Genomic DNA, 115,343 nt, shown 5'->3' on the forward strand with positions numbered 1-115,343 from the left:
CAAAAAATTAGCTAATGAAATGAGCGTAAATTACCAAACCATTGCATATTAAAATTATAAAATACTAAAAATAAAAAGATGAAAATATATACCAAAAAAGGAGATACAGGTAAAACAGGATTATTTGGAGGAAGTCGTGTTTACAAAGATGATGTTCGTGTAGATTGTTATGGAACACTAGACGAAGTAAATTCTACTATAGGATTATTACGTGCCAAATTAGGAGTTACACACGAATGGCAAATTAATTTACATAAAATACAAAAAGATATGATGGATATGATGTCTCATTTAGCACGTCCATCTGATTGCAAAAAAATAAATCCTAATCCAAAACCAGAAGATGGTCCCTCTTTTTGTGAAGAATGGATTGATGAATTAGAAGCAGCAATGACTACTAAATCAGATTATTTTTTACTTCCTGGAGGAAATGAAATTTCAGCTTTATGCCATGTAGTCCGTACACAAATACGTCGTGGCGAACGATTATTAGTAAGTTTAATGAAAGAAGATGAAGTAGATGACTATATTCCTGCTTATATTAATAGACTTTCTGATTTATTTTTTATTTTAGGGCGTGCAGAAATGGATAAAGCAGGAGTAGCAGAAGAAAAATGGCAATTATTTTTATATAAAAGGAAAAAACAACCTGAAGTAAAATAATAAAACTTAATTGTCATGAGGAGTTACATAAATATAGTATCTTTACTAATTATTATAGTACTACTTTTTATAGAACCTATTAGAGTTGTCATAATATTAATATTCTTAACTTTGGCAGGATTGATTCTTTTAGTATCTCCTTTTTTTCTAATTATAGGAATATTACGTTTCTTTTTTATAGATGAAGATAAAAAATTTACATTACAACTTGTTACGTATTCTATTATTGCACTCTTAATAGGATCTGGTACTTGTGGTATATTAACTCTAATAAACTAAAAATTATGATACTAAATTTTTTTTTATTTTTAATTGCTTTAGTAGAATCCATTAGTATAATAACCTTCCTTGTTAGTATTATATTAATTATTTTTTATAGAGAAGAACCCTATAAAACAATGGCTAAAAAAATGTTACTTTATTCGATCATTTCATTTATAATAGGATTTGGATCTTGTGTAGGAGGTATTGTATTACTTAATTAAAGAAATAAACTTTAACGCTATATTAACATTTTTTTGTAAAATATAAAAATAAATTTGCATAAGGTAAATACTAAATGATGATCGCTTATTATAAAAAAATACTTTTTTATACGTTAATATTTGTTCCTTTCCTTCTGATTTCTTGTAAAAACAAAGAAAGCGAGAAGGTTTATTTCGGCGGTGAAATAATAAATCCTAATTCAAAATTCCTATATCTCTGTAAAGAAGATAAAGTTATTGATACCATAACATTAGATCAAAACAATCGTTTTTTAGTAAAATATGATACCTTATCTTCAGGTATGTATACCTTTAGACATGAACCCGAGTACCAATATATGTATGTAGAAAAAGGGGACAGTTTAATGATTAGGTTAAACGCTCAAGAATTTGATAATTCATTAACTTTTTGTGGTCGCGGTGATGAAAAAAATAATTTTTTAATAGAATTATTTTTAAAAAATGAAGAAGATAAAAATTCAAGTTTTGATATTTATGATGAACCTCTAAAAAAATTTGAATATAGACTTAACAAAGAATATCAAGAAAGAAAGGTTTTTTATAATGAAAAAAAAGAAGAGATAGATTGGAATAGCGATTTTGATCTATACGCCAGTTCTATGTTAGAAATGCCATATCTAACTAAAAAAGAACTTTATCCTTTGATTCATCAATTTAGAACAAATAAAAAAGTTTGTGGTTTACTTCCAAAAGATTATTATGATTATAGAAAAGAAATTGATTTTAATAATCAAAAGTTGACTGATTTTGCTCCTTTTGTAGCATACCTAACCGCTATGCTAAACAATATTACATGTGATAGTAAAAAAGAAACTATAATTGTAAAGAATAATATAGATAGATTAAAAGTTGCTGATTCTATATTTACCAATAAGTCAATTAAGAACTCCGTACTACATAACATTGCTTTCATGTATCTTTTAGAAGATCAAAATACTTCTAACAATAAAGCTTTTTTATCAGAGTATTATAAGCTTTCTACTGATTCATGTAGTAAAAATATAATAAAAGAAATAGCTAACTCTATTCAATCCTTAGCTAAAAATAAATATTTACCTAAAATTGAGCTTATAGATCCAAAAGGAAAAGAATTTAATTCCGTTTCAACCAATGCCCAAAAAACAGTTCTCTTTTTTTGGAGCTCAGAAGCTAAATCACATTTAAAACTAGCTTATAAAAAAGCTATGGAAATTAAAAAAAGAAATCCTTTTATAAATTTCGTAGCCATTAATATAGATAAAGATCCTAATCAATGGAAAAAGGTTTTAGCACATCATCATTTTGAAATTCCCCAACTTCATGCAAAAGATTTTGAAGATATACAAAGTAAATGGGTTATAACCAAAATACATAGAGCAATCTTATTAAATGAAGATAAAACAATTAAAAATGCTTTTATAAATATTTTTGATGCCGAGTTTGATAATTATCTAAAATAATTTTAATTCATTTAATAAGTTTTTATTAAGAGGAAAGTTTCTCATTTCCAAAATAAGAAAGTTACATTATCAAATATTATGCGATTTATTCCTTAAAATTTAACTTTGGTAAAAATAACAAAATTAAGATTTTTTCAGATAGCCTGTCTTTTATAATAATCTAACGTTTATGCGTATTCTATTTTTCCTCTTTTCTTTTACATTATGGGCTCAATCAATTCCTAAAGTTGATTTTATTTCCTTGAAAGCTGAATTAACTCCTTCTTTTCAAACAAAGTCAATTTCAGGAACTTGTCATTATGTTTTTGAATTAAAAGAAAAAGTAGATTCTATTAAAATTGATGCCATAAAAATGACATTTAAAGAGGTTAAAATAAATGGAAAATACGTAAAATATAAAAGCACAAATAAATCGCTTATTTTTTTTGAAGGTTATACATTAGGTAAAAATATAATTACTTTCCATTACCAAGCCACCCCTAAACAAACTATGTATTTTATAGATATGGGGAATGATTTTAGTTTTTTATCATCTAGTAATCAAAAAATAAATTATAGAAATTATCAAATTTGGACACAAGGTCAAGGAAAATATACATCCCATTGGCTTCCTAGTTTTGATGATGTAAATGAAAAATTAATTTTTAATTTAAGTATTTCCGCAGAACCTTTTTATAAAGTAATTTCAAATGGTGTTTTAAAAAAAATTATACAACCTGGTATAAAAGCAAATAAAAAATGGGTATATGAAATGAAAAAACCAATGTCTTCTTATTTAGCAATGCTTGCAATAGGAATCTTTGGTTCAAAAGAAATAGTATCAAAAGGGAAGAAAAAACTTGAATTATATTATAAATATGAAGATGAAGATAAATTTGATTATACTTATAAATATTCAAAAGAAATTTTTAATTTTTTAGAAAAAGAAATTGATTTAGCCTATCCTTGGGAAATTTATAAACAAGTTCCTGTAGAAGATTTTTTATATGCAGGTATGGAAAATACTACAGCTACAGTGTTTTCTCAAGATTATGTAGTAGATAAAATAGGTTTTAATGATAAAAATTATATAAATGTAAATGCTCATGAACTAGCACATCATTGGTTTGGTGATCTAGTTACTGCAAAAGAAGGAAAACATCATTGGTTACAAGAAGGTTTTGCTACTTATTACGCATTATTAGCAGAAAAACATTTGTTTGGAGATACTCATTTTCAGTTTGAATTACTAAAATATGCAGATGAAATAAATGCTAATTCTACAAAAGATACAATACCCATTTTAAATAAAAAAGCAAGTGTATTGAGTTTTTATAAAAAAGGAGCATGGGCATTACATTATTTAAGAGAGTCAATAGGGGATTATAATTTTAAAAAAGCAATAAAAACATATCTAAAAAAATATCAATATAAAAATGTTGATACAAATGATTTTTTAAATGAAATAAAAAAAGTGGCACCTTATTTTGATATTTATCAATTTAAAAAAGAATGGTTAGAATCATCTCATTTCAATTTTGAAAAAGCTACTCAAATTTTGAGCAAAAATAAAGAAGTCAAAAAATATTTTGAATTAAAAGAATTAGAAACAGTTTCTTTTGATCAGAAAAAAGATTTTTTTAAAAATATTTTACTATCAAATGAATACGTTGCTTTATCTCAAGAAATTATCTATCAACTAAAAAATGTTTCTTATGAAGAAAAAGCAGAATTGCTAAAATTAGTAATAAATACTAAAAATATAACTATTCGACAAGCAATAGTTGAAACAGTTACAACAATACCTTTAGAATTTAAATTAGATTATGAACAATTTTTAAATGATGAATCTTATATAACTAAAGAAATTACGTTAGTACAATTATGTAAACAATTTCCAGAAGATGCTATTAGTTATTTAGAAAAAACAAAAGAAATAATAGGTTTAAATGACAAAAGTTTTAAAATTACTTGGTTAGGATTAGCCCTCCAATCAAAAGGGTATAAACAAGAACTTCAGGATTTATTTCTATCAGAACTTTTAAATTATACAACACTTCGATTTAATTCAACAATAAGACAAAATGCGTTAGAAGTTATCCTTAAAATTAATCCAACTCATCCGATTGTTTTAAAATCATTGATAAATGCTACACAACATCATAAATGGCAATTTGTTCGTTTTTCAAGAAATACAATTAGAGCAATGCTTAAAAGAGAATATTTTAAGAAAGCTTTTGAAGCTATTCTTCCTGATTTATCTGATAAAGAAGAATTATTTTTACGTAATGAACTAAAATAGTGGAGGAGATTTTATAAAATCTCCTCCATATTTTTTTTGATATTTTCAGCTATTTTATTAGTGGGTAAGTCATTTTCATCATTACCAAAAGGATCTTCAATTTCTTCTGCAATAAGTTCTAAACTGGCTAATACATAAAAAATGAATATGACTACAGGAATTGTTAAATAACCTAAACTAAAAACATATCCAAAAGGCAACGTCATAACATAAAAAAAGATAAATTTTTTTAGAAAAACGCTATAAGAAAAGGGTATAGGAGTATTTTTAATACGTTCACAAGCACCACAAATATCCAAAAAAGATATTAGTTCATTATTTATAAATAATAAATTTTCATCTGAAAGCTTATTTTGATTTTTAAGCTCAATGATTTTTTTAGTCATTAGTTTTACAATTTGATTAGGCTTATGTTTTTTATGACAAACATCTACATTTAGTTCCTCAAATAATTCTTGACTAACTTCTTCATTTTTTAGATGTAAATTAAGTACTTCTGCAAAATAAGGAATTAATTTTTTAAATAAAATTTGATCTTCTTTATCTATCAGAATAGCAGATAATTTTATGGCTAAGTTTCTACTGTTATTAACTAAAGCTCCCCATTGTTTTCTTCCTTCCCACCATCTATCATAAGCAGTATTTGTTCTAAAAACTAAAAGTAATGATATAACAAAACCCAACATGCTGTGCATGATGGGTATGTTCTTTAGATTATGATTTTCTGATAGTTTAAAATATTCTAGTTCTAAATAAGCAATGATGCCTGCATATATTCCAATACTTATTATTAATGGAAGTAATTGTCTAAAGGTATCTGCTTTATGAAATCTAAAAATAAAGGTAAACCAATCTTTTGTATTATAAGAAATCATTATTACTCTTTGTCTTTATGAATTCTTTCTAATTTAATTTTTTCTGGAGCATGAAGAACCATTGGGAATTTTTCAATTTTAACAGAACTTATATCTAATCCAAAAGCGCTTTCTTCTGATAAAGAGAATTTTTTTAGAAAGAAATAAGTATTCATAATTATTTTTTCAGTAAAATTCAAGAAACTATCATTAGAAAGATATTTTTCAGAAAGTACAAATTTAAAGTCTCCTATAATCTTATTTTTGTTTAAAGATTCATAACGACTTGTAATATCTACTTCTCCTTTTTCTACCATATCTTTAATTACCTCTTTAAACATTAAATTAATTTTAGTTGGTTCTCTAAATCCTAAATTAAAATCAATGCGGTATAAATCATCTTTGATAATTTCAGTTACACGATATTCTTTTTTATAAGGTTCGTTTGTAACATTAACGTGTATAAACCAGTAAATATCAGCTCTTTTTGGTCGTTTTTGTAAAATAGAATACATTACTTTTTCTTCAATTTCATCTACACGACCTGCATTAGTCATATATACTAAGTGAGTTGCATATTTAGGAATTGACAAATCAAGACTCAATTCAGCTAAAACTTTTTTATAATGATCAACTTTTACAAATTTTGTATAATTTTTACCAATTTGTTTTGCTCTATACCAAACTCCCATAATAAATATTAATAATGAGGCAATGATAAGAGTTACATATCCTCCGTGTGCAAATTTATCTAGACATGCAATTAAAAAACTAAATTCTATAGCTAAATAAAATAAAATTATAGGGATTATGATATAAATGGCTATACGTTTCATAATCATATAGTACATTAATAAAATTGTAGTCATAATCATACATAATACAATGGCAAGACCATAAGCGGCTTCCATTTTTCCTGACTCTTTAAAATATAGTACAATCCCAATACAACCTGCTAATAATAACCAATTGATTGAAGGAATATACAATTGTCCTTTTAATACAGTTGGATATTTAATTTTAACTTTTGGCCAAAAATTTAATCGCACTGCTTCATTAATAAGTGTAAAAGAACCTGATATTAAAGCTTGTGAAGCAATAACAGCAGCCAAAGTAGCTATTAAAATTCCAAAAGGTTGAAACCAATCTGGCATTACTAAATAAAATGGATTTATATTATTAGGATTTATACTTTTTAAAGTTTCACCTTGGTGTTTAATTAAATATGCTCCCTGACCAAAATAATTTAATAAAAGTGCAATTTTTACAAAAATCCAGCTAATTCTTATATTTTGTCTTCCACAATGTCCCATATCTGAGTACAAAGCTTCAGCACCTGTAGTACATAAAAAAACAAAACCTAAAACATAAAATCCTTCTGGATGAATTTGTAATAAATGAATTGCATAATATGGATTAATAGCTCTTAATACATCAAAATTTTGTGAAATTTGAATGATTCCTAAGATTGCTAACATTCCAAACCAAATAGTCATCATAGGAGCAAAAAATTTACCTACTAAACTTGTTCCAAATTGTTGAATTAAAAATAATAATACTAAAATTGCTATTACTATCGGAACTGTATTAATTTCAGGAAAATATAGTTTTAAACCTTCTACAGCAGACGAAACAGATATAGGAGGTGTAATAATTCCATCAGCTAATAATGCAGATCCTCCTACAATAGCAGGTATGATTAACCATCTAACTTTCGTTCGTTTTACTAATGCGTACAATGCAAAAATTCCACCTTCGCCATTATTATCAGCAGATAGTGTCATAATTACATATTTTAAAGTCGTCTGGAGGGTAAGAGTCCATAAAATGGCCGAAATTCCTCCTAAAATTACATCGGGGCTAATAGCATGATTACCAATAATAGCTTTCATTACATACAAAGGAGATGTACCGATGTCACCATAAATAATTCCTAAAGTAACAAGAATTCCACCTAAAGTAAATTTATTATGGAGATCTTGATGATGCGTTGCGCTCATATTTGAAGTTAATAAAATAAAGGACAAAATTAAATATTTACAATTAAATGTTTGTGCTTTTAAGCTTTTTTTTTAGAAATTAAGAAATAAAAGTTTTAATAAATAAAAAGGAGTCTTTAATCTATTGTGTTTTTTTAAATTGTATCTGCTTATTAAAATAAATAAAAATAACCTTTTAAATTTTATAATAGCTCTTAGAATACACTTTATGAATTACCTTAAAGCAGTAAAATTTGATAATTATTATAGAAAAAGAAATTTTGATATACAATCAAAGTTTTTAAGTTAGAATAAAATTAGTTTTCTTTAAAAATAAATCCGAGTCCAATAGATTTTAACATTTTTTTACTAAATGGAAAAAAGAATATAGATTGACCAAAAAGCCAACCAAAAAACATTAGCATAAAAGGGTAGAGGGGCAATACTAAAATAAATAATAAAAAATAATAAATACTCCAATGTAAATTTTCTTTGGTTAATCCTAAAAATTGCATGAAATAAGCAGAAATTTTGGCTGATAAGGAACCATTTATAGCAAATACAATAAAAATAATTACTAATTGATAATTAGATTTAATTCCCCAACGTTCTTTAAGTTTGTTCATCTATTTTTATTTTCACAAATATAATTAACGTATAGCAACTCTACCAAATAATTGTTGATTATTACTGTTTTGAAAATAAACAAGATAATTAATTAAATAATTTATTTCATAAGCATACGAATATTAGAATCATAATTTAACTGAATTAAATTTAAAAGGCACTAGAATTTGATGATTGCATGCTTTAAGTCTATAAACTATTTTTATTATAAATAAATGTTAAACCATAATATTATCAGAAATGTCATTAATCAATTATTAAAACCAAAATTCATAATTTGATTAATTACTCTTGAGCTATTTTAAAAATTTCTTATAAATCATTTTTATTAAATCCAGAAAATATTTAAATCAAAGAATAAAATTAACCCAGATTACGCATTAGAAAAAATAATTTTTATAACTCATTGAAATAAAATGTTTTAATTTTTATCAATTTTAGTTTTTTAAAAATTAAAGGATTAGGGAATCAATAAAGTTATTTTAAAAATTCTCTAATGCGTAATTTGGGTTTAATTATGAATATTTTTTAAACACCTAATATTTTGAACTATAATTTATATTATGTAAAATAGAAAAATTAAACATTTCCTTTTGCTTCTATAAAAAATATTCTATTTTTACTCTTGATAATACTATTAAAATATATTTGATTTTTGGCAAAGTCTTTGATGTTCTAATAGTGTGTTTTTATGATTAATAAAGTTTTAAAAATTAGATAAATTAAATGAAAAATTCTATAGCTACTAATATTGCTAATTTTTTAAAAGATTTTAAACCATTTAATTTTTTATCTTTTGAAGATTTAGAACAAATTGCATACTACGTAAAAGTTATTCATTTAGAGAAAAAACAAAAACTTTTTCAAATAAATGATCCTTTGCATGATTCTTTTTATGTTATAAATTCAGGTGTTATTCATTTGACTGTAGTATCAGATGCTGAAGAAACATTATTAAATAAATGTTATGCTGGAGATATTTTTGGATTAAGACCTTTTTTTGCTAAAAATAATTATCAAATGACAGCAAAATCAAATGAAGAAGCCATTTTATTTGCAATACCTATTGATCGAATTAGACCATTCGTTATACAAAACTCACAAGTTTTAAATTTTTTATTAGAAAGTTTTGCTCTAAACTCAAATAATCCAACTGATCAAGACAAAAAAAAATTAATAGCTGATAATGTACAACTTTCAGAATTTCAAAATGATTTTTCCTTTATACAAACATTAGCATACAACCATTCCCCTTTATTAGTTAAAAGAGATCAAACTATTAGAGAAGTAGCCTTATTAATGACTAATGAAATGTTAGATAATGCCTTCATAATAGAAGATGATAAACTTATAGGAATCGTTACAGACTCTGATTTTAAATATAAAGTAGCTACAGGTAAAAATGCTATTCAATCACATATTGATAAAATTATGACTTATCCTGTAATAACAGTTACTGAAAATGTTTCATTATCAGAAGCCCAATTAGTAATGTTATCACACAAAGTACATCATTTATGTGTAACTGTAGACGGAACTCCACATACTCAGGTAAAAGGAGTCATAACTCAACAAGATTTAGTACAAGCACAAGCTAATTCACCAGGTGTATTAATAAAAGAAGCTAAAAGAGCCAATTCTTCATCTGAATTAAGAGCAGTTTATAAATCTATGGCATCTATGATGCAACAAGCCCTTACTAAAAATATTCCTTTACAACACCTTTATAACGTTGCAGGAGAAATTGTACTAGCTATCATTAATAGATCTATACAATTAGCTATTTTAGATTTAGGCTCCCCTCCTGTTCCTTTTGCTTTTTTAAGTATAGGAAGTCAAGGAAGAAAAGAACAATTATTATTAACAGATCATGATAATATGCTAATCTATGCCAATGTAGATATTCAGCAAGCTAGAAATGTTCGATTTTATTTTAGTCAATTAGCTAAAAAAGTAGCCGAAACACTTGAAAAATTAGGTTATAAACATTGTGAATTTGGTAATTCTGTAACAAATGAAAAGTGGTGTAAGCCATTAAATGAATGGATTATTCAATATGAAAACTGGATTAAATCACCAGGCGAATTTACAAATGAACATTGTGCTATTTTCTTTGATTATGAATTTGTATATGGAGATCAAAGTTTTGAAACATTAATAACTGATACTATTTCAAAAATAAAAAATAAAACTTTATTTCTAGATTATTTAGGAAATGATGCACTTAAAAAACCAGCTCCATTAAATTTCTTTAAAAAATTTAATGAAGAAGATTCAGGACCCTATCATGGTAAATTTAATGTAAAAGAAAAAAGCCTTAATCAAATAATAGATATTGCGCGTTTATTATCTATACAGTTTGAATTAAAAGGAATTAATAACACATATTCTAGATACAAAGAACTAGCAATAAGAGATATTGACAATGCAGAAGTTTATCGTCAAGCATCAGAAACCTTTTTATTATTATCTAAATATAGAATTTTAGAAGGTTATAAAAACGATAATACAGGAGAATATATAGATATAGAACATTTACCTAAAATAGAAAAAGAACGTTTAAAAGAATCTCTTTTTGTATTAAAAGATTTAGAAGAAATAGTAAAAGACACCTTTCAATTAACACAATTTTCATAATATGCTCGATTGGTTAAAACATTTAGGAAAAGAATATCCAGATTTTTGGAAAAATTATTTACTTCAATTAGAAAGCCCTTCTATAAAAAAAGTAGCTTTATATATTGAAACAACGGGATTAAATCCTTCAAAAGATAAAATTATTTCAATAGGAGCTGTTGTTATTGAAAATAATCAAATTATAGTTGAGCAAAGTTTAGAAATTCAATTAGAAAAAGATAAAATTGTAAACTCTAAAGAATTAACTTATGAAGAAGCACAAGCTATTGAAGCTTTTATACATTTTATAGGTAATGCTACACTTGTTGGACACCGTATACATTATGATGTAGAAATTTTGAATGAATATTTATCAAAATTACATAGCGGTCGTATAAAAAATAATTTATTAGATGTAGAGGTTATGGAAACAAGAATTTTAGATTTAAATTCTAAAATATTTTCTCTTGAAGAATTGTTTTCTACTTATAAAATAAAAAATCCTGAAATATTAACTTCAGGAAATTTAGCTTTCAATATAGCTTTATTATTTTTAAAAATGAGAGGAAAACTAAAAATTAATTAAAAGTCAAATTCATTTTTTAAAAATGTTTTTTGAGCTTCTTTATATCCTATAGAAAAAATTTCTTTCATTTTTGATTTATTTGTTTCAAAAGTACCAAATTTAGATAATTCTTCTGGCTGAATAAGCCAATTACAATTAGCAAATTTGTGAGTGCTAGAATTACCAAAAAGCAAATCAAAAGCACGAGCTGTCACAGATCTAATAGAAGTAAGATCTTTAGATTCAATTTTTTGTATAGGACTTACATAAACACCTATACAATAATCACATTTTCCTTTTAATAAATCTGTTGGGAAATGATTTAAAATCCCTCCATCACTGTATAAATTCCCTTCAAATTCATAAGGTGAAAAAACACCAGGAAATGAGGATGATGCTAAAATAGCATCTACGACACGAGTTTTTTCATTAAAAACTTTTAATTCTCCTTTTATTAAATCTGTTGCAGTTATCTGTATTTCAATAGGTAAATCTCCTATTTTTAAATCTTTAAAAATTTTATAAAAATAAGATTCAAAAGCATTTCCATCTATTAAACCTGCTTTAGAAAATGTAAAATGTTTCCAATGAAAGAAATAAATTGATCTAAAAAACTCTAAAATTTCAAGAGGTGATTTTCCTATAGCATATAGAGCTGCAATTATGGCTCCTACACTAGTTCCTGAAATACTATTAGGTTTTATTTTATTTTCTTCTAAAAAATGTAAGACTCCTGCATGAGCCAAACCTTTACTCCCACCTCCAGAAAGTACTATACCTATATTTTCTAATTTCATTTTTATAAAAAAAACTGTCGGAAAAGATATTTACAAAAATTTATTTTTTTATATTACTTTTCAGACAGCTTATTTATTTTTAATTTATTCTATAACAAATCCAACTTGTACGTTTACAATTACAGTCATTTCTCCTACTGCCAAAATTTCTTTATTAGGAGTATCTTTTAAAGTTTCTAACATGCCTGCTGATTTATACATCATAGGTTCTTGTTGGTAATAATTTGATGTATTATCTGTTACTAAAAGAAGTTTTCCTACTTTTTGTCCTAAAGCAGATACAAAATCTTCTGCTTTTTGCTTTGCATTAAACATTGCTTTTTTACGAGCTTGTTTCTCTAATTCTTCTAATTTAGAAGTTTTAAACTCAACACCTCTTATATTCGTGATTCCTGTATCAGTAATTCCTAACATGAAATCATTATATTTTTTTATGTCTTTTAACAAAATAGTTATCGTTTGACTAGCATGAAAATTATATTTCTTTTTTTCGTAGTCATAATTTTTATTAAGACTTACTTCCGCTGTTTGATAATCAGAAGAAAGAATATTATATCCTTTTATATATTGAATGAGTTTATCTATTATGTCATCATTCGTTTTTTTTGCAGTTGCTGCGTCTTTAGCTGTATTTTCAACTCCTAAAGTAATTAAACATTGATCTGGGACTACTTTTATTTTACCTTCTCCAGAAACATTTATTTGTGGAGTTTGTTGTTTAAATTCTTGTGCTTGTATCATAAAAGTTATTAAAAATAATAAAGAAGTGATTAATTTTTTCATTTGTATATGATTTTAATTAGATAATTATTTTTTTAAAGATTACAAAATCTATGCCATTATATTTTTTTCATTTTTGTTAGGAAAAAAAGTATAATTATAGGAATAATTAATATAAAAATCATTTTAAAACTTGTAATTAAAATAGTAGGTTCTATTAATATTGTAGTTATTAACCCTCCTAATGCGCCTCCAAAATGTGCTTCATGTCCTATATTGTCATTTTGAACTTTCATACCATAAATGGAATATAATAAATAACCAATACCAAAAATATAAGCTGAAATTGGGAATGGAATAAAAAAAAGATATAAATTCATTTCAGGGTTTAATAAAATAGCAGCATATACTATACCTACTACGGCTCCAGAAGCTCCTCTAGCCCTATAATTAAAATTATTCTTATGATAAACGATAGATAACAAACTACCTGACAATAAACTAATAAAATAAATTATTAAAAATATATAAGAACCTAGATAATTAATTACAATATTTCCAAACATATAAAGTGTAAACATATTAAAAAATAAATGTCCCCAATCACCATGTAAAAAACCAGATGTAAACATTCTTATTTGTTCTCCTGAACGAATTTTCCCAATATTAAATTCGTATTGACTAGAAAAATAATAATCTGTAAAGCCTTTATAGCTTATGAAAACGGTAATACCTATTAGAGATAATAATATAAAATTCATAGAACTCCTTTTTATGAGCAATATACTACATTTTATAAATAATAGTTAAAGAATGAAATACTTTATTAAATAAATTTAATAAGTTATATTTGCCTTAAAATATTCAAATGCAATTAGTCGTTTATTTACTTTTATATCCTATAATTTGGTTTATATCTATACTCCCTTTTAAGTTGTTATATCTATTGTCTGATGGTATTTATTTTATTATTTATTATCTCATAGGCTATAGAAAAAAAACGGTACGTCGTAATTTAACAATTGCTTTTCCTAATTTATCTTTTAAAGAACGATTATCTATAGAAAAAAAATCATATAGACATTTGTGTGATATGTTTTTAGAAATGATAAAAACACTAAGTATTTCAGAAGAAGAAATGGATAAAAGGTATCAGTTTACCAATTTAGAGATTTATAATAAATTGGAAATACAACAAAAAAGTGTAATTATTATGTTAGCTCATTATGCAAGTTATGAATGGATAATAGCCATGAATAAATATATTAAGTTTGAAGGTTTTGGTGTATATAAAAAAATTAAAAATCCTTATTTTGACAAGTTAGTAAAAAAAATTCGTTCTAAATTTAATGCAACATTAATTAGTACTAAAGAAACTTCAAAAGTTATAGAAAATAATAACAAAAAAAATATACTATCCGCTTATGCTTTTATAAGTGATCAGACTCCTAAAGCATCCAGTAATATGCACTGGTACAAATTTATGGGTAAAGAAGCTCCTATACATATTGGAGCAGAAATGTTAGCTAAACGATTTGATATGAATATTATCTTTTTAAGGGTAAAAAAAATAAAAAGAGGTTTTTATCAAGCGACTTTTGAAATTTTAACAGAACAGGTCAATTCTGTCCCAAATTTTCAAATTTCTGAAAATTTTATTAAGAGAGTAGAAGAGCAAATTTATGAAGCTCCTGAATATTATATGTGGACTCATAAAAGGTGGAAACATAGTAGATAAACAAAAAATTATAACCAACTTTAGAAAATTTTCTAAAAAGACATGTATAAAAAGAACTAGATTTAGTTGGTCAGTTCGATGACAGGAGAAGTCACATTAAGTACTATGTAATTTGTGCTTCGCCTGTTTGTTTCATTCGAACTTTCTTGAGTTTAAATGACAAATTGCCATTTAAAAAACTTTCTTTATTTTTTACTTTTGAGGAATATTTTGTAAAATTTCTAAAACAAATTTCCAATATTTTTGAGCAGAAGAAATACTAGCTCTTTCATCAGGACTATGAGCTCCTTTGATCGTAGGACCAAAAGAAATCATATCCATTTCTGGATAATTAGTTCCTAAGATACCACATTCTAATCCTGCATGGCAAGCCACTACGTTAGGTTTTGAACCGTTTTGTTTTTCATATATAGAAGTCAATACATCCAATATTTCAGAATTGATATTAGGTGTCCAACCTGGATATGAACCTGAAAAAGTAACTTCACAACCAAATAATTCAAATGCTGAACGTAAAGAGTTAGCTAAATCAAATTTAGAACTTTCTACAGAGGAACGTGTTAAATTTTGAATTGATATTTGTCCTTCTTTTACAACTACTCTTGCGATATTATTTGACGTTTCTACTAAATCAGCCATATCAGGACTCATACGATATACTCCGTTGTGAGCTGTGTAGATGGCGCGTAATAAACCTTCTTGAACCCCTAAATCCATTACATTTGCTGGTAAATCTGATTTTTCAATCAAGATTTGAAGATGGGGTTCCATCGTCTTATATTCAGATTTTATATCATTAATTATTTCTTGCATATCAAAAACAAAAGCTTCATCATACATTCCTGCAATAATTACTTTTGCTACGCTTTCACGCGGAATTGCATTTCGTAAACTTCCACCATTGATTTCAGAAATTTGGAGACCAAAATTTTCAAAGCCATCAAATAATAAACGATTCATAATTTTGTTAGCATTTCCTAATCCTCTATGAATATCCATCCCTGAGTGCCCCCCCTGTAATCCTTTTACAGTAATTGTGTAACCTACAGAACCTTCGGGAGTTTCTTCTTCATTATACTCACGTTCAGCCGTTACATCTACTCCACCAGCACATCCAATATCAATTTCGTCATCTTCTTCTGTATCTAAATTCAAAAGAATTTCACCTGATAACAAACCTCCCTTTAAACCTAAAGCACCTGTCATACCTGTTTCTTCATCAATAGTAAATAAGGCTTCTATAGCTGGATGTGTTATATCAGTGCTTTCTAATATTGCCATGATGGTAGCTACACCTAGACCATTATCTGCTCCGAGCGTGGTTCCTTTAGCTCTTACCCAATCACCATCAACATACATTTCAATTCCTTGTGTATCGAAATCAAAAATAGTATCATTATTTTTTTGACAAACCATATCTAAATGCGATTGCATTACTATGGTTTTTTTGTTTTCCATTCCTACTGTCGCAGGCTTTTTAATAATTACATTACCTACTTCATCTTTTATAGTTTCTAGACCTAATTTTTGTCCAAAATCCATCATAAAAGCAATCACTCTTTCTTCTTTTTTAGAAGGACGAGGTACCGAATTCAGATCGGCAAATTTGTTCCAAAGAGCTTTTGGTTCAAGGTTTCTTATTTCTTTGCTCATTTTATTATTATAAATTTATAAAAGTGTCAAATTTACGAAGAATGATTTTTTATTATATAATAAAAATACAATTTATGATATAAAATAATATTATACATAGGTCTAGGTTTTATATTTTTTATTTAATGTTTCTATCTATATTAATGATTTAGAAAAAGGTTAATAATTTAAAAGTTTTTTTAATTCTTTTTCAAAACGTATTTGGGGTAAATATTGATCTTCTAATGATTTCATAAAAGGAATTGGGGTTTCTAAACTCCCTACTCTATAAACTGGAGCATCTAAATATTTAAAGCAATTTTCCATAATTAATGCCGAAATATCACTTGCTATACCACCAAAAAGAGTGTCTTCTTGTAATATAATAGCTCTATTTGTTTTCTTTACTGATTTGTAAATCGTTTCTAAATCTAGAGGCTGAAGTGTTTTTAAATCAATTAAATCAGCTGATATATCTGGATTGTTATTTAATGTATCTAAGGCCCAGTGTACACCTGCACCAAAACTAATAATAGTTACATTATTGCCCTCTTTTATAAGTGAAGCTTTACCAAATGGTAATGTATAATAATCATTTGGCACATCTTGATAAATAGAACGATAAAGCATTTTATGTTCAAAAAAAAGGACAGGATTTGGATCATTAATAGCCGTATTTAATAATCCTTTAGCATCATAGGGAAATGCAGGATAAACAACTTTTAAACCTGGTGTTTTTGTAAACCATGCTTCATTTGTTTGGGAATGAAAAGGACCTGCTTGTGTACCACCTCCACAAGGCATACGAACTACCACATCTGCTTTTTCCCCCCAACGATAATGTTGTTTTGCAAACAAATTAACGATCGGATTAAAGCCTGTTGAAACAAAATCTGCAAATTGCATCTCTACAACTGCTTTATATCCGTTAATAGATAATCCGTTTGCAGTAGAAAGAATAATACTTTCACAAATAGGCGTATTTCGTACCCTATCTTTTCCAAATTGACTAACAAATCCTTCTGTAATCTTAAAGGCACCTCCATATTCAGCTATATCTTGACCCATAAGAATTAAATTAGAATGTTTTTTCATGGATTCTTTTAAAGCTTGCGAAATAGCATCTATCATACGAATATTTTCTATTTCTACATTAGAATCTATTTTTTCAAAATGATAAGGAGCATAAACATCATTTAGCTCATTTTCTAAACTAGCAATAAGAGCTGGTTCTTCTTGTACTTTAGACCATTCTAAATCAATTTCTTCTTTTATTTCTTTATGAATTATATCATCTTCTTCATCTGAAAGAACCATTGTTATTTTTAAATACCTTCTATACTTTTCAATTGGATCTTTTTCTGCCCAATGTTGTATTAATTCTTCTGGTACATATTTAACACCACTAGCTTCCTCATGTCCACGCATTCTAAAAGTTTTACACTCTATTAAAACAGGTCTAGGATTTTCAATCATTGATTTTTTTAGTTCAGATATTAGATTGTATACTTCTAGAACATTATTACCGTCTATTATATAACTTTCCATTCCATAAGCTATTCCTCTGTCTGCTAAATTTTTACATTTATATTGTTCATTTGTAGGAGTAGAAAGACCATAGCCATTATTTTCTATGATAAAAAGAATAGGTAACTCCCAAACAGATGCTACATTTAATGCTTCATGAAAATCACCTTCTGAAGTAGCACCTTCTCCAGTAAAAACAGCTGTAACTTTATTATTATTAGCTAATTTATTAGCTAATGCAATGCCATCGGCCACTCCCATTTGTGGTCCTAAATGAGAAATCATGCCTATTATTTTAAATTCTTGGGTTCCAAAATGAAAAGAGCGATCTCTTCCTTTTGTAAAACCATTTAATTTGCCTTGCCATTGAGAAAATAATCTTTTTAAAGGAATCTTTCTAGTTGTAAAAACGCCCAAATTACGGTGCATAGGCAGTATATATTCATCTTGATCAAGAGCTGCTGTAACCCCTACCGCTATTGCCTCTTGTCCTATACCTGAAAACCACTTTGAGACCTTTCCTTGACGAATTAAAATCAACATTTTTTCTTCAATCAATCGAGGTTTTAGTAATTGTTTATAAAGGTTTAATAAAACTTCATTTGTTAAATCTTTTCTTTCAAAATTCATAATTAATTTAGTTAGCTATCTCAAAAATAAAGATTAAAATTTCAGTAAAACTGACAAAAGTTAGTTTTTTTATAATTGTTAATAACTTTTATTTAAAAATCAAACATTTTATATTTACTTTTGTTCTATCAAGGTATTATACCAATTGAAGTTATTAACAAAAACTAAGACAATGCAAAAAATTCCTAGTGTTGACTTACGTGATTTCCTATCGGATGACCCGGTACGTAAACAAAAATTTGTAAATGAAATCGGAAAAGCCTACGAAGAAATTGGTTTCGTAGCATTAAAAGGTCACTTTTTAGATGACAAATTAGTAGAAAATTTGTACAGCGAAGTACGTAATTTCTTCGATTTACCATTAGAAGTAAAATCAAAGTATGAAATTCCTGGTATTGGTGGACAAAGAGGTTATGTATCTTTTGGTAAAGAACATGCTAAAGGACGTTCAGCTGGTGACTTAAAAGAATTCTGGCATTTTGGTCAGTATGTTTCAGAAGGTTCTAAATGGGCTGGAGAATACCCTGACAATGTTGTTGTAGAAGAATTACCTAATTTTAATGAAGTAGGTAAAGAAGCTTTCCAAATGTTAGAAAAAACAGGAGTTTATGTGTTAAGAGCATTGGCTTTATATGTAGGTTTAGATGAATTATACTTTGATAATTTTATTAAAGATGGTAATTCAATTTTAAGACCTATACATTATCCACCTATTACAGATGAACCTAAAGATGGTGCTGTACGTGCGGCAGCTCATGGAGATATTAACTTGATTACTCTATTAATGGGAGCTCAGGGTAAAGGCTTACAAGTTCAAAATCACGCAGGAGAATGGATTGATGCTATTGCACAAGATGATGAATTAATGATTAATGTAGGCGATATGTTATCTCGTCATACAAATAATAAATTAAAATCAACTATCCACCAAGTTGTAAATCCTCCTAGAGAATTATGGGGAACTTCACGTTTTTCAATTCCTTTCTTTATGCACCCTGTAAGTGATATGTCTTTGAACTGTTTACCAGAATGTATAGATGAAAAGAATCCTAAATTATTTGAAGATATTACAGCTGGCGAATACTTAAATGAGCGTTTAGTTGAATTAGGATTGTTAAAAAAATAATTTAATTATTAAGTATTTAAAATTGAGAGTTGAAGATTTTAATTAATTTTTAATTCTCAATTTTTGATTTTCACAAAAATGGATTTAGAAGATCAACTAAAAAAACTATTTCCAGATCATATTCCTTCTGATGAACCTATTGAAGAAGAAAAGTTACACACACTTTTTGTTCAAAAAGAACCCATGATTTGTAAATACGAAAAAAGAAAAGGAAAGCCCATTACAATTATAGCAGGCTATGAAGGTGAAGATGAAGATTTTAAACTTTTAGCTAAAGACATAAAGAATAAATTAGCTGTTGGAGGAAGTTTTAAAGATGGAGAAATCATTATTCAAGGAGATTATCGTGATAAAATCATGCTTATATTAAAAGAAAAAGGTTTCAAAGTAAAACGAGTTGGAGGTTAAATAAAACCTCGAAATTTACAATTATTAATTTTAAAATTTATGATTAAAAATTCAGAACTTATACTAAACCCTGATGGTAGCGTTTACCATCTTAATTTAAAACCATCAGATATTGCAGAAGACATTATTATAGTTGGTGATCAATATCGTGTTGAAAAAATTACAAAACATTTTGAATCAATCGAATTTTCAACACAAAAAAGAGAATTTAAAACACAAACAGGGATCTATAAAGGAAAACGAATTACAGTATTATCTACAGGTATTGGACCTGATAATATAGATATTGTAATGAACGAGTTAGATGCTCTAGTTAATATTAATCTAGAAACAAGAGAAATTAAAGAAAATTTAACTTCTTTAAATATTATTCGTATTGGAACTTCAGGCTCATTACAAGCTGACATACCTGTTGATAGTTTCGTTTTATCTAAATATGGTTTAGGTTTAGATAATATGCTTCGCTCCTATTTGATAGATCATATTACTGAAAATGAAATAGAAGATGCCTTTATCTCACAAACCAATTGGGATATGCGCAAAGGAAAACCTTATGTCATAGCTGGAAGCGAAATCTTAGAAAAACGTTTAGAAAGTGATAAAGTATTTAAAGGTTTTACAGGAACAGCAGGAGGTTTTTATGGACCACAAGGGCGTGTTCTTCGTTTAAATATTCAAGATCCTCAATTAAATAGTAAAATGGATTCTTTTCATTTTAATGGTACACGTATGACTAATCTTGAAATGGAAACCTCTGCTATTTACGGATTAGGAAAACTTTTGGGACATAACTGCTTATCTTTAAATGCTGTCATTGCAAACCGAGCAAACGGAACTTTTAGTGAAGATCCTTATAAAGCTGTAGATGCTTTAATACTTTATACACTTGATAAATTAGTTGAATAATAGCAAATCTATTATCCTAAAAATGGTACAAAAATTAGAAAGCAAAAGGTTACTCTTTAAACCATTTGAAATGAGTGATGCAGAATCATTGTTTAAAATGGATAAGAATCCTAATGTACATAAATATTTGTGGCAACAACCTGTTCAAAATATTCAAGAAGTTGAAAATACTATTAAAAAAGTTTTAGAGCAATATAACCGAAATAAAACAGGAAGATATATTACCATTCTAAAAGAAACTGGCGAATTTATTGGATGGACAGGTATTAAATTTGTAGATGATCATATAGAAAATGGTAATACCAATTTTTATGACTATGGCTACAGACTAGACGAACCTTTTTGGGGTAAAGGATATGCCTCCGAAGCTACAAAGTTTTGGCTCCAACATAGTTTTAATAATATGAAAATAAAAGAATTACATGCCTATACACATTTTGAAAATGCAGCTTCTAATCATATATTAAAGAAAAGTGAATTTAAATTTATAGAAACATATCTTACAAAAGATAACACATCATGGAACTGGTGGAAAATTATTAAATAGTTACTTAATGGATTTTATTTTAGAAACACCAAGGCTAATCATGCGACCTTTGGAAATCGAAGATTTAGAGATATTGCATAAAATAGATTCTAATCCTAATGTTCATGAATATTTATGGAATGCTCCAGCAACTGATATTAACCAAACAAAATTTGTAATTAATTCTATTTTAAGCCAATATATCAAACATAATATAGGAAGGTATGGCATTATTTTAAAAGAAACTAATGAATTTATTGGCTGGGGAGGTCTTAAATTTAATGAAAACACAGTTAATAATAATCAAAATTTTTATGATATTGGGATTTGCATTACACAAGAACATTGGAATAAAAAATTAGGTTTTGAAGTTTTTCAAGCATGGATTAAATACGCATTTAGAAATCTAAATTTACCTAAACTATACGCCTATACACAAACAAAAAATGACAGTAGTAATAGAATGGCAGAAAAGATCCAAATGCGTAAAACAAATGAATTTCTTTATGATGACCAAAATTGGAATTGGTACGAATTAGGAATACTAAAATATGATATGATTATTAATAAAGGAATAATAAAGGATATAGAAATAAATATTTTACCTATTCTAAAAAATGATTATGAATAGTCTATCAAATTGGTTTAATGAAAAAAGTATCTCTACTTGGGAAGAACTAACTACATACGTAAGAAAAATTCCATACGGAAGAAATAGTATACGTGACGATTTTTCTCTTGTATTAACAGAAAACAGAGGAACTTGTAGTTCAAAACACGCATTACTCAAATCTCTAGCTTCAAAATTTAATCAGGAAAACGTAGATCTTGTTTTAAGTATTTTTAAAATGAATGCTAAAAATACTCCCCTTCTAAATGAAATTTTAAAAAAACATTCTATAGACTACATACCTGAAGCGCATTGTTATTTAAAAGTAAACGGTGTATATCAGGACTATACAAGTGAAGATACTTTTTATTCTAAAATAAAAGAAGACATTATTAATAAAATTATAATTGAACCCAAACAAGTTATTCAATATAAAATAGAATATCATCAAACATTTTTAAAAAACTGGATTCTTGAAACTAAACAAGATAAAACTTTTGAAGAAATTTGGAATATTCGTGAAAAATGTATAACTAAATTATCTCAAAACTAAATAATATTTTAAAAAATTATTTTCCCTAATTTAAATATGAAAACAGTAAGAATTGTTGGAGTTCCAGAACATTTTAATCTACCATGGCAATTATGTATAGAAAACGGAGAATACGATCAGGTAGGAATAGACTTACAATGGACTGATATTCCAGAAGGAACAGGAAAAATGTGTCAAATGTTACGCAACAATGAAACAGATATTGCAGTTATTCTTACTGAGGGAATAATAAAAGATATTGCATCAGGCAATGATAGTTCAATAATACAACTATACGTTCAATCTCCTTTAATTTGGGGAGTACATGTTAACGCTAGTTCTAAATACCATTATTTATCTGATTTAGAGAACACTAAAAGCGCAATCTCAAGAGTAGGTTCAGGTTCTCATTTAATGAGTTTTGTAAATGCCAAACAACAAAATTGGAATTTAAATAAATTAAATTTTGAAATTGTTAATACAATTGAAGGAGCTGTAGAATCCTTACAAAGTGGAAATGCAGATTATTTTTTATGGGAACGTTTCATGACACAACCACTTGTAGATCAAGGTATTTTTAGAAGAATAAGCGAATGCCCTACTCCATGGCCTTCTTTTGTAATTGCCGTTCGAAATGAATTTTTAAAAAATAATCCAACTACATTAGAATTAATATTAGAAATTATTAATAATACAACCATTGAATTTAAAGAAATTCCAAGTATAGACAGAACACTAGCTGCACGTTACAATCAAAAAGTAGATGATATACAACAATGGCTTAAGAAAACAAGATGGTCACAAAAAAAAATGGATCAAAAAACATTTGACAAAATTCAAAACCAATTATTAGAATTTAATTTAATAGAAAATACACTATCTTTTGAAATGATCGTAAAATAATAATCTTTTTACGTGATATAAAAATGACTACAAATATGCTTAAAAACCTTTATTATAAATATAAAGATAAGCTTTCTTTACCTAAGCCTTGGGATTATGTAGTCATTTTTATTTTATGCTTATTATTAACTCTCCCTACTTTCATAATTGCTCATCATAATTTAAAAGAAATTGATTGCGAGATTCCTTTTGATCGTATAATCCTATTTATTCTTATTTCATTAAGTTATTATTTTCTATTAAAAAAAATAAAAAAGATAATTTTAATTTTTATTCTTATCTATACTTTGATTTTATTATACGGTACTTTTTTTGGAAATTATGGGTTTTATAAATTATATGATGATTATAGATCCATGATGTATACAATGGATGAAAATCCTTATCCACAAGATATTATTATTAATAAATTACTTCCTTTTCCTAATAAATATAAGGTTTTAAAAGCAATTGATTTTAATAATCCTAAAGTACGGAATTTTGCTGTTTGGTCTACTACTCAAAACTTTAAAAACGTATCACATTTAAAAAAATTTTTCGAATATAGAACTACCATACAATGTTTTGCTGTTTTTAAAGAAATTAAAAAAAGATGGAATTATGTAAATGATCCACAAGGTAATAATTACATAGCCAGTGCTTCTGAATCAATAGAGCATTTTTCAGGTGATTGTGATGATCACGCTATATTAATGGCTGCAGGTATTAAAGCCGTTGGTGGTATTCCCCGTTTGATACACACCGATGCTCACATTTACCCAGAAATGTTTATTGGTACCAAAAGAGATCTTGAAAAGATAAACTATTTAATACACGAAGTCTTATTTCCTCAAGAAAGTAAAAACAAAGCCTTACATTATCATATAGATGAACGAGGGTATATTTGGCTTAATCTTGATTATACAGCTAATTATCCTGGTGGAAAATTTATGAGCGAAGCTATTTTAGGCCAATTAACACTAAATGACTAAAGTTACCATTTTATTTCCTCTTTTTTAATAGATTTCAAATAGTCATTTGTTTTACTAAAATGCTTGTTATTAAACCATAATCCACGATTAGCACTTAATGGCGAAGGATGTCCTGCTTCTAAAACATAATGTTTGTTTCGGTCTATTTTTGCTCCCTTTTTTTTGGCAAATCCTCCCCAAAGTAAAAAAACAACATTTTCCTTTTTATCAGAAATTTGCTCAATAACGGCATCTGTAAATGTTTCCCATCCTTTATTTTGATGGCTACCAGCAGTATTTTCTCTAACTGTTAAAGTTGCATTTAAAAGCAATACTCCTTGTTCAGCCCAACGTTCTAAATTTCCAGAAATAGGAATTGGAATATTCAAATCTGTTTGAATTTCCTTAAAAATATTAATTAATGAAGGTGGAAATGAAATACCTTCATTAACAGAAAAACATAATCCGTTAGCTTGTCCTAAACCATGGTAAGGATCCTGCCCTATTATAACTACTTTTACATTATCAAAGGGACAATGATCAAATGCAGAAAAAATAAGACTTCCTTTGGGAAAACAACGCCCTATTTGATATTCATTTTTTACAAAATCAATTAGATTTTTGAAATATTCTTTATCAAATTCTTCTGTTAAGATTTGACTCCAAGAATTATGAATTTTTACTTCCATTTTTTTTCTTACAAAAATATTAAAACTTATAAACTTATGATAACTTTTCCATACTTTTGCCCGGTTTTATAGCATATCAAATAACACTAAATGAACAGCAATAATAAAGTATTTGTATTTGTTTTATCGGTCACATCCGTATATTTTGGACTTTCATTTTTTGAAAAAAATATAATTAAATATTATCCTAGTTTCAAAAATGTAAGTTTATTTACTGACATAGAAAGCGATAAGGTAATAAAAATAAATAAAAAAAAGATAAAAAACGACCTTTTAATTAGTAAAACTAAAAAAGAAGATAGTACGTTTATAAATTTTGAGAATTACAACACAACTAACATTACTGATTTTGATAATGATACTAATAATTTTGTATTCCAAAATTTATCTAAGAAACTAGTTGAATTATATCAAAATAAAAAAACAAAAATTAGAATTGCTTGGTTTGGTGATAGTCAAATAGAAGGAGATTTAATGACTCAGGATCTTAGAGAAATGCTTCAAAGTTATTTTAATAAGAAAAAAGGTGTTGGTTTTGTACCTATAAATTCTATTTCTGCTGATTTTAGACAAACTGCTTCTTCAAAAACAGCGGGCATTTTTGAAACATTCAATTTCAAACAAAATCCTAAAAAAAATGTTTTTTTATCTGGATATTCCTTCCTTAGTTCCGATCTAGATATTACTTTACAAAATAATATAAAAAAGGATAGTGCACAAATTCTTGAAAAATGGTTATTATTTGGTAAAGGAAATGATATTTCTATAACTCAAAATGGAATTCAAACAAATTATAAAGCAGATAAAAATTTTAATAAAATCTTATTAGATAAATCTGTATCTAATAATATACACTTCAATGCTAAATTTTCTAATACTCCCATTTATGGTGTAAGTTTTGAACCTGAGAGCGGAATTGTATTAGATAATTTTTCTTTTAGAGGAATTACAGGAGTTGAGTTAGATAAAATTAGCATAGAATTACTACAAAATCTAAATCAAGAAAATTATTATGATTTAATTGTTTTTCAATATGGAGTAAATTTAATGTTTAGAGCTAATGATTTAAATTATGATTACTACTATCAAAAAATGACACCTATAATTAAAAAGTTTAAAAAAGAAATGCCTAAGACTGATTTTTTAATTTTTAGTTGTTCCGATAGAGCTTTTAAATATAATAATGAATGGAAAACAGCAATAGGAATTGATAGCTTAATAAAAATACAAGCTAGATTGTCTTATGATAATAAAATTCCTTTTTATAATCTTTTTAATTCAATGGGAGGAAAAGGAACTATGAAAAAATGGGTAGACACTATTCCTACTATGGCAAGTAAAGATTATATTCATTTTAATAATAGAGGATCAAAAGTCGTTGCCAAAACCATCTTTAAATCAATTCAAAAAGAATTTGAAAAAATAAAAACTAAATCTAAAAAACAAAATAATAAAAATTAATTTTAAAAAATGCTAACCCTTGATATTAATAAAATAATAGATCAACTATTTTATGATCCTAAAAACCCATTGCTTTTTAATAGTGGCTTCTTTGTTTACTTTTTTTTAATTTTTATTATTTGTTACTATATTTTAAGAAAAAATTATCTTGGGAGAGCTTATATTTTAAGTGTTTTTTCACTTTATTTTTTCTATAAAGCAAGTGGTAATTTTGTTTTTTTAGTAATAGGATCAGCTGTTGTTGATTATTTACTATCTATAGCCATATACAAAGCGAGAAGTAATGCAGGACTCAAGAAATTTTTGTTAATTTTTTGTATTATTTTTAATTTAGGACTTCTTTTTTACTTTAAATATACGAATTTCTTTATAGAAATAATAAATAATTTAAATATAACGAAATTAGACCCCGTACATATTTTATTACCTATTGGAATTTCTTTTTATACCTTCGAAAATATTAGTTATGCAGTAGATGTTTACAAAGGTGAGATAAAACCAGAAGAGAATATTGCTAATTATATTTTATTCTTATCTTTTTTTCCAAAATTGGTTATGGGACCTATTGTAAGAGCTAAAGACTTTATTCCTCAACTAAAAAAGGATTATTATGTAAGTTCTGAAGATTTTTCTAAAGGGTTTTATTTAATAATAAGTGGATTAATTAAAAAGTTAATTATCTCTGATTATATAACTCTAAATTTAGTAAACTATATTTTTGATGGTCCTCATTTACACAATGGTTTTGAATGTCTTATAGCTCTTTATGGATATGCTATTGTAATTTATTGTGATTTTAGCGGATATAGCGATGTAGCAATTGGAATTTCTAAATGGTTAGGAATCACTATTCCTCCTAATTTTGAATCGCCATATCAAAGTACTTCTCTTACTGAATTTTGGAGAAAATGGCACATTTCATTATCATCTTGGCTACGTGATTATTTGTATATTGCTATGGGAGGAAATAAAAAAGGTAAATTAAGAACTAATATTAATTTATTTTTAACTATGCTTATAGGTGGATTTTGGCATGGAGCAAGTTGGAATTTTATCATTTGGGGTTCTTTACATGGTTTCGGGTTAATTTTTAATAAATATTGGACTAATATTACTTCTAAAATTAATATTCTTCCTAAATTTATTTCAAAAATTCTTTTTGGTCTTATAACATTTCATTTTGTATGTTTTTGTTGGATATTTTTCAAAGCAGAAAATTTAGAGACTTCCTTAACTTTTATAAACCAAATAATAAATCAGTTTAGTCTTGAAGGAGCTGAAGAATTTATAAGAAACTATGAACAACCCTTAATCATGATTATTGTAGGTTATTTAATACATTTAATACCTAATAATTGGAGTGAAAAATATATAAAAGTACAAACTAAACTCCCTTTGGTTTTTAATGTTATTGTTATGATTTTATTTATCTTTTTATATTCCTATTTTAAAAGTTCAGAATCTGTAATGCCTATTTATTTACAGTTTTAATAAATTTTTATTGTTTTTTGAACTAAACCTGTTTTTAATTTTTAGAAAATGGGTTTAGTTTAATAATATAGTTATTATTCAGAATATATTCGATAGTACTCAAAAATAGAGAATAGAGGAAAATGTTTTAAAATCTAACAAAAAAAGTTTATTACTCTTTTTCTAAACTGACTTTTAAATGCTTTTTTGCATTTAAAAAATATTTTATAATAACTTAGGCACATAAAATACCCCCCAATTCTTTCTTTGATTATCAATCTATTTATAGCCAATAATTTTATTTCTTATTAGAAAAAAATTGAAGAATTAATAAAAATTAGTATTGGTTCTCGATATGCTTCGCGGTCGAACTAAAGATGATTTAAATTATATACTCAACCGTTTGTTAGAGTTATTTTAAAATGAAAAAAAAATATCGAGAATTTTACTTTTTAATCCAGTATATTTTTAAGTTTAAATGGTATTATTTGAAAAGATAATATTATTCTTTCAAAAGTATTTATAACAAACCATTGTATTTTCTTATAACCCATTCAGTACTTAATAATATTATTAATAAGATCAATCCATAAATCCAATCTATCAGAGGAGATTTTTTTATGACTTCTTTTTGAGTAGGTTTATATTTTTCTAAACTTTCCAGATGAAGCATCAGTTCTTCTATTTGTTTTGGAAAATATACCTTTCCTTGAGTATTTTCTGCTAATTGTTTTAATCGTGCTAGATCTACATTTATAAATTGTTTTTCCGCATCAAAATACAAAATATGAAACTTGCCAGAATATTGTGTTCCTGACTGTTTTTCTTTTACTTGAAAAATATAATTACCTGCCTCTAAATTATCAAAAGCTACAGAAAAATCATTATTCCCTTTTACAAAATCATAGAGCTTTAGTTGTTTTGTATTATTATTTTTTAGTTGAATCGTAAGTTGTGCATTTTGGTCAAATTCATAATTTTTATTAAAATATTGAGCTGATATTATGACTGTTTCTCCTGAATTATAAAAATTTTCATGATTAACTACTAGATTTTTCTTTTGGGTATTTGAAGCTACATATTGTGTCATTTTATCGAAGAAAAGATCAAATTTTTCAAAAGTCTTTTCTCTTAAATAGCTTTCTAATCGCCATTTCCAAATATTTTCTCCAAATAAAAATGCGTTTCTGGTTATACCATTTTCTGTAAAGGCTAATAAAGGATTTTCTGTAATTACTGTACGGATACGGGCTGTAAGTAAATTATTTGCATTAGATTTTGGAATGATTGTTCCAAATGGGTTTTCTAAAGGAGGAAATTGCTCAAAACCAAAATCATCAATAGAAAAAGAATTAAAATTGGGATTAAACTTAGCAGAGTAATCTTCTTTTTGAAGTGATGTTTTAAATTCAAATTGATTGTAATATTGTGATAATAAATTAAAGTCTGTATGAAGTCCTGTAATTACAAAAGTATTGATCTTACGATTTTTATTTTGTTCTAAAATAGATTTAAATTCTGAATTTGGTTGATATAAAAATAAAATATTAAAATCATTCAAATTTTTAATTTCTTTTGGCTTAATCAAAGTTACTTTACGTTGCGCATTTGATTCTATGGCTCTTTTTATAGCTCCCATATCAGGATGAACAATAGATGACACTAATGCAACTTCTGTACGTTGATCTATTACCTCTACAGCAAAGTTTTTAATATTATTAAACTTATTTTTTTCTTTTTCTTTAGAGGTAATAATTGCTTTATAAGTATGAACTCCTACTTTATCGGCATTTAATAGAATAGATAAATTTTTTGATTTTTTGTTAGCTGAAAAAGAAACATTTTGCGTATAGACTGTTTTATTGGCTTTTTGTATACTTAAATTAGCTGTAACAGACTTATTTCCTGTATAATTTAAAAATATTTCTACTGGAAATTTATTTTTATAAAAAGCATATTTATTTGCATTTAATTGATTTACTCTTAAGTCTAGATGCTGAATTGTATCGCCTAAAACAACAGGAAAAACATGAGTATTTTGTTGGATATTAAAAACATAATCATTTCCTTGTGTTTGGTTTCCATCGGTGAGTAAAACTATAGGATGTTCTTCTGTTCTATATAATTGTTTTAAGCTTTCAAATACTTTATAAATATTTGATTTTTTTTCTTTAAAAGTAAGTGGTTTATCTGTATTTAATTCTTCATCAAAGGAAAATAATTGAATTTGATATTTTTCTTTGAGTTTTGGATTTTCAGCAATTTTTTGAGATATTTCCTTTGCTATTTCATTTTGTTTTAGAAATGTTATTGATTCTGAATTGTCAATAACTACAGGTAGTATCGTTTTTATAGTTTCATAATTACTTTTAGTAATAATTGGATTTATTAATAATAATAAAACTAAAAATAACGAGGAAAAACGTAAAGCTGTCAAAAATAAGTATAAAGGTGATTTATTTTTGGCTTTATATAAATATTGATAAAAAGCAATTCCAGCAGAAACTATTATTGCTAAAAGTAAAAGTAAAATTGTATTTATCGACATTTTTCAAATAATTAATTAAAGAGCAAAGAGTAAATTCATGAAAACCTAATCATTACTATTACTCTTTACTGGTATGTTAATTTTGTGATTATAAATTAGGTAAGCATTCCTCCATCTACGTTTAACACTTGTCCTGTAACATAGGCACTCAAATCAGATGCTAAAAAGACACAAGCATTAGCAATGTCTTCTGGTTTACCACCACGTTTTAAAGGAATTGTATCTCTCCAGCCTTGTACAACATCTTCGTTTAATTTAGCCGTCATTTCTGTTTCAATAAAACCAGGAGCTATTGCATTACAACGAATATTTCGAGATCCTAATTCTAATGCTATAGATTTAGTAAATCCAATCATTCCTGCTTTAGATGCAGCATAATTTGCCTGACCTGCATTTCCTTTTACTCCTACTACACTACTCATGTTAATGATAGATCCCGCACGGTTTTTTAACATCGTTTTTTGAACCGCTTTGGTCATATTAAATACAGACTTTAAATTAATATCTATTACCGCATCAAAATCTTCCTCTGACATTCTCATTAATAGGTTATCTTTAGTTACTCCTGCATTATTAATAAGAATATCTATTGTTCCAAATTCAGCTAAAACATCATCAATTAGTTTTTGTGCTTCAGTAAAATTGGCTGCATTTGATTTATATCCTTTTGCTTTAACTCCTAAAGTTATTAACTCATTTTCTAACGCTAAAGCACTTTCAGCTGATGAGCTATAAGTAAAAGCTACATTCGCTCCATTTTTTGCAAATACTTCTGCTATTCCTTTACCAATACCACGACTGGCACCTGTAATAATAGCTACTTTTCCTTCTAATAATTTCATTTTATTTCTTTAATATATATGATAATTTATTTGGTCGAACAAATATAAAAATACTTTAATATTATTCTATAACATTTTAGATTTAAAATTAAACCTTTTTCTTTTTATCTAGTCTTATAGAAAAGACTCTTTTAAAAGCTATTTATTTAATAATCAGAACTTATGAAAAAACAAAACTGTTTATATGTATTATTAATTTTAAGTGTAGCTTGTCAATCTAATGATGATTCCTATACTCAAGTTCCTGAAACTAACGAAAATTATCCTAACATTACAAGTACTTTTGCTAATACAATAGATTTAAAAAATCTCTATAATTATGCTAATCAAATAGTTCCTAGTTATATAACTAAATTTAATACTGGTACAAATCTTATAACAAATAAAGGAGCTACTCTTGGAAGGGTTTTATTTTATGATAAAAATCTTTCTTCTAATAATACCATTTCGTGTGCTAATTGTCATCAGCAAGCTAACGCATTTAGTGATACTGAATTAGCTAGTAAGGGAGTAAATGGAACAACCGATAGACATTCTATGCGATTAATAAACAATAGGTTTACTAATGAAACTCGTTTTTTTTGGGACAAACGTGCTTCTAGTCTGGAATTTCAAGTTACTCAACCTATTAAAAATCATACGGAAATGGGATTTAGTGGTACAAATGGAGATTCAAATTTTAATGATTTAATAATGAAATTAAGCACAATTCCTTATTACCCAGAACTTTTTAAGTTTGTGTATGGTTCAGAAGAAATTACAGAAGAAAAAATTCAACTTGCTTTAGCTCAATTTGTAAAAAGTATTCAATCTTTTGATTCTAAATACGATATAGGAAGAGCACTTGTGTCAAATGATAATCAATCTTTTCCTAATTTTAATATTGAAGAAAATACAGGAAAAAATTTATTTCTTACTTCTCCTATATTTGATGCTTTAGGGAACAGAATAAGTGGAGGATTAGGTTGTGCAACCTGTCACACTGCTCCAGAATTTGATCTAAATCCTAATAGCAAAAATAATGGTATAGGAGGTTCTATTAAAGGTGGGGCTGATTTTAGTGTTACAAGAGCTCCAAGTTTGAGAGATTTAGTTAAAACAAACGGAATTACAAATGGTCCTATGATGCATACTGGAGTTATTAAAACATTACAAGCTGCTATTGGTCACTATGGAAATCTAACAAATGCAGCTACTAACAATCCTAATCTTGATAATCGCTTAAAACCAAATGGTTTTGGACAACAACTCCACCTCAATGCTAATGAGGTGAGTGCTGTTATTGCTTTTCTAAAAACATTATCTGGTACTAACGTATATACGGATCCTAAATGGTCTACTCCTTTTAAATCGTAAAAAATATTTATAATAAAATATCTTTGAATGTTCTTACTTTTTAAGTTAGCTATCTTTCTTATTAAAATATAGAGTAATTTTATTTTGAATTTCACTTAATACTGGTATCGTTCCTAATGTATTCTTTTTTAACTGATCAAAAGAATATTTTAAACTAAATAAAAAGATTAAAAATGATATAGTATAACTCAAAACATTTACTTCTCTGTAAATAAATATAAAAAAAACAACACTTAATAAAAAGAACATAACCATACTATTTTTAAAAATTTGTTTTTCAAACTGGAATGAATAACGTCTTTTTGTTATAAAATAAATTAAAATATTATATTGAAAGAAATGAATTAAATAAGCTATTCCTAATCCATTGATACCGTAATAAATATAAAAATATACATATAAAATCAGTTTAATTAAATTTCCGTATACGCCTTCAAAAAAAAGATAGAAAAATTTATCACTTTTTGCAAAAGAAATATAGCCCATACAATAAGAAACTAATTGAAAAAAAGTAGCCAAAGAAATCAATCTAATTAACAAAACAGAACTTAAAAATTCTTTAGACAAAAATAATTGAACTAAAAAAGGTGCCGTAATAATTAATATGATTAATAATGGCGAAACCAATAAAACAACCAGATCTGTTTGTTCATTAACTAATTGTTTTACTTTAAGGTTATCGTTAGAAACCCTAGACAACCTAGGAAAAAAATCAGTTGCTAATGCCATTAATAAAAAACCTATATATTGAGTTGTTAATGAAATGGCTGCTGAATACAATCCTAAATCATTTAATCCGCCTTTTCCTTCTATAAAAGTATTAACTAATTGATTGGTAATTAATCCTAAAAGAGAGGTTAAAATTAAGACCAAACCCAGTTGCATTATTCTTTTAAGATATAAAATTAAAGTAAAATTTAGCTGAAAACATACTTTAATTTTACTCTTTACAAAATAAAATGATGAAACCATGAAACTAATAAAAGCCGAGCTTAAAATTGAAAAAACGATAGCTTCTTCTTTATATTTATAAAAAAATAAAGTGGATAATACAAAACTAATAATTGCTGTGTATATACTTGAAGTAACTATACTTTGTATCATTTGTAAGGATTTAAAGATAGTTTGTATACCTTTTCCTAAAATTGTAAAAAATAAAAATAAAGATAAAAAGATAAAATCTTGATAGTGGTTATATGATTTAAATGTAAATAAACTCAATTGTTTAGCAAAAATAACCGTTAAAAACGTGCCAAAAAGAGCTGAAAATAAAAACAATAAGACTGCAACATTAATATTTTTTTCTAATTCTTTTTTGTCATTACGTTCTAAAGTATTTGATAATTCTCTTACTACACTTAATTCTAAACCAAATAAACTAAAAGTAGATATAATATTTAGAGTAGAATTAAAAAGATTATTTAAAGCAATACCTGAAGGACCTAAAAAAACAGCCATTATCTTCCCTCTAAATATTGCTATTATAACGTTTATAACCTGAATTAATCCAAAACTTAATGTATTACTTAAGGTTTTTTTATAACTGTTTGTATTTGGAGTTTCATTTTGCATGTTCTTTCTAATAAAGCTATTTCTTTGTGTTCTAAAAAACTATTCTTACTCCAGATTATGCCTTTGTCTTTCTTATAAAATGTAAAGATTTTTTATATAGATATTATTTTACTACATTAAAAAGAAAAAATTTTAAAATCTAATATATTTCTATTACATAATCCAAATTCAATATAAATGACAATTTTAAAAAAGATTTATTTTATTTATTATATAATCTACCTCTTCTTTAGTCATTACAGGACTTATTGGCAAACTTAGTATCTCATTATGAATTTGTTCTGTAATTGGAAAACTCAAATGATTCCATTCTTTCATTGCTTCTTGTTTATGAGGTGGAATAGGATAATGAATAAGTGTTTGAATACCATTAACTTCTAAATATTTTTGCAATTCATCTCTTTGTTTACATCTAACAACAAAAACATGAAATACGTGTTCTTCTAAAATTTTAATTTTAGGTAAAATAATTCGAGGATTTTGAATCTTTTTCAAATAATTATCTGCTATCTTTCTTCTTTTTTTATTATCTTCATTTAATGCTGGAAGTTTAATATTTAGAAAAGCCGCTTGTAGTTCATCTAACCTTGAATTAAAACCTTTTAACTCATTATAGTATTTAATTAAAGATCCATAATTCCGTAATTTTTTAACAAGATCCACAAATATTTTGTCATTTGTTACAACAGCCCCTCCGTCTCCCAAAGCACCTAAATTTTTACCTGGATAAAAACTAAATGTACGAGTGTGATTTCCTATAAAAACAAGTCCATGAGCTTGAGCACAATCTTCTATAATTAACAAATTATGTCTATATCCTATTTCAATTATAGCGTTCATATCCGCTAACTGACCATATAAATGTACCACCAAAATACCTTTTGTTCTAACATTTATATTTTCCTCTATTTTAGAAGGGTCTATAATATATGTATCTAAATCAGGTTCTACTAACACAGGTATAAGTCCTGCTTGTATAATACCTAAAATAGAAGCTATATAAGTATTTGCTGGCACTATTATTTCATCTCCCTTTTTTAAATCTCCTTTTTCTAAATACGCTAAAAAACTAAGTGTTATAGCATCTAATCCGTTACCTACTCCAACACAATAATTAGATCCACAATAATCTGCAAATTGTTTTTCAAATAGAGCTACTTCTTTTCCTAAAATATACCATCCTGATTTTAATATTTCTTGTAATTTATTTTGAAAAAATATTTCATAAGGTTCATTTATATTTTTTAAATTTAAGAAAGAGATATTCATAAAATCAGTATTTCCTTTTTTATCAGTCATAGAGCTTTAAATTCTATTTTTACTTATAATTTATATAATTTTATATTTCAATTTTGTACGTATCAAAATTGTAAATAGAACAACCTAACTCTAATTTTTGTTTTAATAAACCTATATTATACCCCAATGAACTATCATTAGTTACAGTACCCATATCAAAAAAATTAAATGAATCTTGGTACTTTTTTATTAGTTGAATAAATAAAAAATCAAGTGCTCTATATTTTTCTCCTAATATGGTTGTAGCACCATATTGTGATTTAATTCCTTTTTCTGAGATAAAGAGCGTAACTCCAGCTATAATTTCATTTTGAAAATAAACGGAATATTGTATGATATTAGAGGGAAATAAATCACGTAATTTTTGAATTTCTAATAATGAATGCACAGGCTTAGTTTTATAACGTTCTAGTAATCGAGGCTCTAAAACTTGTGTCCAAAAAGCTTTCAAACAAGTTTCTTCTCGTACTTCTAAACCTAATTTAATAATTTTGTTAAAATGCTTAATTTTACTTTTTGAAATAGTAACGAATCCTCTATAATCTATAATTAAGTTCATTTCACGTTTAAGTATAAAGCAATTATAACGATTAAACAACACAGCATCAACCCCTTGATTACCTGAAATATAAATACCCGGAATAGACTTCAATAAAACATCCTTGATTTTATTTTCTTTTAAAAAAATAAAAACATCTTCAATAATCATTTCTATTTTATCTATCGTAAGTTTTGATAAAAAGTAAAAACCAGCATAAGTCAGCCCTTGATGTGAATATAACGTTGCTCCTACTCTATTAGCAGGAAAAATAGCAACCAATAAATTATTATCAAAAACCATTAATGAAAAATCTTCAAAACGCTCCTTATGATATTCCATATAATCACGATGAAATAGAAAAGTAGCACTTTTAGACTCTTTAACAAACTGATTCCAAATAGTATAGTAATTTGAGTTATATTGTATTATTGTAAACAAACTTCAATGGTAAATATTAAAGTCGAAAAATACACATTTTAATATGGCAATACAAATTTTAACATCTCAGTTTTTTTAGATAATTTTGACCACTTATTCAAAATACAATGAAACAAATTAGCTCCATTCAAAATCCTTATATTAAATCATTAAATTTATTGCAAGAAAAGGCTAAAGAAAGAAAAAAAACAGGCACTTTTTTAATTGAAGGAATTAGAGAAATAGAATTAGCTAAAAAAGGTGGTTATCAAATAGATAGTATTTTAATTTGTACTGAAATACTTCCTGTATTTAACCCTGCTGAATTTGAATGTAGTCAAGTCATTGAAATTTCAAAAGAAGTATATCACAAATTAGCTTATCGTGATACTACCGAAGGTATTTTAGCTGTTGCAAAAATGAAATCTTTTGAATTAACCAGCTTAAAACTACCTCAAAACCCCTTAATACTAGTTGCAGAAGCTCCTGAAAAACCAGGTAATATAGGAGCCTTACTTCGCACAGCAGACGCTGCCAATTTAGATGCTGTAATTATTGCAAATCCAAAGAATGATCTTTACAACCCAAATATTGTTAGATCAAGTGTAGGATGTTTATTTACTAATCAAATTGCTACAGGCACAACAGATGAAATTATAGATTTCTTAAAAACTAACAACATTCCTTTTTACGCAGCTACGCTCCAAAATTCAACAAATTATCACACACAAGATTACACAAAACCCACGGCACTTGTAGTTGGAACAGAAGCTACAGGATTAAGCGAAGCATGGCGAACTGAAGCAACTCAAAATATCATAATTCCTATGCAAGGTGCTATAGACAGTATGAATGTTTCTGTTGCTGCTGCTATCTTAATTTTTGAAGCAAAAAGACAACGGAATTTTAAATAATTATTAAAATTCTAAATCCCTTTCCAAAAAAACTAACAAAATACATTTATCTATAAGAAAAAATTAGGTTTAAATTGTTTTTATTATTAAAACATATCTCTTGTTTTCATTTCTTTTAAAAATCAAGATATTATACGTTTAAATTATCTTTAAAAAATACTCCATTAACAAACAGATAGTTACAGAAAAAAACGTATTCATCTCTAAAAAATAAAACCTTATATTTTTATTACGAATACAAGTCTAATGTAAAAATACTGTTAAAGAATTAATTCTTTTAAGATATCATGATGTCATTACAAATTTTGTCAATAAATTTGATGGTATTATATAATACTATTCTAATTCCTGATTTCTATTTTTATTATTATGCCTAAATGATCCTAAACAAATAGAATTAAGAATTAAGATCTTAATATTTTCAAAAGAAATAGACTATATATATGCCAAATAATCAAAATAGATATATAGACCGAGAAAAAAGCTGGTTAGCTTTTAATTTTAGAGTATTACAAGAAGCTGCTGATGAAAAAGTTCCTCTATTGGATCGTTTGCGATTTCTAGGTATTTTTTCAAACAACCTTGATGAATTTTTTAGAGTTCGATACGCTGCTATTAGACGACTAGCTTTAGAAGGAAAAACCGATAACCAAATACTAGGAGGAATATCTTTACAACAACTAATAAAAGACATCATAGAGATTGTTATAGACCAACAATCAGAAAGTCTTCGAATATTAAGTATCATTGAAAAAGAACTAGAAAAAGAAAGTATTTTTATCATTAATGAAAATGAAATAAATAAGGAACAACAAAATTTTATTAGAAATTTCTTCATACAAAAAGTAAGCCCTGAATTAGTAACCATCATACTTAACGATTTAGACGAATTTCCTTTACTAAAAGACACTTCAGGATATTTAGCTATTAAAATGGTAATGAAACCTAATGAAGAGGGATCTATTCTTGAAAAAATAAAATTTAAAAAAGAGATTCGATATGCCGTAATTGAAATCCCTAAAACTATTAATCGTTTTGTCGTTTTACCTTCCAATAACGACAAACAATATATCATTATGTTAGATGACGTAATACGTTACAATATTCATCAAATATTTACCATTTTTGATTATGACAGCATAACCGCTCACATGATAAAAATTACTCGTGATGCAGAATTAGAACTTGATACAGATTTAAATAAAAGTTTTTTAGAAAAAATTTCATTAGGAGTTAAAGACAGAAGAATAGGTGAACCTGTACGATTTGTTTACGATCAAACAATTGATAAAGACACATTGAAATTTTTCTTACAAAAAATGGGTATTAACTCAAAAGAAAGCTTAATCCCAGGAGGTCGATACCATAATCGTAGAGATTATATGGATTTTCCTAATCTAGGTAGATTTGATCTATTATATAAATCAAACACACCATTAACGATAAAAGGTTTAAGTTTAGAAGGAAGTATACTAAAACAAATTGAACGTAAAGATTATCTATTAAATGCTCCTTATCAATCTTTTTCCTATATTATCCGATTTCTTAGAGAAGCAGCATTAGATCCATACGTAACAACCATAAAAATCACCCTATATCGTTTAGCTAAAAATTCACAAATCGTAAGTTCTTTAATCAATGCAGCTAAAAACGGAAAAAAAGTAATCGTTCAAATAGAACTACAAGCCCGATTTGATGAAGCTAGTAATATTTCTTATGCAGAAATAATGCAAACCGAAGGTATCCAATTAATTTTTGGTGTAAAAGGATTAAAAGTTCACAGCAAAATATGTTATATAGAACGAATTGATGAAAAAGGAAGATTAAAACGTTATGGAATCATATCAACAGGTAATTTCAATGAATCTAGTGCCAAAATATACACAGATGTAACTTTATTTACTGCACATCAAAAAATATTGAAAGATATGGTCAAAGTTTTTGAATTCTTTCAAATTAATTACAAAGTACACCGCTATAAACATTTGATACTATCTCCTCATTATACTCGATCTAAATTTTGTAAATTAATCGATCGTGAAATACTCAACGCCTCATTAGGTAAACCCGCTTATATAAAGCTTAAAATGAATAGTCTATCAGATTACAAAATGATAGATAAACTATATGATGCAAGTAGAGCTGGTGTAAAAATTCAATTGATTATTAGAGGAATTTGCTCCTTAATACCAGGAATTAAAGGAATGAGTGAAAATATAGAAGCCATTTCTATCGTAGATGCCTATTTAGAACATTCCAGAGTATATATTTTTTGCAATGAAAACAACCCAGATGTTTTTATATCATCAGCTGATTTTATGACCAGAAATTTAGATGCACGAGTAGAAGTTTCATGCCCTATATATGATGAAGATATCAAAAAAGAATTAATAGACACCTTTGATATTGGTTGGAAAGGAAACGTAAAAGCTCGTTTTCACTCCGAAAAATTAGATAACAAATACCGTTTAAGAGAAAACAATTCTGTTTTTAGAGCACAATTAGAAACCTATCAATATTATCGAAATAAAATAGAAATTATAGAAGAAATAATTTAAAATCAATCTCAAATGATTAAAATTAAAAAATATGCAGCAATTGATATAGGATCTAATGCCGTAAGATTACTAATCATGAATATAGTAGAGAAAGATGGTAAAGAAACCCAATTTAATAAAAGTGCTTTATTCAGAGTCCCTATCCGATTAGGACAAGATGCTTTTACAGTAGGAGAAATTACGCCAGAAAACATTAATAGAATGGTAGATGCTATGAAAGCTTATAAATTATTAATGGGTGTTTATAAAGTAGAAAAATATAAAGCTTGTGCTACTTCCGCCATGAGAGAGGCCTATAACGCAAAAGAAGTTGTAGAATTAATAAAAAAGAAAGCTGAAGTTAAAATAGATATTATTGATGGAAAAAAAGAAGCTGCAATTATAGCTGCTTCCGATTTACACTCATTCATAAAAACAGAACAAACCTATTTATATGTAGATGTAGGAGGAGGAAGTACGGAATTTTCCTTATTCAGTGAAGGAAAAATGATTGCTTCTAAATCATTTAAAAACGGAACAGTACGCTTACTCAACGAAATGGTAAACAATGTAGTTTGGGAAGAAATTGAAAAATGGATCAAAAGTGTTACAGAACCTTATGAAGATATTACTCTAATTGGTTCTGGAGGAAATATTAATAAAATTTTTAAATTATCTGGAAAACAGCAAGACAAACCTTTATCTTATATTTATTTAAACACACAATACCAATACCTCTCCTCATTATCTTATGAGGAAAGAATTGCTGAATTAGGATTAAATACAGACCGAGCAGACGTAATTATACATGCACTAAGAATTTATCTAAACGCTATGAAATGGAGTAAAGCTAATAAAATTTACGTCCCTAAAATAGGACTCTCAGACGGTATTGTTAAAGCCATGTACTACGAAAAGATATAAAAAAACACTTCCTAATTTTAGCCTACACATACATTTTGCAAAATGCCCCTACTTAAGGCAAAAAACACTGACTTATATAATCTAAAATAAAAAACAGTTACAAAATAAAAACGCTTATAAAGTATCTTTAAAATCCTTTATAAGCGTTTTTTATATCTCTAGAAAACCAAATTGATCAAAATAAACGAGGTTTTTCAGTGACCTCCTCCTAATTTTATCTCCTTTTTTAGTTTTAGCTAAAAAAGGGGGTATTTTTTAAATGGTATAAATCAAACATATTTTTGAGTTAACCCTAATTTTTGTAGGAGTAATTAATAAAAAAAGTCCTACTAAATTAGTAGGACTTTTTTAGGGTGAATGATGGGTCTCGAACCCACGACCTTCGGAACCACAATCCGACGCTCTAACCAACTGAGCTACAATCACCATGATGTTATTTAAAACTTTTATCTTATTTTAGGGTGAATGATGGGTCTCGAACCCACGACCTTCGGAACCACAATCCGACGCTCTAACCAACTGAGCTACAATCACCATTTTCAGCAATACCAACTACTTCCGTATTGCGAGTGCAAATATACAACAAAAGATTAGTCTTGCAAACTATTTTATAAAAAAATTACAATAAATTTTCTAAAGTACTGACTGCCAAACATCTTTCTACTGTGAATCCTTCTGCAAAATCTGTCCCTATTAATCGTCCTAAATCTTGTGCACGATATTGAACGCTATCTAAAAAATTCTTTGAGGTAATAGGTGTTTCTGGCTCTGATGAATTAGGGTCATAAAATTGAGATGAATAAGCTAAAATAGATTGCATCTTTAATTCCATAAAACCTGAAATATCAACAGCAAAATCTGGTTTTATATTCATCCATTGTATATAATGATAGATTTTTTTGGGACGCCAAGCCTCTTGAAACTGTCCATCTAGTTCTGTCTCTATTTTTTGCAATCCTGATAAAAAACAAGCATCTGAAACTAAGTTACTTCCCTTAGGATGATCTATATGTCTATCCTGAATAGCGTTACATAACACTATTTCAGGTCTATATTTACGAATCATTTTTATAATTTCAATTTGATGATATTCATCATTCTTAAAGAAACCATCTCGAAATTTTAAATTCTCTCTTATCTCAACTTTTAAAATTTTAGCCGCTTTTAATGCTTCTAAATCTCTAATTTCAGCAGTACCTCTAGTTCCTAATTCACCTCTTGTTAAATCAATAATACCTATTTTTTTACCTAAACTTGCTTCTTTTGCAAGAGTCCCTGCACAACCCAACTCAACATCATCAGGATGAGCTCCAAATGCTAATATCTCTAATTTCATGATTTTAATTTTAATATTTTATATTCTTTTTATTTAGAGTTATTAATAATTATCCTCATAGTTTTACTTTTATTAAGAGTTTCATACCATTCTGATTCTGGATTACTATCCCTTGTAATTCCACAGCCTATAAATAAATTAATCTTATTTTCTAAAACCTTCATACATCTTAAATTGACATAGAGATCCGTTGATTTTTCATTTGTATTACAATCTATATTTAATTCTCCAAGAAATCCTGTATAAAATTCTCTATGATACCCTTCTTCTTTTTCTATAAAGTTTTTTGTTATCATTTTTGGAACACCACATACAGCTGGAGTCGGGTGTAATACATTTATTATTTCTTCTAAAATAGTAGCATCTTTTACAATCCCTTTTATATCCGTTCTTAGATGAAATAATTTACCCGCTTTACTAGTATAGGCATCTGAAATTTGAAGATCATAAATTATTCCTTTTAATTGATCTTTTATAAAATCTGTAACAAATTGCTGTTCTTTCTTTTCTTTTTTAGTCCATAAAACACGTTCTTCATTTTGGGCTATTTGTGTACCTGCCAAAGCCATAGTTTCAAAATTATTTTCTTTTATAGAAAATAATTTTTCTGGGGTTGCTCCCATCCACAAACCAATTTTAGGATGATACCAAGTATAGCAAAAAGCAGAAGGATACTTAAACAACATTTGTTCAAAACTTCTAAACATATCAAAACCTTTAATTAGAACCTCTTCTGTCCTTGAAAGCACTACTTTATCAAAATCTCCCGTTTCTATTATACTTATACCCTTTTTAACTAATTCAATAAAATTTTGTTTATCCAATAGATTTTCTAAAATATCTATCTCCAAATCTTTTATTTCATGATCAAAATAAACTGAATTATATTTTAGTTCAGATTTTTCTAATGGAAAAATAATAGGTACCCCAGTAAATGGTGCAAAAATAAAAGCTTCTTCTTTAAAATTTTCTGTAAAATAAATATGATCATTTTCTTGAAAAATACCTACTAAGGTTTTCGTATTGGGTTTACGATAAAGAACAAATGGCAAGTTCATTTTTTGTTGAATTTTTGCCCTTTCAAATATGCTTTTCATTCATTAAAAAATTATAATTCTCTTTTAGGAAGTACTATATTTGTCAACTTACACAAAGAAATAAGTGATTTATTTTCATCCTCAATTCTTATTTCCCATAAATGCAAAGATCTTCCTTTATGAACTAACTTAGCTATTGCTGTTACCTCTCCTGTTCTTTTACTTTTTAAATGATTAGCTGATATTTCAATCCCTCTAATCTCTTGTTTTTCTAAATTTATAAACATAAGCGAAGCAGCACTGCCTACACTCTCTGCTAAAGCTACAGTTGCTCCTCCATGCAATAATCCCATTGGTTGATGTACACTACTCTCAACAGGCATCTTAGCTATTAGATAATCATTTCCTGCTTCTATAAATTTTATTTTTAATGTTTCCATCAATGTATTTTGACACAAAACATTACATTTTTCAACAAATTTTTCCTTATCAAATATCATATCTATAAAAATATCCTATCAAAAGTACAAAAATTAGGACTAAAATATCTGAAGTGTTTTAAAAAACACTTTTTACATTTTTATTTTCTTTATTTTTATACCAAATTATAATCATAATGCGCCAATATTTCCTTTTTTTGATTAGTATCGTTTCGATATTTATTTCTTGTCGGAAAGATTTTGAAACGAAACCGAGTAACGGGCAATTATCTTTCTCTAAAAACACGGTTTACTTAGACACTGTTTTTTCTGGAATTTCTTCTAGCACTTATTCCTTAAAAGTATATAATAAAAGCAATGAAGACCTACACATTCCTACAATTTCTTTAGAAAAAGGATCTCTATCTAAATATAGGTTAATGATTGATGGTACAACAGGAACAAATAATCAAGGAAAAACATTTCATAATATAGAAATATTAGCCAATGATAGTTTGTATATTTTCATTGAAGAAACAGCCAATATTAAAGATGTCAATTCTACAGATTATCTCTATACAGACAAAATTTTATTTGACACAGGAATCAATCAACAAAAAGTTGATTTAGTTACATTAATTCAAGATGCTATTTTTTTATATCCTGAGAAAAAGGAAAAATTAACTCTAAATGACTTAGTTCCAAACAATACAGTCTATGGATTTGAATTAAATGAAAATGATCCAATTAATGGTAACGAACTTCATTTCACTAACACAAAACCCTATGTCATTTATGGATATGCAGGAGTTCCTGCTAATAAAACATTAATAATTGATCCTGGAACTAGAATATATTGTCATAATCAATCTGGAATTTTTGTAAAAAAATCAGGTTCTATTAAAATAGAAGGAACCATATCTACTGACCAAAAAAAATTAGAAAAAGAAGTCATAATTGAAGGGGATCGTTTAGAATCTAAATATGCCGAAATACCAGGTCAATGGGGAGGAATTTATTTAGCAGAAGGAAGCATGAATAATAATTTTAATCATCTGACTATAAAAAACAGTTCATTTGGAATTTTTATAGATCGAAATGAAGAATCTATTACCAATATTTTTAATACTCAAATATATAACTCTAGTGATTTCGGATTAGCAGCTAGAAAAAGTAAAATAAATGGAGAAAACATTGTTATTAACAAATGCGGACAAGCTAGTTTAGCTTGTACATTAGGAGGCGAATATCGTTTTAAATCTTGTACTTTTGCTAATTATTGGAATAATAGTAACCGTCAAATTCCTTGTGTTTATATAGATAATACCTATAAACAAAAAGAGGTATTATTTACTTCTGATCTTATTTTAGCTAGCTTTATTAATTGTATTATATATGGAAATAATAACATTGAGTTAGGTTTGAAAAAAAACGATTCAGCAGCATTTAATATTGATTTTAATCACTGTTTAATCAAATTTAACGATCCAAACAATTTATATAATAATTCTTTATACAACTTAATAAAAAATCCTAGTAATAATAATATTATAGACACACGACAAAATAATTTTGATCCAAAATTCAAAGATCCCATTAAAAACAATCTCCGAATTCTTAAAAATTCACCAGTTATAGCCAAAGGAAATAATTCTTTTTTAATTCCAAAAGATATAGATGACAAAAATAGAACATCTCCTCCTGATTTAGGAGCCTATCAACATTTAATAGAATAATAAAGATCTTTACGAAAATACCTATCTTATTTTCATTAAATAAAAACCCCAAAAAATAATGTTTTACTATTTTTTGGGGTATATTATGTGTTTTAAAAAGGTTTTTATTAAAAAGAACTAATTAATCTTTTTATTTGATTTTAAAAGACTAGCTTCTTCTGTTTTACTAGAAGGAGCTATTAATTTATTTAATTGATTAATTTCTTTTTCTGTTAACTCTCTATATCTACCTAAAGGAACATCTAATGATATATTAATTATACGAACTCTTTTTAACCTTACAACTTCATAACCCAAATACTCACACATACGACGAATTTGTCTATTCAATCCTTGTGTTAATATTATTTTAAAAGATGTAGTATCTATTTGTTCTGTTTTGCATTTACGGGTTATAGTACCTAAAATAGGAACACCATTACTCATTTTTTTTACAAAACGTTCGTTTATAGGCTTATTAACTGTTACAATATATTCTTTTTCATGATTATTACGAGCTCTTAATATCTTGTTTACAATATCTCCATCATCTGTCATAAATATAAGACCTTCACTAGCTTTATCTAATCGACCAATAGGGAAAATTCGTTTAGGATAGTTAATATAATCAATTATATTATTTTTAACTTTTAAATTCGTTGTACACTCAATTCCTATAGGTTTATGAAAAGCTAAATAAATGGGTTTACTTGTTTTTTCTCGAATAAGTTTACCATCTACTCTTATTTCATCATCTAAAGAAACTTTTGTTCCTAACTCTGGAATTTTTCCATTAATAGTAATACGTCCTTGTTCTAACAGCTTATCTGCTTCACGACGGGAACAAAAACCTGTTTCTGATAAAAATTTATTAATTCTTGTCTTATTCTCTTCCATTTTACAAAGATAGTAATAGAAATTAAAAATTATGATTTTAGAAATTAGATAATAGATACAAGAAAAAAAATAGACTTTTACATTAAAGCTATATTATCCCTTAAAAATTTAATCTGAGTATTCTATTTTTAACTACCTCCTTATTTTAAGCATTTTATATTTTTAATGAAGAATAGATTTAATGAAATAAAAACCAATTGATTTCTTTAAAAATTTTTATATCCTGTAGTGAATGTCCTAATCCTTTAGTTTCAATAAGACGTGCATCTTTCCAAGCTTCTGCTATTTTTCTTCCTTCATCAACAAATACTGTTTGATCTTCTACATCATGAATAATTAATCCTTTTATTTCGGTATTTTGTACAAATCGTTGGGCTGAAAATTTATCTAACTCTTCTTGATATTCCGTTACACACCTATCGTTTAATTTTTTTCTCAATTTTGAATTTAAGTTTAATAAACAAACGTATTTTTTTAGAATAAAAACAAAATCACAAGGAGTTCCTAGTGTAATTATTTTTTTAATACAATCTGAAGAAAAGGCATATTGGTAGTACAAACAAGCATTTCCTCCTATTGAATGACCTATTAAATATTGTGGCTTATATTTTTGAACAGTTTCATTAATAAATTGACCATATTGAGGTATTGTAAATCGTTTTCCGTCTGAAAGGCCATGAGCAGGCGCATCTATTGCTATTATTGTACTTCCTGTAGCTTTTAAATAAGGAAATATATGTTCCCAACGAGAAGAATTACTTTCCCAGCCATGTATTAAAAGTATTTTAGTATCATTTCCGTGCCAGATATAAATTTGAAAAGTTAGGTCTTCTTTTTTCAATTTTTCCATTTTAGATTCTTGCAAAAATTGAGGAAGTTTTTTCGGGTTTAATTTTCCTTTTTTAGGAGTAGTAAAAAGCAGAAATACTAACTCTGACGTTTTTTCAGGAAATACACAACTAAAAAGATTAAGAAATAATCCTATGCTTTTAGTGAATAAAAAATATAAAAAATAATTCATAAAAAGAGACTGTCCAAAAAGTTTGAAATCTTCTCATTTCGACCAAAGGGAGAAATGATACAATGTTGATTATAAGACTACTCCTTACGTTGGAGTGACAAACTACATGTTGATTTATTACTTTTTGGACAGCCCCAAATATTATTATATTTTAGCAAATAACTGTTCCATTTTTTCTCTTTCTTCATCCGCTAAAACAGCATCTACTAAAATCCTTCCGCTATGTTCATCTGTAATTACTTTTTTACGAGCAGCAATTTCCATTTGTGTTTGAGGAGGAATTGTAAAAAAAGAGCCTGCTGAAGCACCACGTTCAATAGACACTACTGCCAAACCATTACGTACATTTCCACGAATACGTTTGTATGCTTTTAACAAGCGGTCTTCTATCTGTGCTTCAAATTCTTGTGACTTACTTACTAAAAAAACTTCTTCTTTCTCAGTTTCAGACATAATTTCTTCTAACTCTGACTTTTTGTGTTTTAAGTGAGTTGATTTTGCTTCTAATTTTTCTTTTGTCTGAGCTATTGAAACTTTTTTATGTTCAATTGAAGCCTTCATCTCACGAATATGCTTTTCTGCTAACTGAATTTCAAGTTCTTGAAATTCAACTTCTTTTGTCAATGAGTTAAATTCACGATTATTACGAACTTCTTTTTGTTGTGAAGTATACTTTTTAATTGCTTCTTTATGTTCTTCTATAGAACCCTTTTTAGCTTTTATTTGTTCTTCTATTGACTCTAAATCAGTTTTTAATTTTTCAACTCTTTTAGTCAAACCAGCAACTTCATCTTCTAAATCTTCCACTTCAAGAGGCAATTCACCTCTTACGTTTCTAATTTCGTCGATTCTTGAATCGATTAATTGTAAGTCGTATAACGCTCTTAATTTTTCTTCTACATTCAATTCTTTTGTTGCCATATTTCTACAAGTAATTAACTGGATTTGTATTTATTTCAGATAATATAATTTTGTCTTTCGACAAATAGTTTGCAAAACTACAAATTTTTTTCTTAAGAAAATCAACAATATACTTTTTTGTAAATCTTTCGCTTTCAAAATGTCCTATATCAGCTAACAAAATTTTATTTTCTGCTTCATAAAAATTATGATATTTTAAATCAGCTGTTAAGTAGGCATCTACTCCATTTTGAATTGCTTTTTGAATTGCAAAAGCACCAGAACCTCCTAAAACAGCTACCTTTTTTATCTTTTTTTCTGTAAAATCAGTATGTCTTATAACTCCACATTGCATTTTTTCTTTCACAAATTCAAGAAATTCTTTTTCATTCATTGGTGTTTCTAATTCACCTATCATTCCCAATCCAATATTTTGGTGTGAATTTTCTAAATTATATATTTCATAAGCAACTTCTTCATATATATGATTATTAAATAAAGCTTTTAAAATTTTTCCTTGTTTGTATTTTTCAAAAGTAACTTCTATTTTAACTTCCTCTGCTTCTATAAATTCAAGTCGTTCTCCTATTTCAGGATTACTACTTTCATTTCCCATATAAGTCCCCTTTCCTTTTGAATTAAAACTACAATCCTCATAGTTACCAATTTTCCCAGCTCCTGCCTCAAATAAAGCATTCCTAACTTTCTCTACATTTTCTGGAATTGTATAAGTAACTAATTTTTGAATAAAATTTACTTTAGGAATTAAAACTTTAGTACTTTGTAATCCTAAAGCATTACAAATTGTTTTATTAACTCCTTCTTGATGATTATCTAAAGCAGTATGTACAGCATAAATGGCAATATCATGTTTAATTGCTTTTAAAATAGCTCGTTCTACATAATTTTTACCCGTAATTTTTTTGATTCCCGAGAATAAAATAGGATGAAAACAAACTACTAAATTACACTTTTTCAAAATAGCTTCATCTATTATCTTTTCTAGAGCATCATGACAAACCAGTACCCCAGTAACTTCTAAATCTTTGTTCCCTACTAACAACCCTACATTATCAAAATCTTCAGCATAGGCCAAAGGAGCCATTTCCTCTAAAACAGAAATTATATCATTTATTGTCATATCCTTCAAAATTTATTTCTAAACATCATTTTATTACTTCTTTTTATCCCATATTAAATTACAATAGCCTATACTATTACATTAATTAAAGCTTTTATTTTTACAAATCTATATATTTTATTCTTAATCAATATATACAATTTCAAAGCCTTTTTTCTTTTCTAAAATTAAAATCTCTTCTATTCTTAAAACTAAAGTAAGACTACTACACAAGCCAACTACTCTTTTATACCCTACTTTAACCTTTAAAATTTTATTTCCCTCTTTTTTTCTACTCAATGTATTATTATCTTTGTATAATTTGACATTAAAATGAAAACCCTTCGAAAATTACTTTTCCCTTTTTCTATAATATATGGTTTCCTAACCAATATTCGGAATTTTTTATACAATATTGGATTCTTAAAATCTTATGCTTTTAATACACCTATTATTGCTGTTGGTAATTTAAGTGTAGGTGGAACAGGAAAAACCCCTTTAATAGAATATTTAATTCACTTATTACACGATAAATACAAAATAGCCACATTAAGTCGTGGTTATAAACGAAAATCAAAAGGTTTTATATTAGCTAATGAAAAAATTACAAGTGAAATATTAGGAGATGAACCGTATCAATTTTTTCAAAAATTCTCTACAATTAAAGTAGCCGTAGATGCTAATAGAAAAGAAGGAATAGAAAAATTATTAGCATTACCTAATAAACCTGACATCATTTTATTAGATGACGCTTTTCAACATAGAAAAGTAAAAGCAGGCTATTATATAATGCTATCTTCTTATGACGACCTTTTTTACAACGATCTTATCTTACCAGCAGGTAATTTACGTGAAAATAAAAAAGGAGCCCAACGAGCTAACATGATAATTATCACAAAATGTCCTAAAGAAATTGATGAAATTGCAAAATCTAAAATACGTGAAAAGATAAGACTATTTTCAAAAGCAGAAACACCTATTTATTTTTCTTACATAGAATATGATAAAAAAATATTTAATGATGATAATTTTATCATTACTTCGTCTTTGGAAAGGGATTACCTTGTAGTATCAGGAATAGCAAAACCAGAGCCCTTTTTTAATTTTTTACAAGTAAAAAAAGAAAATCGAATGATTTTTACCGATCATCACAATTTTACAGAAACTGATTTAAAAAACATTTTAAAGCGTGCTGCTGGCAGAAAAATTATAACAACAGAAAAAGATTATATGCGTTTAAAAGGGAAATTACCAAAAGAACAGCTATATTATTTACCTATAAAAACCGTATTAAAAAAAGAAAATATATTATTTGAATCTGAAATTTTAAACTATGTGGGAAAAAGTGCAAGAAACCGTTGATTACATTACAAATAAAATCAATTTTAAACCTGAATATGGTATCATATTAGGTTCTGGATTAGGTGGTTTTACTGACGATATTGAGGTGGAGTTTATGTTATCTTATAATGAAATTCCTAATTTTCCTGTATCTACCGTACAAGGACATAAAGGAGCATTAGTATTTGGAACCATTGGTTCAAAGAAAGTAGTTGCTATGCAAGGACGTTTTCATTATTATGAAGGTTATAACATGCAGGAAGTAACTTTTCCTGTTCGAGTTATGAAGTATATTGGAGTAAATAAATTAATAGTTTCAAATGCTTCTGGAGGAGTAAACCCTAATTACAATGTAGGGTCTATTGTTTTGCTCAAAGATCATGTTAATATGATGCCAGAACATCCTCTAAGAGGTAAAAATGATGAGCGTTTTGGACCTCGATTTGTTAATATGAGCGAGCCTTATAGTAGACAAATGCTAGCCAAAGCAAAAGAAATTGCAAGTGATCTAGGAATTCAAGTACAAGAAGGAATATATTTAGCTTTACAAGGTCCAACTTATGAAACTTTAGCCGAATATAAAATGGTAAAAGCCCTTGGTTGTGATTGTGTAGGAATGAGCACTGTTCCTGAAGTAATTGTTGCTAGACACATGGAATTAGAAACTTTTGGAATTTCTGTAATAACAGATATAGGCGATGCCGAAAATATAGACAGTGTAACACACGAAGAAGTATTAGAGGCTGTAAAAACTACAGAACCTCATATACGTAAGTTAATAAAAGAAATCATTATACAATATTAAACTTCAAATTAAACAAGGTTGGTCTCGATGATTTTATAAAAATCATCGGGATTAAACGGTTTCGTTATCACATCTGTCATACCATAAGATAATAACATTTCTCTATTTTCATTTAAAGAAATAGCCGTTAGTGCTATAATAGGTGTTTCTTTATCAAATTTTCTAATTTTTTCAGTTGCAACTGTACCATTTATACCTGGTAAATGAACATCCATTAAGGTAATATTATATTGATTTTTACGCATCATCTCAATAGATTCCTCTCCTGTTTCACATAAAGTGACAAGCATTTTTTTCTTTTCTAAAATTTTCTTCGTGATCATTTGATTTATTTTGTTGTCTTCAACAAGCAAAACTTTTTTACCAATAAACACTTCATTATTTAAAATTTGATCTGTCTTTTCTACTTTAGAAGTTCCTTTTTCTAATGTTAAATTAAAATAAAATCGTGATCCTTTATCTACTTCACTCATAACTTTTATTTCCCCTTTCATAAGAGCCACCAATCTTTTTACAATTGTCAGCCCCAATCCTGTACCCCCATATTTTCTATTTATTTCAACAGAACCTTGAGAAAAACTTTCAAAAATTTCTTCTTGCTTATTTTCTGGTATACCAATACCTGTATCCTTAATTTCAAAATGAATATCACATACATCATTATTCTCTGAAATTAATTTAGCAATAAAAAGTACTTCTCCATTTTTTGTAAACTTTAAAGCATTATTAATTAAATTAATAAAAATTTGTGATATTTTAGTCGTATCTCCTATTAGATTTTTAGGAATATTTTCATCTATCTCTAATCGAAACAAATTATTATTTTGCTCTGCTAATTCTTTTAAAGATTTATGTATGTTACTAACTAGCTCTCTAAAATTAAAATTAATTAATTCTAGTTCTATATTATTAGATTCAATTCTATTGATTTCTAAAATTTCATTTATATAAGTTAAAAGATAATTACCTGAAAATTTCAATGATTTCAAATATTCTATTTGGCTTTTTTTAGGACTTTCCTCTAATAATAAATGAGATATACCATTAATGGCATTCAAAGGTGTCCTTAGCTCATGACTTACAGTAGATAAAAACTCAGTTCTAGCTTTAGATGCCTTTTCTATTCTTTCTTTAGCCTCTTTCAGTTCATTATTTTTTTCTCTTAGTAACTCATTAGATCTATTGCGAATAATATTATTTTTATAGAGAGAAAGACTCAATAAAGAAAGAATTGTAATCAAAGCAATTGCTAGAATATTTATTAATTTAGAAAATTGAGTTGCTTTTTCTTGACTTTTTTTATCCTTATCCATTTTCTCCATTGATTTCATCAAATCATCTACTTTTACTTGTTCGTTAATCAGATGTTGATTTTTAAGCTCTCCTACTCGTTCTAAAGAATCTTTTATGCGGAGATGCTTTTTTAGAAATAACAAAGAGTTATTAGTTAAAGTACTTGCTTCATAAACCCTACTTAATTCTTCTGTAGACCTTAATTGTAAACAAGCATTATTTTCTTTTTTACTTAATAAGTATGACTTTTTAAAATATTGTAAAGCATCTACATATTTTTTTTCTTTCTTTTTTATAATTCCTAATTGAAAAAATATCTCCGATTTATTTCTTTTAATCTCTTTAGAATGAGGACTATTCAATAGTTTTATAAGATTTGCTTCAGCTAACTTTAGATTGTTTTGTTTTATATAAATTTTAGCTTTTTCTAATAGTAAAACAACTTTAGCTTCTGGCAAATCAATATTATCATATACTGAATTAGCTTTACTAAAGTAAGCCTCTGCTTTTATATTATTTGCCTTATTCAAATGGCAAATTCCTATTTTAAAATAAGATAAAGCTAATTTACTAGACGGTTCTAAAGTATTATAAACAGAAATTGCTCTAATAAATTTTTCTATTGCATCATCATATCTTTCAGAATCTAGATAAATAATACCTAAAGTATAATATCCATTTGCCAAAGATGCCTTATTAGTTGTTTTTTTAGCAAATACAATAGATTTATTAGCATTTTCTAAAGCTCTTTCAAAAATTTTAAAATTTTTAAAACGTATTGCTTTCTCAGAATAATAATAAGAGCTATCTACAGAAGAATTATCTGTAGTGTTATAAAATCCTGAAATTTGTAAATTAACAAAAAGAAGGATATACAAATATATTTTGTTCATAGGGAGTTGAAAAAAACTCCCTAAATATAATTATTTTTTAAAAATATATTCAATTAAATTAATAATTCTTGAAGAATATCCTATTTCATTATCATACCAACCTACAACTTTTACCATTTTATCTATAACAGATGTTAATTGTGCATCAAACAAACATGAATGGGAATTTCCTAAAATATCAACCGAAACAATAGGATCCTCTGTATAAGCCAAAATATTTTTTAATTCATTTTTTGAAGCATGAAGAAAAGCAGTATTAATTTCCTCTATACTAACTTCTCTTTTAACATTAAAAGTAATATCCGTAAGAGATCCATCTGGAACTGGAACTCTAATACCACACCCTCCTATTTTTCCTTCTAAATCTGGAAATATTTTAGTTAAAGCCTTTGCTGCTCCAGTAGTAGTAGGAACTATAGATTGAGAAGCTCCTCTCGCTCTGCGCAAATCTTTATGGGGTTGATCGTGCAAACTTTGATCCGTAGTAAACGAATGTACAGTAGTAATATAGGCTTGTTCAATACCGCACAATTCCTGTATTACTTTTATCATAGGAGCGGCGTTATTAGTCGTACAACTTGCATTGGATATAATAACTTCACTTCCATCTAAAATATCCTCATTTACCCCTAAAACAACCGTCTTAATTGTATCTACTTCAGCTGGCGCAGATAATATTACTTTTTGAGCTCCTGCCTTAATATGTGCATATATAGACTCGTATGTTTTAAATTTTCCTGTACTTTCAACAACAAAATCTATATTTAAATCTTTCCAAACTAAATTTTTTATTTCTTTTTCATGAAAAAAGATATACTCTCTTCCTTCTACAATGATAGATTTTTCATTATAAGACACATCAAAAGGCAGAACACCATGTATACTATCATATTTTAACAAATGGGCCATAGTTCTATTATCTGCAATATCATTAATAGCCACAACATCTATCTGAGGATGATTAAGCAATAATCTGAATAGATTTCTACCAATACGACCAAAACCATTAATCGCAATCCTTATTTTTGTTTCAAGTTTCAAATTCAAAAATTAAAGTTAATAAGTTTACCTAAAAAACACAATTTCATTATAAACCCTATCCTTTTAAGATAAAAACAAGTTAAATAGAACTTTTATCCTATTTTAAAATGATAAAATTATTTTTCTCAAGACAACCTTCTATTAATTAAATTTATATTCTAAAATCTTTATAAGATATGTTTTTCTGCGTGATAACTAGAACGTACCAATGCCCCACTTTCTACATGACGAAACCCTAATTCTTTTGCATACTTTTCATAATTAGCAAATTCTTCTGGTGTAATATAACGTTTTACAGGCAAATGCTTTTTACTAGGTTGTAAATATTGTCCAATCGTAATAATATCTACATTCTGATTACGAATATCTCGAATCGTTTCATAAACTTCTTCCTCTGTTTCTCCTAGACCTAACATTATTCCAGATTTAGTTCTACGAATACCTTGCTCTTTTAAATATTTTAAAACAGCTAAACTTCTATCATATTTAGCCTGTATACGCACTTCTCTTGTTAAACGACGAACCGTTTCCATATTATGCGAAACCACCTCGGGGTTAGCCTCTACAATCCTATCTATATTACGTTCAACACCTTGAAAATCGGGTATTAAAGTTTCTAGAGTCGTCTGTGGATTCATTCTGCGAATTGCTTTTATTGTTTCCGCCCAAATAATAGACCCCATATCTTTAATATCATCCCGATCAACACTTGTAATAACCGCATGTTTGATCTTCATAATTTTAATAGAACGCGCCACTTTTTCCGGCTCATCCCATTCAATATCTTCCGGACGTCCCGTTTTAACCCCACAAAAACCACAAGACCGTGTACAAACATTTCCTAAAATCATAAAAGTGGCTGTACCCTCACCCCAACACTCTCCCATATTAGGGCAACTTCCCGAAGTACAAATAGTATTTAATTTATACTTATCTACCAATCCTCTCAATTCCGTATATTTTTGACCAATAGGAAGTTTTACCTTAAGCCATTTGGGTTTTCCTGTAGGAAGTATATTTGAAGTATTTATTGTATCCATTCTTAATTTATTTCGCCACAAAGATAATCATTGTTTATAAATAATAAGATTCCGTTTTTATGTTAAAATAACGTAAAAAACTATACATTATTCTCCCATTTTAGAATTAGTCATTCATCAATTATATCCTCCTAACCTTCTCAATTCCTTTTTAAGTTACCAAGAAAAGATTTTAAGAAAAAGAATGGAAAAACGAATTAATTAACCTTAAACAAAATCATTATATATTAATTAAAGAAGACCACTTTAGCAATCAAATCCCATACTTAATTTAACAAATTCAAAAAAACATAAAATTTGATAACTCTTTCTACGAAATTAATCCTTAACACAACAAAACTAATCCAAACGAAAAAAATACACTCTCAATAAAAAATTCAACTCTTTTACAAAAAAATTAGCCTTTTACCCTCTTGATCCTGAATTTAAACTGATTGATCAAATACTACAATCTAAAACATTACGTATTAGAACCGATCAAATACCACTTACAAACCACGATTTAAATGGCTTTAAAACCCTTTTAGAGAGACTGTACTAAACAAACAATGATATAGTTTAACAGCCAACCTCTGAGAGACACAATAGCTAAAAACAAAGTAGTTATACATTTAAACTTTAAAATTTCCTCATAATACTTTTTTTTAACCTTGAGACAGTCTCAAAAGTTCACAATCTTTTTCATTTCAACCAAAGGGAAAAATCACATAACGCTGATTATAAAACGCCTCCTTACGTAGGAGTGACAAACTGCATGTCTATTAGACACTATCCAGAACTCAAGCAAAATTTACAAAAACAAACAACTAATAAACTAGCCACCCACTTGTTAACATTTTTAAACAAAATTTCCCGAAAGTTCCAAACACCCCTGCAACAAGCTTTCGGGGCTTCCCGAAAACTTCCTGCACCCTCGCAACCACTTTTCGGGAACACCCGAAACCCCCAAACACCCTAGCAACTAACTTTCAGGAAACCCCGAAAACCTCCTGCACCCTTGCAACCTCTTTTCTATAGGCCATTAATTAAAATGTAATATAATACTATATATAAAAAAGGTCTAAAAACCCTTTAAATTCAACTAATTAGGCCTAAAAAGGCCTTTTTTTAGTTTAATTCGGAATGTGCAAATAACTACCTTTAATTACTGTTTAATTACCGATTAATTATTCTTTAATTAGGAATTAAAACACCCTAATTTCCATTATTAGCGTTTAACTGCTAAATACTACTACTATAAAGCATTTACGCCTTTAAAACGCTTAAAAATAACCCTTTTATAACAGCATTTTATTTTTACGATACACTAAAACTTAAAATAGTTATTTTATACTTGGGTATGCATTTGGGTATTCAGTTGGGTATGCAAAACGATGTTTTTTTTTATCAAAAAAACAACTTTCAAATACATAATAATACATTTTTTTGCATTAAAACAATAAACTCAAAGCAGATAATAACACTAAATAAAACATATAATAAACAATAAAACAACTGATTATCAGATATTTACATTTATTTTATATGTGACATGAATTTAAAAAGTTATATATATTGCTTGTAATTAGGAAATTTCGTTTTCGGGTTTGTTTTTATAAACAACCCAATTTAATGGCACTTTAACCCGCTCTCCTGTTTCCGTCTTTACTGGCGATGTCTAATTTAGTTTTAAGTTCAGAGTTCTCGACTTCTAATCTGTTTATTTCCTTTTCCTGCATTGTTATAAGCTTGTTTTGTAATTCAAACTTAGCGGGGTCTAAATCAGAATTGACAACAATCTTTCCAAAACAAATCCAATCCAGTGAAACCTCGAATTTGGAACTTATTTCCATTATTTGTGTAAGTGTTGGCTGTAATTTGCCCTGTTCTATCTTGCTGAACTGGCTATTATCCACACCAATTAAAGCCGAAAAATCCTTTTGACTAATGTTTTTTTTAGTTCGTAACTCCTTAATTCTTAATGATATACTCATAAATTAATCTAATAAATGGAATTTATTTCCATAAATGCTTGTAAAATTGGAAATAACTTCCATATATTTGCTACAGACAATAACAAATGATATTTACAAGTGTAAAGATATGAGAAAAATTCGAATCGCATCAGAGATGGTTAAAGAATTAGCAACTGAATTTAAAACCTCGAAACCGAACGTACATGCGTCATTAGGCTATTATAATAATAGTGAGCTCGCTATGAATATTAGACATCGTGCAAAAGAAAAATTAATTGAGGAGGCAAACGGAATCATTATCGATAAGGAGTTAAACCAATAACTCTAACATGTAATAGCCACTACTTTACCTGACAGTTGTAAGTTAAATTAAGTTTGTCAGATTGTTTGTTTTTTCAATTCCTGCGGGGCTTTTTCAGATGAAAGAAAAAAATGATTCTGATGCAATTTATTCAAGTTTTTTTCATCTGCCAAATATTTGGTATCTAAAAAAGTTTTTAAAGGAGTTTGTCCATAACAAAACTTACCAGAATGGGGTCTGTTTTGATTGTATTCTATAAGCCAAAGGTCAAGGTCTATTTGAAGTTGTTCAATTGAGTTATAAACTTTTTTTCTAAAAGCTATGGCATAAAATTCATTTTGTATAGTTCTATGAAAACGTTCGCAAATACCATTAGTCTGAGGACTTCTAGCTTTGGTTTTAGTATGATCTATGTCTTCAATAGCTAGATAAAGTTGAAAATCGTGATCTTGTGAACCACAATACTCTGTTCCTCTATCGGTAAGTATTCTAAGTAAAGAAACATCTTGTTCTTGATAAAATGGGAGCACTTTATCATTGAGCATATCTGCTGCTACGAGTGAATTTTTTTGGTCGTATAGTTTTGCAAAAGCAACTTTAGAATAAGTGTCTATGAAAGTTTGTTGGTAAATTCTTCCTACTCCTTTAATTGTGCCAACATAATAGGTGTCTTGTGCTCCCAAATAACCTGGATGAGCGGTTTCTATTTCTCCGTGAGCTTCTTTTTCTTCTTTAGCTTTTTCAATGGCTACGACTTGTGATTCAGTAAGAATCAAACCTTCTTTTGCTACTTTTGTCTCTAAGGCTTTTAATCGCTTTTTAAAGGTCTCTAAATCATTACGAAGCCAAATCGAACGAACTCCTCCAGGAGAAAGTACAATGCCTTCTTTACGCAATTCATTACTCACTCTTTGCTGACCTAGAGCTGGATTATCTGTAGCAATGCTTACTACTTTTTGCTCAATGTAGGGTTCAACACGATTTTTAATAATGGGTTTGCTTCGACTTATTTCTTGAAGTGCTAATTCGCCTCCTGTTTCATATAATTCTTGAAAACGATAAAAACTATCACGACTGTAGCCCATAATCCTACAAGCTTCTGATACATTTTTTAATTTGTTTGCTAAGTTTAATAGTCCAATTTTATTACCTATTATTTTTTGATTTGTTGTCATATTTAATCTTTGTTTAAAATTAATACTTTAATTGGTAACTGTCAGATTAAATATTAACTATTACATCTAACATCATAATAAAAACATTAATCAAAAGCGATTTAAAACAATTTTAAACTATGCCTTTTCAATTTTCACATAACGAGATAGCTGTTGAAATGGATGAGCTTGTACCAAGATTTTGGAATACACTAAAATCATTACAAAGCGAACTCCAACGATACAAAGAAAAACCTTTCGGAATAAAGCGTTTACAAGTTGGTGGTAACGGTAGAAAGTTGCTTATAAATTTCGATACTCTTAAACCGGAAATACAGGAAGCAATTGGAGACCCTCGAAAAGTCAATAACCCGTTAGAGCTGTATTTTCAATTTGATGCCGATGCAGTTCGCTACTATTCAACATTTAAAAGAGCCGGAGCGGCCTTAAAAGCGGATGAGCAAGAGCGATATATAATTAATGCAAGCGTTATGCAAGCGGTCATTAAGTTGGAGCAAAAAAGAATCGAAGAGCGTATCAGAATGAGGGGATCACTTCGAGGAATAACTGAGACGTTGATTTATGATGTAGAAAATTTTCAAAACACATTGAAAGTAAAACACGACACAGAGCACACACTTCCAACTTCAAAGCGTTTTAAAGAGGCTTTAAAAAATTTCAAAGAAAGTGGTTACTATTCTCTGATTAAAGACCCTAACGGAACCGCAAAGCAAAATGCTCGCAAAGTAGACGAACGCGTAGAAATGATTTTTAACGCACTTTTTAAGAATCAACTACACAAACCTACCCCGACAGAAGTTGCGCGAAATTACGAGGCGTTTTTGAATGGATACGCACAAGTTTACAATGAGGACACCGGCGAACTATATGACCCAAAAGAGTTTAAGAAACTTTCTCAAGGTACAATTATTAGCTACATCAATAAATGGGAAAACAAAATAGCTACTTATAAAGCAAGAAGCGGAAACCGTCAAGTATATACCGGAGATTTTAGACCTCACCATCAAATGGAGTTACCAAAGCTTGCCGGCTCTATAATTTCAATTGATGACCGCCAACCGCCATTTATTTACAACACAAAAAAAGACAGAGTTTGGTTTTACTTGGGTGTTGACATCGCTTCTCAAGCATTTACAACGTTCGTTTACGGAAAAACCAAAGAGGGAATTATTGTAGAGTTTTATCGCCAAATGGTTCGAAATTATACAGAGTGGGGATTTTGCTTGCCGTATGAGTTAGAGTGTGAAAGCTCACTTAATAGTAGCTTTAAAGATACATTACTTCGTCCAGGTGCAATGTTTCAAGAAGTAAAAATCGAGGCCAACAATGCGAGAGGTAAATACATCGAGAGAATGAACGGGAAACTTCGCTACGAGGTTGAAAAAGACGCTCCGGGGTGGCTTGCACGTCCAACCGCAAAAAGCGAGGCCAATCAGTTAAGCGATGAAAAAAAACAGATTATACCTTTTGATGTTTTGGTAAACGAAAGGTTACTCGAGCTTGAGCAATGGAATAACACCGCCCACCCGGAAGATAAAAATATAAGCCGTTGGGACTACTTTGTAGAAAATCAGAATCCAAACTTAAAACCAACCAATTGGCCGGCCATATTAACCGTAATAGGTCACAAAACAAAGACTTCATGCCAAGCCGGATATATAGCCTTACAGGGTAAAAAAAGAGCCATTGCCGAGAATGGACAAATATTAACCGGAGAGGCTTTAATCGAACAAATGAAAGTCATCGAGGGTAAAGAGTTTGACGTTTATTGGCTTGACGGAAACGACGGCTCTGTGCTTAAAGCTTTGGTTTACTACAAAGACCGCTTAATCTGTGAAGTAATGGAAATGCCTCGATATAACAGAGCAAAAGCCGAACAAACAGAGGCCTGTCTTGAAGCTATAAAATTACAAAGCGCTTACGTTGCTTCGGTTGATGCTTTTGAGAAACGCCAAAGAAACAATATCGATAACATTAACATCATTGACAATACACCTAAAACAGTAAATAACGGATTCAGAATACCAAACCTTAAACGCTTTGAACTAACCGAGGAACCGGTCGAAGTTTTCCAAGAGGAACCTGAGGAGGAATTCGCTTTTATCAATAACAACAATTCACAGCCGAAATGGCGATCTAATTTTAAAATTTAACCCGCACAGATTATGAACTTAACAAATGAATTTAAAAAGAAAGTTGCATCAGCTCTTATAGAAGCTCGAGAAAATTACGGAGGGTCTGATTCTGATTTTGCAAAATCAAAAGGAATTAAACCGGCTATTTATTCACGAATTAAAGGCGGAGAAACTGAGCGCCTGTTATCTGATACCGTTTGGATTACTCTTGGCCGAGAATTACAGGTAAGAGTTTTCGAGGATAATTGGAAAGTTGCCCGCACATCCGTTTATACTGAAATTGAGGACAACCTTAATTTTTGCAAAGAGTTAAGCCGCTCAATGGTATTGGTTGATGACTGCGGAATCGGTAAAACATTTTGTACAAAGCACATCATCCGTAAAATGAAAAACACTTTTTACGTGGATTGCTCTCAATCTAAGTCAAAACAGTTATTTATTAGACTTCTTGCTAAAACTGTGGGTATCGATAATCAAGGTAAATATCACGATGTCCTTTCGAACCTAAAATACTACATAACGACATTAGAAAAACCTCTTATCATTCTTGACGAGGCCGGAGACTTAGACTATTCCGCTTTTGTTGAATTAAAAGGAATTTGGAACGGAACCGACGGCTCTTGCGGTTGGTATATGATGGGAGCCGATGGACTGAGAGCAAAAATAGAAAGGGGAATTAGCGGTAAAAAGGTAGGATACGCCGAAATATTTAGCCGATTTTCTGACGAGTTTATCAAGTTGGTACCAAACGGAAAGGACGACCGCAAAGACTTTTATTCTGAGCTAATAGGAGCCGTGGCCACAGCAAATACCAAAGACCCCTCAAAAGTAAGGCCATTGATTAATAAGTGCATTGGCAAAGAGGCGACACTTAGATATTTAGAAACTCTAATAAAAATAGGAGCGTAAGAATGGCAAGAGCAATTTCAACAAAATCACTTTTAGAAAAAACATACAAAAACTTTGAGTTTGACGGGATTTGGCTTTTGGTTCTTGGTGTTATCGCAAAAGGGGGGTTTTGGTTGATATACGGAAACGAGAAAAACGGTAAAACCCTTTTCGCTCTAAAATTAGCCGAGTATTTAACCAAGTTTGAAAGTGTCCTTTATGTTTCTGCTGAAGAGGGAACCGGTAAAGAGTTTCAAGCGAATGCAGAGAGGGCAAAATTAGACCCCAAAGTTAAAAAACTAAAGTTCATTGAATACATTGATTTGGAAACCTTAAAAATGAAATTAGGTAAGCGACAAAGCCCAAAAATTGTAATAGTAGACAATATAACAGTTTATGTAAACGAACTCAAAAATGGGCAGCTTTATGCGCTAAAAGAGGAGTTCCCAAACACCACTTTTATTTTTATGGCTCATGAAGATAATAAAGAGCCCTATACATCAACGGCTAAACTATGTAAGAAGTTGGCAAAAGTGATCATAAGAGTAGTAGGATTAACCGCTTTTGTTTCTGGGCGTTGTCCGGGTGGCCAAATTGTAGTAGATGAAAAAACAGCAATGTTATATCACGGAAGTCAAATTAAAAACAACTAACAAAATGAATCCAATTTTAGTAAAACTGAATATTTCGCAAGAGGAATACGAAATTAAGATGATGGACATTTATTTACGCTGGTGTATGGACTTTGCCATAAACTACGAAAATGACCTCCAAAAGATTGTTCATAGTGCACCGGTATTTAATTATTTCAAAACCGAGTTTGCTAAGTGTGAGACTGAATTTTTAACCATGATGGGCGCCTACGAAAATGCACAGCAAATTAAGCCTGTAGACATTTGGGCAACTTTCTACCGGTGTATAGTTTCATTGTTTAACAGATACCCTAAAAACCTAATCATTAACGCTAAAAAACCAATCACAATCAGTTATGACATTGCAGCAAATTAAAAACAAAATCAAAGAGCTCGAGTATTGGCTTGAGCATAATCACAGCCACCCAAACAGAACCACAATCGAAAGCGATTTAAGAAGGCTAAGAGAGGAATTAACACAATTAGAAAATGACGGAATTTGAATACACACCGGAAAACATAGAAAGCCGTCTTGACAACCTCTTTTCGGTTTTAATGTACGATACAGAACAAAGTGAGTTATCGGTATGGGAGCGAATGCTTATCAATCAAGAGAGAGCCTCTTTGTTTGATAATCAAAATTTTAACTCCGGTTTTTTAGAATCAAGTCAAACACGAAAATATCAAGTACCGGACGAAATAGAAATCAAAATACAAACCATTTTAAAAATAATTCATTTAACACATTGGGTACCAATGCCCAGAAATCTAATATTTAAGAACTATGAGTAAAATTAATTTATCAGACTTGACGCCGGAGGAAAAAGCGGCATTAAAAAAACAACTGGCGCAAGAGGCTAAACAAGAAAAGGAAAAAAAACAGGCAGATTTAGCTACACTAAAAGAATTGCAGAACAATTTTCTAGAAGAAAATATTGATTTGTTGGTTAACCGTCAAGGAGAAATGGAAGACCTTGTAAATACTTTGTTTGCAAATTTTGGTCATATTATTTCACTAAAAGCCGAGGTGTACGGAACTGAAAGATTAGAGCAAGACAGCCATACTGTTACCAATGCCGACGGAACCGCAAGTATAACAATTGGACAAAATGTAAATATAACATTTGATGGCTCTGAAAGTGCGGGAGTTCAAAAAATAATGGATTATCTAACCGCTATTTCCGGTAATGAAGATAATGAGGACATGAAAAAAATGAGTGAAACCGTAAAGCTACTGCTTAAGCCAAGTTTGAAAACTAAAATGCTTAACCCCGCTAAAATTATTCAATTAAATGCGATGCGAAACACCTACAACTCACCCGAATTTGACGAGGGAATGGATATTATCGTAAACGCTCAAATTCGACAAAAAGGGAGCAGCTACGTAAGCGGTTACAAGTTTGTTCAAATTGGCGATGTACCATCTAAAAAGATTGAATTCAGATTTACAGTATAATCCCGCAAGGCATACGGAGCGGTTCGAGTCCGCTCCGGGAGCTAACTAAAAAAAACAATAAAATGAATAAAAGAGTAAGATTATTTGAATTTACAGAGCTATTACAATGTACAATTTTAAAGAAAATTAGTGAAAAAGAGAAAGACGCTATTGTAGTTACCGTGTATGGTTATACACGTCTTAGAGACCACATTGAATTTAGCTACGAAATTGAGTTTAATAATGAGGAGGATAGGGATTTAACCTTTATGGAAATAACATCGGATTTAATGTTTGAAGACATTAAAAAGATTATTTCAAGTAGTAACATTCCAATTTTAATTTAACCAAATATGGCTAAGCAAACCGAATTTAATAAAGTGTTGGCATTTGACGAATTGATGAAAATAGTACAAGTGCCACAAAATGCTACAATATCGGAAGGTATAAGGGCATTACAAAATGGTCAAGATTATATTCAAAAAATTCATGATTCTGCTTTTGAGCAAGGCTTTGAACATGGATGTGATGCAACTAAAAAAATCGATGAAATATGAAAACACAAACCACTTATCACGAAAGCGAATTAGACAGGGGTAAATGCTCTTGTTGTGGAGAAGTAAACGACTCAATTGTAATTGACGATGGCCGATGCGTTGACTGCATCGAGGAGGAGAAATTTTTCGATGCAACTATGGGAGGATTTGGAATTTTTTTAGACGATGAATAATGACAGCAACTAAACCAATACCAACGTATGACCCAAACGGAGAAATAACCTCATTTCAAATAAAGCGTATACGCCAGTTGTGCGCCTTTGATGAAAAGATAAAAGCACATTGGGTGCTTTGGGTCACGAACGGAGCTTCAAGCTCTTTAAAAGCACTTACACAAAGCCAAGCCGTTTTAATCATTAAAGCGCTCACAGGCCAAGAGGTTGAAAAACCTGCCAAAAAGTCCATAAATGATAATTGGGCTTTGTTTGACAAACATAATGAGCAACACAAATACATTCTTTCGTTGCTTATTCAAATGGGTTGGAGTGTTGAGAATGAACGATACGGAGAGGTTGCCGACATGTACCGTTTATCTGACTGGTTAAAAAGTGAAAAGTCACCAGTCAGAAAAGCACTTACAAAAATGACTCCGATAGAAACGAGTAAAATTATATCGGCTCTTGAAAGTATGAACACAAAACACCATAGCAAATGAGCTATAAAATAACTGAGGAATGCCAGCACGACATCGTTCACGTAAAAGTGGTACAATCTACCACAACCTGCGAAACAACCGTAGAAGTATGTGAATTATGCGGCAAGGAAGTTACAGAACCTAAAACCGATTGCAGATGAAAATAGCAATAATATTCACGCCGGAAACCTTATTGATTGTTTCGGCAACTTTACAGCCCGTATATAATACAAGAGCTCATACGCGTAGAGAAAAGTCAACGTTATCAATTGCATTTGATGTTTCTAAGAAATTGGAAAGTAAGGCCTGTAATTTGAAAGGACAGCAAACAATTTTCAACTCGAAAAAGAAAGTAACGGTACCACTAAAGCACCACGAGGCCGATATGCTTGAGCTTTTACTCATTGACCAAATAAAAACCGTTAATGACGAATTTATTAAAACGAAACTCCAAGGAGTTATTAATCAAATAAATCAAAAATTGGCATAATGGAACAACTAACAACCTACACAGTAAAAAGTAAGACGGATGGTTTTATATGGCTCTTTAAATACAATTTAAACGGCGTTTTTAGAAGCTTTGAAGTACTTGATGGCGAACTATCCCAAAAGCAATATAATTGGCTTTTTAACTCCGGTCAGTTTCCGGGGGTTCAAAGTATGATTGATTCCTGGAGAGAAAAACTAAAGGGAAACTTTGAAATCATAAAAGCGGAGCCAGTTCTTGACTTCGAGGTATTTTGGAAACTGTACCCATATAACCCATTGAGTAAAAAGAAAACCGCAAAAGAGCGGTGGGAAAAACTCAAGGACGCTCAAAAAATAAAAATCCTTATGAAGCTTCCAGAATATAAAAAATTAAAAACCAAAGAGGGCACATCGTTTCCTTATGCGGAGGTATTCATTAAAGGTGGTTGGTGGGATGATTAAAAAACTGATGATATTAGTATCAGGCGGAAGAGCCTCAGCAAGAATGGCATTACATATCCATACAGACCTAAAATATAGTGATTACGAAAAGCTTTATGTTTTCTGCAATACAGGCCAAGAACGACAGGAGACAATAGATTTTTTAAAAGACATAGTGAAATATTGGGGCATTCCATTAAATATAATTGAGGGCGTATATTCATTAGAGCCGGGAATTGGTGTTAAAAGTAAGCTGGTTGATTTTGACACTATGGATATGCGGGGTAGAGTTTTTAGTGAGATGATAGAGCACTTAAATAAAAATAAGTGGACTGGTGTACCAAATTCAGCTATTCCTTATTGCTCAGAGTATTTAAAAACTCGCCCCTCACACCATTTTGCTAAAGAGATTTTTGGAACAACAAAATACATTAAGGCTTTAGGTTATCGAAAAGAGGATATGCCAAAAAGAATTACTCTCGCAGAGCTTAATGAGGATAGCTCAATAATAGCTCCAAATTTAACAGATTTTGAGGTTCCTATTGGTCAGCTTGATTTAAACGTGTTTTTTGAATTTCAACCTTTTAAATTAATGCTTCACTCAAAGTTTAGTAATTGTGAATTGTGTTGGAAAAAATCAATTAAAAATTTGATAGAGGCCATTCAGTATGGCACAAGGTTTATTGATTGGCACCGAGACGAGGAGGCGAAATATGGTAATTACTTTTTTAGAGAAAATATGTCAATTGATGATTTAGTCAGATTAGCAGAAAGCGGGACACAACTTTCTTTGCTTGATAATATAGGAGATAAATGTGTCTGTAATTTTAAATAAATAATTATGTCAAAACACTTCATTAAAGTAACACAAAGTTACTCTACCAAAAACAGAGTACAGGAATTGGTTTTAAACAGCCTTACAATTTTAGATCATACTCTTTCCTCTGACATTGGAGCGGCAAAGAAATTGATTAAAAAGAACTTTAACTCGGGCATTAACTCATACAATGGCAGGGCAAAGCTCCCGGAATTAAGGGAGTACCAACCGGATAACAATACAACCACTTTTATAGTTGAGGATGTTATCATTATACAAGTTTATAAAGTATCAATTGATTTTACACATTAACATTATGCTAAAAATATTTGCAAAGCATCAAACAGATGAAAAAGCGGCAATTTTTTGTAGTCGTGACCAAGTAAGGATAATTATTGAGTCCTTAAATAAACAATACGGTGGGAGCTGGCTTTTGGTTGACGAATGTCTTACCGGTGGCGAAATATTAAAATTTAATGATGGTCAAATTTATAGAGGATTTGAAGCTGATAAACCAAATGATTTTAGGTATTCTAAAGCAATAACAAAGTTTAAATTATGATACTACCATTTAGCGAACAATTAAACGGGAATAAGACATATTTCCCTGAGAAAATACTAACCGGGCTAATAAATAAAAAATTAGCTACTCAGAGCGATGTTTTGGGGACGTTTGTTAAAAAAGACGGATTAGTTAAAACGGTCACAATTAATGCCGGAAATAATATAGTTAATGTGCAGCTTTTAACTAAATACATTTTTGATTTTACAATTATTCACAATGAAAAACTTCATACAATTCGAGAGGATAAAAAAAACCGTTGGCAACCGGGTGTTAACATCGATTTCTTTATAAATGCTCGTAAAAAGAATATGTTTCGCTTCGCTCCAGTTCTGCCGGTGGTTAGCATACAGGACATTGAAATAGTGTATTATCACAATAGGGAATCACTAGTTAATGACTTGCCACAAAACAGGGCGATAATTATTGGTAAAAAGCGGTTAAATAATGATGAAATAAAGACTTTGGCACAAAATGATGGGTTCAATAGTGTAGATGATTTTTTTACGTACTTCAATACTGAATTTAAAGGAAAAATAATCCATTGGACTGATTTAAAATACTAAAGTAATGGAACTAGAAGAGGAACTTAAAATTATTGAGGAGCAACTAGATGAGCTTTTGGCCTGTGGCTCAAATGATGAGAAACTGGTCACTAGAAAACGAGAAATACAAAAACAATTACGGGAATCCGTAAAATAATAATTTACAAACTTTATACTTTTACAAATGAGACTATTTGAAAACCACAGCGATTTAAAAACAATCGAGAAAAGAATGATTTTTTGTCTTGGGACAATTTTTGGTATTTTTCTTTCATTTTTAATTATGACAATTATACACTTTTTCATTTTTTAAATTAGACACGAAAAGGCGAACGACTTTGTACACCGTTCGCCTTTTTTTATTTTTAACTATATTTGAACCATGGGAGACATTTATAAAAAATATATTACATACGAAACAACGGAGGATAAATTACACAATTTAATTTCTGAAATTGGTCGAAAAACGTACGACGTTTTAGAAAATACAGATGGTCGTCGGGAAAACATAAAAATTTTAATGCCGGAATGGCTAAAAGAGTTAATCATTAACTATAACAGGGCTAACGTATCTATAAACCTACAACATAAATCTAATGAGATTTACGGATGTGAAGTATTACCAAATTATCAGAATGAAATTGTAATTTATAATAAATACTTTAATCCAAAACATGAAAGCACTCACTATATTATAATATTGTAAAAATGAAAAAAACGGCATTATTTCTTACACTAATCTTTTGTATTTGTTTAAACGCTCAAGAAGTATCTCCATATTATCCGGCTAAAAATATCGTCAATGACCCGTATAATTTTACAAGCCAGATGACCTATTTTGATATGAACTATATATCAAATAACGTAAGCGAATTTCTTACTTACAGGATGAATATGGTTGTAGAGAAAGACGATGACACAAAACTATCAAAAGACGGCGGTACTTATACTTTAACTTATACTGACAGAATATCGATGTCAGGAAATCAGAGGCTAATAATTAGCTATACCTCGGGGTTGGTTAATGATGTTTATACGATTACTTCAGTAAAAATTACTGGCTCTAAAGAAAGGTTAATTTCTTTCTTTGTTAATTTTTGGCAAACATCAAAAAATTTCAATGCGCCGGCCGGAAATTCAAACGTTTCGTTATTAACTGGCCAAGATGTAGTAAAGTATTATTTTAATAAAGGAAAACCTTATATAACGATTTCAAATTCTACATACAAAAGCATTGACGAATTCAAACAGTTTTTTAGTACTTTAAAAAGTTAACTTTAGGCCTGCCATTTTGGTGGGCTTTTTTTATGCTAAAAAATTCGATTTGTAAGATTTATAACAACTCTTTATATTTGCGGTATGACCGCTAGAAAACAAAGACTTACCGAAAGAAACTCGCAAGTACGTAAACTATTTTACGATATACTTGCTAAAAACCCTAAGTGGAGGGTTGACGCGGTGATTGAGGAGGTAGCAAAAAAAGTGTTTTTATCTAATAGAACGGTCGACGCAATTATTAATTATGAGGGCATTTATAACGATAATAAGATTGCGCCTAAAAGTAACCAAACAGCACTTTTTTAAATCATTTTTAAAAAGCATTTAAAAAAAGTATTATATTTGCTGTATAAATAAGTCTACTACAACTCAGTATAAAAATGCAGTCGAGGTGAAAGCTGAGACAGCCCGAACGACAAAAGCCCCTTTATGGGGCTTTTGTCATTTTAATAGGTCAAGATTTTTAAAGTCTCTTTTTACAATTTGTTCACGGGTTAAATGCGCCGCTTTGCCTTTATACTGAAAAATCATTCCTTTTATTGAGCGACCTCTCTCACTTGTAATTTTACGCTGTAAATTTCTTTTAATTTCGTCAATATCGAAGCCTTTTACTTTGTCTAAATCCCAAACAATATAATAAGGTATTTGCTCCGGGTTAACGGCCTTATTTAGCATTTGTTTTTTCGAACTATCAATTACGCCCCTCATATTATTCAATCCATCAATAGATTTACGGTCGCCCAGGTACTTGTTAAAAATTAAGTATTCCGGGTTTGTTACATCCTGTAAATCGACATGCGTTCTGATCAAGAAATCGATGTTTAACTTTTTAGAGCAAATATCGGCTACTTGGTAGTTTCTTTTTAAATCTTGATAGTCGGCTCCCAAACTAATTTTAACCTTTGAATTTTTAGTATTTATGAGGTTTGTTTCTGACTCTAAAAATTGAGAAACGTTTTGCTTTGCTTCTTTAATTTCTGTTTTTTCTAAACCTCCCAAATACGGGTTTTCTTTGAATATCTTACCGCTGTAGTAAGGGTTATTCTGAAACTCCTTTTTAAATTTAAAGTCCGGTACTTTCTCGCTAGGTTCCTCATCGCTTTGAACAATTCCACAACGGCAACCCCAATCGAATGGAACCGTGTGCGTTTTCCAAAACGGATGATTTATCGGCAATATAATACCGTCTAAAACCTTATGCGAATCTCTTACTCTTGCGTCTCCTGCGGTTACTATTTTAAGGTTTGGATAAAGGTCTGCGTCCGCCTCAAAATCTTGCCATTTTTCGGCCATATTAGCAACTGCTACCGTGTGATGGTATTCGGTTTCTAACCACCTACGATTATAATCAATATTAAGTGCATCGGCCGCCTTTTTAAATTCTGACCAAGGCACAATATTTCCGTCTTTTACAAGTAAAGCCTCTAACTGTTTTCTGAAGCTCGTTTCTTTGAAAGCCGAAAACTGGGCGATATTGTATTTTAGCGAGTGAGCTAAAGCCGGGTCGTACATTTCCGGTTTTGGACTATAACCAATATCTACACCTTTTGCAAGCGTATCATAGTAATGCTGTATCGCTTTTTGTTGGTTTTCCGGGCTTATTCCCCGCTCGTCGAACATTTCCCTTATGTAGTCCTCAAAAAGCCCACTTAAACCGATATTGTCCTCTTTGTTTAGTCGTATTGGCTCATGCTCTCCGCAGCAATGAGTACGATAAAAAAGTTTAAGCAGGCTTAGGCCTTTTTTGAGTTATCCGGCTTTTTGTTGTTTCCGTCTCCTGGTGTCGGCATGGATTCAACTTCTACACCATAAGTCCCCTCGATATAATCCTGTTTTAAGACATACCCATTTGACAATAATTGGCTGTCAATTGCAATTTGTTCTTTAGCGTCTTTGACTTTCTCAATCATAATTTTAGCGTTATCCGGTATTGCATAACCAAGCTTGCGCATTGCCGGAACCAAACGTTTATTAAGAAAAGATAACATTTTCTTTTGGTCGGATTTAATAAGCCTTTTTAATGTGTTTTCGTGTACGGTTCCCTGTGCTTTACTTGCCCCATTTTCGGTTGTCATAGTTTGGTGCAATATCAATTTTGAAAGCTCTGCGTCTAAGGCCTTAATCTTTTGAAAGAATACGTTAAACGAATCGGTTTTACTGTTTTCTTTGATGTCGACCTCAGTACCCATAGGAAAAACGGCATAAGGAGCCGAGCCCATTTCTTCGAGCCAACCGGCCACCTCATTTTTTACAGTTTCCGATTGAGAGGCTATTTTTGCAATTCTGATCGGTATTCCGAAAAGTTCCTCAAACTCGTCCCAACTTCCCCATGAGTGGCGTTTTAAAATTGTATAAACTGCAGCTTTCTCAAATAGACCAATTTTGTTGTAAAATTTAGCGTATAACAGAACGTCGTCAATTTCCGAAATATCAAGCCCTTTAAAGCTATTTATATCGTATAACAATATCTTTTGTCCCGGTACTAAAAGGCTTCTGTCAATTAGCTCAACTTCTTTAATATTTCCTTTCTCAAAATCCTTAATCCAAATAACGGTCTCTCCTCGATAGATAGATTTGTGAGCCTCCTCGAGCACATTATCAAACCACTCCTGGTCTTCAATATATGAGGTTAATTTATCGTCTTTGATTTTATCAATTGCGAAAATATATGTCTCGTTGGTAGTACTTAAAGTTCTATCCTCACTAATACCCGTTAAATGCCCGTCAAGCTCTACGTCGTCGTAAACTTCCTGCATTGGCCAGTTTCTTGGTATTTCTGAATTGTAATAGGCATATCTACCGGACTGCCAGTCATTAATCTCTTTACGCCAAAGTCTTCTTTGACGACGAATAACATCGACCATTAAACTGGTGACCTTTTCAATATTATGGGCATCACCACCCGAAAGGCTTACTTTTTTACCTATTGCGTTACCAGATAAATTGACGGTGTTTTTTGAAGCTTTTACAACCGATTTCTGTGCTGTGTTTTTAAATCTTTTATGTGACATATTATCGTAATATTTTATCTAATTCCTTTTGAATCTTTTTAGCAATTTGCTTGTTTAGATATTCTGATTTTCCCATAAATTGACGTTTAGGCATTCCGTCTAATCCCTCATTATGGCGTTGGGCATATCCTTTGTAAGTGTAAAAGTTTACGGTTTTGCTCCCTAAGCTAACACGGTACCGGAATGAGCTTTTTAGCTTGTCACCTCCAGTTGCATGACCGACTAATATTGCGCGGTCTTTGTTTTTGCTCCCGTATCGGTTAAGACTTCCGGCTTTTCCTCTCCGATTACTTCTATACCGAGTAATATCTCGGCCGTAGCGGTCTTCGGTTTTTCGTTCCTCCCATTTATCGGTTCCTACGTCGGTAAACCCCTCATCCCTAAAATTCTTTTGAATGAAGTTTAAACCTTCAACCCCAATTATTCGCAACGCTTTATCGGGTATCTCTTTTGCCGCCTGATTTAACAGGTTTTGCAATTCAGATAAATCGGCCATTAAAAGTGATTTGTGTAATTTTTTCGACCGCCTAATTTCATAAACGTTGCCGGGGTGTCGGGAGTTCCATCCCCGTCGGTGTCATTTATTCTAATTGGTAAAGGCGGTTTGATTTTTCCCTCCGAAACTTTTTCAAGCCATAGCATGGCCTCGTCGTATCGAGTTTTCGCAACCTCGTTAAATATCTTTGTTCGGCGGGTATAAATCTCGTGAATAACAATTCCTTTTAGGTGCTTTAAAACTGTTAAATTACGTGCCTCATCAACCGCCGAAAATATTGCTTCAGTATTATAATATTGGTACAAATAGCCCGACATTAAATCGATACTTTCGTCGATTATATTGGTTACGATAGTGCCGTCGTTATTGATTATTTTGTTAATGATTTCCTCCGTTGCAACGGTTTTTAATTCCTCTTTTGCTAAAAACATAATTCTAAGGATTTGTCGGGTTTATACTTATTTTTTTTGAACTGTATTTTGGGTTTACGCGTCTGTAAATATTAGTTGTAAATGACAGCGTATAGGTCATAACTCCGCTTTCGTCTCCGGAGCTTTCCTCACTTAGCTCTAATACATTGAAATAATCGCCCTCTAAAAATTGTAAGCTCTCGACAATTTTATCGATTAAATCAACCTCAGTTAAGCCGTGTTCGTCGTCTGCGGTTCCGGCGTGTTGGTCTTGCCACCCATCTTTACAATAAAGAGTAACTTCTACATTGCAATAACCCTCTTGTTTGTTTTCGACCATACTTTCCCAACGTATTGATGCGATATTAATTAAGGCGGCCGTCCAAAGGGTACCGTAGCTCATTTCCGGGTTAGAAAATTGTTTGCGTTGCAAATCTACAAGCTCGAGCTCTGGAACGTTATCGGTTAAAGCCTGTTTAACCTTTATAAAAAGTTCTTTTCTTGGTGTCATACTCTACGTTTTGTTTTTCTCGCTCCTATAACAGGCCTTGCATTGTTTCCGCTGTCTTGTGAATAGCCAAAATAATTTCTACCCAAACGAACTGCATTTTCTAATGTGTCAGGAAAGTCATCGTGTGCTTTCGTTCCTTTCTCAAAAGACAATATTTGCTCCTCGGCACTTTGCCAGTCGGATGTGTCTTTTAGATTTTTATTTATGGTTAGAAGTTTATTAAAAAAGACATCGGTAAGCGTTGCCTCGATTCTAATGTGCTTATCTGAATTTGTGTGATTAGGCAAAGGGACTGACGCATATTTTTCACGCTCTGCTGTCGATAGCCATGCCGTTGAAAATACTGCCGCCTGTGAAACTGTGGCGTCATAAAATGACAAAACCGAAACCCCCCTTGAGGTATATTCTCGCATTTTAGCAAAATGCCATTCCATGGCCTCCGGCAAATCACATTGACGACAAAAAACATCTAATAAATAGGCTTTTCCACTTTTGAAACCAACAATAGCACAGGCCTTGAAATCTCCATTTCTTGTATAAGATAAATCCCAATGAGCTATAAGCCCGTCCCAAATAATATCATTAGGGATATCGGCGTATTTAAGCCACTCGGCTTTAAATAATTTACCTTTTTCGATAGGGTTGTTATAATCCTCCCTTTGTGATGTATAGTAGTCTGTTTTTTTGTTGATCTGAATTACATCTTTTTTGCTAAGCCTTTCTTTCCATGTTGGATTACCATTCTCATCAGATAAGTTGATGATAGACTCATCAAAATGAATTGATTTTTTAAAGGCCTCTTTAATTCCGTCGAGTATTCCGTTTTTAACTATGTAGTTATTTGGAACAATTAAACGACCGCGTCTTAAATGAAAAGCTTTCCCTAAATCTCCGGTAATTTTTTCGACATTCTCGCGAGTTAATTCTAGGTTCTTGGCTTGTTTTCTGTCCTCACAGTCGTCGACTGACGCAAAATCGATACGATTAGCCCCCGACCTTAAACCCCTGAAAGGTTGATTTAGCCCAAGCGCTTTAAACTTCTTATTATCGGTCGTATCAAACTCGCCATCTGCCCAACTCCCGTAACTCATTTGCACACCAAAATCTTTGATATATCTCTCATTAAATTGTAAATGTTGCTGTAAATCTGATAGGAGTATTTTTGCTAAGTTTTCATTTTTACCAATTAGTACCCCGAAAAAAAGCTCATCATTTTGCTTAAGATGACACATATTTCCAACATTAGTATGAATTGATTTTGCGCTACCTCGATACCACTTTCTTAATTGTACTATAAAAGGGTCTTGGAATACTTTCTCGTAAGTGTATTGGTGGAAATCGGCACAAGGAGCATCGGCCAAAGAAAACGCCACACCAACGCCAAAATAATAATCAAAGAATTTAGTATAATTTTCGGGCTTAAGTAAATAAGCAATTCTCTCCTCTTGCTCCTCTGTAGTCTCTTTGACTATTGAGTTGTAAGTAAGTTCCTGTATTTGCTTTGACTTCATTTTGAAGTTTTCTAAAGCCGTTTTAAATTCGGTTGCGGTCATTATATTAATGTTTCGATGTAACTATCCTGTAATGTTCTAACAGTTTTTAAAATCTCAAGGTTTTTATCTCTTTTTGCGCCTTTAGATTTGGCTACTATGTCAGTAAACCAATCAACAAAACTGTCGAAAGCCTCCATTGAGTAAACTGCTTTTTTCTTATTGTCGTCCATTTTTTCCCAAGCCGCTGCCAACTTTGAAATGTCATCAGGTTTGTAGGGCATTTGTTTACCTATTTTAATGGCGGCAATATTCGAGCGAATCATCTTTTTAATTTCATTCGGGGAGATATTTTGCAGGCTTTTTTCCTCGTCCCAATTTTGAGATTTTTTCCAAGCTGTTAATGTTTTTACACCAACTCGAATTGTTTCCATTTCGGAGATAGATTGCAAAGAGTATCCACGAATATAAAGGCCTAAAGCATCCTGCATTTTCTTATCACGCTCCGAGTTTTTTAGCCTCCCTGTACTGATGTTGTTTTCGTGAGTTTCCTCAACAATCGGCTTTGATTTTTTACTTGTAGTTTCCATCGATGTTTAAAATTCCGTTTTCTTCAAATTTGATATTGTTGATTTTCATACCGTCGTATTCGAGGTTCTTTTTGGCCTCAATTAAAACACTCATATAATCGTCGTCGTCAAGCATTTGAATAATGCCGACACCAAGCTCTGGGAATTCCCTAAACTCCCCTTTGTTGGCAAGTAATATTTGCTCCTGATGCTGATTGTCAGAATACCCGATTTCTACGTCTCCATTCTTGAAACTCAAATCGCCGTTAGTGTCTAAAAGTATGTCTCTCATAGAGCAAAATTCGACTTTCAATAGCTGCTATAAAATTTCAATTCCAACGGTTGTGCAAAAAACAAACAAGCCTTGTATTTAAAGGGTACAAGGCTTGGAACTCGATTTTTTTTTACTCTCAAATCGACACAATTTTGCCTCGACATTCAATCAGAATGATAGAAAACCACTACTTAAAAAATGACTTACGATTTTATTATTAACACCGAAAATGTAAACGAATACTACTACCGTGTTTTAACGGCGGGAATCGATTTCGAGCAATATATGCGCAACCCAGTTGTATTGTTTATGCACGAGCGTGAATACGACAAAGACGACGATAATAAAGGAAGCGCCGTAATAGGCCGTTGTGTTAAACTTTGGACACGAGGCACCGAATTAATCGCCACCATTGAGTTTGATATGGCCGACGAATTCGCGGCAAAAATTGCGGGTAAAGTTGAGCGCGGTTTTATCCGAATGGCCTCAATGTTCGCCGATGTAAAATCTACCTCTTCAGAGCCGGAGCTTATCCTCCCCGGACAAATTTTTGAAACTGTAACGACCTGTAAGTTGGTTGAGATTTCAGTTGTAGAAATCGGCGGTAACGACGACGCCCTAAAACTTTCTAAAAAGCACATGGAGCAAGTAAAACTTAAAAAAATTAATTCAGAAAACAATTCAGATATGTCACATTTAAAAACCATTGCATTAGCATTAGGCCTTTCGGCAGAAACACCGGAGGAGACAGTTTTAAAGGAAGTTCAATCCCTTAGACTGGCAAAAGAAACGGCAGAACAAAAAGCGGCCGGATTAGAAGTACAATTAAAAGGGATTCAAACAGCAGAGGCCACAGCTTTAGTAGATAAAGCCGTGACTTTAGGATTAATTCCTGAGGCTTTAAAAGATAGCTCTTTAAAATCTTTTGAATTTGACCACGCTGGGCAAAAAGCTATTCTTTCAAAATTAATTGAAGAAAAGGAGGCTGACGGTTCACAATCGGAAACCCACCAAGCAGTTAGAGAGGTTGTTCTCGGTAAAAAAGGGAATCAAGCACCCGCTGTCGAAACTTTCGACTACCTACAAAAACACGATCCTGTGAAACTCGGAAAAATCCGAAGTGAAAACCCCGCACAATATGCACAGTTAGCCAAAGATTATGCGGCCGGAGTAAGACACCAAGAGAGTAAATAATCATCAAAAACCATAAAAAAACAGTATAAAAATGGCATTACAAAAAGAAGTTTGGGAAGCGGGTATTAAGGAAAATCCTATCCCTAATAATAGCTTTGTTTTTGCATCTACGGATAAATCCGAGTTTGTAGAAAACAACAAAATTCACCTTGCAGAAGCGGGTATCGAGCCGGACGTGCACGAAAACTATTTTGCGGGTAGCGAAACGGATTTACCGTTAGCATCTATTACTGACATTCCTAACGAGGTTGTGTTGAATACTTATTCAACTGACAGAACTCGCCACAGAGATTTACAAGAGTGCGAATTACAGTACAACAAACGTATGTCAATTTTAAATAGACATAAAAATGCGTTGGCTAAAAATTTAGGTGTTAGAGCGGCATTCGCTTGGACTCCAGCGGCAACAAATGCTTATAATAAAGTAATCACTTTGGGTGCCGGTTCAATCCTTGACGCAATCATTGACTTGCAGGCATTTTATGCAGAATTGGACAAAACAGAAGGATTAAATATCTGTTTAACTCCAAAAGATATGGCTAAAATCAGAAAAGAAAATAAAGTTCTTTATAAAGAGATTTTAGCCGAAGGGACTATTTACGGGTTTAAAGTTTTCCAATATACTAAAAACCCATTATTTACTTCTGAGGGTGTTAAAAAACCTTTTGGCTCAGTTAAAGAGGCAGGAGATTTACAGGCCTCATTTACTTGGGCAACTGACGAAACATTCCGTTGTTTTGGAGACGTTAAAATGTATGAAACATTAGCTACTGCCGCTTCGCAAGCTGACGAGATGTCTTTTGCACAACGCGCTCTTGTTGGAAATATCCGTGCAACTACCCCTAAATATTTAGGCGCAATCATTTCTTAAGATGAGTAATAAAGATAACAAAAAAGCCTCCGAAAAAAAGGAGGCTTTAAGAGAAAAGGCGATAAACTTTTTTAAAGAAAACCCAACAGCTCCCGCAGTTTATGGAACGATAGACGGTTTTCTTTTTACACATAAAAAGTTTGCCGAAAATCACGCGGTTACATTAGAGGGGCAGGAAGTTATCAATTTCAAAAACCCTAATGACATTGACGTCGAGACTGAAGAATTAGAAACGCAAACCGAGGAATAATAAGCATGAGAATTATAAAATATTTAGCCGTGCATTGCACCGCCACGGCACAGAGTGCAACCGTTGAAAACATTAAAAATTATTGGCGTGAACATCTTGGATGGCAAATGCCCGGCTATCATTTTATAATAATGCCAAACGGGACTGTGGTTCCATTATTGCCAATTGAGGAGGTTTCCAACGGCGTGAAAGGCTTTAATAGTGTATCTATCAATATCTCTTATATAGGAGGTGTTGACGCAAAAGGAAAGCCAAAAGACAATAGAACCGAGGCACAAAAGGCGAGCTTATTAAAACTACTCAAGGACTTAAAAAAGAAATTTCCAACCGCGATAATTCAAGGACATCGTGATTTTCCAAATGTAAAAAAAGCATGTCCAAGTTTTGACGCTAAAAACGAATATAAAGATGTATAAGAAAACGCTCTTGTTATTAGTGTTTTGTTTTAGTTGTTTGTTGATTTCCTGTCGAACCACACGGCAGGAAATTCAAAAAACGGACAGCCAAACAAAGGTTACGACTGAGAAATCGATAACCTATAAAGACACAACATTGGTTGCGCCAAAAGCTGAAACGAGTATAAAGATTCCGCTTAGTGAATTGGGCTTTAAAAATGATTTAAAGACCATTTCAAAGCCGATTAATTACTCTCAGAAAAACGGGCAGGCCAAAGTAAAAATTAAGATTGTGCACGACACGATTTACGCTACGGCAACCTGCGACAGTTTGGCTATTAGGGCTCAAATAAAAAGCGAGCTAACCAAAGAAATGCTTAAAGAAAGTAAAAGCGACACCGCCTCTGAAAAGTCAAAAACGGGCTACTCCTTTTTTGATTTGATTTGGGCTTTTGTCATCGGATTTGGGATTTGTTATTTACTTAAAACTTTCAAAATACTATGAATTTACCAAATATAAGATTTAACATCTCAAAGAATGGTTTGGGGTTAGCTACTGCCGAAATCCAAAAGATTCCGGGAATAGTTTTAACTGGTGTAACCGTGTCCGGTGCTAACAAAGTTACTACCGGAGTGGCTTATCAAATTTTCTCTCTTGAGGAGGCTGAAAATTTAGGAATTGAGGCCACAGGAGCCAACGCTTTTGCTCATAAGCATTTAGCGGCATTTTACGAAAAGACTGGTAAAGGTGCCGAGCTTTGGTTTATGGTGGTTCCGGCAGTTGTTACATTAACAGAAATGGCCGACTTGACAAACCCATACGCTAAAAAGCTATTGTCAGACGCAAAAGGTAAAATTAGAGTTTTAGGTTTTGTTAAAAAATCAGGCTCTGGAGAAACTATTACTGAAGGTTTAGATGCTGATGTACATACGGCAGCTGTTAAAGCTCAAGAGTTGGCCAATGATTTTGCCGATAGATATTTCCCGGTTCGTACAATTATCTCAGGGAATAAGTTCTCGGGAGTTGTAGCCGATTTGAAAGATTATGCAACTACAGAGCTAAATCGAGTGTCAATTCTATTGGCTAATAATGACGGTTCAAAAGAGGCGTCTATTGGGATGTATTTAGGCCGTACGGCTACTATTCCAAGTCAGAGAAAAGTATCTCGAGTAAAAGACGGTGCTGTTGAGCCACTTGCCGCCTATTTTACTAGCGGCGACACAGTTGAATCACTAGACACGGCTTGGGACGCCATTGCAAATAAAAACTACATCTTTTTAAGAGGCTTTGCAAATCGTTCGGGCTATTGGTTTACAGGAGACCAAACTTTGACACTTCCAACGGATGACTTTAGAATTCAATCTCGTGGGCTAGTAATGGACGAGGCCGTTCTTATCGCTTACGACACAATGGTTGAGGAGTTATCGGACGAAATTCCGGTAACTGAGTTAGGAACCGTACACCCGGCAATTATTAAAGGTTGGCAAAATAAAATCGAAAAGAACCTTAATCGAAATATGGTTCAAGTAGGTAAGCTATCTGCCGTTAAGGCTTTCATTGACCAAAACCAAGACGTTTTGACATCTGATAACTTAGATATCGATTTACAATTATTGCCAGTTGGATACAGTGATTTTATCACAATAAAAATCGGATTCACAACAAAATTAGATTAAGATGGCAGAAACTACAAGTAGTAAGCAATACGGTTGGAATGACATGTCAATAGCCGCCGGAGGTAGAATTTATGAGGGAGTTACAGAAATTGAAGTTACCCGAAAGCAGGAAAAAGAAGTCTTAAGAGGCAGAGGCTCAAAAGGGCATAGCATTTTAAGAGGAAACGAATCGGTAGAGGGAAAATTTACAATTTGGCAAAGTGATTTTGAGGCAATGGTTAAAGACGCTCCAGATAACGATGTTCTAAAAATGAATTTCGATTTGATTTGGACTTTTGCCGCTTCAGCTTCAGACCCAACTGTAACTGATGTAATTGTTTCGTGTGAAATCACCGAATATAAAAAAGGAGCAAAACAAGGTGATAAGAATATGCTTATCGAGCTTCCTTTCATAGCCCTTACGGTTAAGCACCAACAATAATAAAATTTTAAACAGATCATAACCTAAAAAACCGCCTTAGCTAGAGCGGGCGGTTTTTTTAAAATAACAACAAAATGGCTAATCAAAAACAAATTAACGAGTGGAAAGAAAAATACGGAGGAGTTTATGAACTTCCTGTAGAAGATAAAACGGCTTACTTAAGAGAGCCAAAAATGACAGATTTTAAACGCGCATTTACAGCATTACAAGAAAGCGAAGTCGGATTCGGAGAGGCGTTGTTAACATCATTATTTATTGGCGGAGATGAGGAAATAAAAACGGATGATGATTATTTCTTTCCGGCTCGTAAACAGCTAAAAGAATTCTTTATCTATGACGATGCCGAAATAATTCAAGAGGGTAATGTTTCAGTTATTGTTATTGGAGAGGCAAAATGTAAAGTGAGAGTTATTGGCCGCGAAGACATTAAAATTGCCGAAAAGAAAAATCCATCGGGGAAACCTTTCGTTACACAAGAAAAACTATTTGAGCGTGTTTGTTTAGAGAAAGATGATGCCTTTAACGATAAAGAAAATGCATCTATCCGTTTTCCACTTTATCAAGCAATTGAAAAGCTACAAAACAAAAAAGTAGCAACCATAAAAAAGCTTTAAAGGAGGCCGTCATCGACCAAGATGACGCCTCGGCTTTCAAGTTGGCCGAGCATGTCAATTTTAGACTATATGACGCCTACTTAAAGTACTATTTACATATTCCAGAACCGAACTTATTAAGCGACGAGGACTGGGCGGAAGAAATTCAAAATTTACATTACATCAGAACCAACGAGAAAGAAAGTTCTCAACCACAAACTTAAAAATGAACGCATACGAATTTATTGTAAAAATGAAAGACATGGCGAGCTCCTCACTTCAAAAGGTGGCGGCGTCAGTTGGCGTTACAAAAAATAAGATTGATGGTATGGACACCTCAATGAAAAAAGTTGAGAAAACTTCCAGCAGCTTAGGCAATACAATGAGTAAGTTAAAAAGCCAAATCGCCGCGGTTTTTGCAGTTGCCGCCATTTGGTCATTTACAAATAAAGTAGTCGACGCCAGGGCGGAATATGAAAAGTTTAATGCTGTGCTTACCAATACATTCCAATCGGATAAAGTTGGAGCCGCAGCGCTCAATATGTTAACCGATTTCGCTGCGCATACCCCATTTCAGTTAAACGAATTAACCGGGTCATTTGTTAAGTTGGTAAATAGGGGGTTTAACCCTACCATGAACGAAATGACAAAGCTTGGAGATTTAGCAAGCTCACAAGGTAAAAGTTTCGACCAACTTACAGAGGCTATGCTCGATGCACAAACTGGAGAGTTTGAAAGGCTAAAAGAGTTTGGTATTAAAGCTTCAAAAAGTGGTGACAAAGTAACCCTTTCGTTTAAGGGAGTAACCAAAGAAGTTAAAAACAATGAGTCGGCAATTCGAGACGCCTTGATGCAATACGGACAAATGACAGGAGTTGCCGGCTCTATGGAAGCTATATCTCAAACTTTGGGCGGTAAAATTTCAAATTTGGGTGATCAATGGAATAGCTTTTTAGTTGCCGTTGGCGGGGAGTCTGGCGGAATATTCACGGCGGTCATTTCAATACTGAGTGCGGGTCTCGGGTTCCTGACGGAATACCTGCCTTATATCTCTGAATGGTTTAATATTCTTTGGACAATGATTGAACCGGTAGTTCTCGCCCTGGGCGAACTAGTAAAAGCCGTTTTCGGATTTACGGACGCCGGTAACGCAATGCAATCCTTTGGGGATATTATGACATGGGTTTTGGTGGGGCTTGATTGGTTAACCACAGGATTAGTTACAGTTATCGGATGGTTAATGCCATTTTCAGATTACATATATGCCGGTGTAATTGCTTGGGCGGCTCTTAATTTAGTTTTTGCGATATCTCCTTTAGGTTGGATTGTCATGGGAATTATGGCCATAATTATGGCCATTGGAATGATTGTAAAATACACAAGTGGTTGGGGAGAAAGTTGGAGGCATACCGTTAACGGGGCTAAATTCTTGTGGCAGGCTTATACTGATTATGTCAAAGCAAACTTTAACACTCTTGTAAATGTTTTAATGATTGGTATCGACAAAATCAAACTGGGTTGGTATAAGTTTAAGGATGCGGTTGGTATGGGTGACAGCTCCGAAAATCAAAAGATGATTGCTCAAATCAACGGCGATGTAGAGGCTCGTAAAAAGTCAATATCTGACGGTTACAAGAAAATGATTGACTCGGCCAAAAATGCTAAAAATGAATTTAGCCAAGTAGGTATAAAAGTCGATACTGAAGGAATTAAAAAAGACTTTGCCGGTATAAAAAACAAGTTCAACGGACTTGGCCAAAAAGATAATAGCACGGCCGCCTATGATGACTATTTAAGTAAGCAGAAAGGAGCCGGAAAAGATAAAGCCGGAGCCGGAAAAGATAAAAAGGAAAAAGATTCTATTGTTTCCGGTGGCTCTAAAATAACCCACATAACAATTAACATCGAGAAGCTCCAAGACGATACAAAGATTTATGTAGAAAGCACTGAGCGCGGGTTAAATAATTTGGGTGAGAAAGTTCAAGAAATGTTACTAAGGGCTGTTAACAGCGTAAACCAAATGCAAACAGGATAATGGCAGATATCGATTTAAGACAATTAACGGCTAAGATACTTTTTGACTATGTCGGACCTGCATTCCCGGAATGGTGGAAAAAGAATAAGAAATTTTTTGAGCTACCAGATTTAAGAGGTATCAACTCAGAGCAAGTAAAAGGCGGTAAATACTTTATGCAATTAAAGTTGTCGTATAAAGGTCAAATTTTCGAGTTACCTAACGAGCCTTTAATTTCCATCGGGTTGGCCAAAACAATTGTAAAAACGGCCACAGTTGGAAAACAGCGTAAAGGCTCGGTAAAAGAATATATATGTACTGAAGACAGTACAATTACGATTAAAGGGGTTTGCGTGAATGTTGAGGAGCCGGAACTATATCCGGCTGAACAAGTGGCATTATTGAAAGAACTATTTGATATAAACGACGCTCTCGAGGTTGAATCTAATGCTTTTTTTGAATTATTCGGGGTTAGAAAGTTAGTAATTGAGGACATGAAGTTTGACGAAATGGTCGGAGAATCCGGTTTACAGAGTTACACAATTTCCGCGGTAGATGATCAGGATTTTTATGCTGATTTAAACGAAAAGGATACACAGAAAAATAATTTGTTAGGCTAATGTTTATACTTGAAAGTAAGGTCGAAATTGGAGATTATACATTTAACTCCATACACGAAATAGAGATAACCAAATCTGTTGAGGATATGAGCGACACGGCCGTTATCAAGTTGCCAACCAAATTCAAAGTAAAACAAAATGGAGAGCAAAAATTTACTGAAAATGCCATTAAAGTAGGCGATAAAGTTTCAATCACTTTAGGCTATGAGGATAAATATTCCGGGGTTGAGTTTAACGGATATGTAACCAAGGTAAGTCCAAAAATACCACTCGAAATACATTGCGAGGATTCCCTTTGGTTACTTAGACGTAAGAACATTACCAAGAGTTGGGAAAGCACAACAATGAAAGAAATTTTAAAGGAGGTTGTAAAAGATACTCCGGTAAAATTGGCCGACAATATTCCGGACGTGAAACTCGAAAAGTGGATTATCAAAAACGCTAACGGGGCGCAAGTTCTCGAGAGCTTAAAAAAAGACTTATTGATGTCTGTTTTTATAAACGATTCCGGGAAACTGTATTGCGGGTTACAGCAACTCACAAACGTAGGCGAGACGGTTGTTTATGATTTGAATTACAACTTAGTTGAGAATAACCTCGAGTTTAAAACTAAAGAGGACAGAAAAATCAAGATTAAGTATACGTACATAGACAAAGAAAATAAGCGCAAGAGTATCGAAGTTGGTGACCCAGATGGGGAACAAAGAACTTACCATACTTCGGTTATTTCTGACACAAAAAAATTGGAGGAAATGGCAAAGGCCGAAATCGAGAAGCTAAAGTATGACGGTTTCGAGGGGGACATTACTAGTTTTTTAATTCCATTCGCCACCAGGGGAATGAAAGCCAAAATTTTAGACAGTGAGCACCCGAATCGTGAGGGAAATTATTTTATTAAAAAAGTGGTTACAACTTTCGGAACTAGCGGAGCTAGGCGAAAGGTAACAATAGGTAACAAACTATAATGGAAAAAGAATTACAAGACGCATTTAGAAGACTTAAACAGAGGGACGTTGATACATTCCCAGTTGAAGTTGTTTCGGTTGACAAATCCGCGGGAACTTGTAAAGTTAAGGACGACGACATCGAATATACAAACGTAAGATTATCGTCAATTATTAAGCCAAACGGCAAAGCTTTTTTCTTGTTTCCAAAGGTTGGCAGCTCCGTTTTAGTTTCTCCAATTAATGAGGATTTAAAGCAGCTATATGTCGAGGCTTATTCAGAGGTAGAAAGTTTAGATTTCAATATTGAGAAATCACAATTATTTATAGACAAAGACAAATTTTTGTTTAAGCGTGATAATGTAGAGTTTGAAATTGACCAAGCGGGTTTTCTTCTAAAAAAAGAAAATGAAACTCTTAAAAAAATAATGGCCGATTTAGTAAAGGAAATTAGAGCAATGAAGTTTACAACGAATACAGGTTCAACAATACTTTTAGTTAATGACCCACAATTTGCGGCCGTAGAAAGTAGAATTAATCAATTTTTAAAATGAGTTTAAAATGGCTTTAAGCGAAACAAGATTAGCAAACAAGATAATCGCCGTAATGGACGAATGTCAGCAAGAAACGACCGACCCAAACCAGTCTAAAGTAAATTTTGCAAACAAACTGGCTAAAGCGATTGTAGAAGAAATTAAACAGGCAAAAATAAATTATACGACTGGTTTAGTTGCGCCTCCAGGAGGCGGAGCGGTTACCGGGAACCTAAATAGCATAACAATTACTTAAAAATGAGTTTAACTTTTATTACGGCACTTATAGCGTCAATGGGCGGTACTGGAATTTTTACATTTTTATTTACTCGAAGTAAATATAAAGTAGATGTATTACAGGCCAAAGAGAATGCAGAAAGCACATCTATTGATAACGATATTAAACGCTCTAACCAATATAAAAACATGTTGGACGATTTAGAGGTACGCTATGAAAAGAAATATCAAGAATTTGAAAACATTATGCACCGAAAGGTACAGATTTTAGAGGAGGAGATAAAAATGCGAGACCGAAAAATAAAACTTCTTGAGAGAGAAATTGCGGAATTAAAACAAGAAAATAAACAGCTCAAAAATGCAAAAAACAGTACTACATAATCAAAGCCTTATCGATTTCACTTTGCATCATTGCGGAACGTTGGACGGTATTATGGCAATGGCCGTAGAAAACAATATCAGTATTACTGAAATTCTTACCCCCGGACAGGTTCTTACGATTCCAAATGAAATCATAAAGGATATTGATATAGTAGGCTTTTATGAGACAAAACGAGTAATACCCGCAAGCGGGTTTAATACATTGGAAAATGAGGCTTTACAAAATATGTTTGCTTATGAGTTCCCAATAATTTTATAAGAATGGCACGATCAATAAAAGAAATTCAAAAAACAATTTTAGAGGCAAAAGACCAAGCGGTTGAGCTTTCTACATTGGAAATATTAACCGATGAGGAGATAACATTAATCGATGTAGACAGCACCTCTAAGGCCGCTAATTGGCGTTTATGGGTTTGGATTTACGCTTTTGCACAATTCATACAGGAGCAATATTGGGACACATTCAAGAAAGAAATGGAAAAGCGAATCGCGGAAACAAGAATACACACCCCAAAATGGTACCGCGAGAAAGCTCTCGATTTTATGTTTGGTGTTCCCCTGGTACCGGAAACTGATTATTATGATTTATCGGGTTTGACCGATGCCCAAATAAAAGCGGCTAAAATTGTAAGTAATGCCGCAACTGTAAGAATTGTGCAAAATGGATACGGAACATTAAGGCTAAAAGTAGTTAGAACGGTTAACGGCGAATACGCACCACTATTACCTGAGCAAATTAACGCCCTTGATATTTATTTTAATAAGAATGTGGCCGATGCAGGAACTGTAGTAAATGTAACATCGGGAAACGCTGATTTGTTGAAACTTAAAATTGATATTTATTATGACCCATTAGTTATGGCAGCGGATGGCTCAAGGTTGGACGGAACTGAACAAACGCCAGTAATAAATCAAATAAAGAATTATTTAAAATCTATTGACTTTCAAAACGGGAAACTTGTTTTGACTTATTTGGTGGATAAGCTACAAGAGGTACCAGGAGTAATATTGCCAGTTATAAAAGAGGCCTTTTCAAAATATGGTGATTATGATTATACAACCCCTGATATTCAAAACTTGGGGGCTATAAATGAAATAAGAATTGCCGACTCTGGATATATGAAATTAGACGAACTAAACTTGTTAATTAACTATATACCGTACTCTGAAAATGGATAAAGCTTATAGCATAGACTGGCGAAACTATATCATTATTAACCTCCGGTCGAGTATTCGAAAGTTTAAATACATAAAGCTTTTTGAGGCCTTTTTAAGACCAGTCGTTTGGCTGCACCTCGAATTTTTGGAGTTTAGAAGGCAAGCTCTTTATAAGTTGAGCCATAATAGCCAAATATGTTATTTACAGGCTGTATTGAATGATTTTTTTGATAATGACCAACGGCGCATAATTATTACAAACGCCATTTTGCGGGAGCCCGTTTGGTTTTATGAACCAGAGGAGGATAAACCGGTTAGGCATTATGAGGAGGCCGATAATAAACCGGTCTATTATCGAGAGGAAAACGAATTTGTTGGGGACGGTGCTGATTTTATCGTCGTGATTCCAATTGATTTAAAACCGAGTAACAATCTCGAAGAAACGGCCTTGCTAATCAAAATCAGGGCTCAAATTGATTATTACAAACTATACGTTAAAAACTATATAATTATATGGGATTAGGAAATAAACTAATTGTGACAGCTACCGGGTTCCCCGGCACAAATAGGACATGGCGATTCGTTCAAGACTCTTTTCGTGAGCCTCTCGGAGCTTTAGCAAAATTAGCCGGGGATAAAACAATTATTACAGGTGTAGATGTTGATGATACCGACCCAAATAACGTAACCGTATCAGACGGTTTTATAGTTTATAATGGAGAAATAATTCCTTTTGTGGGTGGTGCATTTGTGGGTACTGTGACTGTTATCGAAACTATCGAAAACGTGCTTTACAATACTGATGCAGACAATAATTTACAATTGGATAGCCTTCCGGCTTATCGTACAATTTTTGCAAAGTGTGGAACTGGAGGTATTGACATATTTAATTTTAATGATTTAAAAAGGCTAAAGACTATTGACGAACTTTCGCAATTTGCTTTACCTGCCGGGATTGTTATTGACCCGAATTATGTTCACACGGATGTTAATTTCACTTTAGTTCTATTGAATAAACTGAATTTCTTACAGCAACCTGATTGGTCTGTAGTGAATCCCTTGAGCGGCGCATTTATTAAAAATAAGCCTCCGGGTTTGTTGAACTATCTCTATAAAGGTGTAGCAATTTTAGGAGATTTTCCAAATGCCCAAACAGCGACTGTTTATATAAATTTTCCAGACGTAGGCACTAGCAACTATATGGTTTTAGGGACAATCCATTCATTTAGACCTATGGGTCAAGCTGCACAAGATTTAATTTGTTGGTTTACCGCCGGGCATGAACAAACTAGGTTTAGACTAGGGGGTTATGAGCCATTTGGTGGGTCGCAAAACATACGATTTGAATATTTAATTATACCATTATAGCCATGATATATTTTAAAGCTAAAGAACTAGAAGCAAAGCCATTTGTACAATGGGAAAGTGTCGCTTTAAGTTTAAAAGAATTACAAACATTAGGACTAGAGGGAGACCCTTTAATAATGAGTGAAGACAGTATCCCCGATTTTATGTTTGGCGTATGCCCTTTAAAAATAGTTGACGGGCAACTCGTTGAAAGAACTGATGTTGAAATGGATGTATTTGAAAAAGAATTTAATAGTCCTTCACTAGAATCTATACAAAAAGAAGCCTCTGAATTAGTGTTGAAAATTTCCACTTTTAAAAAGCTTGGGGAAAACTATTCACTTCTTGAAATAAAATTAAATGATTTGAGAATAAAGTATCAACTCGTAAAAAATAAAGAACAAGTATTACCACTAAATTTTTAAAAAATGGAAGAAATAGAAATCGAACAAATCGAAATCAAAGAGGACAGCGCGGCCAAAATAAATGCAGTTGCGGGATTACCTACAAAAAATGTATTGTTTGCTAATGAGTTTAACGCAGTTGTTAAGGCCATTAAGAATGCTAAAATTATCAAACCGGGCGAATTATCAATTTACAAAGTTTTACCTAATCAAGATAATACAACTTTAGAAGTTGGAGATTTTGTTCAGGGATTTGTTCAAGGACAATTTGTAAGCGCAAATTATTTAGGAGGAGATCCTCAATTATTAGAAAGCTACGGCATTGAAAATCCAATTGAACCAACACCACCAGGAGACGGTTGACATTTGCAAGTGGTAATGTTCCCGTCGTAAGTACAACGGCACCAGCTTCGGCTACATCAACTGGAGTAGTTGGAGAAATTAGAGTTACATCATCTTATTTATATGTGTGTACGGCTACAAATACTTGGGTTCGTAGTGCACTTGCAACTTGGTAAATTAGAATTATATGCTAAATTTTTTAACTCAGTTTTTACTTGATAACGTTAACTTTTTGCTTTTTGCAATTATAATCGTTGGCGGTTTTTTCACAACTAAAGTTTGGAAAACAAAAAGAGTATCGGCCACTTATAAAGTGTTGTTTGCCTCAATTGTCTTGTCAATTATTTTTTATATGATTGATGGCTGTGGTAAAGAGTGTTTGAAAACGTACTTGTTTACTTACCTTTTTTCAACTTCCTTTTATGATCTTGCAATAAAGTATTTCATAAAAAAAGCAAAGCAATTGGAATAAACATTCATTCTCCAGAGGGCGGGAATAAAAAAAAGTCCTCCAACAAATTAAAAACTTTCTCAGGGTAATTTAATTTATAGCAACAAAGCCACGCGTTGGAGGACAATATGTCTTCTTAATGCGTGGCTTTACTATTTTTAAATTAACCTGAGAGGTGCAAATATAATCATCAATTTTAATAAATCAATCATTAATCAAAAAACGAATGGCGAAATTTAATTATAAAGAACAACATGCCGTTATAGTGAAATGTAGTAGCGAAACGGAACAAAAGCAAGTATTTGAGAAACTTAAAGAAATGGGGTTTAAAGATTTAAAAGTTGTAAGTGTATGAAAATTGAAGTAAATCATAGCTCTAAAAACTTTAATAGTTTCAGAGCGCAAAAAGTAAAATCATTGTTTAACGCTGAAAATGGCCACGAATGGAAACATACGGCTGATTTACCTATCGAGGGCGACGATTGGCAAATTGGACTTATTGTAGGTGCATCCGGTTCCGGTAAAACTTCAATAGGTAGGCAGATTTGGCCAAATTTAGACATTCACAACCTTTATTCGGGTTGGGATAATAATTTACCTATCGTAGAGAATATCGCCCCGCAAAAGTCTTTAAATGACGTTACGGCGGCATTGTCTGCCGTTGGCCTTGGAGATGTACCGGCGTGGCTTAGACCTTTTGGGGCTTTATCTAACGGGGAGCAATACCGCGCCGGATTGGCTCGTTTAATTTGCGACGCACCGGATAAAGTAGTTATTGACGAGTTTACGAGCGTAGTTGATAGACAAATCGCCCAAATTGGCGCGGCCGCTTTCTCTAAATCATGGAGGCGTACGTCGGGCAAACAAATTGTTTTACTTTCTTGCCACTATGATGTTGTAGAATGGTTGCAACCGGATTGGGTTTATGATACTCGAACCGGTGAAGTAAAAAAAAAGTCCAAAAACGACCGGCTATTAAACTCGACATTTGGAAGACAAACGGAACTTACTGGAAATATTTTAAAGAGCATTATTATTTAGACTTACCACACCCGCCTGCCGCTGAGTATTTTGTGGCGACTGTTAACGGCGAACTAGTGGCGCATTTGGCCGTTTGTCCCTTATTCACGGCAAAAGCGTATAGAGCTACTCGTTTAGTAGTAATGCCCGAGTGGCAAGGCGCCGGTGTTGGAACTGCTTTTTTAAATGAGGTTATGCAATACCATTTAGAGGGCAACGGCCGTTGTGGCCATAAGTATCACACGTTTTTTCATACATCACACCCACAATTATGCGGTTACTTGCGCCACTCAAAACTTTGGAATCAAACGGCGGCGAAGCTGCACGGTGATAATAAATCGAGAAGCCACCAAAGTATATTAAAAACAGGGAAAAAAGGGGGCATAAGGGGCTGTGGATACGGCGGACATTTTAGGGCGGTTCAAGCATTCAAATATTTAGGAAAATGAAAAAATTAAGAGTATTTATATCGGGTCAAAAGTATTTTGGTGAGCAAGTTTTCGCGCTATGCAATAAACTTGATTTTGTCGAGGTTGTGGGAGTTTGCTCTCCAATAGGCGATAAATATGTTACTAAAATGGCTCATGTTTTTGGCGTGAAGCATATACCCGCTGGAACTTTAACGGCCGAAACTTTACCGGACAATGTAGATATAGGAATAACGGCGCACTCATTTGATTACATTGGTAAAAGAACCCGTTACAAGGCAAAAGTTGGATGGATTGGATATCATCCGAGTTTGTTACCACGGCACCGAGGCCGCTCATCAATTGAGTGGGCAATAAGAATGAGAGACGCTATTACAGGCGGAACCGTTTTTTGGTTAAACGACGGTATAGACCGCGGCGACGTGGCATATCAAGACTTTTGTTTTATTGACCCTAAAATGTACGCAATGGAGCCTGTAAAGGCCGCTAAATTGTTGTGGGAGCATGAACTTCAAGCGATGGGACTACAACTCATTGAGAAAGCTCTTGAGGATATTCATAACGGAATAATCATCAAACGACCACAGCGTAAAGAGTTTAGCACATTTGAGCCCAACACAGACATTAAAGACGTGTATAAGCCCGATTTACTTATGATTGAGCAAAACGGCTCCCCAAGCACATAAAAAAAGCCCCTTAATAGGGGCTTTTAAATTATGTTTAAATCGGATTTAAAGTTTTGATTATATTTGTCAAAAAACGGCACATTTCGTTTTATAAATTATCACATTTCGATTTTTCGATTATATTTCGGAAAAAATAATTATATTGCAGTTAAAATTTTAAACAAACAAACTTATGATTAATGCTATCGACTTGGTTAAACTACGCAATGCCGAGTACCTTCAGTTCATGAAAGATTTTGTTACCATCGTAGAACGTAACGATCCTAACGCCCTAAATGTAACCGCTAAATTAGCGGATTTACAAACTAAAGTTGGCGAAATGGATACGCTGTTCAAAAAAATGCTGGCGAACGAAAACACCACTACCCTATTAAACATTGACAAAAGAAGAGACGATTGTATAAATGGTTTATTCTATGTGGTTCAAGGCTATGAATACCATTTTGAGGAAACCCTTCGAGTAGCCGCACAAAAATTAGCCACTAACCTTCGATTTTACGGTTCGGGGATCTCTCGATTAAACTACCAAGCCGAAACAGCTACCCTGACTAACATCATCAACGATTGGGAAACAAAACCAGAACTTATAGCTGCTCTTACTACCCTTAATTTGACAGCATGGAAAGACGAAATGAAAAAACAAAACAATGCGTTTAACACCGTGTACCTTGATAGAACTCAAGAATATGGCAATGCTACACCAGAAAATTTAATCAGCAAACGCAACGAAGCCAACACCGTGTACTATGCCTTAAGAAATCGTATTACAGCATTTCACACGCTAATTGAGGCGCCTGCCATTTCACCTTACGCAACCTCAATTAATCAGCTCAATGCCTTGATTGATCAATATAACAATCTGATTGTGGGTAGAGCTAAATCAGTTGATCTAACGACAAGTACTCAAAATTAAAACTCAATAGTAATACTACAAATTAGTCTATACACGAAATGCAACTTTAAGATAAGGTTGCATTTCGTATTTATTAACGGTCAATTGCTGGGTTTAACCTATAGTCCATCCCAATCTTTGCCATCATAATAAAATTGTCCTCTGTAACCCGAAGCTACAGGATTCTTTCTTCCGCCTTCGGCTTGAGTGAGGTAGTAGATTTCGGCTACGAGGTGGGGAATCATTTATAATTTAAAAATTAAATTGGTTTTTAAGGCTAAAATAAGCCCCATTATCCCTATCATCATAAAGACTGAATCAAATTTTAAAAGAGAGAAAAACTTATCAAATATGAGCTAGGTATTTTGAATTATTCTTTTTCGAAAAGTATTTATATGTGTATATTTGGGTTTCGAGGTCATTGATAGAGAATACGAAAAATAAATTAGGACAAACAAATTGAGACAAATAAGCCCTTTTAGTGATAAACGACTTGACAATATGTGTTCTTATTGTGGAGATTTTCCAAATACAAGAGACCACGTACCTTCAAAAATATTACTAGACGAACCGTTTCCAGAAAATTTACCAGTTGTACCTTGTTGCTATAAATGCAACCAAGGTTTTTCGTTAGACGAAGAATATTTTGCTTGTATCATAGAGTGCATTATTCACGGAACAACAGAAATCGAATCTTTAAATAGACTAAAAATTAAATCAATTCTATCAAAAAAAGAAAATTTAAGAAAACTTCTCGATAATTCTTTTATAGTAGAAAATGAAAATAAATTTTTTAAAATTGAATTACCTCGTGTTGAAAACACTATAACTAAATTAGCAAAAGGGCATTTGAAATTTGAAAATAGTGAACCTCAATTTGAAAATCCTACAAGTATAGTTTTTAAAACTATATTAGATATGGATGATAATGAGGTAGAAGCCTTTTTTACACCAATAGAAGTTGATAAAGCTCCAGAAGTTGGTAGTAGAACTTTACAAAATATACATTTCGGACATACTCAAGAAATACTTTCACATTGGACTATAGTTCAAAAAGGAACTTATCAATATATGGTTTCAGTTTCATTAAGGGGTGAAATTGTTAGAATATTAATATGGGACTATCTTGCAATTGAAGTAATTTGGAGTAATTATTAAAAGGAAAATTTAAGGATATTGTGTTAAAAATAAAAAAATTAATATATCTGTTACTTATGCTTTTTATATAACTGAAATAATTCAAGAAACATTTTTGAAATTATCATATTATTTATAAAATTTAGATTAACTAAAAAAATATTAACTCTGTAGGTTATTTTTATCTATATTCATATGATTAAAAAACAATAAAAATAGTTAATTTAAAAATGGAAGTATCAAAAAGAACATTAATTAAGATTGTAGAAAAATGTCTTGAAAATGCAAAGGAACTATTTGATGAAGCAGAAATTTTAAAAACTCACAAAAAATTTGCTAGAGCCTACACTCTATTTCATTTATCAAATGAAGAAATTGGAAAAATATTTTTAGTATATAAATTTTTACTCACAGATGATTATTCACAACCATCTATAACAAAATTTAATAAAAAATTTACTAATCACAAAGTAAAACTGGATTTATCAACAAATATAGACATTATTAGTCATCAGGTTTTCGATGGAAAATTAGATTCAAAAACAATTGAAAACCTAACTTATTCAAAAGATAAAATCTCAAAACTAAATGATTTTAAAAATTATAGCCTTTATACTTTTTTCAAAAATGGAAGTGTATATAAACCTTCAGATATTATTGAACCAGAAGTGATTGAATCAATATCTCAAATTACAAAAAGTAGATTGATTGGAATAAAAAGTTTTAACAAAGCTTTCCTACCAAAGATTGATGAATTTATAGAAATGGCTAAATTGAACAATTAAATAGGAGTATGTAAGTTGGTATTTAAAATTATTTTAGAATAGAAACTTTATCCTAAAATAAAAGTAAATTTAACTCAACATATTTACAAAATAATTGGTATAAAGTGAATATTATATAAAAATAAAATTATGGTAAAATTAGTTTTAGATACTTGTAGTTGGATTAAATTATCTAAACCAAAATTCAGTAAAGTATTAGAAAAACTAGAAAAATTTAGTAAAACAGGACTTGGATTCTATTTCAATTAAACCTAACAGGTTTTTGAAACCTGTTAGGTCTTCTAAATAAAACTACTCCTCAAATCCTTTACTAATCTTCCTCCTCCATTTTTCACCTGCTACGGCATATACCTCCTTTAAAAAATCCGTAGCCACAGGTTTATTTAAAAACAGATTCCTTTGTTATAAAAAAAACATATCGAACACTATCCTACAAGGAAACAAAAAAATACGACACGCTTTTTTAAAATTTGTTTTGGATTTTAAAAAAATAATTCTATACATTTGCATTATACAAATAATTAGAATAAAAATGCAAAACATTTTAAACAATACTTGGTGGTGGAACAACTTACGTCAATCGTCGTGAGCAGTACCAGCTATGTAGTAGTTTAAAACCATAATATACTCCAAAAGGCTTGTCGTGATTGACAAGCCTTTTTTTATTGTTAAAAATTTAGAAAACACACAAAATGACTCGAGCCTTTAGGCGAACAGCATTGAGCACAACTAAAAAATATAATCCAGCGAAATGAAAAAATATAAATTACATACCACCTACAAACAAATCCTTGCCGACACCATCACGCCGGTAAGCATTTACTTGAAACTAAGGGACAAATTCCCACACAGCATTTTGCTAGAAAGTAACGATTATCATACTAATGATAAAAGTTTTTCGTATATCTGTTGCAATCCCATTGCTTCGATTACGATTCAAAATGAGACCATAACTACTTCCTTTCCTGATGGGGCTTCCACTACCAAAAGTATCAGCCATAAAAAAGAAGTCTTGGATGCCATAGAAAGCTTCACTACAAGTTTTGAAGTAGAAAAATCCAATTTCAAATTTATCACTAATGGACTTTTTGGATTCACTACGTTTGATGCTGTGCGCTATTTCGAAAAAGTGGATATCCAAAAAAAACAAGGGGATTTAGCCATTCCCGATATGCATTATAGCGTTTATCAAAATATCATCGCTATCAATCACTTTAAAAATGAAGCGTATTTGTTTTGCCATAGTACAAACGGACAGAATAATTTAGCCGAAATAGAGCAATACATTCAATCGAAAACTTTTGCTTCTTATACTTTTGAGCGTGAAGGGCAAAGTACTTCTAACCTGACCGATGAGGCTTTTAAACAAAATGTAAGCTTAGGTAAAAAACATTGTGCGCGTGGCGATGTGTTCCAGTTGGTGTTGTCGCGTCGCTTTTCGCAAAAATTCAAAGGTGACGAATTTAATGTGTATCGTGCTTTACGAAACATTAATCCTTCCCCTTACCTATTTTATTTTGATTATGGAAATTTCAAAATTATGGGTTCGTCTCCTGAGGCTCAAATTATTATCCAAAACCGCAAAGCCGAAATCCATCCTATTGCTGGGACTTTCAAACGTACGGGTGATGATGAAAAGGATGCGCTTTTGGCAAAACAATTGAAAACTACCCTAAAGAAAAAGTGTATGATATACAAGAACTTTTGGAAACTGTAAAAAAAACTTTAATTGAAAGTATTAAATCTTTATAACTATGAAAAAATTTAGTTGTTTATTTTATTTTATTTATTTATTTTTCAATCTTATAAAGATCAAAAGATTATTTCAGATTTAGAAAGAAAAAACTTAATAGTATTCAATTTTACGGATAATAATTCTAAATTATTCTTGAATAACTCTATATATTCAAAAGATAAATTAAGGATCAATTCATCTGTTTGGTCTGATAAAAATATGGGAGTTGGAAATTTTAATAGAGAATATTATTTCCTTAAAGACAAAGATACAATGAGCATTGTTTGTATAAGTTGTGGAAAAGCAGAAAATTACTATTATTTTAAAAACCTAGAATATGGAAAAGGGAATTATGAATTGAAAATCTAAAAAATAAAGTTCTAGGCAAACAGATAAAAAAATCAAGGGAGATGCAAAATATTTTATTTAGAAACACTTATTCTTGGTAGAAAAAAAAGATGATTTTAAAGATTTACATTTTTTTAATTTGAAATAAAAGACACTACAAGTGTAAAATTGAAAATGATAAACTAAAAATTTATAAAAATATAATTGCATCCATTTTGCCAATCGCACAAAGCTGTTCCTTCGGCAATACCCAAACCGTTACAAGAAAACTTTGAAAAACTAAACACTAAAAAACTATGACTAGAATAAGAATTGTTGGAGGTAAAATTACTGAAACTACTGGTGGAGATTATAAAATATATTCAGAAGGTGATATAGTTTACAACTCCGCAAAAACAATTAGTATAACTTCTGATGTTGGCATACATTATGGCGAACCAGAATCCCCACCAAAAAGAGAAATTATTGAGAGTGAATGGAAGCTAGAAAGCACCTACGTTCACGACCATATAAAAAATGTAGCAACAGAAATGGTCTCGAAATTTACCGCAGATAATACAGGAATTGTTTACAGATTATACAAAGATATTACAGATGGTAAAATAACAAATCCACCAATTGTAGTAACCAAAAGTTTGCATCCAGATTTAGCTTCTTATGATAAAGAAAGCAAACAAATTCTTATTTGGGAAACTGCACTTTTACATATTAATAAATTCAATGACCGAAAAATAAAACTAATAGCTTCGCTAGCAGAAGCTTACGGTAAGCATATAAACCATTCTTTAGAAGATTTGAAAAACTCAGGCGATAATTACGAAACTTATGATTATGATCTTTTTAGATTTGATGCCCTGAACAATATTCCAGTAATTATTGCTAAACTTGAATCGCCTGACTATACAGGTAATCTTGATATTCTTTTTCCAAAACAAGAACAAGAAGAACCAAAACATTTTAGACAAAACAGAAATACAAAAGGGGGACCAAGCCCAGCAGATTATGACGATTATGAAAATACCAGTTCAGGTCCAGACGACCCAAATCCTCTATTCAATATTGGGTTAAAATTTAGTTTTAGTCTTGGCGGTGGTTTTACGACAAGTTTATATGCAGGAATTTCAAAAAATATAAGTAGTGGCGATTTTCATTTAATGCCAAGTTTCAATGCTGCACTTACCTATTATGGCAATGGTGCTCCTGGAACTTCCCCAATGAGTAAGCATTTAGTTACTTTATCAGGCACACCTGCTATAACACTAGGTTATAAAACAGGCAATGCTCTCAATATGAATTTGTTTAATAATTTTACAGGCTCTGGAGTAAACAACCCTTTTGAGTATGCGTTTACGCTGGGCTCAACGGGTATTTTAAGCTCAGGAAAAGTTACAAGTAATTTCAATAAAATGGGAGAAAGGGAAAAAGACGAACATAATTCACAAGACAATCCACATAGACATCAAATTATAGGTGGAGCATCTATAAAAGTGGGTAATTTTATGATTTCTTCCTACAACGATATTTATAAACCGCCTTTATTTTTTGGAATGGGTTCCGACCAGTACTGGTCGGCAGGTGTAAATATGCAAGCCAAATTAACAGATAAAATCAATATGGCGTATGCCTTTGATTTATACTATGGAAAATCAAATAACAAAGCACCATTTAATCTTGACAAATATATTGATGGGCAAAACTATGATTATCAAAGACTGTTCGATGTTTTACTAAATCGTGGACAAGAAACATTTTCTTATACTGATGAAAATGGTAATTTACATCAATCAACCAAGTTTGGCTTCGGCACATTTTGGCCTTCAAACAATATGCACGATGCTATTCCTTATCCTGAAATGCCAAAAGAACCAAAAGAACCAGTTAAGCCTTTGGATAATACAAACGAAAAGTTAAATAAAAAATATGAAGAAGATAAAGTAGAATATGAAAAGGCTTTAGATAAATATAAGAATGATAAAGAGAACTACGAAAGCAGTATCAATTTAAAATCTAGTCCAACATTTCACCATTTATTTGTGGTATATAAAAAAGATAATAAAATTAATTTTGAACGATTAAAAACATATTTGGATGCAGAAATACACCCAAAATCTAAATTATTGCAAGAGTTTTATGAGTTAGAAGAAAATAATAAAAAAAAGATTAATAATGATAAATAAAGTAGTTCAATTTATTTTATTATCACTAATTTTTAGTAATTGTGGTAGTAAAAAACCAGATATTAATGATGAATATCGAGAATATCAAATTGCTAGAGGAGAAAATCCAAAAGATAAGAGACCTTTTAAACATTTTGAAGATTTTTTAACGTATAAAGATTCTATAAAAAAACAAAACTTAATAAATAATCAAACTTTAAAAGTTAACAAAGTTTACGTTCATTACAGAACTCCAAATTCTGTAGAATTTTCGGTTTATTCAGATGAAGAACGTTTTTGTTTGAGTAGCTATGATTTAGATATGGATGGAAAAATTTTGAGCTTACCCGACGAAAACGGTATCGTAAAAGTAATAAAACCCATTATTGTTAAATATTTTGGAGATTTTGAAATAACTAACAATATTATTAAAACACGAAGGCACAGTAGAAGCCCTTTTAATGAATGGTATGATTATGTAGAAGGCAAAATAAGCAATGATACTATTTATTTATCCAAAAAATATTGGGGTAAAGCTAAAAATAATTATAAATTCAAAAAATATTGGTTGGCAAAAACTCGGAAAACAAATTACAAAAAAATATACCAACCCACCCTTAAAGCAGAAAAATTTGAGAATAGTTATGGTCTTACTTGTTTTAGAGTTACTGGCGAATTTCTTGTAAAATAAGTATTAATCTGAAATTTAGTCTGACCTTTCACCATTTATTTGTGGTGTATAAAAAAGATAATAAAATAGATTATGAAAGGCTTTTTAAATACCTTCAAGCTGAAATACCGCAAAAAGAAACGCAAAAATTCATTATAAAAAATAACGAACCGAAAAATGAAAAGTAAATCATCTTTCTATTTTTTTATACTTATTTTACTGATAAGCTGTAAAACAACTAAAACTAATTGGTGGGAAGATAATAAAGATACTCCTTTTAAAAGATATTTAATCCAAACAAATAAAATAGATATAAATACAAAAATGAATGGTAAACTTTATGATGATTATTATTCTGACTTTCTTAAATATGAAACAAAAACTAAATTAGAAAAGAATCCCTATCTAAAAGTAAACAAAGTTTACGTTCATTATAGAACTTCTAATTCTGTAGAATTTTCAGTTTATTCAGATGAAGAGGACTTTTGTTTAAGTGATTATGATTTAGATATGGATGGAAAAATTTTGAGCTTACCCGATCAAAACGGTATCGTAAAAGTAATAAAACCCATTATTGTTAAATATTTTGGAGATTTTGAAATAACTAACAATATTATTAAAACACGAAGGCACAGTAGAAGCCCTTTTAATGAATGGTATGATTATGTAGAAGGCAAAATAAGCAATGACACTATTTATTTATCCAAAAAATATTGGGGTAAAGCTAAAAATAATTATAAATTCAAAAAATATTGGTTGGCAAAAACTCGGAAAACAAATTACAAAAAAATATACCAACCTACCCTTAAAGCAGAAAAATTTGAGAATAGTTATGGTCTTACTTGTTTTAGAGTTACTGGCGAATTTCTTGTAAAATAAGTATTAATCTGAAATTTAGTCTGACCTTTCACCATTTATTTGTGGTATATAAAAAAGATAATAAAATTAATTTTGAACGATTAAAAACATATTTGGATGCAGAAATACACCCAAAATCTAAATTATTGCAAGAGCTTTATGAGTTAGAAGAAAATAATAAAAAGAAATGAAAAAATGAGATTAACTAAAATAACTTTTGGGTTCATATTCTTTATAATTAGTTTTAGTTGTAAAACAACTAAAACTAATTGGTGGGAGGATAATAAAGATACACCTTTTAAAAGGTATTTAATCGAAACAAATAAAATAGATATAAATACAAAAATGAATGGTAAACTTTATGATGATTACTATTCTGAATTTCTTAAATATGAAACAAAAACTGAATTAGAAAAGAATCCTTATTTAAAAGTTAATCAAGTTTATACTTTTTATAGTGAGACAAGAACACAAACATTTGGCACTTTTATAGATGAAGGTGTGCAGTCGGTAACTTTTGTAATTTATTCTGATGAGGGTCGTTTTTGTTTGAGCACTTTCGATTTGAGTAAATATCCTTTCACTGCACCCAAAAATGGAATAATTAGGCTATCAAAGCCAGTAGTTGTAGAAGATTTTGGAGGATTTGAAATTACAAATGATAAAATAAAAACAAAAAAAAGAAACAAAACCCCTTTTAAAGAATGGTATGACCACGTAAATGGTTATGTAAAAAATGATACCATTCATTTTACAAATACATACGTAGGTAAAGAATATAAATTTGAAAGAAAATGGTACGCTTTGAAGCATAAAATAAACTTTGAAGAAATATACCAACCTACCCTTAAAGCAGAAAAATTTAAAAATAGTTATGGTCTTACTTGTTTTAGAGTTACTGGCGAATTTCTTGTAAAATAAGTATTAATCTGAAATCTAGTCCAACATTTCACCATTTATTTGTGGTATATAAAAAAGATAATAAAATAGATTATGAAAGGTTTTTTAAATACCTTCAAGCGGATATACCGCAAAAAGAAACGCAAGAATTTTATAAACTAGAGAAAAATAACAAAAAAGCAAATGAACAATAACTTCTTTAAAATAACATTAATTTTATTATTTCAATTCTTTATCTCTTGTAGTTCAAATAGTTTACAAAAAAAAGGAAGTTGGGAAGACAAAGGATTTGAAAACTTTTTAACAAAAAAGAATATATTATTTAAAAAGAAAGAAAACGGCTATTTATATTCAGAGAAAAGTAAAAGTCTTTATGATGATTATTTTGCTGAATTTCTTAAATATGAAACAAAAACTAAATTAGAAAAAAATCCTTATTTAAAAATTAATAAAGTTTATATTTTTTATAGCGAAACAAGAACACAAACATTTGGCACTTTTATAGATGAAGGTTTGCAGTCGGTAACTTTTGTAATTTATTCTGATGAGGGTCGTTTTTGTTTGAGCACTTTCGATTTGAGTAAAAACCCATTTACTGCTCCCGAAAATGGTATAATTAAGCTAACAAAGCCAGTAGTTGTAGAAGATTTTGGAGGATTTGAAATTACAAATGATAAAATAAAAACAAAAAAAAGAAACAAAACCCCTTTTAAAGAATGGTATGACCACGTAAATGGTTATGTAAAAAATGATACCATTCATTTTACAAATACATACGTAGGTAAAGAATATAAATTTGAAAGAAAATGGTACGCTTTGAAGCATAAAATAAACTTTGAAGAAATATACCAACCTACCCTTAAAGCAGAAAAATTTAAAAATAGTTATGGTCTTACTTGTTTTAGAGTTACTGGCGAATTTCTTGTAAAATAAGTATTAATCTGAAATTTAGTCTGACCTTTCACCATTTATTTGTGGTATATAAAAAAGATAATAAAATAGATTATGAAAGGTTTTTTAAATACCTTCAAGCTGAAATACCGCAAAAAGAAACGCAAGAATTTTATAAACTTGTAGATGACAATAAAAATAATAAGTAATAATGCAAAAACATTTAGCTATATATTTATTAATTATTGTTATCAGTAACAGTTGTAAAACTAGTAAGTCCACTGGCTATACAAATACTGATTTTAGACAATATTTGATAACAAATAAAATAATTGATTCTAACAGTTCAATGAATGATAAACTTTACGATGATTATTATTCAAATTTTATGAAATATAGAACAAAAACTAAATTAGAAAAAAATCAGTATCTAAAAGTAAACAAAGTTTACGTCCATTATAGAACTTCTAATTCTGTAGAATTTTCAGTTTATTCAGATGAAGAGGACTTTTGTTTAAGTGATTATGATTTAGATATGGATGGAAAAATTTTGAGCTTACCCGATCAAAACGGTATCGTAAAAGTAATAAAACCTATTGTTGTTAGCTATTTTGGAGATTTTGAAATAACTAACAATATTATTAAAACACGAAGGCACAGTAGAAGCCCTTTTAATGAATGGTATGATTATGTAGAAGGCAAAATAAGTAATGACACTATTTATTTATCCAAAAAATATTGGGGTAAAGCTAAAAATAATTATAAATTCAAAAAATATTGGTTGGCAAAAACTCGGAAAACAAATTACAAAAAAATATACCAACCCACCCTTAAAGCAGAAAAATTTGAGAATAGTTATGGTCTTACTTGTTTTAGAGTTACTGGCGAATTTCTTGTAAAATAAGTATTAATCTGAAATCTAGTCCAACATTTCACCATTTATTTGTGGTATATAAAAAAGATAATACAATAGATTATGAAAGGTTTTTTAAATACCTTCAAGCTGAAATACCGCAAAAAGAAACGCAAGAATTCATTATAAAAAATAACGAACCGAAAAATGAAAAGTAAATCATCTTTCTATTTTTTTATACTTATTTTACTGATAAGCTGTAAAACAACTAAAACTAATTGGTGGGAAGATAATAAAGATACTCCTTTTAAAAGATATTTAATCCAAACAAATAAAATAGATATAAATACAAAAATGAATGGTAAACTTTATGATGATTATTATTCTGACTTTCTTAAATATGAAACAAAAACTAAATTAGAAAAGAATCCCTATCTAAAAGTAAACAAAGTTTACGTTCACTATAGAACTTCTAATTCAGTAGAATTTTCGGTTTATTCAGATGAAGAAACATTTTGTTTGAGCGATTATGATTTAGATATGGATGGAAAAATTCTCAGTTTACCCGACGAAAACACCACTACCCTATTAAACATTGACAAAAGAAGGGACGATTGTATAAATGGTTTATTCTATGTGGTTCAAGGCTATGAATACCATTTTGAGGAAACCCTTCGAGTAGCCGCACAAAAATTAGCCACTAACCTACGATTTTACGGTTCGGGGATCTCTCGATTAAACTACCAAGCCGAAACAGCTACCCTGACTAACATCATCAACGATTGGGAAACAAAACCAGAACTTATAGCTGCTCTTACTACCCTTAATTTGACAGCATGGAAAGACGAAATGAAAAAACAAAACAATGCGTTTAACACCGTGTATCTTGATAGAACTCAAGAATATGGCAATGCTACACCAGAAAATTTAATCAGCAAACGCAACGAAGCCAACACCGTGTACTATGCCTTAAGAGACCGTATTACAGCATTTCACACGCTAATTGAGGCACCTGCTATTTCACCTTACGCAACCTCTATTAATCAGCTCAATGCCTTGATTGATCAATATAACAATCTGATTGTGGGTAGAGCTAAATCTGTTGATCTAACGACAAGTACTCAAAATTAAAACTCAATAGTAATACTACAAATTAGTCTATACACGAAATGCAACTTTAGGATAAGGTTGCATTTCGTATTTATTAACGGTCAATTGCTGGGTTTAACCTATAGTCCCAATCTTTATCATCATAATAAAATTGTCCTCTATAACCAGAAGCTACAGGAGTTTTTCTTCCGCCTTCGGCTTCAGTGAAGTGATATATTTCTGCTTCGAGGTGGGGAATCATTTGTAATTTAAAAATTAAATTGGTTTATTTTTAGGCTAAAATAAGCTTTATTGCTTCAATACCATAAAGACTGAATCAAATTTTAAAAGTGAGAAAAACTTATCAAAATAAGCTAGAGAATTTGAATAATTATTTTTTATTATACTTATACGTAGTTAATTTAAAATACACATAGTATTAGAAATTAAAATGATTATCAATAAAAAGTTAATTAATTTTCAATTATATACGCATATTTGAGTGATACGACACAATTTTATAAACAGACTATATTTTTGATAAAAAACAGTTTTGTAACTTTGTCTAACAAAATTACTAAATAAATTATGGCAGATAAAAGTTTAATGACACCAAGTACATCAAGTTTAAGTGGTTTACTCGGAAATGGTGTAACATATAAAGTTCCTATTTTTCAGAGAGATTATTCTTGGAAAGTTGACAACTGGACTGATTTATGGGAAGACATAAAAATCCTTTTAAATACTGGAAAGGATCATTATATGGGAGCAGTTGTTCTTCAAAAAATTGGTGAAAAACAATTTTTAGTTATTGACGGCCAACAAAGATTTACAACTCTGAGCTTACTTGCATTAGCAATAATTAAAAAAATTCAAGACTTGATAGATAGTGGTATTGAACCTGAAGATAATACTGAAAGAATAAGTGAACTTAGAAGAGGTTTTTTAGGTCAAAAAGACCCCGCTTCATTACATTATTCAAGCAAATTATTTTTAAATGAGAATAATGACCCTTTCTACCAAAGAAATTTATTACAACTAATTTCACCTCAAAATGAGCTAATGTTAATAGACTCAGATCGGCTTTTATGGCAAGCTTTTGACTTTTTTTATAAGAAAATAGGTGAACTATACTCTAATGCGACAGGCTCTGAACTAGCAACATTTCTAAGTAAGTCAATTGGGGATAAAACAATGTTTATTAAAATTGAGGTTGAAGATGAACTTAGTGCATATACTTTATTTGAAACCCTAAATTACAGGGGCGTAGATCTTACCGTATCTGACCTATTGAAAAACTATTTATTTTCTTTAATTACACCATCTGACTTAAGGATAGCAAAGGATATTTGGAAAAAAATAGCTACTAGTGTTGGAATAGACAAATTTCCTGTATTCTTAAGACATTTTTGGATTTCAAGAAAGCCACTGGTAAGACAAGAACAATTATTCAAAACAATCAGAACAGAAATCAAATCAAATCAACAAGTATTTGATTTACTCAACGACTTAGATAGATATTCAGAAACATATTTAGCTTTACAAGATCCTTTTAATGTTTTATGGCAAGGTAACAGAGAAAGAATCAAACGTATCCGTGAAATGAAGTTATTTGGCGTTAAACAACAATTACCACTTTTAATGGTAGCCAAAGAAAAATTTTCAGACCAAGAATTTGACAAGACTTTAAAAGTAATTTCAACAATTTCATTTCGCTATAATGTTATAGGTAGTCGTCAAGCTAATAGAATGGAAGAATTATACAATTCTGTATCTCAAAAGATATTTAATTTATCTTTGACAACAGCACAAGGCATTTTCAATGAAATAAGAGAACTCTATATTTCTGATGCAGACTTCAAAAATGATTTTTCTACTCTTAAATTATACTCTTATGGTCGTACTAAGAAATTAGCAAGATATATTTTATTTGAATTAGAAAATAATTTAATGCAAGGAGGAGATAGAGATTATGAATTAGATCCTGCAACAATTGAACATATTTTACCTGAAAATGCTGGCGCAAATTGGGATAATGATTTCCCTCAAATTATTCAACCAAACTATATTTACAGATTAGGAAATTATACATTGTTAGAAGATCACATAAATAGAGATTGTGAGATATTACCTTTTGACCAAAAGAAAGCTTTTTATTCAAATAGTCAATATCAAATGAGCAATGAAATTAATTATAATGATTGGAACCCTACTATATTGGATAGACGACAAAATGATTTAGCAAGAAAAGCAACATCTATTTGGAGAATATCCTATACTTAAAAAAATTGCTCATAACTAGAGAAGACATTTCATCACTATTTTTTAAAGTAATTAAGAAAAACAAACCTCATAAAAAAGTTTTAGCGAGGTTTATTTTTTTTATAAATATTCAGTTTTAAACTATTTTAAAACAGAATATTTATACTCTGATAATGAGACTCCTCCTAGCGTCGGAGTGACAAAATAGGAGTAAAATCTCTAAAAAAACTACTCCTCAAACCCTTTCCTAATCTTCCTCCTCCATTTCTCACCTGCTACGACATATACCTCCTTTAAAAAATCCGTAGCCACAGGTTTATTTAAAAACAGATTCGTTTGTTATATAAAATCATATATCGAACACTATCCTACAAGGAAATAAAAAATTCAACACGCTTTTTTAAAATTTGTTTTGGATTTTAAAAAAATAATTCTATACATTTGCAGTATACAAATATTTAGAATAAAAATGCAAAATAGTTTAAACAATACTTGGTGGTGGAACAACTTACGTCAAACGTCGTGAGCAGTACCAGCTATGTAAAGTTTAATAAACATATACAATAAAGGCTTGTCAATCACGACAAGCCTTTTTTTATTGTTAAAAATTTAGAAAACACACAAAATGAACAAAATACAATTACATACCACCTACAAACAAATCCTTGCCGACACCATCACGCCGGTAAGCATTTACTTGAAACTAAGGGACAAATTCCCACACAGCATTTTGCTAGAAAGTAACGATTATCATACTAATGATAAAAGTTTTTCGTACATCTGTTGCAATCCCATAGCTTCGATTACGATTCAAAACGAGACTATAACCACTTCCTTTCCTGACGGCTCTTCCACTACCAAAAGTATTAGCCATAAAAAAGAAGTGTTGGATGCCATTGAAAGCTTCACTACAAGTTTTGAAGTAGAAAAATCCAATTTCAAATTTATAACCAACGGACTTTTTGGATTCACTACGTTTGATGCTGTGCGCTATTTCGAAAAAGTGGATATCCAAAAAAAACAAGGGGATTTAGCCATTCCCGATATGCATTATAGCGTCTATCAGAATATCATTGCTATCAATCACTTTAAAAATGAAGCCTATTTGTTTTGCCATAGTACAAACGGACAGGATAATTTAGCCGAAATCGAGCAATACATACAATCGAAAACCTTTGCTTCATATACTTTTGAGCGTGAAGGTCAAAGTACTTCTAACCTGACCGATGAAGCTTTTAAACAAAATGTCAGCTTAGGTAAGAAACATTGTGCCCGTGGCGATGTGTTCCAATTGGTGTTGTCCCGTCGCTTTTCGCAAAAATTCAAAGGCGACGAATTTAATGTGTATCGTGCTTTACGAAGCATCAACCCTTCTCCTTACCTATTTTATTTTGATTATGGTAATTTCAAAATTATGGGTTCATCTCCTGAGGCTCAAATTATAATCCAAAACCGCAAAGCCGAAATCCATCCTATTGCTGGGACTTTCAAACGTACGGGTGATGATGAAAAGGATGCGCTTTTGGCAAAACAATTGTCAGAAGACCCTAAAGAAAATAGCGAACACGTGATGTTGGTCGATTTAGCCCGCAACGATTTGAGTCGTAACGGACATCAGGTGCAAGTAGAAAAATACAGAGAAGTCCAATTCTTTTCGCACGTCATTCATTTGGTTTCTAAAGTAACCAGCGAATTACACGAGTCGGCAACAACAATGCAGGTGGTGGCAGATACCTTTCCAGCGGGGACGCTTTCAGGAGCGCCTAAACACAAAGCCTTACATTTAATCGAAGAAATTGAAAACACCAACCGTTCGTTTTATGGGGGTGCCATTGGAGTAATGGATTTTGAAGGAAATTTTAACCACGCCATAATGATTCGTACTTTTATTAGCAAAAATCACGAATTGCATTATCAAGCTGGTGCGGGTATCGTTAACGATTCGGTGGAAGAAAATGAAAATAACGAAGTGTTTAACAAATTAGGAGCGTTGAATAAAGCGCTGGAGTTAGCGGAAACAATTTAAGTAATCAGTGTTCAGTCGCAGTATTCAGTGCGCAACCTGAAACAAAAAAAGAAAATAAAGATGAATACAACACATACAGCAGTTCCCCCTTCGGGGGCTAGGGGGCTAATAGCAGTCATAGACAATTACGATAGTTTTACCTACAACCTAGTACATTACCTAGAAGATTTAGATTGTGCGGTTACGGTGTATCGCAACGATGAGTTTGAATTAGCCGAGCTAGAAAAGTTTGATAAAATCCTGCTTTCTCCTGGTCCTGGGATTCCGAGTGAGGCGGGTTTATTAAAACAAGTTATCGAAAAATATGCGCCTACCAAAAGTATCTTGGGGGTTTGCCTTGGGCAACAAGCGATAGGAGAAGTTTTTGGCGGGCAGTTAACCAATCTAGAAAAGGTGTATCACGGGGTAGCCACAAAGGTCAAATTAACGAATCCGGATGAAGTCCTTTTCAGAGATTTACCAGCGGAGTTTGAAGTAGGGCGTTACCATTCGTGGGTGGTAGCTAATGAAAACTTCCCAACGGTTTTGGAAGTAACTTCAGTAGATGAAAACGGACAAATTATGTCCTTAAAACATAAGTCTTACGATGTTCGTGGGGTACAATACCATCCTGAAAGTGTACTAACTCCTTTGGGTAAAAAGATTTTAGAGAATTGGGTGAGTTGGCGTGGGTAGTTACACAAAGTCGCACAAAGTTCAGACACAAAGTCAAAGAAGTTTTTTTCATTGTGAAACGTTGTGAAAAAACATTGTGTTACTTCATTTCATAGAATCATACAAATGAACTTTTAATTTTTAATTCATCATTTTTAATTCACACCTAATGAAATCAACACTTAATAAATTATTCCAACACGAAACACTTTCGCAAGACGAGGCGTACCAAATATTAGTTAACATCTCACACGGACAGTACAATCCGAGTCAGATTGCATCATTCTTAACGGTTTTTATGATGCGCCCTATTACCATTGCTGAATTAGCAGGTTTCCGTCAAGCGTTATTAGATTTATGCATCGCAACCGATTTTTCGGCTTATGATACCATTGACCTTTGTGGAACGGGTGGCGATGGAAAAGATACGTTTAACATTTCGACTTTAGCTTCTTTTATCACGGCTGGTGCAGGTACCAAAGTGGCTAAACACGGTAATTACGGACTTTCCTCTATTTCTGGGTCGAGTAATGTAATGGAAAACCTTGGGGTTAAATTCAGTAATGAGAAAGGCTTTTTAGAAAAATGTTTGGAAGAAGCAAATATTTGTATTTTGCACGCGCCGCTTTTCCACCCTGCTATGAAAGAAGTAGCACCTATCCGCAAGGAATTGGGTGTAAAAACCTTCTTTAATATGTTAGGACCTATGGTGAATCCGAGTTTTCCTAAACATCAAATGGTAGGTGTTTTCAATTTAGAATTGGCTCGTATGTATGCTTATTTGTACCAAAATACCGAAACTAATTTTACCATTTTACACGATTTAGATGGTTATGACGAAGTATCGTTAACGAATGCAACCAAAGTTATTTCTCGAAATACCGAAAGAATCTTAAAACCAGAGGATTTTAGCGTAACCAAATTAAACGCTATCGATATTGCTGGCGGAACTACCGTACAAGAATCGGCTGATATTTTTATGAATATTCTTCAAGGTAACGGTACTACGGCTCAAAACAATGTGGTTTGTGCTAATGCTGGATTGGCTATCGCTACCGCTCAAAATTGTTCGGTACTCGACGGATTTGAACTAGCGAAAGAGAGTTTAATGAGTGGAAGGGCTTTGGAGAAGTTGGAGAAATTACAAAAATTAAGTAATTAGTGAAAAGTAAAAAGTGATTAGTCAGAGAGTTACTAAAAATGAACTAATCACAAAATACTATTCACTTATCACTTATCACTTATCACTAAAAACAATGAATATTCTAGATAAAATAATAGCAGATAAAAAAATAGAAGTTGGTCTTAAAAAATCGATTATACCGGTGAGCCAATTGGAGCAATCGGTGTTATTTGGAGGTAAAACGACTTCGATGAGTAAAAATTTACGAAACAACTTTGTGGGTATTATTGCCGAACATAAACGCAGGTCGCCTTCCAAAGCGGTTATCAATCAAAATCTTAGTGTCGATTCGGTGGTAACGGGGTATCAAAATGGTGGTGCTTCAGGGATTTCTGTGCTGACTGATGGAAAATACTTCGGAGGTTCGTTAGATGATTTACTTCTCGCCAAAGCATCGACTTCGGTGCCTTTATTGCGAAAAGAATTTATCGTGGATGAATACCAAATTCTTGAAGCGAAAGCTTACGGGGCCGATACCATTTTATTAATTGCTGCGGTTTTAACCCGAGAAGAAATCAAACAATTATCGGAATTTGCGCAATCCTTAGCTTTAGAAGTTTTATTGGAAGTCCACAACGAAGAAGAATTGGAAAAGTCGATTATGCCTAGTTTGGATATGATTGGCATAAACAATCGTAATCTAAAAACCTTTGACGTAAGTCTGAATTACAGTAAAGAACTCGCTCCTAAAATCCCAAATGAATTTGTCAAAGTTTCCGAAAGTGGAATTAGCGAACCTAGTTCTGTGATTGAACTCCAACAATATGGTTATCAAGGTTTTTTAATAGGTGAAAATTTCATGAAAACTGATAATCCAGAAGTGGCGTTAAAAGAATTTATAAATCAATGTAAACACTAATGTTTCAGTTACACAATGTCACACGAAGTTAAGCACAAAGTCACACAAGTTTTATAAACTTCGTGAAACTTAGTGTAAAACTTTGAGAAACTTTGAGAAACTTTGTGCCACAAAAAAATATATGTCAATAAAAATCAAAATATGCGGTATGAAATACCCTGTAAACATACAGGCGATTTCGAAACTAAAACCCGATTATTTAGGTTTTATTTTTTATGAAATGTCTCCAAGGCATTGCACAGGAAATATCCCTGAGATTCCCAATACCATCAAAAAAGTGGGCGTGTTTGTCAATGCTGATTTGGAAACCATCACAAAAAAGGTTGCAGATTACCAACTAGATGCTATCCAATTACACGGAAGCGAATCGGTAAAAATGTGTGCGGCTGTCCAAAAATTAGGCGTAGAAGTTTTTAAAGTATTTTCGGTGGATGATACTTTCGATTTTCAGCAAATTCTACCATATGAAGGTGTTTGTGATTATTTTTTATTTGATACCAAAGGGAAACACCACGGTGGTAACGGCTATACCTTCAACTGGAAAGTATTGGAAAACTATCCATCGGAAAAGCCTTTTATTTTAAGTGGAGGTATTGGATTAGAGGAAATAGATTCGGTTCAAGCATTTTTAAAAACCAATATCGGTCAAAAATGTTACGCCATAGACGTTAATAGTAAATTTGAAATTGACGCAGGGCTGAAAGATGTGGAGAAATGTAGGTTACTGATTGATGATTTAAGATTAACGAATTTTGAGTAAAGAGTGAAGAGTAAAGAGTGAAGAGTGAAGAGTGAAGAGTAAAGAAGTGAAGAGTAAAGAAGTGAAGAGTGAAGAGTAAAGAGTGAAGAGTAAAGAGTAAAGAGTAAAGAGTAAAGAGTAAAGAGTAAAGAGTAAAGAGTAAAGAGTAAAGAGTAAAGAGTAAAGAGTAAAGAGTAAAGAGTAAAGAGTAAAGAGTAAAGAGTAAAGAGTAAAGAGTAAAGAGTAAAGAGTGAAGAGTGAAGAGTGAAGAGTAAAGAGTGAAGAGTAAAGAGTAAAGAGTGAAGAGTGAAGAGTGAAGAGTAAAGAGTAAAGAGTAATAATTAATAAGCATCAAACTTTGTGAAACTTTGTGCCTAACTCTGTGTAACCAAAAAACTTGAAACAACTAAAAATAAAAAAATGAAATATACAGTAAACGAAAAAGGATTTTATGGTGATTTTGGAGGGGCTTTTATCCCAGAAATGCTGTATCCTAATGTGGAGCAGTTACGCCAACAGTACCTTGATATTATTGAAACGGAGAGTTTCCAGCAAGAATATCTACAATTATTAAAAGACTATGTGGGTCGCCCTACCCCTCTGTATTTTGCTAAAAATTTATCGGAGCAATATGGTACCAATATCTATTTAAAGCGAGAAGACTTATGCCATACAGGAGCACATAAAGTCAATAATACCATTGGCCAAATTTTATTAGCTAAACGATTAGGCAAACACCGCATCATCGCCGAAACGGGTGCTGGTCAACACGGAGTAGCAACTGCAACGGTTTGTGCCTTAATGGGTTTACAATGTATTGTGTATATGGGCGAAATAGACATCAAACGTCAGGCACCCAATGTTGCTCGTATGAAAATGCTTGGAGCGGAAGTCCGTCCTGCCACCTCAGGTTCAAAGACCTTAAAAGATGCGACTAATGAGGCTATTCGTGATTGGATTAACAATCCGCTTGATACCTTTTACATCATCGGATCTGTAGTAGGACCTCATCCCTACCCTGATATGGTAGCCCGTTTTCAGAGTATTATTTCGGAAGAAATTAGAAAACAATTACTCGAAAAAGAAGGTCGAGAAACCCCTGATTATGTCATTGCTTGTGTAGGTGGAGGAAGTAATGCCGCTGGCGCTTTTTATCATTTCCTAGACGATGAAAATGTCAATTTAATTGCTGTTGAAGCCGCAGGAAAAGGAATTTATTCAGGGGAAAGTGCCGCTACCTCCATATTAGGAAAAGAAGGCATTATCCACGGAAGCAAAACCCTATTAATGCAAACCGAAGACGGCCAAATTACAGAGCCCTATTCCATCTCGGCGGGATTAGATTACCCAGGTGTAGGTCCGTTACACACCCACTTATTCAAAAGCGGACGCGCCACTTTTATGTCGGCTACCGATGACGAAGCGATGCAAGCAGGCCTTAACCTTTGTAAAAAAGAAGGCATCATTCCCGCAATTGAAAGTTCGCACGCTTTAGCCATTTTTGACTTAAAAAAATTCAAGAAAGAGGATATCGTAGTCATTAACCTTTCAGGAAGAGGTGATAAAGATTTGGAAACCTATATAAAGAGCCTCCCCAACCCCTCCAAAGGAGGGGCTTAACTGGACGCAATAGAAGTCCAAGAAGCCCCCTAACCCCCGAAGGGGAATGTAGGAACACATAAAAAGTATTAATAAAAACACTTTAAAGTTTAAGGTTTCAAGTTCCACGTTACCTAACCTTAAACTTGAAACTTGAAACAGAAAATTATGAATAGAATAAATAAACTTTTCACGTCAAAATTCAACGCAACAGCTAGCCCCTCCTTTGGAGGGGTTGGGGAGGCTTCTAGGGGGCTTTTATCCCTGTACTTCACCGCTGGGTATCCTGCATTAAACGACACCGTACACATTATCCAAGAACTAGAAAAAAACGGAGTCGATATGATTGAAATTGGATTACCATTTAGTGATCCCTTGGCCGATGGACCTACTATACAAGAAAGTTCGACGATTGCATTAGAAAACGGAATGACTTCTGCCCTACTTTTCGAGCAATTGGCAACCATTCGTCAAACGGTACAAATTCCGTTATTAATTATGGGGTATTTGAATCCGATACTGCAATTTGGAGTAGAAAAATTTTGTCAGCAATGCGCTCAAGTAGGCATCGACGGTTTAATTATCCCCGATTTACCTTTGGAGATATACCAACAAGAATATCAGTCAATTTTTGAAAAATACGACTTGAAAAATATCTTTTTAATCACTCCACAAACCAGTGACGAACGTATTCGCCAGATCGATGCTATTTCCAATAGTTTTATCTATATGGTCAGTACAGCAAGCGTTACAGGAAGTCAAACAGGCTTTGGCGAAGAGCAAATGGCGTATTTTGAACGTATCGCTAAAATGCTACTCAACAACCCGCAGGTAATTGGTTTTGGAATTTCCGATGCTAAAACGTTCCAACATGCCACTACTCACCAACAGGGAGCTATTATAGGTAGTGCATTTATCAAACATTTAACCGCTAATGGTGTGGATGGTATTGGGGATTTTATTAAGAAAATACGATAATATAAAGCCTGAGATTTTTTTCAGGCTTTTCTTTAATTTGCTATTACACAGAGATACTCAAAGTTGCTCCACACGGTTTGTCACTCCGAGGCAACGAGGAGTCTCATAATACTTTAACTAGCTGTTTAACCGCAAAGTTCGCAATTCCTATATGGGGGATATGCAAAGTATAAAAATTTGCCACAGATACACAGATAAAAAATCTGAGTAGACCGT

Annotated in this window: 125 protein-coding genes, 2 tRNA genes and 1 pseudogene (1 of these 128 cut by a window edge); 89 read left to right on the forward strand and 39 right to left on the reverse strand. The window is 31.0% G+C overall.

Features of this window, described 5'->3' with window-relative positions:
* From AWN65_RS05250 to AWN65_RS05270, 6 genes are all read left to right on the forward strand, one after another.
* Positions 1 to 52 carry the final stretch of a VWA domain-containing protein gene (locus AWN65_RS05250; protein ID WP_158447580.1) on the forward strand. The gene continues 1,622 nt to the left of window position 1, outside the view, so only the last 52 of its 1,674 coding nucleotides appear in the window; its start codon lies beyond the left edge, outside the window; its stop codon occupies positions 50 to 52.
* A 26-nt stretch (positions 53 to 78) separates the two neighbouring features.
* A complete protein-coding gene (locus AWN65_RS05255) occupies positions 79 to 663 on the forward strand; it encodes a cob(I)yrinic acid a,c-diamide adenosyltransferase (protein WP_060382210.1) in 585 nt (194 codons plus the stop codon).
* 15 nt (positions 664 to 678) lie between these two features.
* Positions 679 to 942: a hypothetical protein gene (locus tag AWN65_RS14760; RefSeq protein ID WP_123861982.1), complete on the forward strand. Its 264-nt coding sequence runs from the start codon at positions 679 to 681 to the stop codon at positions 940 to 942.
* A 5-nt stretch (positions 943 to 947) separates the two neighbouring features.
* The gene (locus AWN65_RS05260) at positions 948 to 1,148 is read left to right on the forward strand and encodes a hypothetical protein (protein ID WP_060382211.1); all 201 of its coding nucleotides are present in this window, start codon (positions 948 to 950) and stop codon (positions 1,146 to 1,148) included.
* Positions 1,149 to 1,222: 74 nt separating this feature from the next.
* Complete coding sequence (locus AWN65_RS05265) at positions 1,223 to 2,608, forward strand: TlpA family protein disulfide reductase (RefSeq protein ID WP_235588348.1); 1,386 nt, start codon at positions 1,223 to 1,225, stop codon at positions 2,606 to 2,608.
* Between the two features lie 169 nt (positions 2,609 to 2,777).
* Positions 2,778 to 4,889 carry a M1 family metallopeptidase gene (locus AWN65_RS05270; RefSeq protein WP_060382213.1) on the forward strand — a complete coding sequence of 704 codons (2,112 nt, stop codon included), beginning with the start codon at positions 2,778 to 2,780 and terminating at the stop codon, positions 4,887 to 4,889.
* A gap of 11 nt (positions 4,890 to 4,900) precedes the next feature.
* On the opposite strand, the gene AWN65_RS05275 is transcribed toward AWN65_RS05270, so the two are convergent.
* The 3 genes from AWN65_RS05275 to AWN65_RS05285 form a co-directional block, all read right to left on the reverse strand.
* Positions 4,901 to 5,764, reverse strand: coding sequence for a bestrophin family protein (locus AWN65_RS05275; protein ID WP_060382214.1), 864 nt, complete (start codon positions 5,762 to 5,764; stop codon positions 4,901 to 4,903).
* A 2-nt stretch (positions 5,765 to 5,766) separates the two neighbouring features.
* Positions 5,767 to 7,743, reverse strand: coding sequence for a KUP/HAK/KT family potassium transporter (locus tag AWN65_RS05280; RefSeq protein ID WP_060382215.1), 1,977 nt, complete (start codon positions 7,741 to 7,743; stop codon positions 5,767 to 5,769).
* A 296-nt stretch (positions 7,744 to 8,039) separates the two neighbouring features.
* Positions 8,040 to 8,348: a DUF6787 family protein gene (locus tag AWN65_RS05285; protein WP_060382216.1), complete on the reverse strand. Its 309-nt coding sequence runs from the start codon at positions 8,346 to 8,348 to the stop codon at positions 8,040 to 8,042.
* 727 nt (positions 8,349 to 9,075) lie between these two features.
* Here AWN65_RS05285 and AWN65_RS05290 point away from each other — a divergent pair.
* Entirely contained in the window at positions 9,076 to 10,986 is a 1,911-nt protein-coding gene (locus AWN65_RS05290; protein WP_060382217.1) for a DUF294 nucleotidyltransferase-like domain-containing protein, read from the forward strand.
* 1 nt (position 10,987) lies between these two features.
* The gene (locus AWN65_RS05295) at positions 10,988 to 11,551 is read left to right on the forward strand and encodes an exonuclease domain-containing protein (protein ID WP_060382218.1); all 564 of its coding nucleotides are present in this window, start codon (positions 10,988 to 10,990) and stop codon (positions 11,549 to 11,551) included.
* Here the strand turns inward: AWN65_RS05295 and AWN65_RS05300 are convergent.
* From AWN65_RS05300 to AWN65_RS05310, 3 genes are all read right to left on the reverse strand, one after another.
* The gene (locus tag AWN65_RS05300; RefSeq protein WP_060382219.1) at positions 11,548 to 12,327 is read right to left on the reverse strand and encodes a patatin-like phospholipase family protein; all 780 of its coding nucleotides are present in this window, start codon (positions 12,325 to 12,327) and stop codon (positions 11,548 to 11,550) included. The two genes, AWN65_RS05295 and AWN65_RS05300, sit on opposite strands and share 4 nt — an antisense overlap.
* Positions 12,328 to 12,411: 84 nt before the next feature.
* Positions 12,412 to 13,110 carry an SIMPL domain-containing protein gene (locus AWN65_RS05305; protein ID WP_060382220.1) on the reverse strand — a complete coding sequence of 233 codons (699 nt, stop codon included), beginning with the start codon at positions 13,108 to 13,110 and terminating at the stop codon, positions 12,412 to 12,414.
* Between the two features lie 56 nt (positions 13,111 to 13,166).
* The gene (locus tag AWN65_RS05310; RefSeq protein ID WP_060382221.1) at positions 13,167 to 13,808 is read right to left on the reverse strand and encodes a rhomboid family intramembrane serine protease; all 642 of its coding nucleotides are present in this window, start codon (positions 13,806 to 13,808) and stop codon (positions 13,167 to 13,169) included.
* Between the two features lie 107 nt (positions 13,809 to 13,915).
* On the opposite strand from AWN65_RS05310, the gene AWN65_RS05315 reads away from it, so the two are divergent.
* Positions 13,916 to 14,785 carry a lysophospholipid acyltransferase family protein gene (locus AWN65_RS05315; RefSeq protein WP_060382222.1) on the forward strand — a complete coding sequence of 290 codons (870 nt, stop codon included), beginning with the start codon at positions 13,916 to 13,918 and terminating at the stop codon, positions 14,783 to 14,785.
* A 192-nt stretch (positions 14,786 to 14,977) separates the two neighbouring features.
* On the opposite strand, the gene AWN65_RS05320 is transcribed toward AWN65_RS05315, so the two are convergent.
* Positions 14,978 to 16,438 carry an aminoacyl-histidine dipeptidase gene (locus tag AWN65_RS05320; protein WP_060382223.1) on the reverse strand — a complete coding sequence of 487 codons (1,461 nt, stop codon included), beginning with the start codon at positions 16,436 to 16,438 and terminating at the stop codon, positions 14,978 to 14,980.
* 159 nt (positions 16,439 to 16,597) lie between these two features.
* On the reverse strand, positions 16,598 to 18,574 hold the full coding sequence (locus AWN65_RS05325) for an alpha-ketoacid dehydrogenase subunit alpha/beta (RefSeq protein WP_060382224.1): 1,977 nt from the start codon (positions 18,572 to 18,574) through the stop codon (positions 16,598 to 16,600).
* A 172-nt stretch (positions 18,575 to 18,746) separates the two neighbouring features.
* On the opposite strand from AWN65_RS05325, the gene AWN65_RS05330 reads away from it, so the two are divergent.
* The 8 genes from AWN65_RS05330 (at position 18,747) to AWN65_RS05365 (ending at position 24,556) form a co-directional block, all read left to right on the forward strand.
* Positions 18,747 to 19,700, forward strand: a complete 954-nt coding sequence (locus AWN65_RS05330) for an isopenicillin N synthase family dioxygenase (RefSeq protein WP_060382225.1) — start codon at positions 18,747 to 18,749, stop codon at positions 19,698 to 19,700.
* 78 nt (positions 19,701 to 19,778) lie between these two features.
* Entirely contained in the window at positions 19,779 to 20,108 is a 330-nt protein-coding gene (locus AWN65_RS05335; protein ID WP_060382226.1) for a translation initiation factor, read from the forward strand.
* 39 nt (positions 20,109 to 20,147) lie between these two features.
* Positions 20,148 to 21,014: a nucleoside phosphorylase gene (locus AWN65_RS05340; RefSeq protein ID WP_060382227.1), complete on the forward strand. Its 867-nt coding sequence runs from the start codon at positions 20,148 to 20,150 to the stop codon at positions 21,012 to 21,014.
* A gap of 22 nt (positions 21,015 to 21,036) precedes the next feature.
* Positions 21,037 to 21,561, forward strand: a complete 525-nt coding sequence (locus tag AWN65_RS05345; RefSeq protein ID WP_060383830.1) for a GNAT family N-acetyltransferase — start codon at positions 21,037 to 21,039, stop codon at positions 21,559 to 21,561.
* Between the two features lie 7 nt (positions 21,562 to 21,568).
* A complete protein-coding gene (locus tag AWN65_RS05350; RefSeq protein ID WP_081078396.1) occupies positions 21,569 to 22,171 on the forward strand; it encodes a GNAT family N-acetyltransferase in 603 nt (200 codons plus the stop codon).
* Positions 22,164 to 22,703 (forward strand): hypothetical protein, encoded by a 540-nt coding sequence (locus AWN65_RS05355; protein WP_060383831.1) that lies wholly within the window; start codon positions 22,164 to 22,166, stop codon positions 22,701 to 22,703. Before AWN65_RS05350 ends, AWN65_RS05355 begins: the two co-directional genes overlap by 8 nt.
* 36 nt (positions 22,704 to 22,739) lie before the next feature.
* Positions 22,740 to 23,585 (forward strand): substrate-binding domain-containing protein, encoded by an 846-nt coding sequence (locus AWN65_RS05360; protein WP_060382229.1) that lies wholly within the window; start codon positions 22,740 to 22,742, stop codon positions 23,583 to 23,585.
* A gap of 35 nt (positions 23,586 to 23,620) precedes the next feature.
* Positions 23,621 to 24,556: a transglutaminase-like domain-containing protein gene (locus AWN65_RS05365; RefSeq protein WP_060383832.1), complete on the forward strand. Its 936-nt coding sequence runs from the start codon at positions 23,621 to 23,623 to the stop codon at positions 24,554 to 24,556.
* 2 nt (positions 24,557 to 24,558) lie between these two features.
* Here AWN65_RS05365 and AWN65_RS05370 read toward each other — a convergent pair whose 3' ends face one another.
* The gene (locus AWN65_RS05370; protein ID WP_060382230.1) at positions 24,559 to 25,224 is read right to left on the reverse strand and encodes a uracil-DNA glycosylase; all 666 of its coding nucleotides are present in this window, start codon (positions 25,222 to 25,224) and stop codon (positions 24,559 to 24,561) included.
* Positions 25,225 to 25,314: 90 nt separating this feature from the next.
* Here AWN65_RS05370 and AWN65_RS05375 point away from each other — a divergent pair, with 90 nt between their 5' ends.
* Entirely contained in the window at positions 25,315 to 26,685 is a 1,371-nt protein-coding gene (locus tag AWN65_RS05375) for an SGNH/GDSL hydrolase family protein (protein WP_060382231.1), read from the forward strand.
* 9 nt (positions 26,686 to 26,694) lie between these two features.
* A complete protein-coding gene (locus AWN65_RS05380) occupies positions 26,695 to 28,176 on the forward strand; it encodes an MBOAT family O-acyltransferase (protein ID WP_060382232.1) in 1,482 nt (493 codons plus the stop codon).
* Between the two features lie 499 nt (positions 28,177 to 28,675).
* On the opposite strand, the gene AWN65_RS05385 is transcribed toward AWN65_RS05380, so the two are convergent.
* Positions 28,676 to 30,703, reverse strand: coding sequence for a hypothetical protein (locus AWN65_RS05385; RefSeq protein ID WP_060382233.1), 2,028 nt, complete (start codon positions 30,701 to 30,703; stop codon positions 28,676 to 28,678).
* A gap of 95 nt (positions 30,704 to 30,798) precedes the next feature.
* Positions 30,799 to 31,545 carry a 3-oxoacyl-[acyl-carrier-protein] reductase gene (gene fabG, locus AWN65_RS05390; RefSeq protein WP_060382234.1) on the reverse strand — a complete coding sequence of 249 codons (747 nt, stop codon included), beginning with the start codon at positions 31,543 to 31,545 and terminating at the stop codon, positions 30,799 to 30,801.
* A gap of 162 nt (positions 31,546 to 31,707) precedes the next feature.
* On the opposite strand from fabG, the gene AWN65_RS05395 reads away from it, so the two are divergent.
* The gene (locus AWN65_RS05395) at positions 31,708 to 32,901 is read left to right on the forward strand and encodes a cytochrome-c peroxidase (protein ID WP_060382235.1); all 1,194 of its coding nucleotides are present in this window, start codon (positions 31,708 to 31,710) and stop codon (positions 32,899 to 32,901) included.
* 45 nt (positions 32,902 to 32,946) lie between these two features.
* Here the strand turns inward: AWN65_RS05395 and AWN65_RS05400 are convergent, their stop codons facing one another.
* The 3 genes from AWN65_RS05400 to AWN65_RS05410 form a co-directional block, all read right to left on the reverse strand.
* Complete coding sequence (locus tag AWN65_RS05400) at positions 32,947 to 34,473, reverse strand: oligosaccharide flippase family protein (protein WP_060382236.1); 1,527 nt, start codon at positions 34,471 to 34,473, stop codon at positions 32,947 to 32,949.
* 186 nt (positions 34,474 to 34,659) lie between these two features.
* The gene (locus tag AWN65_RS05405; protein ID WP_060382237.1) at positions 34,660 to 35,772 is read right to left on the reverse strand and encodes a DegT/DnrJ/EryC1/StrS family aminotransferase; all 1,113 of its coding nucleotides are present in this window, start codon (positions 35,770 to 35,772) and stop codon (positions 34,660 to 34,662) included.
* A gap of 40 nt (positions 35,773 to 35,812) precedes the next feature.
* Positions 35,813 to 36,751, reverse strand: a complete 939-nt coding sequence (locus tag AWN65_RS05410) for a hypothetical protein (RefSeq protein ID WP_060382238.1) — start codon at positions 36,749 to 36,751, stop codon at positions 35,813 to 35,815.
* 107 nt (positions 36,752 to 36,858) lie between these two features.
* On the opposite strand from AWN65_RS05410, the gene AWN65_RS05415 reads away from it, so the two are divergent.
* From AWN65_RS05415 to AWN65_RS05425, 3 genes are all read left to right on the forward strand, one after another.
* Positions 36,859 to 37,644, forward strand: coding sequence for a TrmH family RNA methyltransferase (locus AWN65_RS05415; RefSeq protein WP_060382239.1), 786 nt, complete (start codon positions 36,859 to 36,861; stop codon positions 37,642 to 37,644).
* Positions 37,645 to 38,087: 443 nt separating this feature from the next.
* Entirely contained in the window at positions 38,088 to 40,202 is a 2,115-nt protein-coding gene (ppk1, locus tag AWN65_RS05420; RefSeq protein WP_060382240.1) for a polyphosphate kinase 1, read from the forward strand.
* A gap of 12 nt (positions 40,203 to 40,214) precedes the next feature.
* Positions 40,215 to 41,105, forward strand: coding sequence for a Ppx/GppA phosphatase family protein (locus AWN65_RS05425; protein WP_060382241.1), 891 nt, complete (start codon positions 40,215 to 40,217; stop codon positions 41,103 to 41,105).
* Positions 41,106 to 41,456: 351 nt separating this feature from the next.
* On the opposite strand, the gene AWN65_RS05430 is transcribed toward AWN65_RS05425, so the two are convergent.
* The 5 genes from AWN65_RS05430 to AWN65_RS05450 form a co-directional block, all read right to left on the reverse strand.
* A tRNA-His gene (locus tag AWN65_RS05430) sits at positions 41,457 to 41,532 on the reverse strand.
* Positions 41,533 to 41,564: 32 nt separating this feature from the next.
* Positions 41,565 to 41,640 (reverse strand) — tRNA-His (locus tag AWN65_RS05435).
* 84 nt (positions 41,641 to 41,724) lie between these two features.
* Positions 41,725 to 42,441, reverse strand: a complete 717-nt coding sequence (gene bshB1, locus AWN65_RS05440; RefSeq protein WP_060382242.1) for a bacillithiol biosynthesis deacetylase BshB1 — start codon at positions 42,439 to 42,441, stop codon at positions 41,725 to 41,727.
* Between the two features lie 29 nt (positions 42,442 to 42,470).
* Positions 42,471 to 43,499, reverse strand: coding sequence for an isochorismate synthase (locus AWN65_RS05445; protein ID WP_060383833.1), 1,029 nt, complete (start codon positions 43,497 to 43,499; stop codon positions 42,471 to 42,473).
* A 50-nt stretch (positions 43,500 to 43,549) separates the two neighbouring features.
* Positions 43,550 to 43,978, reverse strand: coding sequence for a PaaI family thioesterase (locus AWN65_RS05450; protein ID WP_060382243.1), 429 nt, complete (start codon positions 43,976 to 43,978; stop codon positions 43,550 to 43,552).
* A 116-nt stretch (positions 43,979 to 44,094) separates the two neighbouring features.
* Here AWN65_RS05450 and AWN65_RS05455 point away from each other — a divergent pair, with 116 nt between their 5' ends.
* Positions 44,095 to 45,633: a hypothetical protein gene (locus AWN65_RS05455; RefSeq protein WP_060382244.1), complete on the forward strand. Its 1,539-nt coding sequence runs from the start codon at positions 44,095 to 44,097 to the stop codon at positions 45,631 to 45,633.
* Between the two features lie 117 nt (positions 45,634 to 45,750).
* On the opposite strand, the gene rluF is transcribed toward AWN65_RS05455, so the two are convergent.
* From rluF to AWN65_RS14885, 5 genes are all read right to left on the reverse strand, one after another.
* On the reverse strand, positions 45,751 to 46,509 hold the full coding sequence (rluF, locus tag AWN65_RS05460) for a 23S rRNA pseudouridine(2604) synthase RluF (RefSeq protein WP_060382245.1): 759 nt from the start codon (positions 46,507 to 46,509) through the stop codon (positions 45,751 to 45,753).
* Between the two features lie 178 nt (positions 46,510 to 46,687).
* Complete coding sequence (locus tag AWN65_RS05465; protein WP_235588349.1) at positions 46,688 to 47,359, reverse strand: alpha/beta fold hydrolase; 672 nt, start codon at positions 47,357 to 47,359, stop codon at positions 46,688 to 46,690.
* A gap of 315 nt (positions 47,360 to 47,674) precedes the next feature.
* The gene (locus tag AWN65_RS05470; RefSeq protein WP_060382246.1) at positions 47,675 to 48,451 is read right to left on the reverse strand and encodes a zinc ribbon domain-containing protein; all 777 of its coding nucleotides are present in this window, start codon (positions 48,449 to 48,451) and stop codon (positions 47,675 to 47,677) included.
* Between the two features lie 4 nt (positions 48,452 to 48,455).
* On the reverse strand, positions 48,456 to 49,571 hold the full coding sequence (locus tag AWN65_RS05475) for a Nif3-like dinuclear metal center hexameric protein (protein ID WP_060382247.1): 1,116 nt from the start codon (positions 49,569 to 49,571) through the stop codon (positions 48,456 to 48,458).
* Between the two features lie 123 nt (positions 49,572 to 49,694).
* Positions 49,695 to 49,850: a hypothetical protein gene (locus tag AWN65_RS14885; protein ID WP_158447581.1), complete on the reverse strand. Its 156-nt coding sequence runs from the start codon at positions 49,848 to 49,850 to the stop codon at positions 49,695 to 49,697.
* Between the two features lie 33 nt (positions 49,851 to 49,883).
* Between AWN65_RS14885 and lpxK the strand changes: the two genes are divergently transcribed.
* Together lpxK and AWN65_RS05485 are read left to right on the forward strand one after the other, a co-directional pair.
* Positions 49,884 to 50,912, forward strand: coding sequence for a tetraacyldisaccharide 4'-kinase (gene lpxK, locus AWN65_RS05480; RefSeq protein ID WP_060382248.1), 1,029 nt, complete (start codon positions 49,884 to 49,886; stop codon positions 50,910 to 50,912).
* On the forward strand, positions 50,884 to 51,696 hold the full coding sequence (locus AWN65_RS05485) for a purine-nucleoside phosphorylase (RefSeq protein ID WP_060382249.1): 813 nt from the start codon (positions 50,884 to 50,886) through the stop codon (positions 51,694 to 51,696). The genes lpxK and AWN65_RS05485 overlap by 29 nt, the downstream gene beginning before the upstream one ends.
* 8 nt (positions 51,697 to 51,704) lie before the next feature.
* Here AWN65_RS05485 and AWN65_RS05490 read toward each other — a convergent pair whose 3' ends face one another.
* The 4 genes from AWN65_RS05490 to AWN65_RS05505 form a co-directional block, all read right to left on the reverse strand.
* Complete coding sequence (locus AWN65_RS05490; protein ID WP_060382250.1) at positions 51,705 to 53,882, reverse strand: tetratricopeptide repeat-containing hybrid sensor histidine kinase/response regulator; 2,178 nt, start codon at positions 53,880 to 53,882, stop codon at positions 51,705 to 51,707.
* Positions 53,883 to 53,912: 30 nt separating this feature from the next.
* The gene (gene gap / locus AWN65_RS05495) at positions 53,913 to 54,923 is read right to left on the reverse strand and encodes a type I glyceraldehyde-3-phosphate dehydrogenase (RefSeq protein WP_060383835.1); all 1,011 of its coding nucleotides are present in this window, start codon (positions 54,921 to 54,923) and stop codon (positions 53,913 to 53,915) included.
* Between the two features lie 167 nt (positions 54,924 to 55,090).
* Positions 55,091 to 55,963, reverse strand: a complete 873-nt coding sequence (gene lipA / locus AWN65_RS05500) for a lipoyl synthase (protein WP_060382251.1) — start codon at positions 55,961 to 55,963, stop codon at positions 55,091 to 55,093.
* Positions 55,964 to 57,582: 1,619 nt separating this feature from the next.
* Entirely contained in the window at positions 57,583 to 57,936 is a 354-nt protein-coding gene (locus tag AWN65_RS05505; RefSeq protein ID WP_060382252.1) for a helix-turn-helix domain-containing protein, read from the reverse strand.
* A 109-nt stretch (positions 57,937 to 58,045) separates the two neighbouring features.
* Between AWN65_RS05505 and AWN65_RS05510 the strand changes: the two genes are divergently transcribed.
* The gene (locus AWN65_RS05510; RefSeq protein WP_060383836.1) at positions 58,046 to 58,240 is read left to right on the forward strand and encodes a hypothetical protein; all 195 of its coding nucleotides are present in this window, start codon (positions 58,046 to 58,048) and stop codon (positions 58,238 to 58,240) included.
* Positions 58,241 to 58,296: 56 nt separating this feature from the next.
* Here AWN65_RS05510 and AWN65_RS05515 read toward each other — a convergent pair whose 3' ends face one another.
* Complete coding sequence (locus AWN65_RS05515) at positions 58,297 to 59,394, reverse strand: IS481 family transposase (protein ID WP_060382253.1); 1,098 nt, start codon at positions 59,392 to 59,394, stop codon at positions 58,297 to 58,299.
* 119 nt (positions 59,395 to 59,513) lie between these two features.
* Between AWN65_RS05515 and AWN65_RS05520 the strand changes: the two genes are divergently transcribed.
* The 18 genes from AWN65_RS05520 to AWN65_RS05600 all read left to right on the forward strand — a co-directional run bounded on the left by AWN65_RS05520 (position 59,514) and on the right by AWN65_RS05600 (position 69,783).
* The gene (locus tag AWN65_RS05520) at positions 59,514 to 61,547 is read left to right on the forward strand and encodes a hypothetical protein (protein ID WP_060382254.1); all 2,034 of its coding nucleotides are present in this window, start codon (positions 59,514 to 59,516) and stop codon (positions 61,545 to 61,547) included.
* 12 nt (positions 61,548 to 61,559) lie between these two features.
* Entirely contained in the window at positions 61,560 to 62,438 is an 879-nt protein-coding gene (locus AWN65_RS05525; protein ID WP_060382255.1) for an ATP-binding protein, read from the forward strand.
* A gap of 2 nt (positions 62,439 to 62,440) precedes the next feature.
* Positions 62,441 to 63,070: a DNA repair protein RadA family protein gene (locus tag AWN65_RS05530; RefSeq protein WP_060382256.1), complete on the forward strand. Its 630-nt coding sequence runs from the start codon at positions 62,441 to 62,443 to the stop codon at positions 63,068 to 63,070.
* 4 nt (positions 63,071 to 63,074) lie between these two features.
* A complete protein-coding gene (locus tag AWN65_RS05535; RefSeq protein WP_145902539.1) occupies positions 63,075 to 63,425 on the forward strand; it encodes a hypothetical protein in 351 nt (116 codons plus the stop codon).
* A gap of 113 nt (positions 63,426 to 63,538) precedes the next feature.
* Positions 63,539 to 63,841 carry a hypothetical protein gene (locus AWN65_RS05540; RefSeq protein ID WP_060382258.1) on the forward strand — a complete coding sequence of 101 codons (303 nt, stop codon included), beginning with the start codon at positions 63,539 to 63,541 and terminating at the stop codon, positions 63,839 to 63,841.
* Positions 63,834 to 64,505, forward strand: a complete 672-nt coding sequence (locus AWN65_RS05545) for a DUF3164 family protein (protein WP_060382259.1) — start codon at positions 63,834 to 63,836, stop codon at positions 64,503 to 64,505. The genes AWN65_RS05540 and AWN65_RS05545 overlap by 8 nt, the downstream gene beginning before the upstream one ends.
* 62 nt (positions 64,506 to 64,567) lie before the next feature.
* The gene (locus AWN65_RS05550) at positions 64,568 to 64,831 is read left to right on the forward strand and encodes a hypothetical protein (protein ID WP_060382260.1); all 264 of its coding nucleotides are present in this window, start codon (positions 64,568 to 64,570) and stop codon (positions 64,829 to 64,831) included.
* Between the two features lie 6 nt (positions 64,832 to 64,837).
* On the forward strand, positions 64,838 to 65,041 hold the full coding sequence (locus AWN65_RS05555; protein ID WP_060382261.1) for a hypothetical protein: 204 nt from the start codon (positions 64,838 to 64,840) through the stop codon (positions 65,039 to 65,041).
* 172 nt (positions 65,042 to 65,213) lie between these two features.
* Positions 65,214 to 65,696: a hypothetical protein gene (locus tag AWN65_RS05560; protein WP_060382262.1), complete on the forward strand. Its 483-nt coding sequence runs from the start codon at positions 65,214 to 65,216 to the stop codon at positions 65,694 to 65,696.
* 136 nt (positions 65,697 to 65,832) lie between these two features.
* Positions 65,833 to 66,165 (forward strand): hypothetical protein, encoded by a 333-nt coding sequence (locus AWN65_RS05565; RefSeq protein ID WP_060382263.1) that lies wholly within the window; start codon positions 65,833 to 65,835, stop codon positions 66,163 to 66,165.
* Positions 66,165 to 66,605 carry a hypothetical protein gene (locus AWN65_RS05570; protein WP_060382264.1) on the forward strand — a complete coding sequence of 147 codons (441 nt, stop codon included), beginning with the start codon at positions 66,165 to 66,167 and terminating at the stop codon, positions 66,603 to 66,605. Before AWN65_RS05565 ends, AWN65_RS05570 begins: the two co-directional genes overlap by 1 nt.
* Positions 66,606 to 66,612: 7 nt before the next feature.
* Positions 66,613 to 67,419, forward strand: coding sequence for a phosphoadenosine phosphosulfate reductase (locus AWN65_RS05575; protein WP_235588350.1), 807 nt, complete (start codon positions 66,613 to 66,615; stop codon positions 67,417 to 67,419).
* 6 nt (positions 67,420 to 67,425) lie between these two features.
* Entirely contained in the window at positions 67,426 to 67,713 is a 288-nt protein-coding gene (locus AWN65_RS05580) for a hypothetical protein (protein WP_060382265.1), read from the forward strand.
* Between the two features lie 4 nt (positions 67,714 to 67,717).
* Positions 67,718 to 67,963, forward strand: a complete 246-nt coding sequence (locus AWN65_RS05585; protein WP_060382266.1) for a hypothetical protein — start codon at positions 67,718 to 67,720, stop codon at positions 67,961 to 67,963.
* Positions 67,960 to 68,529: a hypothetical protein gene (locus AWN65_RS05590; protein WP_060382267.1), complete on the forward strand. Its 570-nt coding sequence runs from the start codon at positions 67,960 to 67,962 to the stop codon at positions 68,527 to 68,529. Before AWN65_RS05585 ends, AWN65_RS05590 begins: the two co-directional genes overlap by 4 nt.
* A 4-nt stretch (positions 68,530 to 68,533) precedes the next feature.
* Positions 68,534 to 68,665 (forward strand): hypothetical protein, encoded by a 132-nt coding sequence (locus AWN65_RS15355; RefSeq protein WP_256380906.1) that lies wholly within the window; start codon positions 68,534 to 68,536, stop codon positions 68,663 to 68,665.
* Between the two features lie 225 nt (positions 68,666 to 68,890).
* The gene (locus tag AWN65_RS05595; RefSeq protein WP_060382268.1) at positions 68,891 to 69,214 is read left to right on the forward strand and encodes a hypothetical protein; all 324 of its coding nucleotides are present in this window, start codon (positions 68,891 to 68,893) and stop codon (positions 69,212 to 69,214) included.
* Positions 69,215 to 69,216: 2 nt separating this feature from the next.
* Positions 69,217 to 69,783, forward strand: coding sequence for a hypothetical protein (locus AWN65_RS05600; RefSeq protein WP_060382269.1), 567 nt, complete (start codon positions 69,217 to 69,219; stop codon positions 69,781 to 69,783).
* Positions 69,784 to 70,227: 444 nt separating this feature from the next.
* Here the strand turns inward: AWN65_RS05600 and AWN65_RS05610 are convergent, their stop codons facing one another.
* The 8 genes from AWN65_RS05610 to AWN65_RS05645 all read right to left on the reverse strand — a co-directional run bounded on the left by AWN65_RS05610 (position 70,228) and on the right by AWN65_RS05645 (position 76,565).
* Positions 70,228 to 71,406, reverse strand: a complete 1,179-nt coding sequence (locus AWN65_RS05610; protein WP_060382271.1) for a phage head morphogenesis protein — start codon at positions 71,404 to 71,406, stop codon at positions 70,228 to 70,230.
* Between the two features lie 113 nt (positions 71,407 to 71,519).
* The gene (locus AWN65_RS05615; protein WP_060382272.1) at positions 71,520 to 72,797 is read right to left on the reverse strand and encodes a phage portal protein family protein; all 1,278 of its coding nucleotides are present in this window, start codon (positions 72,795 to 72,797) and stop codon (positions 71,520 to 71,522) included.
* A gap of 1 nt (position 72,798) precedes the next feature.
* Positions 72,799 to 73,275: a phage morphogenesis protein gene (locus AWN65_RS05620; protein ID WP_145902541.1), complete on the reverse strand. Its 477-nt coding sequence runs from the start codon at positions 73,273 to 73,275 to the stop codon at positions 72,799 to 72,801.
* 17 nt (positions 73,276 to 73,292) lie between these two features.
* A complete protein-coding gene (locus AWN65_RS05625; protein WP_060382274.1) occupies positions 73,293 to 73,724 on the reverse strand; it encodes a phage protein Gp36 family protein in 432 nt (143 codons plus the stop codon).
* 4 nt (positions 73,725 to 73,728) lie between these two features.
* Positions 73,729 to 74,106: a hypothetical protein gene (locus AWN65_RS05630; RefSeq protein WP_235588351.1), complete on the reverse strand. Its 378-nt coding sequence runs from the start codon at positions 74,104 to 74,106 to the stop codon at positions 73,729 to 73,731.
* A gap of 104 nt (positions 74,107 to 74,210) precedes the next feature.
* Positions 74,211 to 75,767, reverse strand: coding sequence for a hypothetical protein (locus AWN65_RS05635; RefSeq protein ID WP_060382276.1), 1,557 nt, complete (start codon positions 75,765 to 75,767; stop codon positions 74,211 to 74,213).
* Complete coding sequence (locus tag AWN65_RS05640) at positions 75,767 to 76,294, reverse strand: terminase gpP N-terminus-related DNA-binding protein (protein ID WP_060382277.1); 528 nt, start codon at positions 76,292 to 76,294, stop codon at positions 75,767 to 75,769. Before AWN65_RS05640 ends, AWN65_RS05635 begins: the two co-directional genes overlap by 1 nt.
* Positions 76,278 to 76,565 carry a hypothetical protein gene (locus tag AWN65_RS05645; protein WP_060382278.1) on the reverse strand — a complete coding sequence of 96 codons (288 nt, stop codon included), beginning with the start codon at positions 76,563 to 76,565 and terminating at the stop codon, positions 76,278 to 76,280. The genes AWN65_RS05640 and AWN65_RS05645 overlap by 17 nt, the downstream gene beginning before the upstream one ends.
* Positions 76,566 to 76,745: 180 nt before the next feature.
* On the opposite strand from AWN65_RS05645, the gene AWN65_RS05650 reads away from it, so the two are divergent.
* The 25 genes from AWN65_RS05650 (at position 76,746) to AWN65_RS05765 (ending at position 93,426) form a co-directional block, all read left to right on the forward strand.
* Positions 76,746 to 77,741: a hypothetical protein gene (locus AWN65_RS05650; RefSeq protein WP_060382279.1), complete on the forward strand. Its 996-nt coding sequence runs from the start codon at positions 76,746 to 76,748 to the stop codon at positions 77,739 to 77,741.
* Positions 77,742 to 77,772: 31 nt separating this feature from the next.
* Positions 77,773 to 78,612 (forward strand): hypothetical protein, encoded by an 840-nt coding sequence (locus AWN65_RS05655; protein WP_060382280.1) that lies wholly within the window; start codon positions 77,773 to 77,775, stop codon positions 78,610 to 78,612.
* Position 78,613: 1 nt separating this feature from the next.
* Positions 78,614 to 78,862: a hypothetical protein gene (locus AWN65_RS05660; protein ID WP_060382281.1), complete on the forward strand. Its 249-nt coding sequence runs from the start codon at positions 78,614 to 78,616 to the stop codon at positions 78,860 to 78,862.
* A gap of 5 nt (positions 78,863 to 78,867) precedes the next feature.
* Positions 78,868 to 79,278, forward strand: coding sequence for an N-acetylmuramoyl-L-alanine amidase (locus AWN65_RS05665; RefSeq protein WP_060382282.1), 411 nt, complete (start codon positions 78,868 to 78,870; stop codon positions 79,276 to 79,278).
* On the forward strand, positions 79,271 to 79,762 hold the full coding sequence (locus AWN65_RS05670; RefSeq protein ID WP_060382283.1) for a hypothetical protein: 492 nt from the start codon (positions 79,271 to 79,273) through the stop codon (positions 79,760 to 79,762). The genes AWN65_RS05665 and AWN65_RS05670 overlap by 8 nt, the downstream gene beginning before the upstream one ends.
* On the forward strand, positions 79,759 to 80,934 hold the full coding sequence (locus AWN65_RS05675) for a DUF2586 family protein (RefSeq protein ID WP_060382284.1): 1,176 nt from the start codon (positions 79,759 to 79,761) through the stop codon (positions 80,932 to 80,934). Before AWN65_RS05670 ends, AWN65_RS05675 begins: the two co-directional genes overlap by 4 nt.
* Before the next feature lies 1 nt (position 80,935).
* A complete protein-coding gene (locus AWN65_RS05680; protein ID WP_060382285.1) occupies positions 80,936 to 81,355 on the forward strand; it encodes a hypothetical protein in 420 nt (139 codons plus the stop codon).
* A 74-nt stretch (positions 81,356 to 81,429) separates the two neighbouring features.
* Positions 81,430 to 81,969 carry a hypothetical protein gene (locus AWN65_RS05685; RefSeq protein ID WP_060382286.1) on the forward strand — a complete coding sequence of 180 codons (540 nt, stop codon included), beginning with the start codon at positions 81,430 to 81,432 and terminating at the stop codon, positions 81,967 to 81,969.
* A 205-nt stretch (positions 81,970 to 82,174) separates the two neighbouring features.
* Complete coding sequence (locus tag AWN65_RS05690) at positions 82,175 to 83,983, forward strand: hypothetical protein (RefSeq protein WP_145902542.1); 1,809 nt, start codon at positions 82,175 to 82,177, stop codon at positions 83,981 to 83,983.
* Positions 83,983 to 84,582: a DUF6046 domain-containing protein gene (locus AWN65_RS05695; protein WP_060382288.1), complete on the forward strand. Its 600-nt coding sequence runs from the start codon at positions 83,983 to 83,985 to the stop codon at positions 84,580 to 84,582. The genes AWN65_RS05690 and AWN65_RS05695 overlap by 1 nt, the downstream gene beginning before the upstream one ends.
* Positions 84,582 to 85,547 carry a hypothetical protein gene (locus tag AWN65_RS05700; protein ID WP_060382289.1) on the forward strand — a complete coding sequence of 322 codons (966 nt, stop codon included), beginning with the start codon at positions 84,582 to 84,584 and terminating at the stop codon, positions 85,545 to 85,547. The genes AWN65_RS05695 and AWN65_RS05700 overlap by 1 nt, the downstream gene beginning before the upstream one ends.
* Positions 85,547 to 86,080 (forward strand): hypothetical protein, encoded by a 534-nt coding sequence (locus AWN65_RS05705; RefSeq protein ID WP_060382290.1) that lies wholly within the window; start codon positions 85,547 to 85,549, stop codon positions 86,078 to 86,080. The genes AWN65_RS05700 and AWN65_RS05705 overlap by 1 nt, the downstream gene beginning before the upstream one ends.
* 7 nt (positions 86,081 to 86,087) lie before the next feature.
* Positions 86,088 to 86,315 (forward strand): hypothetical protein, encoded by a 228-nt coding sequence (locus AWN65_RS05710; protein WP_060382291.1) that lies wholly within the window; start codon positions 86,088 to 86,090, stop codon positions 86,313 to 86,315.
* Positions 86,316 to 86,317: 2 nt separating this feature from the next.
* Positions 86,318 to 86,677 (forward strand): hypothetical protein, encoded by a 360-nt coding sequence (locus AWN65_RS05715; RefSeq protein ID WP_145902544.1) that lies wholly within the window; start codon positions 86,318 to 86,320, stop codon positions 86,675 to 86,677.
* On the forward strand, positions 86,655 to 86,936 hold the full coding sequence (locus AWN65_RS05720; RefSeq protein ID WP_060382293.1) for a hypothetical protein: 282 nt from the start codon (positions 86,655 to 86,657) through the stop codon (positions 86,934 to 86,936). Before AWN65_RS05715 ends, AWN65_RS05720 begins: the two co-directional genes overlap by 23 nt.
* A 2-nt stretch (positions 86,937 to 86,938) precedes the next feature.
* A complete protein-coding gene (locus tag AWN65_RS05725; protein ID WP_060382294.1) occupies positions 86,939 to 87,856 on the forward strand; it encodes a hypothetical protein in 918 nt (305 codons plus the stop codon).
* Complete coding sequence (locus tag AWN65_RS05730; protein WP_060382295.1) at positions 87,849 to 88,358, forward strand: hypothetical protein; 510 nt, start codon at positions 87,849 to 87,851, stop codon at positions 88,356 to 88,358. The genes AWN65_RS05725 and AWN65_RS05730 overlap by 8 nt, the downstream gene beginning before the upstream one ends.
* Positions 88,349 to 89,203, forward strand: a complete 855-nt coding sequence (locus AWN65_RS05735) for a hypothetical protein (protein ID WP_060382296.1) — start codon at positions 88,349 to 88,351, stop codon at positions 89,201 to 89,203. The genes AWN65_RS05730 and AWN65_RS05735 overlap by 10 nt, the downstream gene beginning before the upstream one ends.
* 2 nt (positions 89,204 to 89,205) lie before the next feature.
* Positions 89,206 to 89,607, forward strand: coding sequence for a hypothetical protein (locus AWN65_RS05740; RefSeq protein WP_060382297.1), 402 nt, complete (start codon positions 89,206 to 89,208; stop codon positions 89,605 to 89,607).
* Positions 89,608 to 89,610: 3 nt separating this feature from the next.
* Positions 89,611 to 89,949: a hypothetical protein gene (locus tag AWN65_RS05745; RefSeq protein ID WP_060382298.1), complete on the forward strand. Its 339-nt coding sequence runs from the start codon at positions 89,611 to 89,613 to the stop codon at positions 89,947 to 89,949.
* Entirely contained in the window at positions 89,946 to 90,104 is a 159-nt protein-coding gene (locus tag AWN65_RS14890; RefSeq protein ID WP_158447583.1) for a hypothetical protein, read from the forward strand. Before AWN65_RS05745 ends, AWN65_RS14890 begins: the two co-directional genes overlap by 4 nt.
* A 626-nt stretch (positions 90,105 to 90,730) precedes the next feature.
* Positions 90,731 to 91,420, forward strand: a complete 690-nt coding sequence (locus AWN65_RS15020; RefSeq protein ID WP_201025139.1) for a hypothetical protein — start codon at positions 90,731 to 90,733, stop codon at positions 91,418 to 91,420.
* A 32-nt stretch (positions 91,421 to 91,452) separates the two neighbouring features.
* On the forward strand, positions 91,453 to 91,848 hold the full coding sequence (locus AWN65_RS15425; protein ID WP_201025140.1) for a GNAT family N-acetyltransferase: 396 nt from the start codon (positions 91,453 to 91,455) through the stop codon (positions 91,846 to 91,848).
* Positions 91,845 to 92,513: a formyltransferase family protein gene (locus tag AWN65_RS05760; protein WP_060382300.1), complete on the forward strand. Its 669-nt coding sequence runs from the start codon at positions 91,845 to 91,847 to the stop codon at positions 92,511 to 92,513. The genes AWN65_RS15425 and AWN65_RS05760 overlap by 4 nt, the downstream gene beginning before the upstream one ends.
* A gap of 172 nt (positions 92,514 to 92,685) precedes the next feature.
* A complete protein-coding gene (locus AWN65_RS05765) occupies positions 92,686 to 93,426 on the forward strand; it encodes a DUF6261 family protein (RefSeq protein WP_060382301.1) in 741 nt (246 codons plus the stop codon).
* A 98-nt stretch (positions 93,427 to 93,524) separates the two neighbouring features.
* Here AWN65_RS05765 and AWN65_RS15180 read toward each other — a convergent pair whose 3' ends face one another.
* Positions 93,525 to 93,650: an EF-Tu C-terminal domain-related protein gene (locus AWN65_RS15180; RefSeq protein ID WP_235588353.1), complete on the reverse strand. Its 126-nt coding sequence runs from the start codon at positions 93,648 to 93,650 to the stop codon at positions 93,525 to 93,527.
* A gap of 256 nt (positions 93,651 to 93,906) precedes the next feature.
* Between AWN65_RS15180 and AWN65_RS05770 the strand changes: the two genes are divergently transcribed.
* The 11 genes and pseudogenes from AWN65_RS05770 to AWN65_RS05820 all read left to right on the forward strand — a co-directional run bounded on the left by AWN65_RS05770 (position 93,907) and on the right by AWN65_RS05820 (position 104,869).
* A complete protein-coding gene (locus AWN65_RS05770; RefSeq protein ID WP_060382302.1) occupies positions 93,907 to 94,563 on the forward strand; it encodes a hypothetical protein in 657 nt (218 codons plus the stop codon).
* Positions 94,564 to 94,772: 209 nt separating this feature from the next.
* Positions 94,773 to 95,327, forward strand: a complete 555-nt coding sequence (locus AWN65_RS05775; RefSeq protein WP_060382303.1) for an AbiV family abortive infection protein — start codon at positions 94,773 to 94,775, stop codon at positions 95,325 to 95,327.
* 751 nt (positions 95,328 to 96,078) lie between these two features.
* Positions 96,079 to 97,008: pseudogene (locus AWN65_RS05780) on the forward strand (chorismate-binding protein); the annotation flags it as partial.
* Between the two features lie 87 nt (positions 97,009 to 97,095).
* Entirely contained in the window at positions 97,096 to 97,431 is a 336-nt protein-coding gene (locus AWN65_RS05785) for a hypothetical protein (RefSeq protein ID WP_060382304.1), read from the forward strand.
* 275 nt (positions 97,432 to 97,706) lie between these two features.
* The gene (locus tag AWN65_RS05790; protein WP_060382305.1) at positions 97,707 to 99,587 is read left to right on the forward strand and encodes a hypothetical protein; all 1,881 of its coding nucleotides are present in this window, start codon (positions 97,707 to 97,709) and stop codon (positions 99,585 to 99,587) included.
* On the forward strand, positions 99,577 to 100,257 hold the full coding sequence (locus tag AWN65_RS05795) for a hypothetical protein (RefSeq protein ID WP_060382306.1): 681 nt from the start codon (positions 99,577 to 99,579) through the stop codon (positions 100,255 to 100,257). Before AWN65_RS05790 ends, AWN65_RS05795 begins: the two co-directional genes overlap by 11 nt.
* A gap of 156 nt (positions 100,258 to 100,413) precedes the next feature.
* Positions 100,414 to 101,115, forward strand: a complete 702-nt coding sequence (locus AWN65_RS05800) for a hypothetical protein (protein WP_060382307.1) — start codon at positions 100,414 to 100,416, stop codon at positions 101,113 to 101,115.
* A gap of 174 nt (positions 101,116 to 101,289) precedes the next feature.
* Positions 101,290 to 102,015 (forward strand): hypothetical protein, encoded by a 726-nt coding sequence (locus AWN65_RS05805; protein ID WP_060382308.1) that lies wholly within the window; start codon positions 101,290 to 101,292, stop codon positions 102,013 to 102,015.
* Between the two features lie 162 nt (positions 102,016 to 102,177).
* Positions 102,178 to 102,927, forward strand: a complete 750-nt coding sequence (locus tag AWN65_RS05810) for a hypothetical protein (RefSeq protein WP_060382309.1) — start codon at positions 102,178 to 102,180, stop codon at positions 102,925 to 102,927.
* A 169-nt stretch (positions 102,928 to 103,096) separates the two neighbouring features.
* The gene (locus AWN65_RS05815) at positions 103,097 to 103,789 is read left to right on the forward strand and encodes a hypothetical protein (RefSeq protein WP_060382310.1); all 693 of its coding nucleotides are present in this window, start codon (positions 103,097 to 103,099) and stop codon (positions 103,787 to 103,789) included.
* 156 nt (positions 103,790 to 103,945) lie between these two features.
* Positions 103,946 to 104,869: a DUF6261 family protein gene (locus tag AWN65_RS05820; protein WP_060382311.1), complete on the forward strand. Its 924-nt coding sequence runs from the start codon at positions 103,946 to 103,948 to the stop codon at positions 104,867 to 104,869.
* 73 nt (positions 104,870 to 104,942) lie between these two features.
* On the opposite strand, the gene AWN65_RS15030 is transcribed toward AWN65_RS05820, so the two are convergent.
* On the reverse strand, positions 104,943 to 105,089 hold the full coding sequence (locus AWN65_RS15030) for a hypothetical protein (protein WP_201025141.1): 147 nt from the start codon (positions 105,087 to 105,089) through the stop codon (positions 104,943 to 104,945).
* Between the two features lie 326 nt (positions 105,090 to 105,415).
* Between AWN65_RS15030 and AWN65_RS05825 the strand changes: the two genes are divergently transcribed.
* The 8 genes from AWN65_RS05825 (at position 105,416) to trpA (ending at position 115,127) form a co-directional block, all read left to right on the forward strand.
* Positions 105,416 to 107,110, forward strand: coding sequence for a DUF262 domain-containing protein (locus tag AWN65_RS05825; protein ID WP_060382312.1), 1,695 nt, complete (start codon positions 105,416 to 105,418; stop codon positions 107,108 to 107,110).
* Between the two features lie 604 nt (positions 107,111 to 107,714).
* Positions 107,715 to 109,115 carry an anthranilate synthase component I family protein gene (locus tag AWN65_RS05830; protein WP_060382313.1) on the forward strand — a complete coding sequence of 467 codons (1,401 nt, stop codon included), beginning with the start codon at positions 107,715 to 107,717 and terminating at the stop codon, positions 109,113 to 109,115.
* 60 nt (positions 109,116 to 109,175) lie between these two features.
* Positions 109,176 to 109,790, forward strand: a complete 615-nt coding sequence (locus AWN65_RS05835) for an anthranilate synthase component II (protein ID WP_060383838.1) — start codon at positions 109,176 to 109,178, stop codon at positions 109,788 to 109,790.
* 148 nt (positions 109,791 to 109,938) lie between these two features.
* Positions 109,939 to 110,931 carry an anthranilate phosphoribosyltransferase gene (gene trpD / locus AWN65_RS05840; RefSeq protein WP_060382314.1) on the forward strand — a complete coding sequence of 331 codons (993 nt, stop codon included), beginning with the start codon at positions 109,939 to 109,941 and terminating at the stop codon, positions 110,929 to 110,931.
* A 94-nt stretch (positions 110,932 to 111,025) separates the two neighbouring features.
* Entirely contained in the window at positions 111,026 to 111,811 is a 786-nt protein-coding gene (trpC, locus tag AWN65_RS05845; RefSeq protein WP_060382315.1) for an indole-3-glycerol phosphate synthase TrpC, read from the forward strand.
* Positions 111,812 to 111,932: 121 nt separating this feature from the next.
* A complete protein-coding gene (locus tag AWN65_RS05850) occupies positions 111,933 to 112,571 on the forward strand; it encodes a phosphoribosylanthranilate isomerase (RefSeq protein ID WP_235588354.1) in 639 nt (212 codons plus the stop codon).
* A gap of 399 nt (positions 112,572 to 112,970) precedes the next feature.
* The gene (trpB, locus tag AWN65_RS05855) at positions 112,971 to 114,170 is read left to right on the forward strand and encodes a tryptophan synthase subunit beta (RefSeq protein WP_060382316.1); all 1,200 of its coding nucleotides are present in this window, start codon (positions 112,971 to 112,973) and stop codon (positions 114,168 to 114,170) included.
* Between the two features lie 147 nt (positions 114,171 to 114,317).
* On the forward strand, positions 114,318 to 115,127 hold the full coding sequence (trpA, locus tag AWN65_RS05860) for a tryptophan synthase subunit alpha (protein ID WP_235588355.1): 810 nt from the start codon (positions 114,318 to 114,320) through the stop codon (positions 115,125 to 115,127).
* Positions 115,128 to 115,343: the final 216 nt, after the last annotated feature.

This window comes from Flavobacterium covae (genome assembly GCF_001534645.1).
GTDB lineage: Bacteria > Bacteroidota > Bacteroidia > Flavobacteriales > Flavobacteriaceae > Flavobacterium > Flavobacterium covae.

Bases quoted from the DNA above. Each gene is read 5' to 3' on its own strand.
- AWN65_RS05305 (WP_060382220.1), bottom strand. From the start codon at position 13,110: ATGAAAAAATTAATCACTTCTTTATTATTTTTAATAACTTTTATGATA.
- AWN65_RS05630 (WP_235588351.1), bottom strand. From the start codon at position 74,106: ATGAGCTACGGTACCCTTTGGACGGCCGCCTTAATTAATATCGCATCA.
- AWN65_RS05575 (WP_235588350.1), top strand. From the start codon at position 66,613: ATGATATTAGTATCAGGCGGAAGAGCCTCAGCAAGAATGGCATTACAT.
- AWN65_RS05660 (WP_060382281.1), top strand. From the start codon at position 78,614: ATGAGTAATAAAGATAACAAAAAAGCCTCCGAAAAAAAGGAGGCTTTA.
- AWN65_RS15030 (WP_201025141.1), bottom strand. From the start codon at position 105,089: ATGATTCCCCACCTCGAAGCAGAAATATATCACTTCACTGAAGCCGAA.
- AWN65_RS05680 (WP_060382285.1), top strand. From the start codon at position 80,936: ATGGCAGAAACTACAAGTAGTAAGCAATACGGTTGGAATGACATGTCA.
- AWN65_RS05585 (WP_060382266.1), top strand. From the start codon at position 67,718: ATGCTAAAAATATTTGCAAAGCATCAAACAGATGAAAAAGCGGCAATT.
- bshB1 (WP_060382242.1), bottom strand. From the start codon at position 42,441: ATGAAATTAGAGATATTAGCATTTGGAGCTCATCCTGATGATGTTGAG.
- AWN65_RS05665 (WP_060382282.1), top strand. From the start codon at position 78,868: ATGAGAATTATAAAATATTTAGCCGTGCATTGCACCGCCACGGCACAG.
- AWN65_RS05595 (WP_060382268.1), top strand. From the start codon at position 68,891: ATGGGAGACATTTATAAAAAATATATTACATACGAAACAACGGAGGAT.
- fabG (WP_060382234.1), bottom strand. From the start codon at position 31,545: ATGAAATTATTAGAAGGAAAAGTAGCTATTATTACAGGTGCCAGTCGT.
- AWN65_RS05700 (WP_060382289.1), top strand. From the start codon at position 84,582: ATGTTTATACTTGAAAGTAAGGTCGAAATTGGAGATTATACATTTAAC.
- AWN65_RS05465 (WP_235588349.1), bottom strand. From the start codon at position 47,359: ATGGAAAAATTGAAAAAAGAAGACCTAACTTTTCAAATTTATATCTGG.
- AWN65_RS05685 (WP_060382286.1), top strand. From the start codon at position 81,430: ATGGCTAATCAAAAACAAATTAACGAGTGGAAAGAAAAATACGGAGGA.
- AWN65_RS05670 (WP_060382283.1), top strand. From the start codon at position 79,271: ATGTATAAGAAAACGCTCTTGTTATTAGTGTTTTGTTTTAGTTGTTTG.
- AWN65_RS05520 (WP_060382254.1), top strand. From the start codon at position 59,514: ATGCCTTTTCAATTTTCACATAACGAGATAGCTGTTGAAATGGATGAG.
- AWN65_RS05340 (WP_060382227.1), top strand. From the start codon at position 20,148: ATGATTAAAAATTCAGAACTTATACTAAACCCTGATGGTAGCGTTTAC.
- AWN65_RS05330 (WP_060382225.1), top strand. From the start codon at position 18,747: ATGCAAAAAATTCCTAGTGTTGACTTACGTGATTTCCTATCGGATGAC.
- AWN65_RS05640 (WP_060382277.1), bottom strand. From the start codon at position 76,294: ATGGAAACTACAAGTAAAAAATCAAAGCCGATTGTTGAGGAAACTCAC.
- AWN65_RS05790 (WP_060382305.1), top strand. From the start codon at position 97,707: ATGACTAGAATAAGAATTGTTGGAGGTAAAATTACTGAAACTACTGGT.
- AWN65_RS05510 (WP_060383836.1), top strand. From the start codon at position 58,046: ATGAGAAAAATTCGAATCGCATCAGAGATGGTTAAAGAATTAGCAACT.
- AWN65_RS05280 (WP_060382215.1), bottom strand. From the start codon at position 7,743: ATGAGCGCAACGCATCATCAAGATCTCCATAATAAATTTACTTTAGGT.
- AWN65_RS05810 (WP_060382309.1), top strand. From the start codon at position 102,178: ATGAACAATAACTTCTTTAAAATAACATTAATTTTATTATTTCAATTC.
- AWN65_RS05600 (WP_060382269.1), top strand. From the start codon at position 69,217: ATGAAAAAAACGGCATTATTTCTTACACTAATCTTTTGTATTTGTTTA.
- AWN65_RS05735 (WP_060382296.1), top strand. From the start codon at position 88,349: ATGGGATTAGGAAATAAACTAATTGTGACAGCTACCGGGTTCCCCGGC.
- AWN65_RS05650 (WP_060382279.1), top strand. From the start codon at position 76,746: ATGACTTACGATTTTATTATTAACACCGAAAATGTAAACGAATACTAC.
- AWN65_RS05645 (WP_060382278.1), bottom strand. From the start codon at position 76,565: ATGAGAGACATACTTTTAGACACTAACGGCGATTTGAGTTTCAAGAAT.
- AWN65_RS05800 (WP_060382307.1), top strand. From the start codon at position 100,414: ATGAAAAGTAAATCATCTTTCTATTTTTTTATACTTATTTTACTGATA.
- AWN65_RS05770 (WP_060382302.1), top strand. From the start codon at position 93,907: ATGTGTTCTTATTGTGGAGATTTTCCAAATACAAGAGACCACGTACCT.
- trpD (WP_060382314.1), top strand. From the start codon at position 109,939: ATGAAATCAACACTTAATAAATTATTCCAACACGAAACACTTTCGCAA.
- AWN65_RS05725 (WP_060382294.1), top strand. From the start codon at position 86,939: ATGGCACGATCAATAAAAGAAATTCAAAAAACAATTTTAGAGGCAAAA.
- AWN65_RS05255 (WP_060382210.1), top strand. From the start codon at position 79: ATGAAAATATATACCAAAAAAGGAGATACAGGTAAAACAGGATTATTT.
- AWN65_RS05325 (WP_060382224.1), bottom strand. From the start codon at position 18,574: ATGAATTTTGAAAGAAAAGATTTAACAAATGAAGTTTTATTAAACCTT.
- AWN65_RS15020 (WP_201025139.1), top strand. From the start codon at position 90,731: ATGAAAATTGAAGTAAATCATAGCTCTAAAAACTTTAATAGTTTCAGA.
- AWN65_RS05415 (WP_060382239.1), top strand. From the start codon at position 36,859: ATGAAACAAATTAGCTCCATTCAAAATCCTTATATTAAATCATTAAAT.
- AWN65_RS05740 (WP_060382297.1), top strand. From the start codon at position 89,206: ATGATATATTTTAAAGCTAAAGAACTAGAAGCAAAGCCATTTGTACAA.
- AWN65_RS05590 (WP_060382267.1), top strand. From the start codon at position 67,960: ATGATACTACCATTTAGCGAACAATTAAACGGGAATAAGACATATTTC.
- AWN65_RS05335 (WP_060382226.1), top strand. From the start codon at position 19,779: ATGGATTTAGAAGATCAACTAAAAAAACTATTTCCAGATCATATTCCT.
- AWN65_RS05820 (WP_060382311.1), top strand. From the start codon at position 103,946: ATGAAAAGTAAATCATCTTTCTATTTTTTTATACTTATTTTACTGATA.
- AWN65_RS05540 (WP_060382258.1), top strand. From the start codon at position 63,539: ATGACGGAATTTGAATACACACCGGAAAACATAGAAAGCCGTCTTGAC.
- AWN65_RS05485 (WP_060382249.1), top strand. From the start codon at position 50,884: ATGTGGGAAAAAGTGCAAGAAACCGTTGATTACATTACAAATAAAATC.
- AWN65_RS05375 (WP_060382231.1), top strand. From the start codon at position 25,315: ATGAACAGCAATAATAAAGTATTTGTATTTGTTTTATCGGTCACATCC.
- AWN65_RS05610 (WP_060382271.1), bottom strand. From the start codon at position 71,406: ATGTTCGACGAGCGGGGAATAAGCCCGGAAAACCAACAAAAAGCGATA.
- AWN65_RS05320 (WP_060382223.1), bottom strand. From the start codon at position 16,438: ATGAGCAAAGAAATAAGAAACCTTGAACCAAAAGCTCTTTGGAACAAA.
- AWN65_RS05625 (WP_060382274.1), bottom strand. From the start codon at position 73,724: ATGTTTTTAGCAAAAGAGGAATTAAAAACCGTTGCAACGGAGGAAATC.
- AWN65_RS05695 (WP_060382288.1), top strand. From the start codon at position 83,983: ATGGCAGATATCGATTTAAGACAATTAACGGCTAAGATACTTTTTGAC.
- AWN65_RS05380 (WP_060382232.1), top strand. From the start codon at position 26,695: ATGCTAACCCTTGATATTAATAAAATAATAGATCAACTATTTTATGAT.
- AWN65_RS05730 (WP_060382295.1), top strand. From the start codon at position 87,849: ATGGATAAAGCTTATAGCATAGACTGGCGAAACTATATCATTATTAAC.
- trpB (WP_060382316.1), top strand. From the start codon at position 112,971: ATGAAATATACAGTAAACGAAAAAGGATTTTATGGTGATTTTGGAGGG.
- AWN65_RS05490 (WP_060382250.1), bottom strand. From the start codon at position 53,882: ATGAACAAAATATATTTGTATATCCTTCTTTTTGTTAATTTACAAATT.
- AWN65_RS05710 (WP_060382291.1), top strand. From the start codon at position 86,088: ATGGCTTTAAGCGAAACAAGATTAGCAAACAAGATAATCGCCGTAATG.
- AWN65_RS05385 (WP_060382233.1), bottom strand. From the start codon at position 30,703: ATGTCGATAAATACAATTTTACTTTTACTTTTAGCAATAATAGTTTCT.
- AWN65_RS05260 (WP_060382211.1), top strand. From the start codon at position 948: ATGATACTAAATTTTTTTTTATTTTTAATTGCTTTAGTAGAATCCATT.
- AWN65_RS05370 (WP_060382230.1), bottom strand. From the start codon at position 25,224: ATGGAAGTAAAAATTCATAATTCTTGGAGTCAAATCTTAACAGAAGAA.
- AWN65_RS05560 (WP_060382262.1), top strand. From the start codon at position 65,214: ATGACAGCAACTAAACCAATACCAACGTATGACCCAAACGGAGAAATA.
- AWN65_RS15180 (WP_235588353.1), bottom strand. From the start codon at position 93,650: ATGATTCCCCACCTCGTAGCCGAAATCTACTACCTCACTCAAGCCGAA.
- AWN65_RS05265 (WP_235588348.1), top strand. From the start codon at position 1,223: ATGATGATCGCTTATTATAAAAAAATACTTTTTTATACGTTAATATTT.
- AWN65_RS05290 (WP_060382217.1), top strand. From the start codon at position 9,076: ATGAAAAATTCTATAGCTACTAATATTGCTAATTTTTTAAAAGATTTT.
- AWN65_RS05635 (WP_060382276.1), bottom strand. From the start codon at position 75,767: ATGACCGCAACCGAATTTAAAACGGCTTTAGAAAACTTCAAAATGAAG.
- AWN65_RS05705 (WP_060382290.1), top strand. From the start codon at position 85,547: ATGGAAAAAGAATTACAAGACGCATTTAGAAGACTTAAACAGAGGGAC.
- AWN65_RS05795 (WP_060382306.1), top strand. From the start codon at position 99,577: ATGATAAATAAAGTAGTTCAATTTATTTTATTATCACTAATTTTTAGT.
- AWN65_RS15355 (WP_256380906.1), top strand. From the start codon at position 68,534: ATGGAACTAGAAGAGGAACTTAAAATTATTGAGGAGCAACTAGATGAG.
- AWN65_RS05720 (WP_060382293.1), top strand. From the start codon at position 86,655: ATGCAAAAAACAGTACTACATAATCAAAGCCTTATCGATTTCACTTTG.
- AWN65_RS05350 (WP_081078396.1), top strand. From the start codon at position 21,569: ATGGATTTTATTTTAGAAACACCAAGGCTAATCATGCGACCTTTGGAA.
- AWN65_RS05310 (WP_060382221.1), bottom strand. From the start codon at position 13,808: ATGAATTTTATATTATTATCTCTAATAGGTATTACCGTTTTCATAAGC.
- AWN65_RS05690 (WP_145902542.1), top strand. From the start codon at position 82,175: ATGAACGCATACGAATTTATTGTAAAAATGAAAGACATGGCGAGCTCC.
- AWN65_RS05765 (WP_060382301.1), top strand. From the start codon at position 92,686: ATGATTAATGCTATCGACTTGGTTAAACTACGCAATGCCGAGTACCTT.
- AWN65_RS05360 (WP_060382229.1), top strand. From the start codon at position 22,740: ATGAAAACAGTAAGAATTGTTGGAGTTCCAGAACATTTTAATCTACCA.
- AWN65_RS05570 (WP_060382264.1), top strand. From the start codon at position 66,165: ATGGAACAACTAACAACCTACACAGTAAAAAGTAAGACGGATGGTTTT.
- AWN65_RS05530 (WP_060382256.1), top strand. From the start codon at position 62,441: ATGGCAAGAGCAATTTCAACAAAATCACTTTTAGAAAAAACATACAAA.
- AWN65_RS05715 (WP_145902544.1), top strand. From the start codon at position 86,318: ATGAGTTTAACTTTTATTACGGCACTTATAGCGTCAATGGGCGGTACT.
- AWN65_RS05655 (WP_060382280.1), top strand. From the start codon at position 77,773: ATGGCATTACAAAAAGAAGTTTGGGAAGCGGGTATTAAGGAAAATCCT.
- AWN65_RS05345 (WP_060383830.1), top strand. From the start codon at position 21,037: ATGGTACAAAAATTAGAAAGCAAAAGGTTACTCTTTAAACCATTTGAA.
- AWN65_RS05455 (WP_060382244.1), top strand. From the start codon at position 44,095: ATGCGCCAATATTTCCTTTTTTTGATTAGTATCGTTTCGATATTTATT.
- AWN65_RS05470 (WP_060382246.1), bottom strand. From the start codon at position 48,451: ATGGCAACAAAAGAATTGAATGTAGAAGAAAAATTAAGAGCGTTATAC.
- AWN65_RS05355 (WP_060383831.1), top strand. From the start codon at position 22,164: ATGAATAGTCTATCAAATTGGTTTAATGAAAAAAGTATCTCTACTTGG.
- trpC (WP_060382315.1), top strand. From the start codon at position 111,026: ATGAATATTCTAGATAAAATAATAGCAGATAAAAAAATAGAAGTTGGT.
- AWN65_RS05270 (WP_060382213.1), top strand. From the start codon at position 2,778: ATGCGTATTCTATTTTTCCTCTTTTCTTTTACATTATGGGCTCAATCA.
- AWN65_RS05805 (WP_060382308.1), top strand. From the start codon at position 101,290: ATGAGATTAACTAAAATAACTTTTGGGTTCATATTCTTTATAATTAGT.
- AWN65_RS05835 (WP_060383838.1), top strand. From the start codon at position 109,176: ATGAATACAACACATACAGCAGTTCCCCCTTCGGGGGCTAGGGGGCTA.
- AWN65_RS05615 (WP_060382272.1), bottom strand. From the start codon at position 72,797: ATGTCACATAAAAGATTTAAAAACACAGCACAGAAATCGGTTGTAAAA.
- AWN65_RS05850 (WP_235588354.1), top strand. From the start codon at position 111,933: ATGTCAATAAAAATCAAAATATGCGGTATGAAATACCCTGTAAACATA.
- AWN65_RS05425 (WP_060382241.1), top strand. From the start codon at position 40,215: ATGATTAAAATTAAAAAATATGCAGCAATTGATATAGGATCTAATGCC.
- AWN65_RS05745 (WP_060382298.1), top strand. From the start codon at position 89,611: ATGGAAGAAATAGAAATCGAACAAATCGAAATCAAAGAGGACAGCGCG.
- AWN65_RS05475 (WP_060382247.1), bottom strand. From the start codon at position 49,571: ATGACAATAAATGATATAATTTCTGTTTTAGAGGAAATGGCTCCTTTG.
- AWN65_RS05395 (WP_060382235.1), top strand. From the start codon at position 31,708: ATGAAAAAACAAAACTGTTTATATGTATTATTAATTTTAAGTGTAGCT.
- lpxK (WP_060382248.1), top strand. From the start codon at position 49,884: ATGAAAACCCTTCGAAAATTACTTTTCCCTTTTTCTATAATATATGGT.
- AWN65_RS05365 (WP_060383832.1), top strand. From the start codon at position 23,621: ATGCTTAAAAACCTTTATTATAAATATAAAGATAAGCTTTCTTTACCT.
- lipA (WP_060382251.1), bottom strand. From the start codon at position 55,963: ATGGATACAATAAATACTTCAAATATACTTCCTACAGGAAAACCCAAA.
- AWN65_RS05775 (WP_060382303.1), top strand. From the start codon at position 94,773: ATGGAAGTATCAAAAAGAACATTAATTAAGATTGTAGAAAAATGTCTT.
- AWN65_RS05445 (WP_060383833.1), bottom strand. From the start codon at position 43,499: ATGAACTTGCCATTTGTTCTTTATCGTAAACCCAATACGAAAACCTTA.
- AWN65_RS05565 (WP_060382263.1), top strand. From the start codon at position 65,833: ATGAAAATAGCAATAATATTCACGCCGGAAACCTTATTGATTGTTTCG.
- AWN65_RS05550 (WP_060382260.1), top strand. From the start codon at position 64,568: ATGAATAAAAGAGTAAGATTATTTGAATTTACAGAGCTATTACAATGT.
- AWN65_RS05815 (WP_060382310.1), top strand. From the start codon at position 103,097: ATGCAAAAACATTTAGCTATATATTTATTAATTATTGTTATCAGTAAC.
- AWN65_RS05545 (WP_060382259.1), top strand. From the start codon at position 63,834: ATGAGTAAAATTAATTTATCAGACTTGACGCCGGAGGAAAAAGCGGCA.
- AWN65_RS05450 (WP_060382243.1), bottom strand. From the start codon at position 43,978: ATGATATTTGATAAGGAAAAATTTGTTGAAAAATGTAATGTTTTGTGT.
- trpA (WP_235588355.1), top strand. From the start codon at position 114,318: ATGAATAGAATAAATAAACTTTTCACGTCAAAATTCAACGCAACAGCT.
- AWN65_RS05285 (WP_060382216.1), bottom strand. From the start codon at position 8,348: ATGAACAAACTTAAAGAACGTTGGGGAATTAAATCTAATTATCAATTA.
- AWN65_RS05675 (WP_060382284.1), top strand. From the start codon at position 79,759: ATGAATTTACCAAATATAAGATTTAACATCTCAAAGAATGGTTTGGGG.
- AWN65_RS05315 (WP_060382222.1), top strand. From the start codon at position 13,916: ATGCAATTAGTCGTTTATTTACTTTTATATCCTATAATTTGGTTTATA.
- AWN65_RS05515 (WP_060382253.1), bottom strand. From the start codon at position 59,394: ATGACAACAAATCAAAAAATAATAGGTAATAAAATTGGACTATTAAAC.
- AWN65_RS14760 (WP_123861982.1), top strand. From the start codon at position 679: ATGAGGAGTTACATAAATATAGTATCTTTACTAATTATTATAGTACTA.
- rluF (WP_060382245.1), bottom strand. From the start codon at position 46,509: ATGGAAGAGAATAAGACAAGAATTAATAAATTTTTATCAGAAACAGGT.
- AWN65_RS05505 (WP_060382252.1), bottom strand. From the start codon at position 57,936: ATGAGTATATCATTAAGAATTAAGGAGTTACGAACTAAAAAAAACATT.
- AWN65_RS05300 (WP_060382219.1), bottom strand. From the start codon at position 12,327: ATGAAATTAGAAAATATAGGTATAGTACTTTCTGGAGGTGGGAGTAAA.
- AWN65_RS05555 (WP_060382261.1), top strand. From the start codon at position 64,838: ATGGCTAAGCAAACCGAATTTAATAAAGTGTTGGCATTTGACGAATTG.
- AWN65_RS05295 (WP_060382218.1), top strand. From the start codon at position 10,988: ATGCTCGATTGGTTAAAACATTTAGGAAAAGAATATCCAGATTTTTGG.
- AWN65_RS05400 (WP_060382236.1), bottom strand. From the start codon at position 34,473: ATGCAAAATGAAACTCCAAATACAAACAGTTATAAAAAAACCTTAAGT.
- ppk1 (WP_060382240.1), top strand. From the start codon at position 38,088: ATGCCAAATAATCAAAATAGATATATAGACCGAGAAAAAAGCTGGTTA.
- AWN65_RS05760 (WP_060382300.1), top strand. From the start codon at position 91,845: ATGAAAAAATTAAGAGTATTTATATCGGGTCAAAAGTATTTTGGTGAG.
- AWN65_RS05825 (WP_060382312.1), top strand. From the start codon at position 105,416: ATGGCAGATAAAAGTTTAATGACACCAAGTACATCAAGTTTAAGTGGT.
- AWN65_RS05405 (WP_060382237.1), bottom strand. From the start codon at position 35,772: ATGACTGATAAAAAAGGAAATACTGATTTTATGAATATCTCTTTCTTA.
- AWN65_RS05535 (WP_145902539.1), top strand. From the start codon at position 63,075: ATGAATCCAATTTTAGTAAAACTGAATATTTCGCAAGAGGAATACGAA.
- AWN65_RS05830 (WP_060382313.1), top strand. From the start codon at position 107,715: ATGAACAAAATACAATTACATACCACCTACAAACAAATCCTTGCCGAC.
- AWN65_RS05580 (WP_060382265.1), top strand. From the start codon at position 67,426: ATGTCAAAACACTTCATTAAAGTAACACAAAGTTACTCTACCAAAAAC.
- AWN65_RS05525 (WP_060382255.1), top strand. From the start codon at position 61,560: ATGAACTTAACAAATGAATTTAAAAAGAAAGTTGCATCAGCTCTTATA.
- AWN65_RS05275 (WP_060382214.1), bottom strand. From the start codon at position 5,764: ATGATTTCTTATAATACAAAAGATTGGTTTACCTTTATTTTTAGATTT.